The organism is Marinimicrobium sp. (assembly GCF_002695945.1).
Taxonomy (GTDB): domain Bacteria; phylum Pseudomonadota; class Gammaproteobacteria; order Pseudomonadales; family Cellvibrionaceae; genus Marinimicrobium; species Marinimicrobium koreense.
The window spans coordinates 1-90643 of the sequence record NZ_NZQP01000060.1 but is presented as its reverse complement, the minus strand read 5'-3'; the positions used below and the strand labels follow the sequence as shown (position 1 = coordinate 90643).

At 60.2% G+C, this 90643-nt stretch carries 70 protein-coding genes and 5 pseudogenes; 22 read left to right on the top strand and 53 right to left on the bottom strand.

The features are described 5' to 3' along the window. Nucleotides 1-51: 51 nt before the first annotated feature. The 5 genes from kdsB to CMG77_RS13965 form a co-directional block, all read right to left on the bottom strand. Complete coding sequence (kdsB, locus tag CMG77_RS13985; protein WP_286807447.1) at nucleotides 52-810, bottom strand: 3-deoxy-manno-octulosonate cytidylyltransferase; 759 nt, start codon at nucleotides 808-810, stop codon at nucleotides 52-54. After that, nucleotides 807-1838 (bottom strand): tetraacyldisaccharide 4'-kinase, encoded by a 1032-nt coding sequence (gene lpxK / locus CMG77_RS13980; protein ID WP_286807446.1) that lies wholly within the window; start codon nucleotides 1836-1838, stop codon nucleotides 807-809. The genes kdsB and lpxK overlap by 4 nt, the downstream gene beginning before the upstream one ends. A gap of 16 nt (nucleotides 1839-1854) precedes the next feature. Then, a complete protein-coding gene (locus CMG77_RS13975; protein ID WP_286807444.1) occupies nucleotides 1855-2280 on the bottom strand; it encodes an ExbD/TolR family protein in 426 nt (141 codons plus the stop codon). Between the two features lie 19 nt (nucleotides 2281-2299). Beyond that, nucleotides 2300-2926, bottom strand: a complete 627-nt coding sequence (locus CMG77_RS13970; protein WP_024460312.1) for a MotA/TolQ/ExbB proton channel family protein — start codon at nucleotides 2924-2926, stop codon at nucleotides 2300-2302. Nucleotides 2927-3057: 131 nt separating this feature from the next. Beyond that, entirely contained in the window at nucleotides 3058-5316 is a 2259-nt protein-coding gene (locus CMG77_RS13965; protein ID WP_502691933.1) for a DNA internalization-related competence protein ComEC/Rec2, read from the bottom strand. Nucleotides 5317-7878: 2562 nt separating this feature from the next. On the opposite strand from CMG77_RS13965, the gene CMG77_RS13960 reads away from it, so the two are divergent. Next, nucleotides 7879-8418, top strand: a complete 540-nt coding sequence (locus CMG77_RS13960; protein WP_286904877.1) for a DUF2062 domain-containing protein — start codon at nucleotides 7879-7881, stop codon at nucleotides 8416-8418. Between the two features lie 6 nt (nucleotides 8419-8424). Here CMG77_RS13960 and CMG77_RS13955 read toward each other — a convergent pair whose 3' ends face one another. The 3 genes and pseudogenes from CMG77_RS13955 to CMG77_RS13945 form a co-directional block, all read right to left on the bottom strand. Continuing rightward, the gene (locus CMG77_RS13955) at nucleotides 8425-9654 is read right to left on the bottom strand and encodes a lipoprotein-releasing ABC transporter permease subunit (RefSeq protein WP_286904876.1); all 1230 of its coding nucleotides are present in this window, start codon (nucleotides 9652-9654) and stop codon (nucleotides 8425-8427) included. A gap of 1 nt (nucleotide 9655) precedes the next feature. Beyond that, a pseudogene (lolD, locus tag CMG77_RS13950) lies at nucleotides 9656-10330 on the bottom strand (lipoprotein-releasing ABC transporter ATP-binding protein LolD); the annotation flags it as partial. Further along, a complete protein-coding gene (locus tag CMG77_RS13945; protein WP_286904875.1) occupies nucleotides 10323-11561 on the bottom strand; it encodes a lipoprotein-releasing ABC transporter permease subunit in 1239 nt (412 codons plus the stop codon). The gene CMG77_RS13945 and the pseudogene lolD, both read right to left, overlap by 8 nt. On the opposite strand from CMG77_RS13945, the gene CMG77_RS13940 reads away from it, so the two are divergent. Then, entirely contained in the window at nucleotides 11560-12339 is a 780-nt protein-coding gene (locus CMG77_RS13940) for a PilZ domain-containing protein (RefSeq protein WP_502691928.1), read from the top strand. The two genes, CMG77_RS13945 and CMG77_RS13940, sit on opposite strands and share 2 nt — an antisense overlap. Nucleotides 12340-12651: 312 nt before the next feature. On the opposite strand, the gene sthA is transcribed toward CMG77_RS13940, so the two are convergent. The 9 genes from sthA to CMG77_RS13890 form a co-directional block, all read right to left on the bottom strand. After that, nucleotides 12652-14049: a Si-specific NAD(P)(+) transhydrogenase gene (gene sthA, locus CMG77_RS13930; protein ID WP_286904873.1), complete on the bottom strand. Its 1398-nt coding sequence runs from the start codon at nucleotides 14047-14049 to the stop codon at nucleotides 12652-12654. 5 nt (nucleotides 14050-14054) lie between these two features. Next, nucleotides 14055-14351 (bottom strand): (Na+)-NQR maturation NqrM, encoded by a 297-nt coding sequence (nqrM, locus tag CMG77_RS13925; RefSeq protein WP_123637486.1) that lies wholly within the window; start codon nucleotides 14349-14351, stop codon nucleotides 14055-14057. A gap of 53 nt (nucleotides 14352-14404) precedes the next feature. Next, nucleotides 14405-15316: an FAD:protein FMN transferase gene (locus tag CMG77_RS13920; protein ID WP_502691932.1), complete on the bottom strand. Its 912-nt coding sequence runs from the start codon at nucleotides 15314-15316 to the stop codon at nucleotides 14405-14407. 142 nt (nucleotides 15317-15458) lie between these two features. Beyond that, entirely contained in the window at nucleotides 15459-16682 is a 1224-nt protein-coding gene (gene nqrF / locus CMG77_RS13915; RefSeq protein ID WP_286904871.1) for an NADH:ubiquinone reductase (Na(+)-transporting) subunit F, read from the bottom strand. 17 nt (nucleotides 16683-16699) lie between these two features. Further along, nucleotides 16700-17308, bottom strand: a complete 609-nt coding sequence (nqrE, locus tag CMG77_RS13910) for an NADH:ubiquinone reductase (Na(+)-transporting) subunit E (RefSeq protein ID WP_286904870.1) — start codon at nucleotides 17306-17308, stop codon at nucleotides 16700-16702. Nucleotides 17309-17310: 2 nt separating this feature from the next. Beyond that, the gene (locus CMG77_RS13905) at nucleotides 17311-17970 is read right to left on the bottom strand and encodes an NADH:ubiquinone reductase (Na(+)-transporting) subunit D (protein ID WP_286904868.1); all 660 of its coding nucleotides are present in this window, start codon (nucleotides 17968-17970) and stop codon (nucleotides 17311-17313) included. 3 nt (nucleotides 17971-17973) lie between these two features. After that, nucleotides 17974-18753 carry a Na(+)-translocating NADH-quinone reductase subunit C gene (locus CMG77_RS13900; RefSeq protein ID WP_286904866.1) on the bottom strand — a complete coding sequence of 260 codons (780 nt, stop codon included), beginning with the start codon at nucleotides 18751-18753 and terminating at the stop codon, nucleotides 17974-17976. Further along, complete coding sequence (locus tag CMG77_RS13895) at nucleotides 18746-19948, bottom strand: NADH:ubiquinone reductase (Na(+)-transporting) subunit B (protein ID WP_286904864.1); 1203 nt, start codon at nucleotides 19946-19948, stop codon at nucleotides 18746-18748. The genes CMG77_RS13900 and CMG77_RS13895 overlap by 8 nt, the downstream gene beginning before the upstream one ends. A 3-nt stretch (nucleotides 19949-19951) precedes the next feature. Continuing rightward, entirely contained in the window at nucleotides 19952-21295 is a 1344-nt protein-coding gene (locus CMG77_RS13890) for a Na(+)-translocating NADH-quinone reductase subunit A (protein WP_286904862.1), read from the bottom strand. A gap of 469 nt (nucleotides 21296-21764) precedes the next feature. Here CMG77_RS13890 and mfd point away from each other — a divergent pair, with 469 nt between their 5' ends. Beyond that, on the top strand, nucleotides 21765-25226 hold the full coding sequence (gene mfd / locus CMG77_RS13885; protein ID WP_286904861.1) for a transcription-repair coupling factor: 3462 nt from the start codon (nucleotides 21765-21767) through the stop codon (nucleotides 25224-25226). Then, entirely contained in the window at nucleotides 25223-26155 is a 933-nt protein-coding gene (locus tag CMG77_RS13880) for a CsiV family protein (RefSeq protein WP_286904859.1), read from the top strand. Before mfd ends, CMG77_RS13880 begins: the two co-directional genes overlap by 4 nt. Nucleotides 26156-26265: 110 nt before the next feature. Here the strand turns inward: CMG77_RS13880 and CMG77_RS13875 are convergent, their stop codons facing one another. The 3 genes and pseudogenes from CMG77_RS13875 to CMG77_RS13865 form a co-directional block, all read right to left on the bottom strand. Continuing rightward, nucleotides 26266-26481: a cold-shock protein gene (locus tag CMG77_RS13875; protein WP_286904858.1), complete on the bottom strand. Its 216-nt coding sequence runs from the start codon at nucleotides 26479-26481 to the stop codon at nucleotides 26266-26268. A gap of 200 nt (nucleotides 26482-26681) precedes the next feature. Further along, on the bottom strand, nucleotides 26682-27239 hold the full coding sequence (locus CMG77_RS13870; RefSeq protein WP_286904883.1) for a hypoxanthine-guanine phosphoribosyltransferase: 558 nt from the start codon (nucleotides 27237-27239) through the stop codon (nucleotides 26682-26684). A 163-nt stretch (nucleotides 27240-27402) separates the two neighbouring features. Continuing rightward, nucleotides 27403-28089, bottom strand: a pseudogene (locus CMG77_RS13865) (mechanosensitive ion channel family protein); the annotation flags it as partial. A 688-nt stretch (nucleotides 28090-28777) separates the two neighbouring features. Here CMG77_RS13865 and CMG77_RS16025 point away from each other — a divergent pair. The 3 genes from CMG77_RS16025 to CMG77_RS13855 all read left to right on the top strand — a co-directional run bounded on the left by CMG77_RS16025 (nucleotide 28778) and on the right by CMG77_RS13855 (nucleotide 30221). Further along, nucleotides 28778-29092 (top strand): DUF6763 family protein, encoded by a 315-nt coding sequence (locus CMG77_RS16025; RefSeq protein WP_353743500.1) that lies wholly within the window; start codon nucleotides 28778-28780, stop codon nucleotides 29090-29092. A 138-nt stretch (nucleotides 29093-29230) separates the two neighbouring features. Further along, entirely contained in the window at nucleotides 29231-29833 is a 603-nt protein-coding gene (gene lexA, locus CMG77_RS13860; protein ID WP_286904857.1) for a transcriptional repressor LexA, read from the top strand. Next, nucleotides 29826-30221 carry a cell division inhibitor SulA gene (locus CMG77_RS13855; protein WP_286904856.1) on the top strand — a complete coding sequence of 132 codons (396 nt, stop codon included), beginning with the start codon at nucleotides 29826-29828 and terminating at the stop codon, nucleotides 30219-30221. Before lexA ends, CMG77_RS13855 begins: the two co-directional genes overlap by 8 nt. 472 nt (nucleotides 30222-30693) lie before the next feature. On the opposite strand, the pseudogene CMG77_RS16020 reads toward CMG77_RS13855, so the two are convergent. Both CMG77_RS16020 and topA read right to left on the bottom strand, forming a co-directional pair. Further along, nucleotides 30694-31203, bottom strand: a pseudogene (locus CMG77_RS16020) (DUF6586 family protein). Between the two features lie 31 nt (nucleotides 31204-31234). Further along, nucleotides 31235-33856, bottom strand: a pseudogene (gene topA, locus CMG77_RS13845) (type I DNA topoisomerase). Between the two features lie 1651 nt (nucleotides 33857-35507). On the opposite strand from topA, the gene CMG77_RS13840 reads away from it, so the two are divergent. Further along, nucleotides 35508-35960: a universal stress protein gene (locus tag CMG77_RS13840; protein ID WP_286904854.1), complete on the top strand. Its 453-nt coding sequence runs from the start codon at nucleotides 35508-35510 to the stop codon at nucleotides 35958-35960. A gap of 19 nt (nucleotides 35961-35979) precedes the next feature. Here CMG77_RS13840 and CMG77_RS13835 read toward each other — a convergent pair whose 3' ends face one another. Then, nucleotides 35980-37878 (bottom strand): ATP-binding cassette domain-containing protein, encoded by a 1899-nt coding sequence (locus CMG77_RS13835; protein WP_286904853.1) that lies wholly within the window; start codon nucleotides 37876-37878, stop codon nucleotides 35980-35982. Between the two features lie 210 nt (nucleotides 37879-38088). On the opposite strand from CMG77_RS13835, the pseudogene CMG77_RS16015 reads away from it, so the two are divergent. Beyond that, nucleotides 38089-40080, top strand: a pseudogene (locus tag CMG77_RS16015) (transglycosylase SLT domain-containing protein). An 18-nt stretch (nucleotides 40081-40098) separates the two neighbouring features. On the opposite strand, the gene CMG77_RS13825 reads toward CMG77_RS16015, so the two are convergent. Continuing rightward, nucleotides 40099-41037, bottom strand: coding sequence for a chemotaxis protein (locus CMG77_RS13825; protein WP_024460347.1), 939 nt, complete (start codon nucleotides 41035-41037; stop codon nucleotides 40099-40101). A 209-nt stretch (nucleotides 41038-41246) separates the two neighbouring features. Between CMG77_RS13825 and CMG77_RS13820 the strand changes: the two genes are divergently transcribed. Continuing rightward, nucleotides 41247-42476, top strand: a complete 1230-nt coding sequence (locus CMG77_RS13820; RefSeq protein ID WP_286807416.1) for an EAL and HDOD domain-containing protein — start codon at nucleotides 41247-41249, stop codon at nucleotides 42474-42476. A gap of 17 nt (nucleotides 42477-42493) precedes the next feature. Here CMG77_RS13820 and CMG77_RS13815 read toward each other — a convergent pair whose 3' ends face one another. From CMG77_RS13815 to CMG77_RS13805, 5 genes are all read right to left on the bottom strand, one after another. Further along, complete coding sequence (locus tag CMG77_RS13815) at nucleotides 42494-42739, bottom strand: glutaredoxin family protein (protein ID WP_286904850.1); 246 nt, start codon at nucleotides 42737-42739, stop codon at nucleotides 42494-42496. After that, nucleotides 42740-44014 carry a DUF5610 domain-containing protein gene (locus tag CMG77_RS13810; RefSeq protein ID WP_286904848.1) on the bottom strand — a complete coding sequence of 425 codons (1275 nt, stop codon included), beginning with the start codon at nucleotides 44012-44014 and terminating at the stop codon, nucleotides 42740-42742. Nucleotides 44015-44089: 75 nt separating this feature from the next. Then, the gene (locus tag CMG77_RS16010) at nucleotides 44090-44947 is read right to left on the bottom strand and encodes an FHA domain-containing protein (RefSeq protein WP_353743499.1); all 858 of its coding nucleotides are present in this window, start codon (nucleotides 44945-44947) and stop codon (nucleotides 44090-44092) included. A 789-nt stretch (nucleotides 44948-45736) separates the two neighbouring features. Next, entirely contained in the window at nucleotides 45737-47380 is a 1644-nt protein-coding gene (locus tag CMG77_RS16005) for a response regulator (protein WP_353743498.1), read from the bottom strand. A gap of 115 nt (nucleotides 47381-47495) precedes the next feature. Further along, nucleotides 47496-49283, bottom strand: coding sequence for a bifunctional diguanylate cyclase/phosphodiesterase (locus tag CMG77_RS13805; RefSeq protein WP_502691931.1), 1788 nt, complete (start codon nucleotides 49281-49283; stop codon nucleotides 47496-47498). Between the two features lie 114 nt (nucleotides 49284-49397). On the opposite strand from CMG77_RS13805, the gene cmoA reads away from it, so the two are divergent. Together cmoA and cmoB are read left to right on the top strand one after the other, a co-directional pair. Beyond that, entirely contained in the window at nucleotides 49398-50132 is a 735-nt protein-coding gene (gene cmoA, locus CMG77_RS13800; protein WP_286904845.1) for a carboxy-S-adenosyl-L-methionine synthase CmoA, read from the top strand. Continuing rightward, the gene (gene cmoB / locus CMG77_RS13795) at nucleotides 50129-51106 is read left to right on the top strand and encodes a tRNA 5-methoxyuridine(34)/uridine 5-oxyacetic acid(34) synthase CmoB (protein WP_286904844.1); all 978 of its coding nucleotides are present in this window, start codon (nucleotides 50129-50131) and stop codon (nucleotides 51104-51106) included. The genes cmoA and cmoB overlap by 4 nt, the downstream gene beginning before the upstream one ends. A 6-nt stretch (nucleotides 51107-51112) precedes the next feature. Here cmoB and CMG77_RS13790 read toward each other — a convergent pair whose 3' ends face one another. Continuing rightward, nucleotides 51113-51736: a flavodoxin gene (locus tag CMG77_RS13790; protein WP_502691926.1), complete on the bottom strand. Its 624-nt coding sequence runs from the start codon at nucleotides 51734-51736 to the stop codon at nucleotides 51113-51115. Nucleotides 51737-51766: 30 nt separating this feature from the next. Here CMG77_RS13790 and CMG77_RS13785 point away from each other — a divergent pair, with 30 nt between their 5' ends. The 3 genes from CMG77_RS13785 (at nucleotide 51767) to CMG77_RS16000 (ending at nucleotide 55159) form a co-directional block, all read left to right on the top strand. Further along, entirely contained in the window at nucleotides 51767-52555 is a 789-nt protein-coding gene (locus CMG77_RS13785) for a response regulator (protein WP_502691930.1), read from the top strand. Next, a complete protein-coding gene (locus CMG77_RS13780; protein WP_123637515.1) occupies nucleotides 52552-53964 on the top strand; it encodes an ATP-binding protein in 1413 nt (470 codons plus the stop codon). Before CMG77_RS13785 ends, CMG77_RS13780 begins: the two co-directional genes overlap by 4 nt. A 268-nt stretch (nucleotides 53965-54232) precedes the next feature. Continuing rightward, a complete protein-coding gene (locus tag CMG77_RS16000) occupies nucleotides 54233-55159 on the top strand; it encodes a GGDEF domain-containing protein (RefSeq protein WP_353743497.1) in 927 nt (308 codons plus the stop codon). Nucleotides 55160-55169: 10 nt separating this feature from the next. Here the strand turns inward: CMG77_RS16000 and CMG77_RS13775 are convergent, their stop codons facing one another. The 5 genes from CMG77_RS13775 to CMG77_RS13755 all read right to left on the bottom strand — a co-directional run bounded on the left by CMG77_RS13775 (nucleotide 55170) and on the right by CMG77_RS13755 (nucleotide 59841). Beyond that, on the bottom strand, nucleotides 55170-56192 hold the full coding sequence (locus CMG77_RS13775; RefSeq protein ID WP_502691924.1) for a pseudouridine synthase: 1023 nt from the start codon (nucleotides 56190-56192) through the stop codon (nucleotides 55170-55172). Further along, nucleotides 56189-57181 carry an SMC-Scp complex subunit ScpB gene (gene scpB, locus CMG77_RS13770; protein ID WP_502691929.1) on the bottom strand — a complete coding sequence of 331 codons (993 nt, stop codon included), beginning with the start codon at nucleotides 57179-57181 and terminating at the stop codon, nucleotides 56189-56191. Before scpB ends, CMG77_RS13775 begins: the two co-directional genes overlap by 4 nt. Nucleotides 57182-57227: 46 nt before the next feature. Continuing rightward, nucleotides 57228-58100, bottom strand: coding sequence for a segregation and condensation protein A (locus CMG77_RS13765; protein WP_246004336.1), 873 nt, complete (start codon nucleotides 58098-58100; stop codon nucleotides 57228-57230). A gap of 146 nt (nucleotides 58101-58246) precedes the next feature. Further along, nucleotides 58247-58873: an L-threonylcarbamoyladenylate synthase gene (locus tag CMG77_RS13760; RefSeq protein ID WP_024460363.1), complete on the bottom strand. Its 627-nt coding sequence runs from the start codon at nucleotides 58871-58873 to the stop codon at nucleotides 58247-58249. Nucleotides 58874-58920: 47 nt separating this feature from the next. Next, nucleotides 58921-59841, bottom strand: a complete 921-nt coding sequence (locus tag CMG77_RS13755) for a PHP domain-containing protein (protein WP_502691923.1) — start codon at nucleotides 59839-59841, stop codon at nucleotides 58921-58923. 10 nt (nucleotides 59842-59851) lie between these two features. Here CMG77_RS13755 and CMG77_RS13750 point away from each other — a divergent pair, with 10 nt between their 5' ends. From CMG77_RS13750 to CMG77_RS13725, 7 genes are all read left to right on the top strand, one after another. Beyond that, nucleotides 59852-60592, top strand: coding sequence for a VC0807 family protein (locus CMG77_RS13750; protein WP_286904881.1), 741 nt, complete (start codon nucleotides 59852-59854; stop codon nucleotides 60590-60592). Between the two features lie 48 nt (nucleotides 60593-60640). Next, nucleotides 60641-60940 (top strand): YciI family protein, encoded by a 300-nt coding sequence (locus CMG77_RS13745; RefSeq protein WP_286904831.1) that lies wholly within the window; start codon nucleotides 60641-60643, stop codon nucleotides 60938-60940. A gap of 48 nt (nucleotides 60941-60988) precedes the next feature. Further along, nucleotides 60989-61753 carry a TIGR04211 family SH3 domain-containing protein gene (locus CMG77_RS15995; RefSeq protein ID WP_353743496.1) on the top strand — a complete coding sequence of 255 codons (765 nt, stop codon included), beginning with the start codon at nucleotides 60989-60991 and terminating at the stop codon, nucleotides 61751-61753. 16 nt (nucleotides 61754-61769) lie between these two features. After that, on the top strand, nucleotides 61770-62366 hold the full coding sequence (locus tag CMG77_RS13740; protein ID WP_286904830.1) for a peptidylprolyl isomerase: 597 nt from the start codon (nucleotides 61770-61772) through the stop codon (nucleotides 62364-62366). Beyond that, a complete protein-coding gene (locus tag CMG77_RS13735) occupies nucleotides 62363-63127 on the top strand; it encodes a pyridoxine 5'-phosphate synthase (protein WP_123637522.1) in 765 nt (254 codons plus the stop codon). Before CMG77_RS13740 ends, CMG77_RS13735 begins: the two co-directional genes overlap by 4 nt. A 98-nt stretch (nucleotides 63128-63225) precedes the next feature. After that, complete coding sequence (locus tag CMG77_RS13730) at nucleotides 63226-63639, top strand: CBS domain-containing protein (protein ID WP_024460370.1); 414 nt, start codon at nucleotides 63226-63228, stop codon at nucleotides 63637-63639. A 153-nt stretch (nucleotides 63640-63792) separates the two neighbouring features. Next, on the top strand, nucleotides 63793-64584 hold the full coding sequence (locus tag CMG77_RS13725; protein ID WP_123637523.1) for a TrmH family RNA methyltransferase: 792 nt from the start codon (nucleotides 63793-63795) through the stop codon (nucleotides 64582-64584). Nucleotides 64585-64998: 414 nt separating this feature from the next. On the opposite strand, the gene CMG77_RS13720 is transcribed toward CMG77_RS13725, so the two are convergent. The 18 genes from CMG77_RS13720 to leuB all read right to left on the bottom strand — a co-directional run bounded on the left by CMG77_RS13720 (nucleotide 64999) and on the right by leuB (nucleotide 90261). Next, the gene (locus CMG77_RS13720; RefSeq protein WP_286806946.1) at nucleotides 64999-66297 is read right to left on the bottom strand and encodes an ammonium transporter; all 1299 of its coding nucleotides are present in this window, start codon (nucleotides 66295-66297) and stop codon (nucleotides 64999-65001) included. Nucleotides 66298-66663: 366 nt separating this feature from the next. Next, entirely contained in the window at nucleotides 66664-68682 is a 2019-nt protein-coding gene (locus CMG77_RS13715; protein ID WP_286875776.1) for a transglutaminase TgpA family protein, read from the bottom strand. Beyond that, complete coding sequence (locus CMG77_RS16245; RefSeq protein WP_286904828.1) at nucleotides 68675-68851, bottom strand: hypothetical protein; 177 nt, start codon at nucleotides 68849-68851, stop codon at nucleotides 68675-68677. The genes CMG77_RS13715 and CMG77_RS16245 overlap by 8 nt, the downstream gene beginning before the upstream one ends. A 914-nt stretch (nucleotides 68852-69765) precedes the next feature. Then, nucleotides 69766-72969 carry a LamG-like jellyroll fold domain-containing protein gene (locus CMG77_RS13705; RefSeq protein WP_286904826.1) on the bottom strand — a complete coding sequence of 1068 codons (3204 nt, stop codon included), beginning with the start codon at nucleotides 72967-72969 and terminating at the stop codon, nucleotides 69766-69768. A 440-nt stretch (nucleotides 72970-73409) separates the two neighbouring features. Further along, nucleotides 73410-74333, bottom strand: a complete 924-nt coding sequence (locus tag CMG77_RS13700; RefSeq protein ID WP_286904825.1) for an AAA family ATPase — start codon at nucleotides 74331-74333, stop codon at nucleotides 73410-73412. A gap of 35 nt (nucleotides 74334-74368) precedes the next feature. Further along, complete coding sequence (locus CMG77_RS13695) at nucleotides 74369-75556, bottom strand: O-succinylhomoserine sulfhydrylase (protein ID WP_123637529.1); 1188 nt, start codon at nucleotides 75554-75556, stop codon at nucleotides 74369-74371. 11 nt (nucleotides 75557-75567) lie between these two features. Beyond that, nucleotides 75568-77103: an amidophosphoribosyltransferase gene (purF, locus tag CMG77_RS13690; protein WP_123637530.1), complete on the bottom strand. Its 1536-nt coding sequence runs from the start codon at nucleotides 77101-77103 to the stop codon at nucleotides 75568-75570. A 55-nt stretch (nucleotides 77104-77158) separates the two neighbouring features. After that, a complete protein-coding gene (locus CMG77_RS13685) occupies nucleotides 77159-77653 on the bottom strand; it encodes a CvpA family protein (protein WP_024460379.1) in 495 nt (164 codons plus the stop codon). Nucleotides 77654-77764: 111 nt separating this feature from the next. Next, nucleotides 77765-78352, bottom strand: a complete 588-nt coding sequence (locus CMG77_RS13680; protein ID WP_286806940.1) for an SPOR domain-containing protein — start codon at nucleotides 78350-78352, stop codon at nucleotides 77765-77767. Then, nucleotides 78345-79664 carry a bifunctional folylpolyglutamate synthase/dihydrofolate synthase gene (locus CMG77_RS13675; protein ID WP_286806939.1) on the bottom strand — a complete coding sequence of 440 codons (1320 nt, stop codon included), beginning with the start codon at nucleotides 79662-79664 and terminating at the stop codon, nucleotides 78345-78347. Before CMG77_RS13675 ends, CMG77_RS13680 begins: the two co-directional genes overlap by 8 nt. Then, nucleotides 79665-80528 (bottom strand): acetyl-CoA carboxylase, carboxyltransferase subunit beta, encoded by an 864-nt coding sequence (accD, locus tag CMG77_RS13670; protein WP_286806938.1) that lies wholly within the window; start codon nucleotides 80526-80528, stop codon nucleotides 79665-79667. Between the two features lie 83 nt (nucleotides 80529-80611). Further along, nucleotides 80612-81418 carry a tryptophan synthase subunit alpha gene (trpA, locus tag CMG77_RS13665; protein ID WP_024460383.1) on the bottom strand — a complete coding sequence of 269 codons (807 nt, stop codon included), beginning with the start codon at nucleotides 81416-81418 and terminating at the stop codon, nucleotides 80612-80614. A 24-nt stretch (nucleotides 81419-81442) separates the two neighbouring features. Then, nucleotides 81443-82687 carry a tryptophan synthase subunit beta gene (gene trpB, locus CMG77_RS13660; protein ID WP_024460384.1) on the bottom strand — a complete coding sequence of 415 codons (1245 nt, stop codon included), beginning with the start codon at nucleotides 82685-82687 and terminating at the stop codon, nucleotides 81443-81445. Beyond that, nucleotides 82677-83315, bottom strand: a complete 639-nt coding sequence (locus tag CMG77_RS13655; protein WP_286806937.1) for a phosphoribosylanthranilate isomerase — start codon at nucleotides 83313-83315, stop codon at nucleotides 82677-82679. The genes trpB and CMG77_RS13655 overlap by 11 nt, the downstream gene beginning before the upstream one ends. Nucleotides 83316-83395: 80 nt before the next feature. Continuing rightward, nucleotides 83396-84295: a tRNA pseudouridine(38-40) synthase TruA gene (gene truA / locus CMG77_RS13650; RefSeq protein WP_414673701.1), complete on the bottom strand. Its 900-nt coding sequence runs from the start codon at nucleotides 84293-84295 to the stop codon at nucleotides 83396-83398. Between the two features lie 150 nt (nucleotides 84296-84445). After that, nucleotides 84446-87622, bottom strand: a complete 3177-nt coding sequence (locus CMG77_RS13645; protein ID WP_286806936.1) for a FimV/HubP family polar landmark protein — start codon at nucleotides 87620-87622, stop codon at nucleotides 84446-84448. 360 nt (nucleotides 87623-87982) lie between these two features. Next, nucleotides 87983-89092: an aspartate-semialdehyde dehydrogenase gene (asd, locus tag CMG77_RS13640; RefSeq protein ID WP_123637536.1), complete on the bottom strand. Its 1110-nt coding sequence runs from the start codon at nucleotides 89090-89092 to the stop codon at nucleotides 87983-87985. 89 nt (nucleotides 89093-89181) lie between these two features. Then, complete coding sequence (leuB, locus tag CMG77_RS13635; RefSeq protein WP_286806935.1) at nucleotides 89182-90261, bottom strand: 3-isopropylmalate dehydrogenase; 1080 nt, start codon at nucleotides 90259-90261, stop codon at nucleotides 89182-89184. Between the last annotated feature and the right edge of the window lie 382 nt (nucleotides 90262-90643).

Sequence of the window (90643 nt, the reverse complement as noted above, 5' to 3'; positions counted from 1 at the left end):
GCTATCTGCCCCTCTGACGCCGGACTCCAAAAAGACCACCAAACAAAAAACTCAAGAGCCCAACAACCGCCGAACCCGATCCAAATCAAGCTCAGTATCAACACCACCAGGAACAGGCCGACAAGCCTCCGCAACGTGAATCGACTCACCTTGCCACATTACCCGCAACTGCTCCAACGACTCAAACCGCTCCAACGGCGCCTGATCCCAAGTCACAAACCGGTGCAACAACCCCACGCGATAAGCATAAATACCAATATGCCGCCGCGCCACAAAATCCTCCGGTAACGCCCTACCCTCACCCGCAAACGCATCGCGAGGATACGGAATCGGCGCCCGACTGAAATACAGCGCACGCCCATGGGCATCCATTACCACCTTCACAATATTCGGATTACAAAAATCCTCCACCAACTCAATCGGCTCACACAAGGTTGCCACACTGGCCGAACTATCACCCGCCAGATTCTGCGCCACCTGATTGATGACCGCGGGCGGAATCAGAGGTTCATCGCCCTGCACATTGACCACGATGGCATCGTCCGGCAATCCCAACTGACTGACCACCTCCTGCAATCGATCGGTTCCCGACTGATGATCCGCAGAGGTCATGCACACCGTCGCCCCGAACGCGCGGGCCGCCTGTTCGATGCGTTCATCATCCGTGGCGATAATCACCTGCGTGGCGGCACTCTCGCGGGCTCGCTCGTAAACGTGCTGAATCATCGGCTTGCCGGCGATGTCTTTGAGGGGCTTGGCGGGCAACCGGGAGGAAGCGTATCGCGCGGGGATGACAACGTAAAAGCTCATGGGATTGAATTCGTTTCAGGTGTGGATTTCAGGGATTCAATACGGTTCAGAAACTCGCTCCAGAACGCCTCCGGCAGTGTCGCACTGACACTCAGATACCACCAGTCCGGCTGGGCGAAGGGCTGGCATTTGACCGCATCTTTGGCGGTCATCACAACCGGAAAGGCCGGCTGGAAGACAAGCTCGCCCGGGCGGTAGTGATGATGATCAGGGAAGCGGTGGTGAACCGGTTCCAGGCCGAGTTCTTTCAGCGTGGAAAAAAACCGGTCGGGGTTGCCGATTCCCGCCACCGCGTGCACGGATGTCTGTGGGGCAAAATGGGTCAGCGATGCGCGGGTACCATCGGACACCCTATGCCAGGCATCCGGGGTCACCTTCATGGTGTACTGGACGGTGCGAAGCGTCGGGGCCTGTTGACGCACCTTGTCCTCTGAACCGTTGACCACCACCCAATCTACTTCGTTGAGCCGTTCGACCGGTTCACGCAATGGGCCCACGGGCAGACACCAGCCGTTGCCAAACGCGCGCGCGCCATCGACCACGGCGATTTCCAGGTCCCGGTCCAGGCGGTAGTGCTGCAGGCCATCATCGCTCAACACAATATCGCAGCCCTGCTCGCGCAGCGCTTGGGCCGCTTCCACCCGATCCGGGCTGACACACACCGCACATTGGGTGGCCCGTGCAATCGCCAGGGGTTCATCGCCACAATGCGTGACCGGGGTGTCTGCGGAAACCATGAGCGGATAGCGCGGGGCCTTGCCCCCGTAACCCCGACTGACCACGCCCGGGCAATAACCCGCCTTACGCAGACGCTGCACCAGGGCAATGAGCAACGGGGTTTTTCCGGTGCCCCCAACACTGATATTGCCGACGACGACCACCGGCACATCAAAGGCGACCGCCCGACTTTTGAGCCGGCTTCGACGCCGGCGCGCCAAAGCCCGGAACAGCCAGGCCAAAGGAGCGAACAGATACACCCAGCGGGCCTTACCGTACCAGGCATTTTCCCAGACCGAGGCCAGCGTCATGTCAAACGCCCCCGAATCACTCCCCGGACTCGGGGCGCCGGGTGGTGATACTCAGGTGCACAAAGCCCAGTTGGCCGGCGGCATCCATGGCCCGGACCACGCTTTCGTGGGGGGCTTTGGCATCAGCGGTAATGGTCAGAGGCAACTGATTGTTGCCCTCGGAGGCCTTTTCCAGGGCCGACTTCAAGGTCACCAGTTTACTGTTTACCAGGCTGCGACCATTGATCGAGTAGTCGCCTTCCGCGGTGATCAGAATATCCAGCGGCGCATCGGCGTCCTGCTCGCTCGCTTCACCTTCGGCTTCGGGCAGGTCAATGTTCAAATGGGTTTCTTTGGTAAAGGTGGTGGACACCATAAAGAAAATGAGCAACAGAAATACCACATCAATCAATGGTGTCAGATTGATGCTGTCATTTTCTCTGGATTGACGTCGAAATTGCACCCGCTTGCTCCTCGGTCAATCAGTTGGCTTTCACATCGACCCGACGGTCGCTGTGCAGGGCGTCCACAAGTTTTACCGCTTCCTCTTCCATGGTGACCACAATGGTGTCCACCCGGCGCTGGAAAAAGCGGTGCAGAATCATCGCGGGAATGGCGACGGTCAGGCCGGCGGCGGTAGTGATCAGCGCCTCGGAAATCCCGCCGGCCAGAACGCCGGCATTGCCAGTGCCCTGTAGCATGATGGCGGTGAACACCTTGATCATACCGATCACGGTGCCGAGCAGACCGAGCAGCGGTGCGATATTGGCAATGGTGCTGAGGATGGTCAGGTAACGCTCCATCTCGTGGATGACCTGACTGGCCGCTTCCTGAATACTGTCCTTCATGACTTCCCGGCCATGGCGGGAGTTACTCAGCCCCGCGGCCAGAATGCGCCCCAGAGGGGAAGACTGTTTGAGCTCGCGGAGTTTGCCCGCGTCCAACTGGTTGTTCTTGATCCAGCTCCACACCTGTGCGAGCAGATGCCGTGGGGCGATTTTTTTGGGATCCAGGGTCCAGTAACGCTCTCCACCAATGGCGATCACCAGGATGGAACAGAGAATAATGGGGACCATCAACCAGCCACCCGCGGTAATAATCTCAAACACTGAACTTTCCTCTTTTGAATCGTTGTCTGGCCAAGGCGCCTGACCATCAGGGGCGCAAGATAGCACAGACCATTTCCAGCGGGAAAACACCCGGTCACATTTTGCGACAGTCGCCAACGGCCACCGTCACCTTATTCATACCACCAACGTCTTGGCGCATACCGGGCATACCGCTCGGTGCGCCGCCCCTGCTCATCCCATTCGAACACAATGGCCCCCAGGCTCGCGGTATTGAGCACCTCAGCACCCCGGGAGCGATAGCGCTCTACCACCGTCTCATTCGGATGGCCATGCCGCCCCTGAAAAGCGGCGCTGACCACCGCGCGGGCCGGGCGGGTCTGTTCAACCCACTCGATCGACGAGGACGTGATGGCGCCATGGTGCGGAACCTGCAGCACGTCGATGGAGCCGTTGAGCTGATCCCGGCCGACCAACCGCCACTCCACTTCCCGTTCGATATCACCGGTCAACAGGAGCCGCTGCCCCGCGTATTCAATCTCGAGAACGCAGGAGCGATTATTGCCATTCACCTGCGCCGGGAAGCCGCCGTGCAGAAACCGGAATTTCACCTGATTCCACTGCCACGAAGCCCTCTGATGGCAATCCCGCCCGGGCATCGACGTGGACAGTGTCGCATCGCCCACCCAGAGTGCCTCGGTCGGGAGACTTTTCAGCACACTGGAAAGCCCTCCCGAGTGATCATCGTGACGATGACTGACCACCACCGCGTCCAACTGATGGACACCCAACTGCCGCCAATAGGGCACGATCACGCCAGAACCCGCATCCAGCCGCTCACTGTAGGTGGGGCCCGTATCATACACCAGCCGGTAATCCGGCGTCTGTACCGCCACCGCCAGGCCCTGCCCCACATCCAGAAACGTCACTCTCAAGGGGGGTACCGGTGGCCCCGGGAGCAACAGCGCCAACACTATCCCGGGGTAACCCAGCCACCGTCCGGGCAGCCCTCGTGGCAACAACATCAGCAGCGTGGCCAGTCCGGCCAGGGCCAGTGCCGGCCAGGACAGCGCCGTCTGAAACAACGTCATTGGCGCCACGTCCTCCAGCCACTCCAACCAGGCCAGAAGTGCGGACAAGCCCAGGTCCGCCACCACCAGCGAGAGGTCACTGGCCCAGGGCCAGAGGGCGCCCAGCAGCAGCGCCACAAGCAACCAGGGAACCACCATCAGGGTCACCAACGGAATCGCCAGCAGGTTGGCAATCGGCGCCACCAGGCTAACTCCGTGCACCAGTATCAGGAGCGGAACCATCAGCCCCAAAAACACCGCCCACTGAGACCGCACCACCGTTTGCCCCCACCACTGAGCACCCGCGCGGCGCCGCCCGCCAAGTGCCAGCATCAGGACCGCGACGGCGCTAAAGCTGAGCCAGAACCCGGTATCGTAAGGGGCGAGCGGGTCCCTGACCAGAACCGCCACCCAGGCCAACAGCAAGCCGGTGGCGGCGGGTAGACTTCCCCGGCGCAGCAGCACCCATTGCACCACGCCGATCATGATCAAGGCGCGCTGGGTCGGAATGCTGAATCCGGCCAGGGCGCTGTAGAAAAGCGCGAAGCCGAGCGCGAATACCTGACCCACCGCCGAGGCGGGTATCCGATGGCACAGCGCGTTGAGTCCGCGCCCCAGAATACCGCCCAGCCAGAGTCCCGCCAGCGCCACCATGCCCACATGTAATCCGGAGATGGCCAACAGGTGATTGGTGCCCGTGCGCTGCAGTCGTGTCCAGCGCTCGGGACTCAAGGTGGAGCGATCACCGATCAGCAGCGCCAGCATCAGGTCCCGGTGAGCCACCCCGGACGGATGGTGGTCGAGCCAGCGTCGAACCCGCTCCCGCCAGTGACTCAACGAGCCTGCCGCGGGTGCGCTCAACCTTCGATTATCCGCACTCTCCCGCACATAGGCCGTGGCATCCACGCCTTGGCGCATCAACCATAACTGGTAGTCGAACCCGCCGGGATTGACGAACCCCCGGGGCGGCTTGACCCTCAGCTTCAGTTGCCAGCGCTCACCGGCGTGTAGAGGCGGCCCGCCGTACCAACTGACCAGAATGTACCTGAGGGGCAGCGCCAGGGGATCGCCCTCGACCGACTCGACTTGCTCCACCCGCAGGCGGATACGCTCGCGGCGGGCATCGTGATCCGGCAGCCCGACCAGGGTCCCCTGGACCCGAATCTCGTCACCACTGAAGGAGGGGAGCAGTCGATGATCAAGCTGCCAGTGACCGAACAGCACGCCCCAGAACAACCCCAGGAGTACGAACGCCACACACTGACGCCAACGGGGCGCGCGCCAGAACAGACACGCGATCAGAGGCGCTGACAACCACAATGCAAATGGTGGCGGTAAACGGGGCGATTGGGAGGCGAGAATGATGCCCAGAGAAGCACTAAGCAGTGCAGCGTTGAGGGAGAAAGCCAGNACGTCGGCGCNTCAGCAGACGANGCACCGACTTTACCAGCGCCTGACGGCCTGGGCTTTGAACGGTTGGGGCTCCTTGAGAGGTCATCGCAGGTCCTTTGCGTAAGAGCGAAGCCCGATTATGCGCAAACCGGGACACACCACCAAGCTCAATAGAGGCTATACTGGGCTCGACTCTTATAACTGTGACAGAACCCACAGTTTTAACGCGGTATCGACAGTAATTTGACGCTTGCAGAGGNCGCGGAACAACAATGCTGGATTCGTTGACACTGACAACNATCATTCTTGGAGAGCTGGTCTTTTTNCTCTCCCTGGGTTGCGCGCTGCTCGGTGTGCTGTTGCTGCGCGAGCGTCGCCATCAGAAAAAAATCATGGCTGCCTACCAGCGTCTGCGCAATACCGTACGNACCGANCGGGCNCAGAACCGCGCNGCCCCGCNGGNNGAGTCTTCAGCGGGCGACGCGGTNACNGAATACTTCTTGCGCGTGAANGACGAAGCGCGGGATCGGTACCGGAACATTACCCAGACCAACCTGCCCCGANTGACACCGGAACACCCNTTTAACGCCAAANTTGCCGCCCTGCGGTTCCTGTTCACCGAAGCCGANGAGCGNGCCTACCGCAAGGAAAAAGCCTCCGGCGATGCCTGGGTNCTTCTGGAGAAGCAGCTTTATGATATCGCTCGCTGGGTGGTAGACCGACAGGAAAGCAAACCGGGACGTCAGCGCAACAATCAGGTCAAGTTACTCCAACAGCGGGTCGAAAAACTGAAAGGTTTTGAAAAACAGGCGCGGGATCTGCAACGCAAACTGGAACTGAACCGGCTCAAACGGGAGGAGTTGGAACAACTGCAGGAGGAAAACCGCCTTACCATTGAAAAGCTTCAGAAAATCAATGAAGCCTTGGGCCTTTCGGGGGATGCCGATGCCGAAAGCCTGCGCCGCCAGCTGCGCGACATCATGGATTCCGATGCACGCCCCCTGGTGGCACCACCTGAACGCCGTCTGACCAATATCGAACACTTCTCGGCCGACAACCAACGCCTGAACAGTGAGTTGGCTCGAGAGTTGCGCTCATACAACGCCGAGTTTCCCGATAACCGAAGCGATCATATGGAGCAGACCCTCAAGCGCCTGGAGGCGGAACTGTTCCGCTCTGAACAGCACATTCGGGAACTGAAGCAGCAGCGCTCGAACGCCGAGACCGAGTTACTAACCTCCACCAATGATGCCGACCGGTACCAAAGCAGTCCATGGCAGCAGACTCAGCAACGCGCCGAGTCCATGGAACAGATCGAGGAAACCCTCCGGGTGATCCACACCAACATGGCGGACAGCAGTCAGGCGCTGAATGTGGCGTCTGGCAGTGGCGGTCAGTCGCCCTACTCTCTGGCGGAGATCCAACAGCTGCGCCATAACAACACTCGCCAACGCAACCTGATCGTCGACCTGGAAGGTGAGATGCGTCGCCTGCGAGACACCATCCCCCACACCGAAGACGATAACGAGCGGGCGCAGCAAACGGAAAAACTGTTCAAGCTGGAACGACTGGTCAAGGAGTGTGAGCACTGCATTCTGGCACTGGAAAGCGAGGTCGATCTTCTTTATACACAGCTCAAAGAGCGCGAACAGCGCCAAACCCAGAGCTCCGGCCCCACGGATGAGGAAGTGTCACTTGAACAGTTGCAGTCCGAGCTCAGCGCCATGGCCAATCGGCTTGAAGACGTATTGCTGAACAGCGAACGGGATTCAATCCTGAGCCAGTTTGCCCAGGCGAGCGTGCGAGTCCAGTCCATTGAAGAGCTGGCCCGGTGCGTGATCAACGCCCTGAAAAGGGGTCAACTGACTGCCGGATTTTACCTTCAGTCGAAGCTCGGGCACGCGGAGTACTATCCGGCGAAACAGTTCAGCGAGCGCGAGCGGGCCATGATCCGTCGCACCACCATCAGTCAGAATGTGGCGTACCTGAACGAGGGCATCATGTTCGCGAGCGATCATATGCACCTGCTGCTCAAGGACCCTCATGCCGACGAGCTGGAATTGCAGAAAACCGAACAGCTTCTGCAGGCCCTGATGGACATTACCGGCGCCCGGGTAGACAGCCTGGAGATAGAACAGGCCGGTCAGCACCAGCGCCGGTACTTGCAGGACTGGTCCGATGGGGCTCACAACACGCTGGTCAATATGGAAATCCGTTACGCCTACCAGGTCGAAGAGACGCAGCGCCTGGTCGACGCCCTGGTTGAGCAGATGCAGAAGGCCTGTTCCGTTCTCGAGGCCAGCGAGGCCACCCGGGCGGTGATCGACAATGCCCTGAGCGAGTGTCAGCACCGGATCCGNANTCTCATGACCCAGGACGACAGNATTGATGAGGGTTGTACCTGGTTGTTGAGCCACCTCGACGAGCTNCCCAAGATTGCGAAATAAAGCGTCGTTTCACGGGTTTATCATCGTTTTTTCACCCGAGGACAGGCATAATGGCCCCTTTATTTTGGCCGTTATGTGATCGAGTATGGCACGCAAGCTACTACGGCGCTTTATCCCCANCGCACACGCCATCAAGAGCAACCCCGCCCTGCATTTTCTCGGGGACCTGCTGCACGATCCCAACCTGTTTCACCTGAACCGCCACTCCGTTTCGGTCGCATTTTTTGTCGGTATTTTCGTCGCGTTCATTCCACTGCCAGGCCAGATGCCCATCGCGGCGCTGCTGGCGCTGCTGCTGCACTGNAANCTGCCNATCTCGGTGGCCCTGGTGTGGATCAGCAATCCCCTGACCATGCCCGCGATTTTCTTTTCAACCTACCAGTTGGGCCGCTGGCTGCTCGAGCTGCCTCCGGTTCAGGTCTCCCTCGAGCTGAGCTGGCACTGGCTGATGCATGAGTTCAGCCTGATCTGGAAACCGCTACTGGTGGGCTCGTTGCTCTCGGGGTTGGTTTTCGGCGTAATGGGCTATGTGGTGATGCAACTGTTCTGGCGCTGGACTGTGGTCAAAAGCTGGCAGCGACGCAAATTGAGACGCCGCTCATCACCGCCGAAACCCGACCGCTGAGCCCACTTACTCGAAGCGCAACGCTTCGGCCGGTTGCACGCGTGTTGCCCGCCACGCAGGGTAAAGACTGGCCACCAGGCTGAGCACCAGAGCCGTCCCGGCCACCTGGGCCACATCGGGCCAGTGCAGATCCGAGGGAAGGTAACTGATGGGGTAGACGTCAGACTGCAAAAACTGAACGCCCAACAGCCCCTCAAGCCATTGAACCCAGTCCGTCACCCAATAAGACAGCGTCACGCCAAGTGCGGTACCGATACCGGTTCCGACGACNCCAATCATNCCNCCCTGAATCATGAAGATACCGAGAANTTCCGCGCTGGACGCCCCAAGCGTTCTCAGAATGGCGATATCCCCCTGCTTGTCCACGACCACCATGATNAGGGTCGANACCAGATTGAAGGCGGCGATGGCGATAATCAGGAACAGGAGCAGACCCACCAGCTGTTTCGACATGTGAATCGCCTGGTAGAGGTTACCGTGAGTGCGGGTCCAATCCGAGCTGTAGTAGCCACNGGGCAGNTCGTACACCAGATCCCGGGCCACTTGCGGCGCGGAAAACAGATCGTGTACCTGNAACCGTATGCCNCTGGCNGCCCCGGGGTGCCCGGTCAGTCCGGAGGCGGTCTCCAGGGCGGTGAGGGCCAGGTTATTATCCAGCTCGGTACCGGTGTCGAACACCGCCAGNACGGCCAGGGCCTGAACCCGGGGCGCGCCCTCCCCCGCCGGCACCACCAGAATCAACTTGTCATCAACCTTGACCGACANGGACCNGGCCAGCCCGGCCCCCAGCAGCACGCCCCGGGGGTTGNCCGCGAGGCGGTTCCATATNCCCTCGGGNAGATANTCAGAGAGCACCGCNAGGGAATCCCGCTGCTCCGGCGGTACCCCCACCAGGCCCACGGGTGCCACCTCACGCTTGTGGGAAAGCAGCCCTTCCAACTGAACAAANGGCGTCGCCGANGTCACGCCGGGATGGGCATTCACCCGNGCGGCCAGATCCCGGTAATCNGCCACTCCGTCCCGGTGATACAACGCGGCGTGAGGCATGATGCCGAGAATGCGATCGCGCAGCTCCCGGTCAAAGCCGTTCATGATCGCCAGCACGGTAATCAGCAGCGCCACCCCGATCACCAGGCCGACAATGGAGACCGAGGANATNAACGANACCAGATGGCTNTGCCNNCGNGACANCGCATAGCGACGTCCAATCAGCCCAATATANCCAGTGNTACCCATGCAGGGCTCCATCTTCCAGCGTCAGAGTCCGATCCATTCGCGCCGCCAGGCTCAGATCGTGAGTCACCACGACAAAACTGGTACCGCTGTCCCGGTTCAGCTCTGTCATCAGCGCCTGAATGGATTCCGCCGTATGGCTATCGAGATTACCGGTCGGCTCGTCCATCAAAACGCANGCGGGCGAGGTCACCAGCGCCCGGGCAATCGCCACCCGCTGACGCTCACCGCCAGACAGTTCCGAGGGTTTGTGACTGGCCCGTTCGCTGAGCCCGACCCGTCCCAACATGGCGCGAGCTCGCTGGTGAGCTTCGNCTCGNGAGGACCGGCCGATCAACAGCGGCATGGCGACATTCTCCAGGGCNCTGAACTCCGGCAANAGATGGTGGAACTGATACACAAAGCCGAGCTTGCGGTTGCGCAGGCGACCCCGTTGGTCGGCACTGAGTGTGCGCAGCGACTGCCCCGNCACTTCCACATCCCCCTCATTGGCAAGGTCCAAGCCACCCAGAATGTTCAGCAGGGTCGATTTTCCGGAGCCGGANGCGCCGACGATCGCCAGACGCTCNCCCGGAGCCACNGCCAGATTCACCGCGTTGAGCACCGACACCGTCTGCGGGCCCTGAGCGTAGGTTTTATGGACGTTGTGGCAGCGCAATACTGCGGTTGAATCACTCATAGCGCAAAGCCTCTGCTGGTTCGATTTTCGCCGCCCGCCAGGCGGGATAGAGCGTGGCCAGGAAGCTGAGGAANAGGGACACCGTACAGATGCTCAGAACGTCCTGCCACANCAACTGTGACGGTAAATGACTGATGAAATAAACGGAGGGATCGAATACCCGAACGTCCAACAGGCCTTCCAGAGTCGNCACAATGGGACCGATATACAGTGCCAGCACACAACCGAGCAGTGCGCCNACCANNGTACCGACAAAACCGACCGTTGAGCCCTGCACCACAAACACCGCCATNATCTGTCGGGCCGTCATCCCCAGGGTACNCANGACGGCGATATCGCTGCGNTTGTCGGCCACCATCAGAATCAGGCTNGANACAATNTTGAAGGCGGCCACCGCAATGATGATACCGAGCANNACGGCGATGACGATTTTCTCCATTTTNACGGCCTGGAACAGNCTNCCCTGNGTCTGACTCCAGTCNCGCACCCGCAGCTCTCCAGGCAGTTCGGAGGCCAGCTCCCGCATCACCGGACNCGCCCGGTAAATGTCCTCCACCTGCACCTGAACGCCCTGCACNCCCTGATANCGGAACAGTCGTCGGGCATCGTCCAGATGGATCAGGGCGAGCCGTTGATCCATCTGCGCCCCCACTTCAAAGACGCCGACCAGAGTGAACCGGCGCACACGGGGGTAAACACCGGCCGGAGTGACCCGAATATCCGGCAGGGTAANCGTGACCGAATCCCCCAGCGCCAGACCGAGTTGACGGGCNAGCAGNCGCCCCATGACCACCCGGAACTCNCCGGGCTGCAGCTCCANAGTGGAGCCAAGTAACATGCGGGACTCCACCACCGAGACATCAGACTGGTATTCCGGCGCAATGCCCTGAATCTGGACGCCTTCCGAACCACGNCCGTAATTGACCAGCCCNAAACCTTCGATATAGGGTGCAACGCCGCGCACCTCCGGGTGCTGTCTGACGTGGTCTGCCACTGCGCGCCAATCCGCCAACTCCGGCGTGCCATCGATGAAGCCGTGGGGCACCACACTGAGAATCCGCGANTTCATCTCGCGGTCGAAGCCGTTCATCACTGACAGAACGACGATGAGCGCCATCACACCCAGCGCCATGCCCAGCAGGGAAAAGGCGCTGATGAAAGAGATAAACTGNTTGCGGCGCTTGGCGCGCGTGTAGCGCAGACCGATATGTAGCGGGACGTTGATTGGCATGAGCGCATTTAACCCTATTGACCTGAACGCCACAAGCCCGGCAGGTGGATTTGCCGGGCCGCGCAGCGTCAGTGACGCCACAGAACGTCATAGTGGCGGGGCACACCGGCAACGCGGTATGCTATACCTTATTACAATGACAAAAGCCTGTTGCGGGACTGTTATGCCTGAACGACGACTCTATTTTCGCATCGACGACTACCTGGACCTGGAATACCTGGCCGTCGACGAAGACACGCTCCAGCACACGCCAGCCGAGAACCTGTTTCCCGGCGCGGCGGCGCTCAAGACTTACGCGGAGCTGAAGAAAATTGACAGCGAATCGAGCCAACTGTTCTATCAGATCAAGGATCGCGATCGGCAGATTGCCGATTACCTCTATCTGCTCAATCGGAAAATTGACCTGCTCGCCCAGCAGCTGATCAGCGAACCCCGGCTGCACGGGACCCATCCAACGGACCAGCGACGCGTCAACATCAGCGAAGGCGGACTGGCCTTCAGCAACCGGGAAGCGCTGACGATTGGCCAGGCGGTGGCCCTGAACCTGACGTTCCTGCCCACCTACGTCGGNTTGGCCATCTACGCCCGAGTCGCACGCTGTGAACCACTTCGCACCGGCGGCTACGAAATTGCGGCAGAATTCGAAACGCTGACAGACCCGCAACAACACCTTCTCAGCCAACAGATCATGCGCGCCCAGATGGCGGAGAAACGCCGCCTGCAGGATATCGATCCCGACGAAAAGGGCAACCTCTACTCCAAAGGAGCTTCTTCATGACGACGTTTCGATCCTACACCCTACTCGCCCTGGGTCTGACCCTGGGGCTGGGATTATCATCCGCCTCGATCGCCGACCGGGTGGAAATTCCGGTAGGCCAGCAAGGGGCCGAAAACGCGGGCGACGTGCCGACCAATGGCATGACCCAGNAGCGCGTCGAGTCGCGTTTTGGTGCGCCTCAGGAACGCCGTGCAGCGGTCGGCGACCCACCGATCTCCAGTTGGGTTTACGAAGACTACGTAGTCTATTTTGAGCACNACAAAGTGCTACGCACGGTATTGAAGCACCGCCCCCGGGCGGGGGCGGCACCCGCTAACGACGGTTGATGCGGTTGATGCCGTCCAACGCCGCCAGGCGATAGGCTTCTGCCATGGTGGGATAATTGAAGGTGGTNTCGAGGAAAAACTGTATGGTGTTTCCCGCGCCACTCTGACTCATGATGGCCTGACCGATGTGAACAATCTCGGCGGCCTCTGCCCCAAAGCAGTGGACGCCCAGTATTTCCAGGCTGTCGACGTGGAACAGTATTTTCAACATCCCCACGTCTTCGCCACTGATCTGTCCCCGCGCAGTGTTTTTGAACAGCGCCCGGCCCACTTCATAGGGCACTCTCGCCGCGGTCAATTCGGTTTCCGTCTGCCCGATGGAGCTGATTTCCGGCAGGGTATAAATACCGGTAGGCACATTGGTGACCGGCTTGCAGGGCTCCCCGGTGATCACTGCCGCGACCGCCCGTCCCTGATCAAACGACGCACTGGCGAGACTCGGCCAGCCGATCACATCGCCGACCGCAAANATGTTGTCCACCGAGGTTCGATAATCCTGGGACACCTTGAGATTGCCCCGGTAATCCACGTCCAGCCCGGTCGCCTCCAGATTCAGCTTGTCGGTATTACCACTGCGCCCATTACACCAGAGAATCGCATCTGCCTTGAGTCGCTTGCCAGACTTCAGACGCAGCGTCACGCTGTGATCATCGGCCTCAATGGATTCGTATTCTTCGCTGTGACGTACGGTCACATCGCTGTCGCGCAAGTGGTAGCTGAGCGCGTCGGAAATCTCGTCATCCAGAAATGAAAGCAGCCGATCGCGATTGTTGATCAGATCCACCTTCACCCCGAGACCGGAAAAGATGGACGCATACTCACAGCCGATAACGCCCGCTCCGTAGATGATCATATGGCGGGGAGTGTGCTGCATTTCCAGAATGGTATCGCTGTCGTAGACTCGTGGATGACTGAAATCCACATCCGCCGGCCGATACGGGCGCGAGCCGGTGGCGATGATGATCGACTCGGCGGTAATCGTTTCCTGGGCACCATCACCCGAGTCGACATTAACGGTATTGGCATCCACGAAAGAGGCCATCCCGGTNTGCAGNGTCACNCGGTTGCGGATATAAAACTCCGTGTGCANCTCGACCTGCTTGGGAATCACCTTGGAGGCCGCCGCCAACACCCTGGGGTAGGACAGCCAGCGAGTATCCCCCATCTCCCGGAACAGACTGACACTGTTGTAGCGAATCAGTTGCTTAACCGCATGACGAAGGGATTTGGACGGAATAGTACCTTTGTGCGCACAGTTGCCGCCCACATGGGCCCGACTTTCAATTACGGCAACTCGCAGATTGGATTTTGCCGCCGACATGGCAGCGCTTTCACCCGCTGGTCCGGACCCGATTACCAGCACATCGTAGGTGTGATCAGCCACTAGGATTAATCTCCTGATTGGGTTTTGGAGGACGTTGCTCTCTCTTTACCCTCTGATGCCGCCCCCTGGCTGGCATCGTACGCCAAATCGTCGACGGGCAGACCCGCCTGCTGACGTTCGTTGATGGTTTTGCACTTTTCTTCGTCGTTACCACACAAATCACAGACGTAGTCTTTCTCGCCCAGGGCGGCGCCGACACCGCCACAGGAACCTTTGAGCGGCTGGCGGCCGAACAGAACGCCGACGGACATCCCTACCACCACCAGAAGCATGACCAACAGGGAAACCAGAACCATACCCATGTGTTACCTCACCTGCCCTTGGGGCTTTCGTTGTGCACGTTCACTGCTGACGCTCAGCGCCAGGGTGCGAATGCACTGGAATAGTCATCAGTAAAACCGTCATCGGTTTTGACAATCATATACACGGGGAGTTTTTCCCGCTCCGCCAGCGCCATACCCGCTTCCGGCCCCAGCACATTCAGTGCCGTCGCCCAGGCATCGGCCTCCGCAGAGGTTGGGGCCAGCACCGTAACGGAGGCCAGGCGATGGGCTATCGGCCGTCCGGTGCGCGGATCGATGGTGTGTGAGTAACGCACACCGTCGCGCTCATAGTAATTGCGATAGTCTCCCGAAGTGGCCATCGCAATATCCGTCAACGCCAGTGCCTTGCGGCCATCACCCTGAACCAGGCTGGGCTGCTCTACGCCAATGCGCCAGGCATCACCCCGGGGACTGCTACCGCTGAGCCGGACTTCGCCCCCGATTTCGACCAGATAATGCTCGTAGCCCTGAGCCTCAAGCCAATCGGCCAGATGATCCACGCCGTAGCCCTTGGCCACGGCCGAGAGATCCAGACGCACATCACTCAACCGACGGGCCCGCTGACCATCGAGCGCCACCTGGGCATAGCCCATCGCCGAACGGGCGGCCGCAATCGCCGCATCGCTGGGTACCTGTTCTGGCTCAGCCNGNGGGCCAAAGCCCCACAGGTCGACCAGCGGCCCCACNGTAATGTCGAAAGCGCCCTCACTGCNCTCNCTGATGCGCCGGCTGATNGCCAACACCTCNGCCAGTGGTNCCGACAGNGACTGCCACTGCCCGACCTCCGAGCGATTGAACTGCATCAACTCGGAGTCATCGATGTAAGTNGACATCTGCTGATTGATCTGCGCCAGCTCCCGTTCCAGCCCNGCCTGAATCNTCGCGGCGTCCACCGGCGGAGACNGGTCGGTCACCACCAGGGTGACGTTGAACGTCGTGCCCATGGTGGGCCCGGAGAACCGGTGCGCCTCGTGTTCAACACGAGGCTCGCAGCCGCCCAGCAGCAAACCTAAAAACAAAAACGAGGCCAGCAGTACCGGCCCCGTTTTTATTGTTGTGAGAACCTTGAACAAATCCTGTCCTCTATTAACCGCCGAAGTCGTCCAGCATGATGTTCTCGTCTTCTACGCCCANGTCCTTGAGCAGTTTGATGACGGCAGCGTTCATCATCGGTGGCCCACACATGTAGTACTCACAGTCTTCCGGCGCCGGATGATCCTTCAGGTACATGTCGTACAACACGTTGTGAATGAATCCGGTCGGCCCTTCCCAGTTATCTTCCGGCTGGGGATCGGACAGCGCTACGTGCCACTCGAAGTTCTCGTTCTCTTCCTGCAGCTGATCGTACTCTTCGTGGTAGAACATTTCGCGCAGTGAACGCGCACCATACCAGAAGGTGATCTTGCGATCGGTTTTGATCCGGCGCAGNTGATCAAAGATGTGTGAGCGCATGGGCGCCATACCGGCACCACCACCGATGAAGACCATTTCCGCGTCGGTGTCCTTGGCAAAGAACTCACCAAAGGGCCCGTAAACGGTGATGGTNTCNCCCGGTTTCAGGCTGAACACNTAGGAGGACATGATGCCCGGCGGAATNTCCTTGGAGCCCGGAGGCGGNGTCGCGATACGNATATTGAANTTCACGATACCGACTTCTTCCGGGTAGTTNGCCATGGAGTAGGCGCGCATGACCGGCTCGTNGACCTTGGATTCCAGATCGAAGAAACCAAAGCGCTCCCAGTCGCCACGGAATTTCTCTTCAATGTCGAAGTCCTTGAACTTCACATGATGCGNCGGGCACTCNAGCTGGACGTAACCACCGGCACGGAAATCGACGTTCTCGCCTTCCGGCAGCTTCAGTGTCANCTCTTTAATNAAGGTCGCCACNTTCGGGTTTGCCTCAACGGTGCACTCCCACTGCTTCACACCAAACACGTCTTCCGGCACTTCNATGACCATGTCTTCTTTGACCGGTGTCTGGCAGGACAGNCGCCACCCNTCACGGGCCTCGCGCTTGGTGAAGTGACCTTCCTCGGTCGGCAGCATGGCGCCACCGCCCTGCTCTACCACACACTTACACTGNGCNCAGGTNCCGCCACCNCCNCAGGCCGACGGCAGGAACAGGCCCGCATTGGCCAGGCTCTGCAGNAGCTTGCCNCCGGCNGGNACCTGGATNTTNTTCTCGTGNTTGATCTCGATCGTTACGTCGCCACTGCTCACCAGTTTGGCGCGGGCGCTCAGGATGATTACCACCAACGCCGCAACGATGACGGTAAACATGACCACGCCCAATATAATTTCCAAATTCATCTAGCCTACCTCGCTGGTTACAGGTCGATGCCGCCGAAAGACATAAAGCCCAGGGACATGAGACCGACAGTAATGAAGGTAATGCCCAGGCCACGCAGGCCCGCCGGCACATCGCTGTACTTCATCTTCTCGCGAATACCCGCCAGAGCGGTAATCGCCAGGGCCCAACCGACGCCGGAACCGGCACCGAAGGCAACACTCTCGGCAAAGTTGTAGTCGCGCTCCACCATGAACAGCGAACTACCCAGAATGGCGCAGTTCACGGTAATCAGAGGCAGAAACACACCCAGAGCGTTGTACAGCGCGGGCATGAACTTATCCAGCACCATTTCCAGAATCTGAACCAGCGCGGCGATCACACCAATGTAGGTAATCAGACCGAGGAAGCTCAGGTTGACATTGGGCAGACCGGCCCACGCCANGGCCCCATCAGCCAATACGTAGGTGTAGAGCAGATTGTTCACCGGTACGGTAATCAACTGCACGACCACGACCGCAATGCCCAGGCCAAAGGCGGCACTGATTTTCTTGGAGATTGCCAGGAAGGTACACATCCCCAGGAAGAACGCCAACGCCATGTTTTCAATGAAAACGGTCCGTACAAAAATACTCAGTAACTGTTCCACGATCAGGCCTCCTGCGGCTTGGTGTTAGGCGCCATCTTGAACTCTTCTTCCTCAACCTGCTCCGGCTTCCAGGCGCGGATGGCCCAGATAAAGAAACCGATCAGGAAGAACGCGCTCGGCGGCAACAGCAACAGACCGTTCGGCACGTACCAGCCACCCTCGGTCACCGGGGTCAACAGAGTGACGCCAAACAGGCTGCCGGAGCCGAACAGCTCGCGGATGAAGGCCAGACCCAACAGGATGACGCTNTAACCCANGCCATTACCCACGCCGTCGATAAAGCTCGGCAGCGGCGGGTTCTTCATGGCAAAGGCTTCGGCGCGGCCCATGACGATACAGTTGGTAATGATCAGGCCTACGAAGACCGACAGCTGCTTGCTGATGTCATACGCCACCGCCTTCAGTACCTGATCCACCAGAATCACCAANGAGGCGATGATGGTCATCTGCACNATGATCCGGATACTGCCCGNAATGTGATTGCGCACCATGGAGACAAACAGGTTGGCAAATGCGGTTACCGCGGTCAGGGCGATACACATCACCACCGTCACGCTCAAACTGTTGGTAACAGCCAGAGCCGAACAGATACCCAGAATCTGCAGCGCAATCGGGTTATTGTCAAAAATCGGTTCAATCAGAAGTTGCTTGAGCTTCTTCATGGCTTAGGCCTCCCCTTCGCGCAAGTTCTTCAAAAACGGCTTGAAGCCCATATCACCCAGCCAGAACTCCACCAGGTTATCCACGCCCTTGCTGGTCAGGGTAGCGCCCGAGAGGCCATCCACCTTGTACTGGGCATTGGGGTCGGAGGAGTCGACACTGCCTTTGATGACCGACAGTTGGACCTCGCCATCGTCNCCGTAGACTTTTTTACCGTCCCACTGGGCCTTCCAGCTCGGGTTATCCACCTCACCGCCGAGACCGGGNGTTTCGGCGTGTTCGTAGAANGTAAGACCNGCAACGGTATTACCGTCGGCTTCGATTGCCATAAAGCCATAGAGNGTGGACCAGAGNCCGTACCCNCGAACCGGCAATACCAGTGTCTGCAGCTCGCCCTGCTCGTTCTCCACGAGGAACACCTCGGCGTANCGNTCNCGACGGGAAATGCCCGCGATGTCTTCATCACCGCTGAGGTCCATGGAGCGGCTCGGATCTTTGGCCGCTTTCCACTGATCGTAGCTGTCCGGGTCCACTTCATCGGTGAACTGGCCAGATTCGAGATCCACCACACGGGTTTTGATCCGTGATTCGAAAATCTCTTCGACGCTGCCCTCTTCCCCGCTGAGACCGGCCGCAGCAATGATATTGCTNTTGAAATCCAGNTCCTGGTTCATCTGCTGCATGGGGCGCAACAGCACGGCGGCTGTCGACACCACGACGGAGCAGACGATACACAGTGCCAGAGTCACTGTGATGGTCTTTTTGATCGTATCGTTATTAGCCACGTGCCAACCTCCGCTTGATATTCGCCTGTACAACAAAGTGGTCAATCAGGGGGGCGAACAGGTTGGCAAACAGAATCGCCAACATCATCCCCTCCGGGAAGGCCGGGTTGACGACGCGGATCAACACACACATGAGGCCAATCAGAGCGCCAAACCACCAGCGACCGGCGTGAGTCATGGAGGCGGATACCGGATCCGTGGCCATGAACATCATGCCGAATGCAAAACCGCCCACGACCAGGTGCCAGTACCAGGGCATGGCAAACATCGGGTTGGTNTCGGAGCCAATCGCGTTGAACAGTAGCGTGGTGGCGATCATACCCAGCATCACACCGGCCACAATCCGCCAGGAGGCAATACCCATGATCAACAGAATGCCGCCACCGATCAGAATGGCCAGTGTGGACACTTCACCAATGGAGCCGTGGATGTTGCCAATGAACGCGTCCATCCAGCTCATCTGCTGGTATACGCCGTCCATACCCTGCTGGAAGGCGACCGACAGAGCAGTAGCACCGGAGTAACCATCGACCACGGTCCAGACACTGTCGCCGGACATGGACGCCGGGTAGGCAAAGTACAGGAACGCACGACCGGTCAGTGCGGGGTTCAGGAAGTTCTTGCCGGTACCGCCGAACACTTCCTTACCGACCACAACACCGAAGCTGATACCCAGAGCCGCTTGCCACAGGGGCAGATCCGGTGGGCAGATCAGGGAGAACAGAACCGACGTAACAAAGAAACCTTCGTTCACTTCGTGACCGCGTACAGTGGCAAACAGGACTTCCCAGAAGCCGCCAACCACGAACACCACGAAGTAGATCGGGATAAAATAGGCCGCACCGTGCCAGAAAGAGGCCCAGATGCTGCTGGCGTCATAGCCGCCCATCATTTCAATAAAGGCACCCCGCCAACCTTCCACCGAGGCGATACCCATATCCGCCATGATGGTATTGGCCTGAAAGCCCATGTTGTACATGCCGTAGAACATGGCCGGGAAGGTGCACAGCCACACGGTGATCATGATGCGCTTGAGGTCGATGCCGTCGCGCACATGAGCGGTGGTTTTGGTCACACTGGCNGGGCGATAGAAAATGGTGNCCACCGCTTCGTACAGGGAGTACCACTTTTCCAGNTTGCCGCCCTTGTGGAAGTTCGGCTCGATCTTGTCGAGATAGTTGCGCAGAGCTTTCATACCTTAGCCCTCCTTCTCAATAGTGGTGAGATTGTCGCGCAGGATCGGGCCGTATTCGTATTTGCCCGGGCACACGAAGGTGCACAGGGCCAAATCTTCCTCGTCCAGCTCNAGACAACCCAATTGCTGGGCGGTCTCGGTATCCCCGACAATCAGGGAGCGCAGCANCTGCGTCGGCAGAATATCNAGCGGCATCACGCGCTCGTAGGCACCCACCGGCACCATGGCACGCTCACTACCACCGGTGGTGGTGGTGAAGTTGAACTGCTTGCCTTTGAACAGCTTGGAGATGTAAATGCCCATGACGGAAAAGGCATTGAAACCGGCGCGCAGGTAGTGAAGCATCGGGCGATCGTTGCCCTCTTCCAACACGGACACCTGCTGGTGGTAGCGTCCCAGGTAGGCCAGCGGGNCACGACCGTTACGACCACCAAAGACCGAACCGGAAATCAGGCGGTTCTCGGCAGGCTTGAGCTCGCCAGCGGTCAGTTCTTCGAGGTTGGCACCCAGACGGGTACGCAGCAGACGGGGCTTCTCGACCTGCGGACCACCCAGAGCCACCACACGACGGTTATCCAGCTTGCCCGTGGTAAACAGCGTACCAATGGCGATCACGTCCTGATAGTTGACGGTCCAGACCAGCTTTTTGTCGCTGACCGGGTCGAGGTGGTGGATGTGGGTGCCCGCATTGCCGGCCGGGTGTACGCCACCAAACTCTTCAGTGACAAAACGCTCGCCCGAGGCAGCGGGAATATCGGCGCCAGCGGCCTTACAGACAAACACCTTGCCCTCGGTCATCCGACTGAGCACAACCAGGCCCTGCTTGAACGCCTCGGCCTGCTCGGCAACGATCACCTCCGGGTTGGCCGCCAGCGGATTGGTGTCCATGGCAGTCACAAAGATGGAATTGGGCTTGCTGTCCAGAGCCGGGACCTTGCTGAACGGGCGGGTCCGCAGCGCGGTCCACAGGCCAGATTCGTTCAACAGGGCGCGGGCGTCCTCGTCAGACACCTGCGCCGGGTCCGTGCCCTTATAGGCCTCGAAGGTCTCGGCGTCGTCGCCTTCGACATCGATCACAACGGACTGCAGCACCCGGCGTTCGCCACGATTGATGGCCGCCACGGTACCGGAGGCGGGTGCGGNATAGCGCACGCCTTCCGTCTTTTTATCGGTAAACAGTAACTGACCGAGCTTGACCTTGTCCCCCACCTGGACCGCCATGGTCGGTTTCATACCGTGGTAATCGAAACCGATGACAGCCACAGAGCGGATTTTTGGACCCTCGCTGATGGCCTGCTCGGGCACACCGGATATAGGTAAATCCAATCCCCGACGGATCTTTATCATACGTCTCTGCCTAATCACTCGTTGGATAAACTGACCTGAAGGGGAAACATCCCCAACCGATCGGTGTCGTATGCCGGGCTAACGGATTGCACTTCGCACACTCAACCCCAGCGGCCCGACAGTAACTGGGTTGCGATATTCAAATGTGTGCGGATATATAGTTGTTAGAAGCGCAAGTTCCAGGTGCCTGAGCAGGTCAAACCCCGCCATCCCTCAAAAAGCACCTCAGCTATGAGATTTCTCCGCCTCAACACCCATTGCGGAGTCGATTCGGGCACATTTTCTGCCCACACCCTTGGAAAAATCGCCGCAATTATAAAGATCACAGCGCCGAAAGGCCAGTCCGCTGGCGGGTTTTTTGCAGTCACCGGATGGTACTCACAGGGTGGATGGCGCCATCATCGCAGCAGCCAAACACAATCTCATCAGGTCGGGTACAATGGCGGCTTTTTTCCGCAGCCGTCAAATCATGAGTGAACAGAACCCGCTGAACCCGCCAACCACCGTCCGCCCCGGCGATCGTCAGACCTGGGGACAACTCCACGGTGCCGCTCAGGCCCTCGCCCTGGCAAATGCCGCCCGGTCCCACGAGGGCCTGAGCCTGGTCATCGCACCGGATACCAGCACCGCTCAGCGCCTGGAGAGCGAGCTGCGCTACTTTGCGGGCGACCAACTGCCGGTACTGCACCTGGCGGACTGGGAAACCCTGCCCTACGACACGATTTCCCCGCACCAGGACATCATTTCCGAGCGCCTTCGCACCCTCTACCGNCTGCCCGGCACCCGCCAGGGCATATTGGTGGTGCCGGTCACCAGTATCCTGCAGAGGCTGATGCCGCAGAGCTACCTGCTGAGCAACAGCCTGCTCCTGGAGCCGGGCGAGCGCCTNGACCTGGACGCACTGCGCAGCCGACTGGAAAAAGCCGGCTACCACTGCGTCGACACGGTGTACGAGCACGGCGANTTTGCGGTGCGCGGCGCCCTGATCGACCTGTTCCCCATGGGCAGCGANTACCCCTACCGGATCGATCTGTTCGACGACGAGGTGGAAACCCTGCGTCGTTTCGACCCCGAAACCCAGATGACCGTCGAGCAGGTAAACCGTATCGAACTGCTCCCGGCACGNGAATTCCCTCTGGATAAAAACGGCATCAATCGCTTCCGGGATCACTGGCACGCCCGTTTTGATGTCNATCATCGCGCCTGCCCGGTCTACCAGGACGTCTGCAGNGGCATTGCCCCACCCGGGATTGAGTACTACCTGCCACTGTTTTTCGAGCAGTCGAGCCACCTGTTCGAGTACCTGCCGGAGAACACCCGGATTTTTGCCCTGGGGGAGCTGGAAGCGGCCGCCGAGCGCTTCTGGAACGAACTGCAGAACCGCTATGAGAGCCGCAAGGTCGACCCTCAGCGCCCNATCATGCCGCCGCGGGACATCTATCTCGGNGTGGACGAGCTGTTCGGCCTGATCAAACCCCTGGCCCGCACCTTCGTNCAGACCGCNNCNGTAGAGCCGGGCGCCGGCCGNTTCAACTTTGCCACCCAGGCGCCCCCGACCCTGCCGGTCAACCATCAGTCAGACACNCCCCTGGCAGCGGTGGAAGCGTTTCTGATGGAATTCGACGGTNGGGTACTGTTCTGCGCCGACTCCGCCNGCCGACGTGAAACNCTGCTGGANCTGCTGGGCCGNATCCGTGTNCACCCGACCATCGTCGANAACTGGGACGCCTTTGCGCAGNACGACNCGCGCCTGGCCCTCTCCGTGGCGCCCCTGGATCAGGGCCTGCGGCTGCAGGACCCCAATGTGGTGGTCATTGCGGAATCCCAGCTGTTTGGCGACCGGGTNCGTCAGCAGCGCCGACGTCGTCAGGCNCAGGACAACAGCGANCTGATCGTCAAAAACCTGACCGANCTCAAACCCGGNGCCCCGGTGGTGCACATCGACCACGGGGTGGGCCGCTACCGCGGCCTGGAAACCCTGNANGTGGACAGCCAGTCGACGGAATTCCTGACCCTGGAGTACGCCGANGGCGCCAAGCTGTACGTGCCGGTCACCAACCTGCACCTGATCAGCCGGTTCAGTGGCGCCGATGANGANCTGGCGCCNNTGCANCGNCTGGGCAGNGAACAGTGGCAGAAAGCCAAACGCAAAGCNGCCGANCAGGTGCGGGATGCGGCCGCCGAGCTANTGGATATTTATGCCCGNCGCGCNGCCCGCAANGGCTTTGCCTTTGACGACCCCAAGGCCGCCTATGAGAGCTTTGCCGCCGCTTTCCCGTTTGAGGANACGCCGGACCAGCAGCGNGCCATCGANGCGGTGGTGCAGGACATGCTCTCCCCGCAACCCATGGACCGNCTGGTGTGCGGNGACGTGGGCTTTGGCAAAACCGAAGTGGCCATGCGGGCGGCCTTTATCGCCAGCTACAGCGGCAANCAGGTCGCCCTNCTGGCCCCNACAACCCTGCTCGCCCAGCANCACTTTGAATCCCTGAAAGACCGTTTCGCCGACTGGCCCATCACCATTGAAGTCCTGTCACGCTTTCGCACCACCAAAGAGGTCAACGAGGTGCTCAAGCGCGTGGAGGCGGGCAAAGTGGATATCGTTGTGGGGACTCACAAGCTGCTGCAGGGAGACCTCCGCTACAAGAANCTGGGGCTGCTNATCATCGATGAGGANCATCGNTTCGGTGTGCGCCAGAAGGAGAAACTCAAGGCNTTGCGGGCCGAGATCGATATNCTCACCCTGACCGCCACCCCGATCCCCCGGACGCTCAACCTGTCAATGTCCGGNATTAGGGATCTGTCCATCATTGCCACCCCNCCGGCGCGNCGNCTGTCNGTCAAAACCTTTGTCCGCACCCAGGACGACGCCACCATCAAGGAGGCGATTCTGCGGGAAATCCTGCGCGGCGGGCAGGTGTATTACCTGTACAACGAAGTCAAAAATATCGAACGGATCGCCCGGGAGTTGGGGGAAATGATCCCGGAAGCCCGGGTGGGCATCGGCCACGGCCAGATGCGCGAGCGCGATCTGGAACGGGTCATGTCGGACTTTTACCACAAGCGGTTCAATGTGATGGTGTGCACCACCATTATCGAGACCGGCATCGACGTCCCGAGCGCCAACACCATCATCATTCACCGGGCCGACAAATTTGGCCTGGCCCAGTTGCACCAACTGCGGGGCCGGGTCGGCCGCTCGCACCATCAGGCCTACGCCTATCTGCTGACCCCCGAACGCCGCGCCATGACCGCCGACGCACTCAAACGCCTGGACGCCATTGCGGCGGCCCACGACCTGGGCGCCGGCTTTACCTTGGCCACCCACGACATGGAAATTCGCGGCGCCGGGGAACTGCTCGGGGAGGAACAGAGCGGCCAGATCCAGACCGTGGGCTTCTCGCTCTACATGGATATGCTGGACCGGGCCATCAAGGCCATCCGGGCCGGCAAGACGCCGGATATCGAACAGCCTCTGGACTCCGGCATCGATGTGAACCTGCGCATCCCGGCCCTGATTCCCGCGGACTATCTGCCGGATGTCCACACCCGCCTGGTGCTGTACAAGCGACTGGCCAACGCGGAATCCGATGAGGCTCTGCGCGAGCTTCAAGTGGAAATGATCGACCGGTTCGGGCTGCTACCCGAGGCGACCAAGAATCTGTTTGCGGTGACCGCGCTGAAACTGCGTGCGGAAAAGCTCGGCATCGCCAAACTCGAAGCCGGCGACCGGGCCGGTCGACTGGAATTTTCCGAGCAAACCGAGGTCGATCCCCTGACCATTGTGCAATTGGTGCAAAGTGACCCACAAACCTACCAATTGGCAGGGGCGAATCATTTAAAATTCGTTCGAAATATGGAAAATGGCGAAACACGACTGAACGCTGTTTCAGAACTGCTGGATAAACTGACGCCCGGAAACCGCTCATGACCCACGCTTTGCGCACCTCCCGCACCTCCCTCGCTCTGGCCGCCCTGCTCGGCCTGGCCGCCACCTGCGCCATGGTGCCAACCCTGGCCGAGGACCCGGCCGACTGGTACCAGGTGGAAATGATCGTGTTCGAGCGGATCGGCGGTGCAGACGGCATCGAACAGTGGCCGCGCAACATCCAGTTGCGCTACCCATTCAACTGGGTGACGCTGCATGACCCGGAGTCCGATCTGGCGGATACCGAGGACACCTCGCCCCCCCGCCCCTCCTGGGACAACGGCCTGGCGGCCCTGCGAGAACCGGCCCCCGCCGACTTGGCCCGGGACGCTTTCCTCCCCCTGCCCGAGGACCTGCGCTCCATGGACCGGTTCGCGAATGCCATGAACCGCTCCGGTCAGTATCGGGTCCTGTTTCACGAGGCCTGGCGCCAGCCGGTCACCGAGCTGGAAGAAAGTCCCGCGCTGCTGATTCAGGGCGGCGATACCTTTGATAACCACACCGAGCTCGAGGGCAGCATCACCCTGAGTGTGTCGCGCTACCTGCACCTGCACACCCGCCTGTGGTTCACCGAGTTCGAGCCCAATTACGGCCAGCCCCCCGGCGCCTGGCCGGAACTGCCCCGGCGCCCCGACGCACCGCAACCGGACAATGCGCCCACCACCGACGATCGAGAGACGGCNCCCCTNNGGGGCGACGANTGGCAAAACCCNACNGGTANCGCCTGGGANACGAGCNTGAACACNACCTCAAGCCTGCCGGACTTTCTGGAAGAGGACTANCTTCCCNGCCGNATCGTGACCCTGAACCAGCAGCGGCGAATGCGCAGCGAAGAGCTGCACTACCTGGACCANCCTATNGTCGGNCTNNTGATTCGNGTCACCCCNTACGAACGTCCCGACGANGAAGAGACCGGAANCNACGAAGAGTAAGCGNNAAAAACAGGCGGGTGAGANAANANTAATCGGANGGAGANACGGTTATTACCTTGATCAACATGAACACACCCGCCCGCTACCGGCGACGGGTGACCGCACTGNTNTCAGGCAACGGCGACNACGTCGTCGGCCTGGAGCCCTTTGTCACCTTCGAGCAGCTCAAACTCCACACTCTGCCCNTCNGACAGAGAGCGGTAGCCCTCACCTCGAATGTTGCGGTAGTGCACGAAAATATCGTCACTGTCTTCGCCACAGGTGATAAACCCGTAGCCTCTGGCGTTATTGAACCATTTGACGGTTCCTGACGCTCGCTCAGCCATAGTGATACCCCATTATTCTTATGAAAAATCCTGACGTCTTTCGTCTTTAAGTTCTTAACACCCGGTCACCCGGGTTTTACTCCATCCGTTATTAACGGACGCCGACGTTTTAAGCCATCTGATCCCGATTGTCCAGTCTCGCCTGTGGATTTTGAGACACTCTTAGCGTTTTTGGTTATATGGNCAACCAGNGAGCCNGGCTAATGCCNGACATCAGACTCGGNAACNGCGTATAGGCCGGGCGCGTTACGCCACANNCCNTGATAATCCATGCCAAACCCGAACACAAAGCGATCCGGCACCGTCAGCCCGACAAAGTCCGCCTCCACCGCCGGCGGGTCAGGCAGGCGCTTTTGCACCAGCGCCACCGTATGGATGGAGAGCGCCCCCTGCCCCCGGCAGGCCTCCACGAGCCCCTTCAGCGTCAGCCCCCGATCGAGNATATCGTCAACAATCAGAATCCGTCGGCCGGCCAGCGGAGTAGCCGGTCGGTGCAGCCACCGCAACTGGTCATCGCCTTCCATCCGATGCCCATAGCGACTGGCGTGAATATAATCCGTTTCCAGCGGCATCGACAGGCGCGGCAGCAAGTGTCCGGCGGTCACCAGGCCGCCGTGCATCACCGTCAGCACCAGCAGTGGCTCAGGCCCGGTCAACCTGTCGCCTATTTCGCTGGATAGACGATCGAGCGCCCGCTCCAGCTCGTCCCGGGTATACAGGCACTCCGCCGCCTCGGGCCAATGGGCATCAATCACCATCGCCACCGGACTGCTCGCCGTCCACCTCGGGACCATAGGTCGCATNGCCCGCCGAGCGATTGCTCGGCTCTTGATNCTTGNCNGNGGCCCGGTCTGCNNNCTNNTTCTCCGCCGGNGATTCNCGCTCGGACNGGGANGNNCNCNCACCNTNANGGCNCGACAGACGGACCGGCTCNGGCACATGCAGNGTNGANGTNGGGAACGCAATTTCCGCACCGTACCCAGCNATNATNTCGGCGATTTTCAGCATGACATCCTGCTTGATTTCGTGAAACTCCACCCAATTGACGGTTTTGGTGAAGGTGTAGACGAAGAAGTCCAGCGAACTGGCGGCAAAGNTGTTGAAATTGACAATGAGNGTCTGATGGTCNGTTTCNATGCGCTCNTCNTCCAGCAACATCTGNCGGACATCGGCNACAATNTCANCCATNTTGTCGACATCNTCNTAGCGGATGCCGATGGTTTCCAGAATCCGCCGATTNTCCATGCGNGANGGGTTCTCCACCGAAATCTGGGTNAANGTNGCGTTGGGCACATACAGTGGCCGGCGGTCAAAGGTGCGGATACGGGTCTGACGCCAACCGATATTTTCCACCACACCCTCAATCTCCTTGTCCGGTGANCGCACCCAGTCNCCGACCGCGAACGGNCGATCCATATAAATCGTCAGNCCACCAAAAAAGTTCGCCAGCAGGTCCTTNGCGGCAAAACCCACTGCGATACCGCCGACACCACCAAAGGCNAGNACCCCGGANATACTGTACCCNAGCGCCTGCAGCAGCCCCAGCACNGCGGTGATGACCACCGAGGCCCGNAACAGCTTACTGACCGCNCCTACCGTGGTNGGATCACCNGGCTCCCCGANNCNNGGGNTNAGNAACTCTTNNTCNCCNANCNNGATAAAGCGCACCAGAAACCANGTNACCAGCAACACNANNCCCACCTGACGAANGGTCTCAACCGCNCCCATCAGCTCNANNTCNGCCCCCTGNTGGGTCAGNTANCTGGCCCAACTGATGCCCATCAGCCAGATGATGCCCTTCAGNGGCGGTCGAACCGAGCGNAACGCCATCATCAGCCANATGGCGTTCGCGCTGTCNGCCTTCTTCTCCANGCGTTTGACAATAAAGCTGACCACCATGGCCACNACCAGNGTGGCCAACACCACNGCAAANGCATGCAGTATCCAGAGCTGATCCCGATCGGCCAGATCGGTCAGGAAGNTNTTTATCGGNTCCAATAATTCCATGNCAATCACTCAAACATGTTTAGACAAAGTTTTTATGTAAAACNCTGCCNATAGATTCATTTNGACTCAGCGGAGTATACCCACGCCGNGGCAAAAGCCAAAACNTCAAGGAAAATTAGGCAATTACCGCGACCGACCCCACGAGTTCCCGGACAACTCGCTTCCTGAGCNTCCTCCCGCCGCTCGCGCACCGCTTGCTAGGGAGCGGAAAAGCCATGGTAAGGTAACTCATCGGCGATTCCGCCGCACCGCGGACGCNTTTCATTCACGCAGATGGGAGCATTGANTCATGGGCTTTCAGTCTCCAAGCATTGGCGCCTGGTACTTTGATCGCGANGACCAGCAGGTCTTTGAAGTGGTCGCGCTGGATGANCANCAGGGTACCATTGAGGTGCAGTATCTCGACGGTGCCATNGGTGAATTTGACCTGGAAACCTGGCCCCNACTGCCNCTGGTGCCCGCGGCCGCCCCGGAGGACTCCGAAGCCGNCTACGAACTNAGCCAGGAGGATCGCTGGAACGACGATGACGTNCTGGTCCCGGACTCCTGGAACAACCCCCTGAACGACATCGAGCCCGACCTCTTCCCCGGCTACGACGACTGANNCTCGCCGCNAACCCGCCCTGCCCCCAACCACTTTTGTCACCTGTGCTTGCATACAGGTGATAACTGTATATAATCACAATATCTGTATAAAAACCCAGACCNCANTGGTCCCCACAGAACTGCCACGGAGCTCGCCATGTACAACTTGACCCCTCGCCAGGAAAAGGTGTTGCAGTTGATCAAGAATTACGCGGAAGAAACCGGCTATCCGCCAACCCGCGCCGAGATTGCCCGNATTCTGGGGTACAAATCCGCCAATGCCGCCGAGGAGCACATCAAGGCNCTGGCCCGCAANGGCGCCATCGAAGTGATTCCCGGCGCCTCCCGCGGCATCAAGNTGGTNGAGCCNCAGCAGGGACTGCCNCTGNTCGGACGGGTCGCGGCCGGCAGCCCCATTCTNGCGCAGGAACACATCGAAGATTACTGCCAGCTCCCCCACAGCTTNTTTACCCCGCAGGCGGATTACCTGCTGCGCGTGCATGGCATGAGCATGAAAGACGCCGGCATTCTGGACGGCGATCTGCTGGCGGTTCACCGCACTCAACAGGTCCGCAACGGTCAGATTGTGGTCGCTCGCATTGGTGAGGAGGTCACAGTAAAACGCTTCAAGCGAGTCGGCAACCGCGCCCAGGTAGAGCTCTGGCCGGAAAATCCGGATTTCGATGTCATTGAGGTGGACTTGCGCGATCAGGAGTTCACTATTGAAGGTCTCAGTGTAGGAGTCATTCGCCGTGATTAACGCCCCCATTCAATCGGCATCACCGGCACCCGCCGGCGGCATTACCGAGCTGGTACTGACCCACAACGCCCCGGAGCAGACCCAACTGTTACTGCCCATGGTGGCGCACCTGAGCCGAACCCCGAGCGATCGTTGGCTGACCTGGATCAGTCCCGGCCCGGTGGACCGCAGGTTGCTCGAGCGGTACGGCGTGGATACACGCAGCATTCGCCTGATTCACGCACCGGAAACCGACGACANCCGCTGGATACTCTGGGAAGCCCTTGCCAAAGGCAACAGCCACACCGTCATTGCAAGCCCGGGTGCCTTGAGCGATCGCGAGCTAAAGCAACTCGAAGCCGCCGCCTTGCAGGGGCAATGTCAGGCACTGTTATTGCGGGTTCGATAGCGGAGGGACAANCNNCNTNCGCTCCAGGNCTGGAGCGNCTCTGNNNTGCTTNAAACGCTAACTCTTCCGCCGCNCGTGANCGCGNCTCATNGGGCNCGNNACNGTNACNTNANNGNNAGCTGGGACCTCAGNGGAGACTGNNGCCTCAGTGATAAACCGGCTTTTCCTCGGTATCGGCAAACTCACCCAGAAAATCTTCCNCGCCGTCTTCGGCAATCTCACTGGCGGCTTCCATNCCCGCCTCNATCATGGCCTTGGCCACATCCAGNTTGCCTTCNCGCATATAGGACAGGGAGTCGGCGGAGAACCGGATGCTCACCAGAGGCTCGCCATTCTCATCGGCCCGCTGCAGAACCACATCNCCNTTGGCCAGNTCCACAATTTCATACAGGGATGATGACATAACTTCTCCGCCTTCTTCGATNACAACTGNNCNTCAGTTTACCACAGGCTGCCNGNCCNGGGCTCCCCCTCAGTATTCCGCGCTGGTCTCNCGCTGNCGTTCCACCAACTCGTTNAACGCCTCAAACCACNGGGTCANCCGGGCCTGNGTAANCTTTCCCGGAGCGCCGTCGGGCGACTCCAGGTCCAGCACCTCAATGCGCGCGACCGGCGCNGCTCCTGAGGCNGCCCAGCAGGCGTCGNAGGCCTCNTGGAGGGCANACAGCCANCTGTCCGGATTGGTGCGAAGGGTGAGCAGCTCACGGGCTTCTGAGGGGTTCTTGCCGAAACGCTCGAGCGCNTCCAGCAAGTCCTGCTCGGTGGTGATACGACTCACGTCGGGAACCGANTAGTTTTCGGCCAACTCCCGCAGATANTGCCGGTAGNCACAGAGCAGGTGAAANGCCGCTCCATCGAGCANCGCCTGCTGGCGCAGGCGCTCGTTGGCNTTCCCGGGCGCGCCNTCCCGGNNCAGCTGNTTGAGCAGCGCNCGACAATAGGCCANNTTCTGATTGACCCGNGTCAGACTGGTTCCAGCCATTAACAAACCTCATCAACAGCCCGGCGGCTGATTACTTGTTGGCGACCCACTTGCCTTTTTCATAAAAGGCTTTCCANCCGGTCGCCTTACCNTCCACTTCGGACTGNACATACTGCTCTTTGGTCTTNCGGCTGTAGCGAATCACCGTTTTGTTGCCATCCGGGTCTTCCGTCGGCGCGGAAAAGAGAAANTTGTANTTNGGATCGATCTCTTTTTTGTGCGGCACNATTTCCGCCACCAGAGGCGCGCGGGTCTCCCGGTTTTTGGGGAACTGGCTCGCCGCCAGGAACAGGCCGGATGCNCCATCGCGCAGGACGTANGTGTCATCCACCTTCTCGCACTNGAGCTCCGGCATGGGTACCGGGTCCATTTTCGGTGGCGCNGGCTCACCGCTCTTGAGCAGCTTGCGGGTATTTTTACACTCNCTGNTGGTNCAGCCGAAGTACTTACCGAAACGGCCGGTCTTGAGCTGCATTTCGCTGCCNCACTTGTCGCACTCAAGNGTCGGNCCTTCGTAGCCTTTCAGCTTGAAGCTGCCCTCTTCCACTTCGTANCCCGGACANTCCGGGTTNTTGCCNCAGATGTGCAANTTNCGCTTGCTGTCGAGCAGATANCTGTCCATNGCGGTGTTGCACAANTTGCACCGGCGNTTGGTGCGCAGCAGCCNGGACTCGGCCTCTTCATCNGCATCCGCATCCAGCGCTTCGTCGCCGGAGACCAGNTTCATGGTGTTTTTACANCGCTCTTTGGGCGGCAGNCTGTAGCCCGAGCAGCCCAGGAACACNCCNGTNCTCCCGGTGCGGATCTGCATNGGCCGACCNCACTGNTCGCACTTGATNTCGGTATCGGTGGGCGAGTTGGCCCGCATACCGTTNTCACTGCTCTGGGCCTGCTCCAGTTTACGGGTGAACTCCGCNTANAANTCNTCGAGNAGCTGCTGCCAGTTTTTCTCNCCCTGGGCNACATCGTCGAGGGAGTCTTCCATACTGGCGGTAAAGCCGTANTCCATCAGGTCATCAAAACTNTCCACCAGNCGCTCGGTGACGATATCGCCCATTTTTTCGGCGTAGAACCGGCGGTTTTCCTGACGCACGTAACCGCGATCCTGGATCGTGGANATNATCGACGCNTANGTNGATGGGCGNCCAATCGCCCGCTTCTCCANNTCTTTTACCAGGCTCGCTTCNGTAAAGCGCGCCGGCGGTTTGGTGAAGTGCTGNGAGGGNTCNAGTTTGATCAGAGGCAGCACCTGCCCCACTTTGATATCCGGCAGCACNACGTCTTCATCTTTTTTGGCCACCGGAGGCANCACCTTCAGGAAGCCGTCAAAGCGAATGACCCGGCCGCGGGTGCGCAGCTCGAAGTCCTCGGCCTTGACCACGATCGAGGTNCTGGTAAATTCCGCCGGGCTCATCTGNCAGGCNACAAACTGCTGCCAGATCANNGTNTANAGNCGCTCNGCNTCNCGCTCCATACCACTGAGGTGNTTGGGCTTTACCGTTACGCTGGAGGGNCGGATCGCTTCGTGTGCCTCCTGGGCCCCNTCCTTGCTGGAGTAGACCACNGGGCTTTCCGGCAGATAGCGCTTGCCGTACTCNTCCTGAATAAAGTCNCGGCAGTTGGCCACNGCTTCCTGACTCAGNTTGGTGGAGTCGGTTCNCATGTAGGTGATNTAACCCGCCTCNTACAGGCGCTGGGCCATCATCATGGTTTTNTTGACCCCAAACCCCANCCGGGTNCTCGCGGCCTGCTGAAGGGTAGAGGTAATAAATGGNGCNGGNGGTTTGGACTTGGTGGGCTTGTCNTCCCGGTCCGCCACCTCGTANCGTGCCCCTTCCAGCGCCTTGACCGCNGCCATGGCCTGGGACTCATTGAGCGGCTTGAACGCCTTGTCNCCCTGCTTNTTGACNTCGAAGCGCACNGCCTCGCCACCNCCGGCTTTCAGNTGGGCNGCCAGGGTCCAGTATTCCTCGGGCACGAAGGCGCGAATTTCCCGCTCGCGCTCAACCACCAGGCGCACCGCNACCGANTGTACCCGNCCGGCCGACAGACCGCGGGCGATTTTCTCCCANAGCAGCGGCGACAGCATATAGCCNACCACCCGGTCCAGGAANCGGCGCGCCTGNTGGGCATTGACCCGGTCCCGATCGATACGACCGGGCTGNTTGAAGGCGTTCTGAATNGCGCTTTTGNTNATTTCGTTNAACACCACNCGNCGATACTGCTCGGGCTGNCCACCAATGGCCTCCTGCAGGTGCCAGGCNATCGCCTCCCCTTCGCGGTCCAANTCCGTTGCGAGGTAGATGGTGTCNGCCTTGGCCGCNAGCTTGCGCAGCTCATCGACCACNTTTTCCTTNCCCGGCAGAATTTCATAGTGGGCNTCCCAGCCGTGCTCGGGATCAATACCCATCCGTTTGATCANCTGCTCTTTCTGCTTCTTCGCCTTGTACTTGGCCTTTTCGNCCGGNGACAGCTTGCGGGTCTTGGCGGCCTGACGGGCGCGCTCNTTGGGATCGACCGGTTTGGAGTTGCCNCTGGTGGGCAGATCCCGAATGTGACCGACACTGGACTTGACGATAAAATCGTTGCCCAGATATTTATTGATCGTCTTGGCCTTGGCCGGGGATTCGACAATAACTAAGGATTTACCCATGCGACTCTTCTTTGTCCGTTCCGAGTGAGAGCGGCTAGCCGGATGGCCAGAGCGCTGCAAAATGCCGGTTGAGGTGCGCATATATAAGTCCTCAACCGGGCTGGGTCAAGTCGCGAACTTCCTCAGGGCCTCGATCNACNCCGCCNGAACCGTCGCTCAGGTGCTTCCCTCACAGCGCNGNCNGGGTCGCCGACGGCCCCGGGAAGACGCGTCTATCTNCTTGATTTACAAGGGTTTGATAAAAATAGATCATAAAGCTTTGGCAACGCGNGCCGACAACCTGAAAAGCGGNCNCAACCCCGTCAGGAATTATTTCTTCCATTGATGACCCCCGGAGCGTCATGGCCAGCTTATTGCTGCTGACATCACTGCTGTTTCTATCGCTGCTGATCGTGCATCTGGTCAACCAGCGCGAGGAACGCTTTCGCCAGATCCGATTGCGGCAGCGCCGGGTTCGCTGGCGNATNGACGCCCTGGAGGAGGTNNTGGTCGGGATCGAAGANACNNTGCNCAACCGCGCCATCGCCCGNNGTATCAACCGGGAAATACTGCACCTGCTCGAGCAGATGCTGGAGCTCGAGGNGGGCGACAAAACCCACCTGGAAACCCGNNTNGCCCATGTNCGGGAGCGGGCGGAAGACATGTTGCACGATCAGGAGCCGAGCCACGCCGGCCGCCTGNGGGAGAGCGACGCCGANATGGCGCGCGCCAGGGAGTGCCTGGATCAGGCCGCTCAGGTATTGCGNCGACAGGACAACGAGGGGCGNCTGGAGGGGGGNACNCTCAGTGACTACCTGCTCGANCTGTCCTGGACCCGANTGATGATCGATGTGGTGACCTACATNGCCGAGGGCCACAAGGCGTTACAGCGCGGNGATATCACNACGTCCCAGGCGTATTACAAGCGCGCCCAGGGGCTGCTGATCGGTTCCGATCACCCCTACCCGCAACGCATGGCGATGATCCGGGAGCTCGGGGAGGTGATTCAGGGCAAGCGCAAGGCGCTCAGCCAGGAGCTGATGCCGGAGACGGACTACAACCCCTGAGGGCGGCCAGCGTCTCCTCGACAACCGCGAGCGCCCGGTCACCCCCCGCTTCGGTCCAATAGATCGACCACCCCCCCGGGTCACCACTGAGGGCGCGTACCGAGCGNGGCATTCGGGGCAGACACTCGCGCAAACAGGCTCGCTCAGCGGGCGTCGCTCGGCCCTTTCCCTGCCAGGCCCATACCCCCATAAAATGCGACTCGTGCTCGTAGGCGGCCCGCACCAGCATCCAGTCCCGGGCCGGCCCTCCCCCTTTGGCCGCGGGCTGGCGATAGACCGGCAGTCGCTCCGGTTCACTGAGATCGGTTGCCTGTCTGGGCAAGGCTTCCAGAGTGACCCGCAGGCCTTTTTCGGTCGCCCGCCGACGCACCGCTTCCTGCTGGCGGTCGCGCTCGCTGGGTTGAAGCATCATGACCGGCCCNAGCACCATGGCGAGCACGCCCAGTAAAATGACGACTATCCAGATATTCACCGCTCACACTCCTCCCGGTATTGACTGTTCCACTGATCCCGCTCTTTAAAAGTGCTACTATCAATAGCATCGGAGAGCAAAATATCTCTCCCAGTTACAGGTCGTTCGCCAACCAGTTACGGGACGTCAGATTATGGCAGTTTACAAACATATTATTGCTGGCCTGGACTTGTCCGAGGAGTCGCCCCAGGTTCTGCAGAGAGCCACCGAGCTCGCCCAGGCCTGCCAGGCTACGGTCAGTGTCGCCCATGTCATCGAGCCGCTGACATTCGCCTACGGCGGCGACATGCCCGTGGATCTGTCAGAGGTTCAGGAGCAACTGCAACTCAAAGCCGAACAGGAGCTGCATCGTCTGACCCAGCACGTCGATTTCCCCATTCAGCAGGAACATGTGCTGGTGGGCCAACCGGCCACCGAGTTGCACTATCTCGCCAATCAGGAAGGNGCCGACCTGATCATTGTCGGCAGCCACGGCCGCAAAGGTTTTGCGCTACTGCTCGGNTCCACCTCCAACAGNGTTCTGCACGGTGCCAGTTGCGACGTGCTCGCGGTCCGGGTAGCGGAATCCGACACCCGAGAGACCTGATGTTTGCGCCAGGGCGCTCTCAGGCGCCCTGCATGTCCTCCAGCTCGGCCCAGCGTTCAAAACACGTCTCCAACTCCGCCTCCACATCGGCCAGCGCTTTCAAATGCGCATCCACCTTGTCCTGTGGCTCGCTGTAGAACGCCGGATCCGCGGCCTGCTGCTGCANTGCGTCCAGCCGGGCCTCCAGCGCTTCAATCCGCTCCGGCAACTGATCAAACTCCCGCTGCAGTTTATAGCTGAGCTTTTTGGGCTTGGTCGCCGGCGCNGCCGGGGCCGACGGCGCNGAGGNNGCCCCNNCGGCGGCTGGCTCAGACGGCGCGCTATCATCNGTCCAGCGTCCCCCCTGGCGCAACCAGTCGTCGTAGCCCCCNACNTACTCACGCACCCGNCCGCGCCCCTCAAAGGCGATGACACTGGTGACGATATTGTTGAGGAATGCCCGGTCGTGGCTGACCAGCAATACGGTGCCGTCGTAATCAGTCAGCAAGTCCTCAAGCAGCTCGAGCGTCTCGACATCCAGGTCATTNGTCGGCNCATCCATGACCAGAAGGTTGGCCGGCTTACTGAACAGCTTGGCCAGCAGNACCCGGTTGCGCTCGCCCCCGGACAGCGCACGCAAGGGGGTTCTCGCCCGCTCCCCGGTGAACAGAAAGTCGCCCAGATAGGAAATGATGTGCCGCGACTTGCCNTTGAGCTCGATGAATTCGCGCCCCTCGGCAATATTGTCCACCGCGCTCTGATCGAGGTTAAGCTGTTCCCGCAACTGATCAAAATACGCCACNTGCAACTGGGTACCCAGGCGCACCCGTCCTTCCTGAGGTTCCAGCTCCCCGAGAATCAACTTCAGCAGCGTACTCTTGCCGGCGCCATTGGCACCGATCAGGCCAATACGGTCACCGCGCATGATGACGGAGGAAAANTCCGAGACAATNGCTTTCTCCGGGAAGCCNTAGGACACCTTTTCCAGCTCCGCCACCANCTTGCCGGAACGCTCCCCGGAGCTGACCGAGAACGAGGCCTTGCCCTGNAGCTCCCGGCGCTCATTGCGGGTNTCCCGCATGGCTTTCAGAGCGCGAACCCGTCCTTCGTTGCGGGTGCGGCGCGCCTTNATNCCCTGACGGATCCAGACTTCCTCCTGGGCCAGTTTCTTGTCAAACAGCGCNTTGTGACGCGCCTCTTCCGCCAGAGCCTGCTCCCGGTACTCCANGTACCGGTCGTAANTCCCCGACCAGGTGCGCAAATGCCCCCGATCCAGCTCGGCAATGTCGGTGGCNAGTTTCTGCANCANNGACCGNTCGTGGGTAATGAACACCAGGGCGCCCGGGAANTGGAGCANCTGCTGTTCGAGCCACTCAATGGCGGCAATGTCGAGGTGGTTGGTGGGCTCATCGAGCAGCAGTACNTCNGGCCCGGACACCANCGCCTGAGCCAGNGCCACCCGGCGGCGCCAGCCGCCGGAGAGGTTGGCCATGGCCCAGTCGCCTTCGAGCCCCAGGCGGGTCAGGGTGGTATCCACCTTCTGCTGGAACTGCCAGCCGTCCTGCGCTTCGATCTGCTGTTGCAGGCGCGCCAANTCACTCATATCACTCTCGCCACCGGCGTGGGACAGGTGATGGAATTTCTGNAGCAACTCGCCCACATCCCCCAGCCCCTCGGCCACCAGGTCAAACACGGTTTTGTCATCGGCCTCGGGAAGATCCTGNGCCAACCGCGCCACCTTGACCTCGGGACCCACCTGCACGGTACCGCCATCCAGATCGACCTCACCGGCCAGCACTTTCATCAGGCTGGACTTGCCGGCCCCATTGCGGCCTATCAGGCAGAGTCGGCGACCTTTTTCAACCGACAGGTCAACGCCATCCAGNAGCACTTGCAGGCCATAACTGAGNTGGGCATTTTCTAAGCGAATCAATGACATGGGAACACTTTTTGATGTACTGCACAAAGGGAATAAAAATCCGGTTTTTATCGCGGAACGCCAGTAGCGCGGGCCCCGGGGGCCTGTTATGCTGANCTGACAAGCGCGNGACGGATGGGCATCATACAGCCTTCCTTCNCGNCACAGAAGAATAATCCGGTCAATCCGCGAATTACCGGTTCATGNACGAGAGAATGAGGTAGCAACACCATGTGGTCGCTGCGTATTCGGTCCCACGTCTNCCTGTTCGCCGTTNTTGTCGGCCTGNNCCTGGCNNTACCCAGAGTACTCGCNGCCCCCTCGTCGCAAGACGNCNNCTGGCCGGATNCGACCACNNCAAGCCCGGAGCGNCTGGCCCANCGCCAGANATTTCTGGANGCNNGGGATGCCCTGTCCCGGNGACAGNTGACCCGTTACGANACNCTGCTTGAGCANNTGGAGGGGTANCCCCTCNCCCCCTACCTTACCTANCGGGANCTGACCCGCAANCTGCAGAAAGCTTCCCCCGAGGCGGTCGGGGNNTTTCTNGAGGCCGANTCGGGCTCCTATCTCGCCCATCANCTCCAGCGCCAGTGGTTGCACAGCCTCGCCCGCCAGANNCGCTGGGANCAGTATCTCAGCGATTACCCNGGCNNCCTNGGGGACACCGAGNTGGCCTGCCACGCCCTCCACGCCCGNCTGACCCGGGGCGANAAGAGNGCNCTGGATGAGGTCGAACCCCTNTGGAATGTGGCGCNCTCNCAACCGGAGGCCTGTGACCCGGTATTNGACCNCTGGATGGCNGAAGGACNNCTGACACCGGCCATCACCTGGGAGCGCCATACCAAGGCCATCAAGGNNCGCNCCTACGGCCTGGCCAACTACCTTGCNCGGCAGATGCCGGANAGCTGGCAANGCAAAGCCAGACTCATGCGGGAGGTGAACCGCAACCCCAAGGCGCTCGCCCAGACCGCNCGTTTTCGCGAGCAGTCCGAGGCCATGCAGGACATCATCAGCCANGGCATTCAACGTCTTGCGCGCCGNGANGCNCTTCAGGCTCTNNCGCTCTGGCGNGGTTACGATGCCCAGCANCTGTTTTCCCACNCNGAGCGCCTGGCCACCCAGGANACCATTGCCCAGCGCCTGATNTTCCAGGGCCACCGGGAGCAGGCCGATCAACTGNTGGCNACCGTCCCGGCACTGGGNAATNCNGANCTGNTCGAATCNTTGATTCGNGACGCCCTGGAGCAACTGGACTGGGAGCGNGCCTATACCTGGCTCAACCAGCTNCCCGCCGANGCTCAGGACAGCGAGCGGTGGCGCTACTGGCGCGCCCGGATGATCGAGGAGCTGGCGCTGGAGAACACCGGNCCCGANCCGANAGATCTCTANGCNGCCGTGGCCNCCACCCGGAGCTTTTACGGGTTNCTCTCCGCNGACAAGCTGGGCTTCGAGTACCGNCTNCTGGACCAGCCGGCNCCNGTNTCNGACNCCGTGCTGGCCGANATGGAACAGCACCCGGCGNTGCAGCGCGCCTANGAATGGTTGATGATCGGCGACACCGTNGCGGCCAGCCGCGAGTGGTATTACACNGTACCCGGGCTGGAGCACGAGCGNATCATGGCAGCCGGCAAACTGGCCCAGCGCTGGGGCTGGCACCGCAAAGGCATTCAGGCAATGATCAGNGCTCGTTTCTGGGACGANNTGCAGATGCGCTTTCCCCTCGCCTATCAGGAGCATGTCCAGNCCGCCGCCCGGGANACCGCCATCCACCCTCACCTGCTGTTCGCCATTGCNCGCCAGGAGAGCGCCTTCATGCCCCACGCCCGCTCACCNGCCGGCGCCATGGGGCTNATGCAGCTGATGCCNGCCACCGCTCAGCAGACCGCCCGNANAGCGGGCGTGCCCTACCGGCGNGCCGATCTGCTCAGCCCGGAGAAAAACATCGCNCTGGGGAGCCGTTACCTGAATGAANTGCTGACCGAATTCGGCGGCAANCGGATTCTCGCCACNGCGGCCTACAACGCCGGCCCCTATCGGGTAAANCAATGGTTGCGNGAGAAGACCCACAAGNTGCCCTACGACGTCTGGATTGAAACCATACCGTTTCGGGAAACCCGGGGCTATGTACAGAACGTGCTGTCNTANTCGGTGATTTACGGCTACCGGATGGGAGAGAAAAGTCCCTTCATTACGGCGGAGGAGGCAAGCGCGCCCTTCTGATCGNNCGCGCNNCCGNAATCAGAGGTTCAGGTAGGCTTTCAGCCGGGCCTGAACCACACTGGCCAACTCGTCCGGCGCGAACTTTGACAGAAAGGCATCACAGCCTACCTTGGATACCATCGCCTGATTGAACCCGCCGCTGAGCGAGGTATGCATGACCACATGCAGGTCCCCGAAATCCGCCGACTGACGGATTTCCGCGGTCAGTCGATAACCGTCCATCTCGGGCATCTCCGCGTCGGTGATCAGCATGACCACCTCATCGGTAACCCGCTTGCCTTCGGCAACCCAAGCCTGCAGTTGCCGCAACGCTTTCAGGCCATCCTGCACCGCAATCAGCTCCAGCCCCAGCTCGCTGAGTGTCTCCCGGACCTGAGCGACGGCGGTTGCCGAGTCCTCGGCAAGCAGCACCTTCAGCCCTCGTGCCCTGGCTTCCCGGGCCAGCGTCTGATCCAGCGTCTGCTCGGAGACCGAGGTGTTCAGTTCCGCCACTTCGGCCAGAACCCGCTCGACGTCCAGAATCTCCACCAGCCGGCCGTCCACACGGGTGATTGAGGTCAGGAAGTGACCGCGTCCCGCCCCTTCCGGTGGCGGCAACACCTCCTCCCAGTTCAGGTTGACAATACGGTCTACCGGCCCGGTCATAAAGGCCTGTACCGAGCGGTTGTATTCCGTGACGATCAGGTTCTGCTCGGTGCCCGGCGGCAGAGCCCGGGCACCGATCGCGGCACTCAGATCCAGTACCGGAATTGTCTGTCCGCGCCACTGGGTCACCCCACACACCTGGGAGTGACTGTGAGGCACCCGGCGCAACCGGGGCATTTTGACCACTTCCTGGACCTTGAAGACATTGATTGCGAACAACTGGGCGCCCCCCAATCGGAACAACAGCAGCTCCAACCGGTTTTCGCCCACCAGGCGGGTTCGCTGATCCACGGTACTGAGCAGGTTTGCCATAGTGAAATCCCCGAAAGAAGGCGCGCTTGATTATTGTCTGATGAGCGTTGCAGCGGCGCCGGATATTGCCAGTCTAGCAGAAATGGCGCAATATTCATCAATTTGGCCTGACCCGTTCCCCCTCCCTCCGCTCCCGGCGATTGTGTACAAGGACCGGACCGGGCTAAACTGGCCCACTGGTTCGATTTAAGGATAACGCAGTAGCCCCCATGTCTGAGCTTCTACCGCTGCTGGCGCGGCAACCCATTTTCAACCGTTCCATGCAGGTCGTCGCCTACGAACTGCTGTGTCGCTCGGGCTCCGGGAACCTGGCCTCCTTCACCAATGGTGACTCCGCCAGCTCGCAGGTATTGCTGCACACTTTCACCGATCTCTCGCTGGAAAAAGTGGTCGGCAAACTCAAAGCCTATATCAATTTTACCCGGACCCTGTTGATCACGCCCCCGCCCTTCGACCGCCGCCAGATGGTGGTGGAAGTTCTCGAAGATCAGGTGGTCGATCAGGCACTGCTGACCGGCCTGACGCAGTTGCGCTCCGAGGGCTATACCATTGCCCTGGATGATTTTGTGCTCACCGAGCAGACCCGCCCTCTGCTGGAGTACGCCGATATCGTCAAGCTCGACGTACTGCAACTGTCGGAAACCGAACTGCTGGATCATATCGAACAGCTCAAACCCCTGGGCCTCACTTTACTGGCCGAAAAGGTCGAAACCTACGAAATGCTCGAGCGTTGCCGGGCCCTGGGGTTCGACCTGTTTCAGGGCTATTTCCTCGCGCGTCCGAAAATTCTCTCGGGTCACAAAATCTCGGAAAGCAAGCAGGCCGTTCTGCAACTGCTCGCCGCCCTGCACGATCCCGATGTATCCATTCTGCGCGTCGAGCAGCTGCTCTCCCAGGACCCGGTGCTGAGCTATAAACTGTTGCGCCTGGTCAACTCCGCCGCCTTTGCCCTGCCGCGAACCATCGAGTCCCTGCGCCAGGCCATCACCTTGCTCGGCCTGGACATCATCAAAAACTGGGTCAACCTGTTGGCCATGGCCAACCTAGGCAACAAACCCACCGAACTGAGTGTGGCGGCGCTGACCCGCGCCCGGATGTGCGAGACCCTCGCCAGTGCCATGCAAAGAGAGGCCCGTCAGGATGCGTTCTTCACCGTCGGCCTGCTGTCCACCCTGGATGCGTTCATGGACGTACCGCTCGATGTGCTGTTGGGCAACCTGTCCCTGAGCCCGGAACTGAGCGAGGCCCTGCTACGCCACCAGGGGCACGAGGGACGGATTCTGGATATCGTGGAGCATTATGAGCGGGGTGCCTGGGGGGCGATCGACTGGTCCTATCTGAGCAGCGTGGGCATCACGGCCAGCCAGCTCTCCCAAGCCTACCTGGAAGCCATTCAGTGGGTTTCCGACACCATGGATCAGATCGGGATAAAGCTCTGAGCCGACCGGAGGTCGCACTATCCTTCGAGTAATCCCGTTACCTCACCCGANCTGAAGGGCCAGCCCAGTTCCGCTCCGGAATCGGACCGGGCGACCACTGGAATGCGCGTTCCGTAGCGAGCCATCAGGCTATCCGAGTCCGCTATATCCACCTCTTCCAACCGCCACCCGGTCTGTGTCAGTGCAGGCCAGAGTTCATCTTTGGCCTGTTCGCACAGATGACAGCCGAGGGTGGTGTACAGGATCAGAACCGGTTCCGACAATCAGGCCTCCCCGGACGTATCACCGACATCAGCCGAAGAACGCTGAGGCCGTTCGGCACCCACCGGGTCGGTGGTCAGCGTCTCCAGCATCTCCGCCATGAACCCGCGCAGGGACTGGGCTGGAGTCTCGGTTTGATCAGACGGCAGCATACGCTCGGCGACGTCCAGAAGCAGCGTTTCAGGACCCGCAGACACCCGGGATGCATCGGCCAGCGCTGCCTCCAGGCCCCGGAGAAACTGTCCCAAGGGCGCCAGTCGCTCCTGAAGCCCGGGCCCCTGCTCGGGCTTTCCGGTGCTCCGACCATAAGTTTCACTGACCTGCCGGATTGACGATTGACTCAGATTCAGGGAGAAGCTGGCCACTTGCTCGCGGTCGTAACCGAGCGCCATGGCCGATTCCAGCGCCCCATTCAGATCACCGGAGAAGAACTGTTCGGCCAGACGATCAACGCCACCCAGAAGGGATTCGATCGCGGAACGTTCATCGGCATTCAGATCGCCCTCCACGGACCAACTCAATGACCGGCTGGCCGCTGCGGAAAAGGAGGACCCATTGCCCGACCCACTGAGCGACACAGCGGCACTGCTGTTGGCCTGTATGGCAACGCNGTCCCCCTCGGCGGTCATCAGCTCGAAGCTGAACCGACTGGCGCGGGCCTGTTCATATCGATAGGCGAGCGGTCCCTCGGACCGGGAGGTATTGGCACCATCAGCGCGCTCATCCGACGGGGATTGACCCAGTTGGGATTGACCCAGTTGTTGGTCAACAATCCGCTGCCTGAGGTCTTCGACACCGGCCAACACCCGTTCGCGGGTATCATCGATATCGGCCTGGATTTCGGGGGTAAAGCTCGCCAGGGCTTCCAGTTGCTTCTGCGCCTCGGCAAAGCCCTTTTTGAAGCCCTCCAATCCGGCATCCAGGCGCGCCTGCAGTTGAGCTTCGGTGGCGCCTTCGGCCGCGTCTTTGAGGAGTCGACGTTCGATAAAACCAAGTATATTACCCGCGACTTTTTCGGCGCTCAGGGGCTCAAAGCGGTCGAACGCCTGAGCCGCCCCACCGCGCTTCGAGGCGAGCTTTTCGTAGCCCATGGCCAGGGTCTGCTCGATGGTCTGGAACGCTTTCTGCCGGCGCTCCTCCAGGCTGGAGGTCTCGGCACCCGGGGATCGCTCCGATNCCGTCGCTCCCTGAGAGGCAACCCCACCGTTGCGCCCGGACTGTCCGGGGAGAAGGTCCGCCGGGCGACCGGAGGCACTGTGTATTGAGGAAATGGGCATTGTGCACCTCCCGGGAGGCGAGTGAATTTACGATACGCTTTCCCGCGTATCGGCCGACGCCAGCAAACCTTTAGGTTATTTTTTGANCAACCACACGACAACNACCGCGGCCAGCAGCCCCAGCAGGACCAAGCCTCCGACCCAGCCCCGCTGGCGGGNGGTCCGNTCGGANCCAGCGGTCGACGCCGTCGGCTGAGGCTGAACCNTCNGAGGCTCCTNGGCCGCTTCCCGTCGGGTCGTCTCNTCNACTCTGGGTTTCTGCGCGCTCGNCTTTGNTGNGGGCGCCCTGGNCGGNGCNGTGNTGCGNACGGTGGTTTTCCCGAGATCATCGGAGGGGCCAATGACNCCGAAGCTCAGGGTATCAAAGCGCAGCTCGTCNCCNCGACGAACCCGCGCCTCGGTGACCCGCTCACCATTGAGNAAAGTGCCGTTGGANGAGCCGAGATCCTTCACGTACAGCAGACCATCCAGAATCTGAAGCTGAGCGTGTCGGCGTGACAGGTGTGCGACCGCCAGNTGAATATCACANTCGCTCGAACGCCCCACTACCGTCGTCTCGGCGAGCGGAAATACCCGNGAGCCGAGCGCCGCNCTATTGGGCTTGAGGCTCCACTCGGTAAGCGCCGGCGNGGCCTGGCCAACATCTTTTTTCGGNTCGATGATCTCCAGCTCCAGATCACCNAGGGTTATCCGNTCGCCCTCCTGAAGCCTGCAGCGNTCATCGATGAGTTTGTCATTGACCCGCAATGGCGTTTCCGGNGCNCGGTTTTTGAGAATGAGNCGGTCGGCGCGAACACCGATGACNAACTGCAGGCTGGCCACGCTGGNNTGGTCCAGGATCAGATCGTTGGTGGCTGAACGCCCCACTTTAACTCCCGGTTCTACCAGCCACACGGACTGGTGCTTATTATGTCGGGCTCGAAGTTTCAGCATAGTTATTNTGAATTGCCTGTTAAGGGTTTCAGTGCCCGGCCATCACGGCAGGGTCAGAGTCAGAATGCCACCGCCNAGNGGGCCATCNTTGGCCAGTTTAAGGCTGCCGCGGANGCCGTGAGCGCGATGCAGCTGGACNATCCGGGNCGCAAACAGCAGCCCCAGGTTGGTNCTGCCACTGGANAAAGAAACGCCCGCGTTCATCTCCAGTGGGGCATCCANCATTGACTGGGGGTAACCCTGTCCATCATCGGCAATGNGGATGTCCAGCCCCCGNTCCGTCACCTCNGCGCTGANCAACAGTTGCGAGNGCGAGTANCGNGCACAATTTACCAGAATATTGTTGATCACGCCGCCAAGCAATTCGCTGTCAAAGTACCATTTGAGATCCGGATCACACTTTACNGTCACCTCCAGGNCNCGNGCCTGGAACAGCACATCNTTCCGNTCCACCTGGTCCTCCAGNAGNTCCACCACNTGGTGCTCGTCGACCTGAACCCGCAGCGATTCGTGCTGCATGCGATACAGGGTCAACAGCTGAACNAGCTCNCTGTTGATTCGCGANGCTTCGTAGCCGAGCACAGANAAGGTTTTCCGCTGNGCATCATTTTCNGGCGGGTTNTCCGCCAACATNGACTCCAGNGTATGCAGCAGCATACCCAGCGAGTTTTTCATGTCNTGAACGCTGGAGGCCANTACAAAGCTGAAATCCAGACCNTCNTCTTGTTCGTCCATTGCNCTCCCCTNNTGGGTGTTCAGNNTNTGATNCACCNATGNCACNTCNCACCCTCAACTACCGATTTTGACTTTGTNCTCGACTTGCCGATGCAGATCCTGAAGCTGCCGGAANCGACGGAACTGCTCGTGGTTGGGCAGNATGGTGTCNGTCACAAACTGAAGAGTNACCGACACTTTGGCCAGGTCGCTCTCNTGANCACCTTCCCGNTCGATTTTATCCAGCAACGCNTGNGCGAGGTTAAGNCGNACNCCGATATGTCGCGGNAACTTGCGCAACGCTTCATCGAAGCATTCAATNGNNTCCCGATACTGTTGCTGCTCATAGAAACTGATGCCGCGCTGGTTGATTTCGGCCACCAGCTGCCGGTTTTTATGNCTGACCGGNTCTTCCAGCAGCCGNTCAATTTTTTCCAGNTCACGCTCCTGNCCGGCGTGCAGNGACGTCANCTCCTCCAGCAANTCGCTGGCNTCNGTGGCCCGATCCGTAGCGCGATAGGTCTTCGCNAGCTCNAGCGANGCATCCAGACTCAGGACCAGANCNTCATCCGCCAGCAGCGACTGAGTCTGCTCNAGNAATTGCTCCGCCAGTTTTTTATNGCCCTGNCCCGCNGCGATCTGNGCTTCAATCAACAACGCTTCCGCTTTANGNTCGNTCTGTTTNCCAAACCGCTGCTCGTAATCGCTGAGGGTTTTCAGCGCATCCCGGGCGTATTGNTTGGCCAGNGTTTTGTCTTCGGCGAACAGGGTCGCCGTCGCNCGGGCAAAATCCAGNTGAACNTCGGCCCGGTCATACACCGANTTCTCNCCCAGTCGAACNGCTTTGCGGTANGCCGTTGCNGCGGTAACCACATCGTGGTTTTCCATCGCCGTTTCGGCCAGGGTCTGCTGTCGTAANATCGCNAGCGGAGAGACTTCAACGGCGTGTTCAAGNACNTTCTGNAGACGNTCACGGGCGCCCTGCTCNCGACATATNTGCGCCTGNAGGTCATAGGNCTTCATGAACAANGGNTGNTCCTGCACNGTTTCTTCCAACCATTGCTGCGCCCCCAGAAGNTCNCCNCGCGCGCGCTTGACCTCCGCCATGCCGACCATCGCCCAGTCCAGTGAGCGGTGCTCGAGNGCTTCGCGATANAGCGCCTCGGCGGCATCAACATCNCCCATCTCGAGATACAGNTGNCCGAGCANTTTCTGGCAGTGNGCCGCGAACCGGCCNTCGGAGGCCACTTCTTTGCGACACAGCTGAATGGCGACATCANACTGCTNGCCATTGATGGCCCGATACANNGGTGTCANNTTNTCGCGCCGGGCCATCAGGCGATCGAGNCGCCGCTGCAGGGATCGGGTGGTGATCGGTTTGGCCAGGTATTCNTCCGGCTCCGAGTCGTAGGCGGCCATCACCATACTGCGGCTGGACTCCGCCGAAATCAGGATAAANACNGCCGTGGGATCAAGAATTTTGTGATAGCGAAGATCTTCGAGTACCTGCTGCCCCGTTTTNCCTTTCCCCAGATTGTGGTCNCACAGAATCAGGTCGTACATTTTGGCCTTGCACAGGCGCAGGGCNTCAGCGCCATTGCTGGCGGTATCAATCGAGTTTACGCCCATTTCCTGAAGCATTTTGCTGACGGTCATACGNAAGCTGTCAAAGTCGTCCACAATCAGTGCGTGCAGCTTTTTGTAGCCCGCATAGGCCATAGGGGAGTCTCCGGAACCGAGTCATACAGGGCATCAACGCCTGCNCACAGAATAGCGTATTTACGGAGGGGGNGACAGAAAATCGAGAAAATTCAGGNGTCTGCAGCAGCGCCGGTCATGTGGGCTGGCGCCGGCGGGACTCAAACAGTGAGTTGCCGCCCTGCGCTTTGGCGCTGTGCTTTGCCTCGGCCAGTAACTGAGCCACCTGGTGATGGGTTTTGCAATGTACNGGATCGGGAGTCACACAACCGATNGACAGTGTCAGGGGACCGAAGCGCTGACGCTGGCCAGTGCGATCGTGGCTCCAGTAGTCCCGCTGCTCCGGGGGCATGAGGTCGGCNGCGTCCTCGATGAACTGCGCCAGAATNCGCTGGCAGCGAATGCGCCAATCATCACTGCGAAAGACCACGACAAAATCATCACCACCAACATGTCCGACAAAATCCAGAGCCTCGTGGGCGTGNTTGACCAGAAGCGTCCCCAGCATCAGNATCACATCGTCNCCCANNCCGTAACCGAAGGCATCGTTGAACGGTTTGAACTGGTTGATATCGCAATAGGCGACCGTAAAGGGTCGGGCATCGAGAAGTAGCTGGTCTATCCACTCGTACAGAGGCACGTTCCCCGGGAGCTGGGTCAGCGGNTTGCTGTGTCTCGCGAGCCGCATTTTTTCCTCGGTGATACAGCGCAACAGCCGTCCCACCCGAACGACGCCGGCATAGCGGCCCTCCNGTTCNACCAGCAGATCCACGCTCAGATTCTGCAGGGGGTCCTCCGTGACCATCTGGCCGGCCAGTTTCAGTTCGCAATCAACATCAACCCGGATGGTGCGCTTACANATGAAGGTCGNGATCGGNTTNCCCGCGTGCAGTTCNTANGANTATCGATGCGAGAAGATGTTCAANAGCTCGCTGCGGCTGACCATNCCCAAAGGCCNNCCCTCNTCCACGACCGGNAGNCAGGTCAGTTGCTGATCGGCCCGAAACCGTTCGACCACNGACAGGGTTGAAACCGTTGGCTCGACGGCCTCGGCGTACTGAACAATGTCACCGACCCGCTGNCGGAAGGTGAAGGTGTCGTGCANTCGCGGCCGAAAACCGACCAGNCCCTCNAGCCCCANCATCTGCNTGGGCGGGTGGCTGCAGGGCCTCAGCANCAGGTANCCCTGCACATACTCGACCCCCAGTGCGGCGAGCGTNCGCANNTCCTCTTCGCGCTCGATACCCTCGGCAATCACCCGNTTNCCGAGCCGNTNNGCAATNTCCAGCATGGCGCGCACAAANTCCCGNTTGACCGGATCGGCNTCGATATCGCTGATAAAATGTCGATCAATTTTGACGTAATCGGGATTGAGCTCACTCCAGACCCGCAGCCCCGCGTAGCCGGCGCCCAGATCATCCAGTGCCACCGCGAACCCCTGGTGGCGAAAGTGATCCGTGGCCGCCCGGAGCGAGACAAACTCATCCAGCGGCTGGCGTTCGGTCAATTCAAAGACCACCCGCTCGGGATCCAGGCCGACCCGGGTCAGAATCTCCCGGGTGACCCCNTCCCGGTAGTGCCGGTCGGTAAANCTCAATGGCGACATATTNAGAAACAGCTTACCCGGCAGCGCCTGTGCCACAAANGNCTCGCAGGCCACTTCCCGACAGGCGTATTCCAGNGCNGCCANTTGCTGACTGCACCGGGCCGCGTCAAACAACTGGGCCGGGCTGTGCAGGTCGCTGTCCTCGGGCCCCCGAATNAGCGCNTCGTANCCAACGATCCTGCCACCATCCAGTGCGATGATGGGCTGGAACAGTGGGGTCAGCTGCTTCCGGTCAATCAGGCGTTGCAACGCCTCCGAGGGNGCGGATACCGGGGAANGCNNGCCATTGGCCAGACAGGACGAGANATTGGCAGACATTTCTGCATGGTGAAACATCNATGTGACAATTCCGTGACANGCGGGCTCTGCCAATTCGGGACCGCAATCGGTACAATTCGCGCCTGAACTCGCCNGATNCACCTGGAAATGCCNATGTCCGACAACCGCTCCGACCAGCTCTACGCCGANCCACTCGCCGAAGTCAGCCGTTTTGCCTTNGATCAGAAGGTCGTGGAGGTCTTTCCGGATATGATCAAGCGCTCGGTCCCGGGNTACGCCACCATCATCAACATGATCGGTGACCTCGCCGAGCGCTANGCNACCTCGAACAGTCGCTGNTACGACCTNGGNTGCTCNCTGGGGGCNGCCACNCTGGCCATGCGNCACCGGATTCGCGCCAGNAANTGCGACATNGTGGCGGTGGACAATTCGCCCGCCATGATTGAACGATGCCGCCAGGTGCTCGCCGCCGACACNGCCGANCCNCCGGTNNAGCTGCTCTGTNCCGANCTGCAGAGCACCCCGGTCAGCGGCGCCTCCATGGCGGTCCTNAANTTCACNCTGCAGTTNATCCCCCCNGNCGANCGTCAGGCCGTGCTCGACCAGATCGCCGAGGGCCTGCAGCCNGGCGGCATTCTGATCCTGTCGGAAAAAGTGGCGTTCAAGGATCCGCTGCACAATGAGCTGATGATCGAGCTGCATCACAACTTCAAACGCGCCAACGGCTACAGCGATCTGGANATCGCCCAGAAGCGCAGTGCGCTGGAAGAGGTCCTGATCCCGGAAACGCTCGAAACCCATCGCGACCGTCTCCGCCAGGCCGGGTTTACCAGCGTGGACGTCTGGTTCCAGTGTTTCAATTTCGCATCGATGATTGCTATCAAATGATTGAGTATTACCACACCCTCCTNGAGACGCTTCNCCTCGACCCGNTCCTGTCTCGCTGGGCTGAACAACTGCCNGAGCAGATCCGTCGGGGACTGGACACCCGTCGCTACGGCGACCTTCCCGACTGGCTCAATGCGCTGGACCAGTTGCCCGATATTCATGCCGACTCGATCGAGCTGAACAACGAGGTTCGAATCGAGACCGATNACGNGCTNGATGCCGACACCCNCCAGCAATTGCGAAGCGCGCTGGAAGCGTTGATTCCCTGGCGCAAGGGGCCCTACCACCTCCACGGTNTTCATCTGGATACCGAGTGGCGNTCGGACTGGAAGTGGGATCGGGTCAGCCCGCANCTGGCGGACCTGACCCANCGNCGGGTGCTGGANGTGGGCTGNGGCAACGGNTATCACTGCTGGCGNATGCTCGGCGCGGGCGCATCCNGGGTCATCGGCATTGATCCATCACCGCGTTTTGTCGTGCAGTTTCTCGCCATTAAACGNTTGCTCGGCGGGAACCCGCCGGTGGACGTGGTACCGGTCGGCATAGAAGCCCTCCCCNCCAAACTGGAGGCNTTCGANACCGTNTTCTCGATGGGTGTTCTCTATCACCGGCGCTCNCCCATGGATCACCTTCGGGAGNTGAAAGAGGCGCTGCGCCCNGGCGGNCAAGTGGTACTGGAGACGCTGGTGATCGAAGGCGGANTGGGTGANGTGNTGGTGCCCGAAGGCCGNTACGCNAAAATGAANAACGTGTGGTTTTTACCCAGCGGNCCNAGTCTCCTGAGCTGGCTGCGCAAAGCCGGCTTCCGGANCCCGCGCATGGTNGATTTCTGNCCCACCACTACGGAAGAGCAGCGCGCCACTGACTGGATGAGGTTTCACTCACTGCCGGAGTTTCTGGACCCGGACGATCCNAGCCGAACCGCCGAGGGNCATCCCGCTCCGATTCGGGCGGTGTTNATCGCNGANACCTGAATCNGGTCAGTCGTCGCTCAGCGNGCTCAAGGGNGTNGTCANNCCAAANGCCTGATGNATCTGCTCGCACCAGAGATTCAGNCGGCTGAGGGTCAGNTCTTCCTGCTGATCNTCATCCAGAGCCANGCCGACAAACAGNCCNTCGCCGGGAANTTCGGCCTTGGACGCCTCNNAATCATAGCCTTCNGTGGGCCAGTGCCCCACGATAGTGGCGCCGCCGGCGACCACCACATCGTGCAACATTCCCATGGCATCAAGGAAGTAGTCNCCGTAACCAAACTGATCNCCCAGGCCAAACAGCGCGATGGTCTTGCCACTGAAGTCCACTTCNGCCACATCATCCCAGAACTCTTCCCAATCCGACTGAATCTGTCCGAANTCCCAGGTCGGGATGCCGAGAATCATCTGGTTGTAATCCGCCAGATCCAGTTGGGTCACATCGGCGATATCGTGCACGGCGACCACATCCTCGCCCAGACACTGCTGGATCAGGTAAGCCACCCGTTCGGTGTTACCCTCGTCGCTTCCAAAAAACAAGCCTATCTGCGCCACATGCACCTCTGCTGGTATCACTCCGGATGGACGGGAATTCTCCCAATTCTGGCCCCGGCAGGCAAGTGCGGGAGCCATGTTAAAAAAGGTTAAATTGTGTCCCACGCCATGACAGACGGCGGAGGCTGTAGCACACTACACACTCGGCATTCAAACGAGGCAAGAACCGACACTACCATGGTGAAACTGCTACTGATCGACGATGACCAGGAACTNTGCCAGCTACTCAACGAGTATCTGACNGCAGAGGGGTTCGAAGTGGACGTTGCCCACGACGGCGANCAGGCGCTGGAGCANGTCAACCGCGGCCANTACGCGGCGATCATNCTGGATGTGATGCTGCCCAAGCGCAGCGGATTTGACGTGCTCAAGNCGGTGCGTCAGAAGTACACCACCCCGGTGCTCATGCTCACCGCCAAGGGAGACACCATCGATCGGGTCGTAGGCCTGGAAATCGGGGCCGATGACTACCTGCCCAAGCCCTGTGATCCCCGGGAGCTGGTTGCCCGCCTGCGGGCCGTGCTGCGCCGGGCCGGNAGNGCNGTGCAGTCACCGGGCGGCGCCGAAACCCTNCAGGTGGAGGCACTGCGCCTGCACCTGGGNAGCCGNAGCGCCCACTGGCAGNATCACGATGTCCCCCTGACGGGCACCGAGTTCAGCGTACTGGAGTTGCTGGTTCGTCAGGCCGGCCAAGTGATCAGCAAGGATGAGCTCACCGAGCAGGCGCTGAACCGCAAACTGACCCCTTACGACCGCAGTATCGACGTGCATGTCAGTAATATCCGCAAAAAGCTGACCAGTGCCGGAGCCCGACGGGAAATGATCATCAACGTCCGCGGCGCCGGTTATATGCTCACCCTGAACGATACCCACGAGGGTGGCCTAGCCTCCGCATGACACGACTTTACCTGAAAGTATTTTTCACCTTCTGGCTGATCACGGCCACGATCATTGTGGCCACCAATGTGCTGGTGCACTGGTTTGATCTGGCGCCGGACGCCAAGCTACACCAACACCGCTATGACAAGGACTACGCCCCGGCCCGCCGCCTGTTGTTTCAGATGGTCGGCTCGGCCATCAACCGCAATACCGAAGAACTGATTCAGGACATGAGGGCCATGCCCGGCTGGTCCACACAGTATTTCTATATTGTCGACGAACAAGGTGAGGACCTGTTGGATCGCCCGGTGCCTCAGGGCGTCCAAGCGCTCATTCCCGAGCTGACCAGCATCAAGCCCTACGGCCGGCACATCGAAGGCCATCAGAAAATCTATGGCCGCTACCTCTCGCTCAATGATGGCCGAAAGATCAAGGTGATTACAGTGTCGTCCACCCACGACGACCCCTCCGAAGCGGATATCATGTGGCAGCTGTTTATCAGCAACATCTGGCCTCTACTGCTGGTCTCGATTCTGATCTGCGGGGTGGCCTGCTACTTCCTTGCCCGACATTTTTCCCGCAGCGTTGCCACTCTGCAGAAAGCCACCAAGCAGATCGCCAATGGCGACCTGAGTGTACGCGTCAGCCCCCACTTTGCCGGACGGCGGGATGAAATTGCGAGCCTGGGCCGGGATTTCGACCACATGACCGAACGGCTCGAAAAGGCCATGCTGGAGCAGAAGCGCCTGATCAAAGATGTGTCCCACGAGCTTCGCTCTCCCCTCGCCCGACTCCAGGTGGCACTCGGCATCGCCCAGCAGCGCAGCAATGGTTCGGTAGACAAGGAACTGGATCGGATCAAGAAAGCCGCCGACTATCTGGGCGATGTCATCTCCGACATTCTGGCGCTGCCCGTACACGACAACGGCGGCTGGGAGCTGGACGACACCCTGGACTTGCGGGCCCTGCTGGAAACCCTGATGGAAAACTATGGCGCCGAGGCGAGACGCAAGGGTGTGACCCTGGTGCTGGATTCGGAGCTGGACGAAGCTCTGGTCCCGACCCACGGCAACATGCTGGTCGGCGTGTTCGAGAACATCCTGCGCAACGCTCTACATTACACCGATCCTGCCTCGACTGTCCGCCTGTCACTCAGCGCCGACAAACCCCATAAGCCCGACGATCCGTACTACTGCGTGCAGGTCTGCGATCAGGGGCCTGGGGTGCCGGCGGAGAGCCTTTCTGACATCTTCCAGCCCTTCTACCGTACGGACGAGGACCGCAACCGGGAAAGCGGTGGTTACGGGCTCGGGCTGGCCATTGCCCAGCGCAGTGTCGCGCTGCACCAGGGCACCATTGATGCGCAGAACCAGCCGGAAGGCGGGCTTTGCGTCCGTGTCTGCCTGCCGGCCGTGAACGAAAGCTGACGGCAGCGTGCGCGCTGAACGGGCGGCACCGGCAAGGTTTGACCGCCCGGCGGCAAACCTTGTCAAAATTCCGCCACCACATCGCATTTTGATGGTTTACACGCCAAAAACCGTCAACGAACCCCTCGCTTTTTACAACAAAAACAACAAGTTAACATTCATTTTCTGAATCTGGCATAAAAATCGCTTGAGAGACTACTCGAGAACCACGTTACGGAGTATTTCCTTTACCCGGCAAACGTGACCAACAGACAGAGCGAACCCGTTCATGCCAGACGACGCCCAACCGCTACATCGCCAACAACCTCGTGCGCCCCAGAAAGACGCTGCCGAGCAGCGACTAGGTCTGTTGCAGCGCCTGATGACCACCCAGGAACCGGGCACCATGGTCACCCGTTTCTATGACGGGGTGGCTCCACTGCTGAGTCTGAAAGGGCTGCGCTATGAAGCGCCGGTGCCGGGGGGCATTGTGGATATNGGCAATACCGGNCGACACCAGTGTGATTACGCNCTGCACGGCTCCGGCCAGCNCCTCGGTTCACTGCTGTTCTATCGGGATCGTCGGTTTTCCGANNTGGAGCTGGCGCGACTNGAGGAGTGGCTGAGCCTNCTGGTGGTCCCNCTNAGCAATGCCCTCAACTANCAGAATGCNGTGCGCCTGGCCTCNGTGGACGCCCTGACNGGNCTGGGCAACCGGGCCGCNCTNGANNCCGCNCTNCACCGNGANNTGCGNCTGGCNGAACGNTGCGGCAGCGAATTTTCCCTGTTGCTGGTCGACGTGGATCACTTNAAACAGATCAANGANCGCTGGGGCCACAGNCGGGGCGATCAGGTTCTGAGAGAGGTGGGNAAANCGATCAGCCACGCCTGTCGNGANACCGACNTGGTGTANCGCTACGGGGGCGANGAGTTTGTNGTGCTGCTCAGTGGCACCGATGCNNGCGGNGCCNNGANCTTCGCAGAGCGNNTGCGCNANGCGGTCCANACNTGGGTTTCCGACANGGAGCNNCTNTCNGTCACNGTCAGCATCGGNGTCAGCACNCGNAAACCGGAGGGTGAAACCTCNATCCACAGNCTGTTCGACCGGGCNGACCAGGCGCTCTACCGGGCGAANGCNCAGGGGCGCAACCGGGTGGCCATGGANTTGACCTGCCACACCGGTGAAGCCCCCTGCNTNCAGGCGGGGCTCAGCTAGNCCGCTGNGCTCAACTGTCCTTGGGCGCTCTGGGNTTNTTCTGNTTTACGGCGGGAGAACGCTTGCCNACNCCGGCTCGCAGACGCTTTTCCTGTCGCTCCATGCGCTTTCGTTCGTCCGGTGTCAGACGGCTCACTTTGGGCCGNTCAATCCCCGCGGTCAGCAGAAGATCCCGAATTTCCTTGTCNTTCAGCTCAATCCACTGNCCNACCCGNACGTGGGAGGGNATGAAAATATTNCCGTAGCGNACNCGNTTCAGACGGCTGACTTTTACCCCCTGGGACTCCCACAGGCGGCGAACCTCCCGGTTNCGCCCTTCCATCACNACGCAATAGAACCAGCGGTTGCGCCCTTCCCCGGCACCCTCAACAATATCGGTGAAACGTGCNACGCCGTCGTCCAGCAGTACGCCTTCNACCAACTGGCGCTTCATTTCATCNTCCACNGCACCCTGAATCCGCACCAGGTACTCCCGGTCNATNACTGAGGAGGGGTGCATCAACTTGTTGGCCANNTCNCCGTCGTTGGTGAACAGCAGCAGNCCGCTGGTGTTGTANTCNAGGCGCCCNACCGAAATCCAGCGCTCGCCCTGNANCGCGGGGAGGTTNTCGAACACGGTNCGCCGCCCTTCCGGGTCCTGNCGGGAACAGATTTCGCCTTCCGGCTTGTTNTACAGAATCACCCGCTGACGGGATACCTGGGTNCGNACCTGAACCCGCTCACCCTTGAAAAAGATGGCGTCATCGGGCGTNACTCGATCCCCCAGATGCGCCGGGCGGTCATTGACTTTTACCAGACCNGCCTCNATNGCGCGCTCCATTTCCCGGCGGGANCCCAGNCCNGAGCGGGCCANCACTTTCTGCAGCTTTTCATCCANCGGNGCCTCAGCCACGGGCTTNTTTTCCCGGGGNGCCGCAGGTGNCTTGCCTTTGGCGGCCTTTGGCGGAGCGCCACGACCGCTCTTGCCGGGGGCTNCTGGCTTGCTGGTGTTGCTCGACGGCCCAAAGGGGCCNGGTCGTTTCGATTTACTCATAGGGACGATTGGTCTGCCTCGGGGTTCTGACGCGGCTCGGCGTCTGTATCATTCGTTTCGTCGCGCTCAAACAGCGAACCTTCATAGTATTCGGTCTCGGNGGACGCATCCTCCGGGTCTTGCTCACCGTCNGGGTCTTGAGNGGCTTCTGACGGTGCNGACTCATCGACATCCTCTTCTGTCGCTTCGNCTNCTGCGNCTTCCGTNTGCTCTACCTCATCCGAAGTGGACGGTTCNGCCTCGTCGTTCACCGGCTCGGCCTGCGCCTGAGTCTCGTCGAGATCATCGCTACCCGCTTCAGCCTCGGCNGTGTGTTCAGCNCCGTCGTTCTGGTCATGGCTCTCAGCCGCGTTATCGTCNACGTTTTCCTCGGNACTCGCTTGAGTAGCGGAATCNTCATTCGTGTCGTCATCGCTGTTCCCCTCCGCTTCCGTGTCCAGGTCCAGCGCCGCATTGATGTCGTTGAGGTCNCGGATTTCACCCAGGCTCGGNAACTCGTCCAGACTTTTCAGATTGAAATAGTCCAGAAATTGCCGGGTGGTGGCNTACAGGGACGGACGGCCCGGCACATCCCGGTGACCGACGACCTTGATCCACTCCCGCTCGGTCAGTGTCTTGATNATATGGGAGCTGACCGCNACNCCGCGGATCTCTTCAATATCGCCGCGGGTGATGGGCTGGCGATAGGCCACCAGCGCCANGGTCTCCAGTANNGCCCGGGAGTACTTCTGGGGTTTTTCTTCCCACAGTCGGTTGATCCAGGGCGCCACNTCGGTCCGCACCTGGAAGCGCCAGCCAGAGCCGACCTCNTTCAACTCGAANCCCCGGCCCTCGCAATCCGCTGCGATGGCTTCCAGAGCCGATTTCAACGCATCGGTTTCCGGCTCTTCACCCTCTTCGAACAGGGCTTTGAGTCGATTGAGATTCAGCGGTTGTCCCGCGGCCAGTAGAGCACCTTCAACAATATTGCGCAGCTGGGTCGATTCCATGGTCATGCTTGGTTCACACTGATTGATCGGGAGTACCCGGGCATGGCTATTGCACCCGGGCCTTTACGTGAATGGGGCCAAACGGCTCGCTCTGGACAATCTCCACCAGGGATTCCTTGATCAGCTCCATGACCGCCAGAAACGTCACTACGACGCCAAGACGGCCCTCCTCCACGCGGAACAGGGCAACAAAGGGCATAAACTGATTGTGGGCCAACCGGTCCAGCACCTGAGCCATTCGTTCCCGAGTGGACAGCTTTTCCTTTTCCACATGGTGGCTTTCAAACATATCGGCCCGCCGCAACACCTCGGACAGCGCCAGGAGAATCTCCTTGAGCTCGACATCCGGGTCGGGGCGGGTCAGGTTCCGGTCTGGCGCCTCCGCGCTGGCCTGGAAAACCTCGCGCCCCACCCGGGGCAGCTCATCCAGGTCCTCAGCCGCTTCTTTGAAGCGCTCGTACTCCTGCAGACGACGGATCAGCGCCGCCCGGGGATCCTCTTCTTCCTCTTCTTCCTCGCTGGAGCGCGGCAGGAGCATCCGCGACTTGATCTCCGCGAGCATGGCCGCCATCACCAGATACTCCGCCGCCAGCTCAAAGTGCGCGGCGTCCATCAGCTCCACATAGGCCATGTACTGACGGGTGATTTCGGACACATCGACGTCCAGAATATCCAGGTTCTGGCGCCGAATCAGGTATAGCAACAGATCCAGCGGCCCCTCGAACGCTTCCAGGAACACTTCCAGGGCATCCGGTGGAATGTACAGGTCCTTGGGCAGCTCGGTGTAGGCCTTGCCCTGAACGATCGCGAAGGGCATCTCCTCCTGGCTGGGGCGATGCGTCAACTCAGCCGCCGGCTGTTGCTCTGCCGGGTCGTCGCGCTCGGCTGCTTCGGCCGTATTGTCTGCGGATGAACTCATTCACTCTCTCGCCCCGAGGCTACTCGGGATGGCTAACGGGTTGACGGGCATGCGGCTTGACGCCACTGGCCGGGCATTATAACGATTTAACCCGCCGGGGCCTACTCGGCGCTCACGGGGCATCGCGCGGGTCCTGCTGACAGGGTCTAATCCGGAATGAACGCGGAGGCATCGCCCTTACCCTGGCGGGTTACCTCGGGCACGGCCCCGGTCAGGTCAATGACCGTGGTCGGCTCGAGGCCGCAATTGCCCCCGTCGATGACCAGCTCCAACTGATGTTCAAGCCGATCGCGAATATCTTCGGGATCGCTCATGGGCAGGTCATCGCCGGGCAGCAGCAGACTGCTGGTCATCAGGGGTTCACCCAGTGCCTCCATCAACGCGAGTGCAATCCGGTTGTCGGGCACCCGCAGGCCGATGGTTTTTCTTTTGGGGTGCATCAGTCGGCGAGGCACTTCCGAGGTGCCGGGCAAAATGAAGGTAAAGGGGCCGGGGGTGTGGTTTTTCAGCAGCCGGAAGGCCTGATTATCCACCTTGGCGAAGGTCGCCAGCTCGGAAAGATCCCGACACATCAGGGTAAAGTTGTGGTGCTTATCCAGGCGACGCATCTGGCGGATGCGATCCAGCGCGTTTTTGTCACCGATATGACACCCCAGGGCATAGGCCGAATCGGTCGGGTAAGCAATGATGCCCCCGCTGCGAATGATATCGACCGCCTGGCGGATCAGGCGATCCTGGGGGTTATCCGGATGAATCTGAAAATACTGGGCCATAATCGTGCTCTTGTTGTCATGGGTGTATCTGACCTCGTGCGGGTCGCTCACGGCGCGAATCCGGGAAGCTCCCACACCGGTCGGCAGCGCTCGGGCAGTGGGCCGAAATTCCCCAGCTCCTGCCAGGGAGCGTCCGGGCGATGAAAGTCACTGCCACAGGAGGCCGCGAGCCCTTCCCGCTCGGCAATGCGCGCGAGATCATCGGCGACCCCGGAGGGTTGCTGGCCGCTGACCACCTCCAGCGCGTCGCCGCCGAGGTCGGCAAAATCCGAGATCAGGGCGCACATTTTGGTTCGGGTCAGCGGATACTTCTTCGGGTGCGCGAGCACCGCGAGCCCGCCGGCCTGATGGATCCAGCCGATCACCTGCTCCATGCCCGGCCACTGGAATTTCACATCGGCCGGTTTACCAGCGCCGAGATATTTCTTGAAGGCGGCGCCCACGTCCTTTACTTTCCCCTGAGCCACCAGAAACTGTGCAAAGTGGGGGCGTCCGAGCTGGCCACCACCGGATTCGCGTCGCGCACCGGCCAGGGCACCGGGAATCCCGAGCTGCTCAAGCCGCTCGGCGATGGCCTCAGCCCGACTCGCACGAGCCCCCTGCTGAGCCCGAATGGCCGCCTGCAGCGCTGGCGACTCGATATCGATGCCCAACCCGACAATATGGACCCCGCCTTTACCCCACTGGCTGGAGAACTCAATACCGGGAATCAGTGTCAGACCGATATCGGCAGCCGCAGCCCGGGCCCGGCTTACNCCCTCCACGGTATCATGGTCAGTCAGCGCCAACGCGGACACGCCCTGGTCCCTGGCNCTCGACATCAGCGCCTCAGGGCTTAAAATACCGTCTGAGCAGTGACTGTGGCTGTGTAAATCGTACAAAAACAGGGCTCCCGCCGTAAAAGCGGCATTATGGCACGTCTGAGCGCCCGGGAGCCAACGAACCTTGCAACNCCTGACTTTCAACATCGAGGCCCGAATGACCGACAGCGACAGCGTCACCGAAAAAACCGCCAAACTCGGCCCNAACCCCAAGCGGGAAAGCCTGCTGGCCAANCTGCTGCTGAACATTGTGATTCCCACCGTCATCCTGACCAAATTCAGTGGCGAGGANCACCTGGGCATNAAAATGGGCATCGTGGTCGCCCTGGCCTTTCCGCTGATCTACGGTGCNCGGGATTTTATCGTCAGNCGCAANCTCAACGTATTCTCCGCCTTGGGNTTTGTCAGCATTCTGCTCACCGGCGGNATCAGTCTGCTGGAGCTCGATCCCAAATACATCGCCATCAAGGAAGCCGCCATCCCNGGNCTGATNGGCCTGGCCACGCTGTTCTCNCTGAAAACCCGNTACCCGCTGGTCAAAACCTTTCTNTANAACGACAAAGTACTCAAGGTAANCAAAGTCGCCNCTGCCCTGCGCGAGTACNACAATGAGAGCGCCTTCGAGCAGACCCTGCGCAANGCCTCCTANCTTATTGCCGGCTCGTTTTTTCTCTCNTCATTCCTGAANTACGTGCTGGCCAAACTCATTCTGGTGAGCGATCCCGGCACCGTGGCCTTNAACGAGGANCTGGGCAAAATGACCGCGCTCAGTTTTCCGGTNATTGCNGTGCCCGCCATGTTGGTNATGATGTTTGCCCTGTTCTATCTGTTCCGTCGGATTCGGCAATTGACCCACCTGGNNCTGGACGAAGTCATCAATGACGGAAGCGACAACTGATCCCACCGGNTTAACCCCCGGAANTCANCTGTTTGNCAAGGAGCCACCATGTTTTATGCCATAATCAGCGAAGACGTTCCCAACAGCCTGGAGAAGCGCAAAGGGGCTCGCACCGATCACNTGGCCNGANTGAACGCNCTCAAGGACGCCGGNCGCCTGNTACTGGCCGGCCCNCACCCGGCCACNGACAGTGAAGANCCCGGCCNGGCCGGTTTTACCGGCAGCCTGGTGGTCGCCGAGTTTNCTTCGCTGGAGGAGGCGCGCACCTGGGCGGATGCNGANCCCTATGTCTCCGCCGGGGTTTANGCCCGGGTGACCGTCAAGCCGTTCAAGCGGGTACTCCCCTGACCNTGANNGTGATGCGCCATCGGTCACTGAGGTNGAAATTTGTGGCCTGTGCCACTTGGTTTGTACCGTCTTTGGCGTACAATCCCGACGTTTAANCAACTTAAAAAGACTACGGGTATCAGCGTGAACAAACTTCTGATCAGTCTCTGCCTCATCGCCCTGGCCTCGCCCTTANTGAGCGTCTCGGCCCAGGCTCAGGANCGCTANATNTCCGACGTGTTGTACGTGCCGCTGCGCAGCGGTATGGGCAACCAGTACCGGATCGTGCACAGCGGGTTGCCCAGNGGCACNCGCCTNGAGCTGGTNCGCGANGAGCAGAGCAGCGACGGNGAAAACTGGAGCCTGGTCCGTCTGGAAGACGGCGAGGAAGGCTGGATCCGCAGCCANTTCCTGCTGGCGGAACCCACCGCCGAACTTAAATTGAGCAGCGCNNAACAGCGNGCNCAACGTGCCGCGCAAGAAAGCCAGGCGCTGCGCGATCANNTGACCGAAGCNCANCANCAGGTGGAACAGTTACAGACCGAGCTGTCCGATGTGCGCTCCCGATACGAAGCACTTCAGCAGGAGCATGAGCNGCTGCGCACACTGTCTTCAGACGCNGTNGGCNTNCANGAGCAGCANCAGGAGTTGAGCGAAAACTATCAGGTANTGCAGACCCGCTACGACGTCGTTCAGGCCGANAANGAACGCTTGAANCGGGACCGTCGNTACCAGGACTGGCTGTTTGGTGGTGGTATTCTGGTGGCCGGCGTCATCCTGTCCCTNATTCTGCAGGCGATCGGAAANCGTCGTCGCCAATCNGAATGGCGNTAAAGGAGNAACTCCGANAATGAAGTTTCTGGCCCTGCTTGGTTTGCTCACTCTGTCTGNNGCCGTNCAGGCAGANAACGATNGNCCCCGGGTCGAGCTGACCACGGATGAGGGCNCCATCGTTCTGGAACTGTTNCCCGACAANGCACCNATTACCGTGTCNAACTTTCTGCAGTATGTCGATGACGGCTACTACGANGGNACGATTTTCCACCGGGTCATTCCCGGCTTTGTGGCCCAGGGCGGAGGACTGACCTACGANTTCACCCGCAAGCCGCCGCGCGATCCGATTGCCAACGANTCGGATAACGGGTTGAGCAACAAACCCATGACCCTGGCCATGGCCCGGCACAGTGATCCGGACAGTGCCNCGTCTCAGTTCTACATCAATCTGAACCACAACCCGGGNCTNGACGCGACCGAGGAANGTCCCGGTTACACCGTGTTCGGGCAGGTCGTGGACGGCTACGATACAATCATCACCATCGTCCAGGCCCCCAAAGGTAACTACAAACAGTTCCCGGATGCACCCAATGTCCCCATCCGGATTCTGGAGGCCCGCCGGCTGTCGGCTCCGGCCGATACCACGGCGGACGGGAAGGAGTCATCGCAATGAATGCCACCAAACTGAGCGTCAACCTGAACAAGGTTGCACTGATCCGCAACTCCCGGGAAGGCAACTACCCGGATGTGACCACCTTCGGGCAGATCTGCCTGGACGCCGGTGCCCACGGGCTGACGGTTCACCCCCGCCCGGATCAGCGCCATATCCGCCCCGGCGATGTGTTCGCGCTGAGCGATCTGGTGCAACAGCACCCGGGCATCGAGTTCAATATCGAAGGCAACCCGAACGCTGGCGCCCTGGGCGACTATCCCGGCTTTATGACGTTGGTCCGCCAGACCCTGCCGCACCAGTGCACTCTGGTCCCGGACAGCAATGAGCAATTGACCTCGGATCATGGCTTTGACCTGACCCGCAGTGGCGATGCGCTGCGCCCCATCATCGAAGAGCTGCGCGAGCTCGGTTGTCGGGTCAGCCTGTTCATGGACCCGGACCCGGCACAGATTGATCTGGCACGGGCGGTCGGCGCCGACCGGATTGAGCTATACACGGGTCCCTACGCGGCCGCCCACAAGGCGCACAACTCGGAAATGCACAAGCTGCTGGACCAGTACCGCTATGCCACGGAGCACGCCCGTGATATCGGGCTGGGGGTCAATGCCGGGCACGACCTTAACCTGGACAACCTGGAGCAGTTTCTGCACATCCCGGGTATTGATGAAGTGTCTATCGGACACGCCCTGACCGTCGACGCACTGACCATGGGTATGGCCACCGCCGTGCACGCTTACCTTCGACTCTGCCACCATCAGTAAGGCAGAAGGCGAGGATCCATCGGGCAAGTGCCCGTTTATCGGCTATCCTTAAGGTGTAAGTCAGACGGTTTTACCCGCCGTAAACAAAGGAGTCAGCCATGCATTCGATTTTGGTAAAAGACTATATGCAGCCGGCCGCCCATGCCATTTCCGTAACCGCCAACACGGCAGAGGTGGTCGAGCGGCTACTGAAAAGCGGATTGACCGGCGTCCCCGTGATTGATGAGCGTGAAGCGGTCGTGGGTTTTGTCTCGGAACAGGATTGCATCAAGGAGATGCTCAACGATGCGTTCTTTTGCGAAGAGCCCGCCAGCGTCAGAAAACTGATGAGTGAAACAGTGCTTACCGTGACCCCCAACACCAGCATCGTCGAGCTCGCCCAGACCATGATGCGCGAAAAACCCAAGAACTACCCGGTGGTCAGTGACGGCAAACTGGTAGGCATCATCACCCGCCGACACGTGCTCCAGGCATTGATCGACAATGACGAGGACTGCTACCTGCGTACCTGATTGAGCCTCGGACACACCGCCCCCCAGCGCCCCCATGGCGAGCCGCACACCCGGCTCGTCACCGCCTGACTTCTCCATGCACCTCAGACCGCGCAGACAATAGCGCGGTCGACACGTTATAATTCCCGGCCACACTTCCCAACGATGGTCACTATGCCCAAGCCAGACAGACCCCAGCAGGACTCGGCCAGCTATCGAGCCAAGAAACAGTTTTTCGATTCACTGCTGACGGTGTACGGACGCAAGCCGGTGCTCGAGGCGCTGCGCGATCCGGCGGTCAAGCTGTTTCGCCTGCACCTGGCGGAGAGCAACAAACCCGCCGGGATTCTCGATGAAATCCTGGGCATCGCCAAGTCCCAGGGTGCGGACATTCAGCACCATGACCGCAAGGCGCTATCTCGCATCTCCAAAAACAGCAAGCAGGATCAGGGAGTGGCGGCGGATCTACAATGCAAAGCTTACCAGTCGCTCGAACAGTTCTTGAGTCAACCACCCCGCGCAGATTTTCGATTGTTGGCCCTGGACCGAATCACCAATCCGCAAAACCTGGGGATGATCATCCGTTCGGCGTGCGCGGGCAATGTGGACGGCATTCTGTTACCACAGAAAGGCGGCGCACAAATCGATGCTCTGGTGATCAAGGCAAGCGCGGGCACGGTGTTCCGGGCTCCGATCATTCACTGCCCTACTCTGCCCGAGGCGTTGGCCAAACTCAGAGAAGCCGGCGCCACCATCTGCGCATTATCCTCACACGCTCGTCAGACGCTGGGTGATTTCAACCCATCCGGCGGTAGTGTGTATGTGTTGGGAAATGAAACGGAGGGGGTTTCGACGGAGACGGCCAAGCACTGCAATCACCAGCTTTCCATCCCAATGAACAACGGCGTCGAGTCACTCAACGTAGCGGTCACGGCCGCCCTGATCGCCTTTCAGGACGCTATCTGAGGTTCTCCTTGCTCGCACTTTTTAGTGTGTGTTACGGCGGATGCAGCCTTCGGCTTTATCCGCCCTACGGACACCACAGCAGCTTAGCGTAGGGCGGATAAGCGCAGCGCATCCGCCGCTGCCCAAGGTGCCATACGAAAGGGGCTAGTTCCCGAAACGTCACGCTGGCATAGCGGAGGGAGGGTAGTCCCCTCTGAGACCGTCACCCGCCTTGGACGCCCCACATGGATGTGGGAAGTGTCCCGAAGCGCAGGGAGCGCGAAGAGGACCGGCGGGTGATGAGCCCCCAGGGACGGGTTCACGGCGTGTCTCAGAGGGGACTACCCTCCCGCAGCACAGCCTACAGGGCTCCAAACAAAGTGCCCATCCATAGGCCAACTATGCGAAGTAACCCAACCCGGCAAGCGAAACAATTTACAGCTTGTACCCCTCTTCCTCATGATGGGTAATATCCAGGCCAATCAATTCTTCTTCGCGAGTCACACGCAATCCAGAGGTCAGAACACCGGTCACTTTCAACAGAATGAAGGTCACCACCCCGGTGTACACCGTTGCCACGACAACGCCAACCACCTGAACTCCGAACTGCTGGCCCATCGTCTCGATACCGTCGGCAAAACCCTGACCACTGAACACACCCAGTTGAGTCGAAGCAAAGACCCCGGCCAACAGCGTACCCAGCATACCGCCGACACCGTGTACCGGAAACACATCCAGCGAATCATCGATCTTGAACACCCGCTTCATCGCCTGGGTCGCGTAGAAACAGACAATGCCCGCCGAAACACCGATAATCAGAGCACCGCCGGGGCCCACGAAGCCCGACGCCGGTGTGATGGTTCCCAGACCGGCCACCATGCCGGTCACGATACCCAGCACACTCGGGCGACCGAACTTCACCCACTCCATCGTCATCCAGGCCAATGAGCCGGCAGCGGCGGAAATGTGGGTTACCAGCATCGCCATGCTGGCGTCACCGTTGGCCGCCAGCGCGCTGCCGCCGTTAAAGCCGAACCAGCCGACCCAGAGCATGCCCGCACCGGTCACCGTCATGGTCATATTGTGTGGAGGCATCGCCGTTTTCGGGAAGCCGTCGCGCGGGCCGAGCACCAGCGCTGCCACCAGCGCCGCCACCCCGGCGGTGATGTGCACAACAATGCCCCCGGCGAAATCCAGTACCCCCATGGCGCCCAACCAGCCGCCACCCCAGACCCAGTGACAGATCGGAAAGTACACCCCGAACAGCCACAGCGTTGAAAAAATCAGGACTGAAGAAAACTTCATCCGCTCGGCGAAGGCCCCAACGATAAGAGCCGGCGTAATGACGGCAAAGGTCATCTGAAACAGGCTGAACAGGCTCTCGGGAATATCGCCAGACAGGGAGTCCGATTCCATGCCCGAAAACAGAATCCGGCTTGTATCCCCGATCCAGGCATTGCCTTCGCCAAAGCTCAGGCTGTACCCGGCCACCAGCCAGATCAGTGAGGCGATACAGGCAATCGCGAAACACTGCATCAGAATCGACAAAATATTTTTCGACCGGACCAGGCCGCCATAAAACAGAGACAGGCCCGGCAAGGTCATAAACAGAACCAGAGCCGTTGCCGTCAGGATCCAGGCGGTGTTGGCGCCATTGAGTTCCGCTTGTGCCAGCGCGGTACCGGGCAACAGTGCCAGGCTGATCAACCCGAAAGCGACAGGTCGCTTGTTCATACGCTCATCCTCATTTTGTGCGTCGGCCCAAGGTCGCCGACTATTATTGAGTCACTGCAATGCCCCCGATCGGTGCAGACAAGAGAGGGCAACCCACTGAAAGTACGGGCAACACCGACCAGGAAATTCCAGCAACTGGAACCTCCGAAGACGGCGTTGCACGAGAGTGCAGAGCGCTTTGGGAAGCAGGAATCGTGCCTCAACATTTTTTCTCTTTATATCAATGACTTAGAAAAATTACCGGAAGAGATCATTGATGATTGGCACCAACACCGTGCACGGCGGACACTTTTGTGCACCACAGAAGAACACAGTGCGGGAGAATTGCCTGATCACCGTGCGTCCGTCGAAGCAGGCGCACCAGGATCAGGCAGGAGGGGTTTCAGGGGTCGTTCGCGCGCCTCTGAACGCCGTCACCGCGCGGGCCAGATCGGTCAGTGCGGCGCGGTTGTCGCCGTAGCTCACACGCTCGTAAAGATCCGCAATGCGGATCAGGGCCGGCTCCAGTTCGGCCTGTTGGCGCCCCAACCGGCGAGCCAGCGCGGTCAAGGGTTCTCCCCGTCGGCGCGGACACCCCATGCGTCTCAGTTTGCGCTCCAGGCGCGCAAGTTGGCGATCGGCCGGATAGCGGTAGTGCGGGCGTTGTCGCCAGAACATCCAGAGCAGCAGCACCGACACCAGCGAGGCACCGGTCAGCACCACCGCCAGGGCGATCCGCCACAGATCGGCGCCGCCGAGCCAGTCTTCCAGAAACGCGTCCTGGCGCCCTTGATCGTAACCGAGCACCCAGCGGTGCCATTCGTAATTGAGCGCATCCCAGCGCAGTTGCAGCTGCATCACAAAGGGTAAATCGGCACCAAAGGGTCTCTGCAGCATGTCGCCGTCCGTGGCGCTCAGCGAGACGTCCAGACCTTGCTCGATTCGCTCCGGTGCCACAGCGCCGGTCGGGTCAAAACGCACCCAGCCTTCTCCCTCCAGCCACACCTCCGCCCAGGCGTGAGCATCCCGTTGGCGGACGGTCCAATAATCCTCCAGAGGATTGTGGGTGGCGCCGAGATACCCCACCACCACCCGGGCGGGAATGCCCGCCGCGCGCAGGAAAAATACAAAGCTGCTGGCGAAGTGCTCACAGAAGCCCTCTTGCGTCTGCCACAAAAATTCATCGACGCTGTGCTGTCCCAGTGTCTGTGGACGCAGGGTGTAACGAAACCGCTCCCGGTAAAGCCCCATCAGTCGCTCTATCAGCTCGCTGGGCGATCTGGCGTCCCGCGCCCACTGCCGGGCCGTCGCTCGGGTTTCCGGGTTGGAGTCCCGGGGCAACTGCAACTCCTGGCGTCGCTCCCACTCACTCAGCCCGGAGCGCTGGAACCCATACCGGGTGTGCGACTGAACCCGGTAAGCGGTGCGCTGCATGACCGGATCATCCCGTTGTAGCCGCATCTCCTGCCCCAATCCGATGTCGTCACTCCAGCTGACCGGTGCCGCCAGCGCATACAGCCAGGGTTGGCGGGTCGGTTCCAGCATGACCTCATAGGCCACCGGTTCACCCAGGGGATCGACCTGGTTCATCCATTGCCGGACATCATCCTCGCGCCAGCTCATAAAGTGCGTCGCCCGCTGACGTTCGGTAGGTTGCCATTGCCGTCCATCGAAATAGGAAAACACCAGGCCACGCCAGTAACGATCTCTGGGCGACGGCGCCTCGCCATCAAAAGTGACCCGAAAGGCCAGCGCATTGGATTGTGCCAGCTCACCGATATCCCCCGGAGACATGCTGTCACTGATGCCCGTGGTCGCGGCCCGGCGGTCCTGCGGAACCGACCAGAGCGCACCGGTGCGGGGAATGACCAGAAACAGGATCAGCATGAGAGGCGTCGCCTGTAACACCAACCACCCCGCCTGCCGAATACTGGGCCAAAAGCGGACATTGCCCAACGACTGGTGCGCCGCCAACAGCGTCGCCGTCAATAACAACAACGACAGGACACCATACACGCCCGCCAGCGGCCCCGAATGAAACAGGAATTGGGTCGCGGAAACAAAGTAGCCCAGATAAACGGTGACCAGCAGATCCCGACGTCGGCGCAGCTCCAGCAATTTGAGAATAAAGCCGGCCAGCAACAAACCGACCATGGCAGTCATATCAAACCGGGCGCCGTAGCTCATCACCAGACCACCGCCGAACCCCGCCATCAGTCCGAGCCGCACCCACAACGAGGGGAAGCTCCAGGCACCGCGAAAGATCTGCCAGCGCCAGACCACCACGCACAACCAACCAGCCCACAGCCAGAGCGGCGCATGGACCGAGTGCGGCAACAGAATGATGGCCTGGGCCACCAGCAGCCAGGCGAGACTGGTGCGGGTAACCTGTTCCCGTTCAGCCACGTTCACCTCCCTCGGCCTGCTCCGGCATACCGTAGAGCGCCAGGGCCCGCAGTACCCGCTCCTGATGGGCCTGCCCACGCCCCAGCGGAATATCCAGCCCCGGAAGGCGCAGGCCGTATTCAGCGGAGGTTTTGCCGTACTCCACGGCCCAGAAACACAGGCGGCTCAANCGGCTTTCCTGATCCANCCCCGGNAGGGCGTCCCAGTCCAGCCAGACNTGTTCANTCTGGTANCCGGCNTAATCTTTCAGATANAGCCCCTGCTCCCGGGCGTAGAGCTTCCAGGCCACATGGGCCATCGGNGCACCGNCCTGATAGGGCCGAAANCCCTGAAACTCTTCCTGATTNTCNGCCGAAAGCTGCTCNCCNACCTCNCCGCTCAGATGCGCNTGCGGTGGGTGGTCGCTGGAGCGCGGTGCGGGGTAAANCANTGCCCGNCCATCCANNTGANCCCAGGACCAGACCCGNAANAGNCCCAGNGGNTAATAACTCTGTACCCGNAGGCGCTCCGGNACCAGCCAGCCTCGCCGGCGGNCACGGTACGCCAGNGTCACCGTGCGCTCTGCCCNGNGNGGCACATCGGCNTCAACGGTCAGNTCCCGATCCCANCCNAGCANNAGGGCNTCNTGGCGCGANCCCGANGCAGGTTGCAGCANCAGGTCAAACTCGGCCCACTCCCCGGCNAAGGNGGGATGAGCNCGCTGTACCGAGAGGGTCAACCCGGACAGGTTACGGAACGCATGCACCACCGACACCGTCATCAGACTGAGCANCAGNAAAGCGGAGGCCAACACCAGATTGTTTTCGTAGTTGGTGCCCAACAGCCACAGCAGTGNNANGACCAACAGAAAGCCGATCCCCTGCNCCGTNGGCAGAACATAGATGGATTTGTGACGCAGACGGACCGACTCGGCCCGGGGCGCGCGACGCACCACCCAGTGCCAGAACCAGTGTGTCAGAGTATCGGGTAAACGCATCNGGGCTCAGTGANTCATCGANCTCGGGCCCTTACCTTACCCTGTCCACCATAAAAAAAGCCACCGGTCGATCGACCGGTGGCTTTTTTACTGTCGCGAGCGACGGACTAGGGTGCGCTACTGTANAGNGCCGCCACATCGTCNGCNCTCAAGGGCACATCATAGATGCTCAGCTCATCCACCAANCCGTCATAGGGNGTATCCCAGTANTTGACGCCCACCCCGAATACCGTGGTTTCNGCGGGCGNAAACACATCCGGNAAACCCNCCCCGGNNAACACCGCTTCACCATCGAGNTACANCGTCAGGTTACCCGCGTTGTTGACCGCCACAAAGTGNGTCCAGGTATTCGTAGCAANCTGNGTCCCGGTATCGCCATCAAACCAGTCCGTACCGGACCANAGCATGGTGTTGCCGGCACCGGGACCATTNGGCACNACACTGATCCAGCTGTCGGCAGACGCCGCTCCGAAGAATGCNGTGGTGAACTGGGTCAATGCNGACGGATTGAGCCACATCGATACGGTGTAGGTTGCATCGGTAATCAGNTTGTCCGGCAGTGCAACACCATAGGTACCGTCGAGACTGAGTGCGCTACCGACGCGCCCCTCGTCAAAGCTGAGCGAGCCTCCGGTGTTGTCCAGCCGGTTACCGGTCACCGTACCCGAACCCATATTGCCCGTAGCATCGTCGAGATGATCATCGAAGCTGAAGCGCGCGGCGGGCTCCGGCATACCTTCCGACAGAACGGTGACCGTAATGTCGCGGGTGACCGATTGCCCCTCCAGACTCAGGGTCGCGGTCAGGGTCACATCGGCATCGCTAGCCGCCGGCCGGGTCACCTGTGCGGTGGCCCCATCAACTTCAACGACGCTGCTGTCTGACGAAGTCCAACTGACCGCGGTCGCAAACGGNCCGCTNACCGGCAGCGCAAAGTCTTCAATCACNGCGCTGGTATCGCCGAGCGTCAACTGNTCNCGGGCAACGCCGAGCAGCTCCGAGGTGGACANCCGATCAATATCCAGTGCCTGAACTTCNGCGGCGNTGAGCGCAGCATCGTACACATTGAACTCATCCACCAGACCNTTGAAGGGCAGATCCCAGTAATTGACGCCNAGAGCGAAACGNCCNGTATTGTCGGTAAAGAAGTCCGCNACNGAACCACCGGCNTACGCCTGCTGACCGTCNATATAGACCNGCACATAGCCCTGGGAGACCGACACNGCCAGGTGACTCCACTCNCCNGCGGGAATGGTNTCGCCCGTCGCNCCGTCAAACCACGCATCGTTATTCCGGCTCCAGAACATGACNTTCTCNTCCCAGGANCTGGGCAGGAAGCTGAACCACTGGCTCGGTTCAACCAAGGGGTCTGAGGTATCCCCCGGCACTTCACCAAACACCAGNGNNGANAACTGGGTGATGNCGTTGGGACGNACCCACAGNGACAGGGTGTATTCATAGTTGTTNATCAANCCGTCGGGNAANCGNACACCGCTGCTACCATCCAGCGACACCGCCTGTCCGGCACTGCCNGTGGTGTAACTGAGGTTGCCCTCNCCCACTTTATGAATACGNTCACCCGTACTCATGGCGGCNTCANACTGACCNGTNCTGTCGNTCAGGTNATTTTCAAACTCAAACCGNGCCACCCGGTTGAANGGCATACGTTCGGGNACCAGNACCTCGAGGGTGACCGTTTCCTCTTCGCCCTGATACAGAATGGTCGCGGTGAGNTTNACCNNCGCATCNCCNGATCCCGGCGCGGGNCGCTCNACTTGTCCATCGGTACCAATGACGGCTTCATTGCTGCTCTCCCAGAGAATCTGGGCACCGCGAATACCGTCGGTGGGCAANGTCAGCGCATCGCCTTTGAAGGTTTCCGGCAGAGTCAGCTCGGCGGCAACCGCGGCCAACACCTCGGTTGCTGACTGTGCGGGCAACCGGGTTCCCCAGACACTTTCACCGCTACCGGACACCGCCGAAAACGCCGGCACGAGTTCTGCAATACGCTCATCCCACTGCCAGCGCANCTGNCCCTCNNAGNNNCCAAGGCCNTCCANTTGCANNACGATNCGATTGAGCGCNTCCGGGTCCAGTTGATAGGTGCCGGTCACTTCGCCGGTGATGGTGCCGTCGTCATGCAGGGTCATCGCCTGCGACTGACGCGCTTCCCGGTTGATGTCCTTGCCATGATTGATGAACTGGTAGTCACCAACCACATCCTCGCTGTCCACCACATTGTCGCCCTCAATGGGCGCGTAGCGGTGCGGCGATGCAACCAGCCAGCCATCGGCGGTGGCCATCAACTCATGGACCCGAATGGCATGCTGCTCACCCCGATTGGGGAAACGGGTGTGGGTGATCAGGAAATGCTGCCCNGTGGCTTCGTCGTAGTACGCCGAGTTGTGTCCCGGTGCCAGGTAACCCCGGCTGCCGTGGTCGTCACCGGTGCGCGAACGGAAGTTGAAGCCTCCCATCAGCTTGACGCCATAGGGCGCGATACCGTCCCAACCGCCCCGNGCCAGGGCCATGTCGTTACCCTCGGCATCNAGGTAGGGACCATCGGGCGTGCGCGAGCGGGCAATGCGTATGTTGTACCCGTCGGTCGAGACAAAACCGCCAAAGGAGGCGAACATGTAGTAGTAATCGGTCTCGGGGCTGTAGAGCACAAAGGTGCCCTCGATAGCGCTATGGTCGCCCCCGGTCAGATGTTTGCCGTAGCCCTGCCCCGGTTCGGGCAGCCCGGTTGACTCATCCATGGCGAGAATGTGAATACCGCCCGCGTAAGAGCCATAGATCATCCAGAGGNTGCCATCCTTGTCATGAAAAGTGTGAGGATCGATGGCATTGGGATGGATGTTGCCGTTATAGGATTCGATGTCNCCGACACCGTAACCCTGATCAATTTCGGCGTCTGTCTGCCCGGACCAGAGGAATATGCCCTGGTTTTCATAGGGGCCGAAAACGCTGTCCTCCGAGGTGGCCAGACCGAGGTAGGAACGNGGCGCATCGCAGACGCCGCTGGCCGGGTTGGTGCAGTGATTGAAGTAGAAATAGTACTTGCCGTCGGCCAGTTTACGGATGTCCGACGCCCAGGAACCTACATAACCACCGGTCCACTCAATGCCTTCGGCCACTTCCGTTTCATAGTTGCCAAACAGCGGGTAATCAGTGAGGTCGGGATTCTCCAGCGCGATGCCCGGCGCCTCTGAAGTCCAGGTAATCAGATCCTGGGAGCTGGCCATCGCCAAGTGGGAACCCACCACATAGTAAGTGCCGTCGTCGTCCCTGAAGACCGAGGGATCGTGCACTGCCACATCGTTGTACTGAATCANTTCGCTGTTGACGGNGGGATTGGCCCGGGGCTCCACTCGCGCGAGACTCGACGAGCTGGAGGATTCAGAGGAGCTCGATGACACTTGTGATGCGCTGGAACTGGAGCTGGATGCCACCGATGAGCTGGACCCACCACTGTCTCCACCGCTACCGCCACAGGCCGCCAGAACCAGCGTACTCCCCAGCACCCAGGATAGTCGTTGTATTTTCANGATCTAATGCCTCTGCTGCGTTTATTGTTAGACAGAACTGCAACATAAATAGTATTACANTACTACCTTAATTGGTAGGCATATAATCACACAATTAGGCGCTAACCAGAACGGATTTGGACTAAAAAAGGCGAACCCTTAGATCATAAAGCAATTTTACCCGCCAAACAGCAAAAACTCCGCCTTTATTTGTATTATTTATATTAGGCNGGAACGATGTCAACGGCGTTCAACAGNTCCGTGATCAGCGCCTGCTCGTGCCCCTCGGTGCCGCTGGCAGCCGGGGCAATTCGGTGCGCCACCACGGGAGGCAGCAGCGTCTGTAGGTCTTCAGGAATGACGTAACTCCGCCCGTGCATGAACGCCCAGGTCTTAGAGGCACGAAGTAGCGCCAGAGCCCCTCGTGGGGAGAGGCCGCAGGCAAACTCGGGGGAGTGCCGGGTGTGGTGAACCAGCCGTTGCAGGTAATCCAGAAGGCTGTCTGAGGTTTTGACCTGTTCCGCAGCCTGCCGGATCTTGGGCAGCTGCTCGGGCTTCAGACGGGTTTTGACTCCGGCCAGTTTTTGGCGGGGATCACCGCCGAGAAACATCTGACGCTCAGCATCCGCACTGGGGTAACCGAGGCTGATGCGCATCAGAAAGCGGTCCAGTTGCGATTCGGGCAGCGGGAAAGTCCCCATCTGGGACAGGGGATTCTGAGTGGCAATGACGAAAAAAGGGTCTTCGAGCTTACGGGTCTCCCCTTCTACCGTGACCTGACGTTCCTCCATCGCCTCCAGCAATGCGCTCTGGGTTTTCGGCGTGGTCCGGTTGATCTCGTCGGCCAACAGCAACTGAGTGAATACCGGGCCGGGATGGAAGGTAAAGCGCGACTGCTCCCGCTCAAACACCGATNCGCCGATAATATCGGCGGGCAGCATATCGCTGGTAAACTGGATCCGCTGATAAGACAAGCCCAGCACCTTGGCAAGCGCATGGGCCAGGGTGGTTTTCCCCATGCCGGGCAGGTCTTCAATCAACAGATGCCCGTCGGACAGCAGACACGCCAGGGCGAGCTTTATCTTGTCTTCCTTACCCAACAAAACCTGGCCGATTTCATCGACAACAACCTGGATAAAATCCCGCATTGACCCTCTGCCCTGTTCTGGTGGGTTCGGCGGACTCAGGACAGTCCGCGCAACAAATCGTTTTTCAGATCCTCGACATCCTCCAGCCCCACCGCCAACCGGATCAGATTGTCGGCAATGCCGGATTCGGCCCGCTGCTCCGGTGTCAGGCGTCCATGGGTGGTCGTGGCCGGATGCACGATGGTGGTTTTTGCATCACCGAGGTTGGCAGTGAGCGAGCAGATCCGGGTGCTGTCGATCACGCGCCAGGCGGCAGCCTGATCCCCTTTGACCTGAAAGGACAGCACCCCACCGAAAGCAGACTGCTGCTTNCGCGCCAATTCATGCCCGGGGTGTTCGGGCAGACCGGCGTAGTACACACGCTCGACCTGGGGCTGACGCTGGAGCCATTCGGCCAGCGCCTGCGCATTNCGTGAGTGGGCCTCCATCCGCAGACGCAGGGTTTCCAGCCCTTTCAGGAACACCCAGGCATTGAAGGCACTCAGGGTGGGTCCGGCACTGCGGACAAACGCCAAAACGTCATTGATGGTGTCCTGATCTCCGGCAACCACGCCACCCAGGCAGCGCCCCTGGCCATCGATGTATTTGGTCGCCGAGTGAATGATCAGGTCGGCACCGAACTCGATCGGGCGTTGCAGTGCCGGGGTGCAGAAACAGTTGTCCACCACCAGCCTGGCACCCCGGGCATGGGTCAGATCCGCCAACGCCTGGAGGTCGACGACATCGCACAGAGGGTTGGACGGGGTTTCCACAAACACCAACCGGGTGTTAGCCTGAAAACCGCGCTCCCACGCGGTCAGATCGGTGGGGTCGACAAAGGTTACCCCAACCCCGAACCGCTGCAGATACTTGGTAAACAGAACCGTGGTTGTGCCGAATACACTCCGGGAGCAGAGGATATGATCTCCCACCTGCAGCAGTGCCATGCAAGTGCTGAGAATGGCCGACATGCCGGAAGCCGTCGCAATGGCACTTTCGGCCTTTTCCAGAGCGGCAATGCGCTCCTCAAACGCGCGCACCGTCGGATTGGTATAACGCGAATACACGTTGCCGGGAGCGTCGCCAGAGAAGCGGTCCGCCGCTTCCTGGGCGCTGCCAAACACATAACTGGAGGTCAGGAACAGCGCTTCGCTGTGTTCCCCTTCCGCCGTGCGGTGACATCCCGCACGAACGGCCAGGGTGTCCAGGCCAGCACCGGTCAAGCTGTCATCATATTCACTCATGAGCGATCTCGTCAGGGGTTTTCCGCCACATCATTGTGCAGGCCGATCAGCGTGCCCTCCGGCTTGGCCGCTTTCTTGTGCGCATTACTCTTGGCGCCATCGTTGCGCTCGGCCTCGAGTTTCTCCAGATAGGCATCATCCACATCACCGGTCACATACTCACCGTTGAACACGGCACAGTCAAACTCGGTAACCTTGCGGGTCCCTTCCGCCGAGGCGGCCACCAGGTCTTCCAGATCCTGATAGATCAGCCAGTCGGCACCGATCTCCCGACAGATTTCTTCGTGACTACGACCGTGAGCGATCAGCTCTTTGACCGTGGGCATATCGATGCCGTAGACATTCGGATAGATGACCGGTGGTGCCGCTGAGGCAAAATACACTTTGGCGGCGCCGGCATCGCGGGCCATTTCGATAATCTGCTGACAGGTGGTGCCACGGACAATGGAATCATCCACCAGCAGCACGTTCTTGCCACGAAACTCCAGCTCGATGGCATTGAGCTTCTGGCGCACAGACTTCTTACGCTGCTGCTGCCCGGGCATGATGAAGGTCCGACCAATGTAGCGGTTTTTCACCAGCCCTTCCCGGAACTTCACACCCAGATTGTAGGCCAGTGCCTGCCCGGCCACCCGGCTGCTGTCGGGAATCGGCACCACCACATCGATATCATGGTCGGGACGTTCGCGCAGAATTTTTTCCGCGAGCTTTTCACCCTGGCGCAGGCGAGCCTTGTACACCGAGATGCCGTCCATGATCGAATCCGGGCGGGCGAAGTACACATGCTCAAAGATACAGGGCCGCAACCGGGTATTCTCGGCACACTGACGACGATGAAGCTCGCCCTCGGCGGTGATGTAAATCGCCTCACCGGGGGCTACATCGGCAATCAGATCAAAGCCGAGCACATCCAGCGCAACGCTTTCCGAGGCAACCATGTACTCGACTCCACCCTCGGTTTCCCGCTTGCCATAGACCAGGGGACGAATACCGTTTGGATCGCGGAACGCAATCAGGCCGTAGCGGGCAATCATCGACACCACCGCGTAACCACCGCTGACCCGACGATGCACGCCGGCAATGGCTTCAAAGATGTCATCCTCATTGGGCTGCAACTTACCCTGGGACTGCAGCTCGTGGGCAAACACGTTGAGCAACACCTCGGAGTCCGAGTCGGTGTTGACATGACGCAGGTCGGTTTTGAAAAGCTCTTCGCTGAGCTGGTCCGCGTTGGTCAGGTTGCCGTTGTGGGCCAAGGCAATACCGTAGGGAGAGTTCACATAGAAAGGCTGGGCGAGCGCCGGGCCCGAGCTGCCCGCCGTCGGATAGCGCACGTGGCCGATACCGATATTGCCCACCAGCCGCTGCATATGACGGGTCCGGAAAACGTCTTTCACCAAGCCGTTGGCCTTCTGCTGAGCCAGCTTGCCGCCGTCACAGGTCATGATACCCGCCGCATCCTGGCCGCGATGTTGGAGTATGGTCAGCGCGTCATAGAGCTGCAAATTGACATCGCTTTTACCCACAATACCCACAATGCCGCACATAGAAAAACCACCTTTACGTCATAAAAAAACGGAACACCCGGGCGGCGTCCCGGGATTAAAACCACTGAAAAAAGAAGCGGGTTGTCTCGGCCGCCAGTGCGCGAGCCCAATCTTCGAACGCGAGAAAATGCGGTACCAGGGCTGACTCGCGCCACCACTCGTCCTGGTCAACGGGAATGATCGAGGGCAACAGAATCAGCAGCGCCATGACCACCACCAGGCCACGGGCCAGCCCAAACAACATGCCGAACAGTCGGTCGGTGCCCGACAGACCGGTCATCCGGACCAGCTCGCCGATCAGATAATTCACCATGGCGCCGACAATCAGTGTCGCCGCGAACAGAATGACGAAGGCCGCCATTTCTCGAATGGAAGGGGTGGGAATCAAGTCCGTGAGCAGCACTGCCAGGCGATCGCCGAACAGCACAGCCACCACAAAGGCCACCAGCCAGGTGACCAACGACAGGGCTTCTTTGACGAAGCCGCGTTTGATGCTGATAAGGCTGGACACCAACAGTATGCCCAGTATGGCCCAATCTGCCCAGTTCATTCGCTGGCCCGACTCATGCTATGGAAAGCTCCCCGGTTGCTTGCGCGCGCATTTTAGCAGAGGCACCGCGGATCAGATACCCCCGGCGCCCGTCGGTGCCACCGGAGAGGCTCAAGGCTCAAAGCGCAGAATCAGCGCATCGACCTTCAGGGCCTGATCGACCGCCGCCTTGGTCGACTCGGCCTCCGAACGGCTCACTTTCGGACCGATAAACACCCGGCTGACCGCCCCGGCGTCGGTGCTGGCAGAGCGCACGTAGGCACGGTAGCCCTCTCCCTGCAACCGATCCCGCAGCGCCCGCGCGGTATCCGGGTCGCGGAAACTGGCGACCTGGATGACCCAGGCTGTACCTTCATCGGTATTCACCTCCGTCGCCTCAGATTCCGGCGCAGAACGTTCCGGCGGCGGATCGGCCTGAGCCTCCGTCGGTTCGGACTGGGCCTCTTCCAGGGAGTCCACTACCGGCTGGGAGTCATCTTCGGGCATAAACATGGTGTCGGGCTCCGGTGCCGGCTCAATATTCTCCGGCGCCGACGGCGCTTCGAAGACCATGGTGTCCCGGGCGGGTCGATCGGGAATCAGCGTCTGGGTACTGACCGGCTCCACCTGCCGATCCCGCAGGATGCTGGGCACTACCAGAATGCCAATCGCGATAAGGACGATCGCACCCACCAGGCGCTGTTTCAGACCGCTATTCATGGTTACTCTCTATATTGTCGCGCAGAGGGTCTGGCCTATCGCTCTCAGCATCCAGCCAGTCGAGGGCCGCGCTGACCGTGTAAAAAGACCCCATTATCACAATCCGATCTCCGGGCCGGGACTCCCGCCTCAGTCGCCCCATCACCTCGACTACTGTACCACAGCCGCTTGCCGAGACATTGAGCGCCGCCAGGTCCTGCTCCAATTGTGCCACGGTGGCGGCCCTGGGGATCTCCGGAAGCGATACCAGCCAACAGTGAGTCATCAATGGATAAAGCGGTGCCAGAGTGGCGACCCGATCCTTATCCGCCATCATGCCGACCACGAGGTGGGTATCTACCGGGCCAGCGCTCGTCAGACGGGCCGCCAGATGCCTGGCAGCGGCCGGGTTGTGTGCAACATCCAGCACCAGGGTTCGCCCCGCCCAGGGGCGAGTCTGATAGCGCCCGGGCAGCGTCAGCCGATCGAGCCTGCAGGCTTGCGCCAATGGCTCGACCTGATGGCCCAGTTGAGCGACAACCTGCAGGGCCGCGGCAATACTCGGCCAGGGCAGCACCGGCCGCTCGAGCTGGCACTGTTGCGGCTGACCATCACTGCCCTGCCCCCACCAGCACCAGCCCCCATCCTGTCCAGTAAATCCAAACCGCTCGCCAATGCGCTGTAACTCGACTCCAATTGCCCCGGCCGCCGACAGCAGGCCGGCCGGAGGTTGCTCATCAGCGCACAGTGAAATCTGACCGGCACGGTAGATACCGGCTTTTTCCCGACCGATACTGTCGCGGTCATTGCCCAACCAGGCCTGATGATCCAGGTCGACACTGGTGACCACTGCCACACCGGCATCCAGCAAGTTGACCGCATCAAGACGTCCACCCAGCCCCACTTCGAGCACCATGACATCCACAGCCTGCTCCTGAAAAATCAGCAGAGCGGCCAGGGTGCCGAACTCGAAGTAGGTCAAACTGATGTCGGTGCTCGCGGCATCAATGCGGGCAAACGCACGGCACAACTCACCGTCGCCGACCGGAACACCGTCGACCTGGATGCGTTCGTTATAGTGCTGTAGATGGGGAGAGGTATAGGCACCGACCCGCTGCCCGGCTGCCCGCAACATCGCGGAGCAGGCGGCCACGCAGGAGCCCTTGCCGTTGGTACCCGCTATGCTGACCACCCGGGCCTGGGGGGATAGCAGGTCGAGGCGCTCGGCCACCGCACGGATTCGGGTCAAGCCGAGTTCAATTTCAGTGGGATGGTGGCTTTCGAGCCAGTGTAACCAGTCGTCCAGGCGCTCAAAGCGCATTGCTGGTGCCAATCAGACCGCCTCGCGGCGAGTGAATTTAGCCAACAGGCGCGCGAGCGTATCGCGCATGTCCCGACGATGGATGATCATGTCGATGGCACCCTTATCGAGCAGGAACTCACTGCGCTGGAAACCTTTGGGCAGCTTCTGCCGAATGGTCTGCTCAATGATATTGGGACCGGCAAAACCGGCCCGGGCATTGGGCTCGGCGGCATTGATGTCACCCAGCAACGCGAGACTCGCGGATACGCCGCCGTAGACCGGATCGGTCATGACTGACACGTAAGGGGTGCCCTGACGCTTCAGACGTTCGATGACAGCGCTGGTCTTAGCCATCTGCATCAGGGAGATCAACGCCTCCTGCATGCGGGCACCACCGGTGGCCGAAAAACACACCAGAGGAATATCTTCTTCCAGCGCCACTTTGGCCGCCCGGGCGAAGCGCTCGCCGACGACGTAGCCCATGGAGCCGCCGTGGAAGGCAAACTCAAACGCCACTGCCACCACCGGCATGCCTTTCAGAGTCCCCTTCATGGCCACCAGGGCGTCTTTTTCGCCCGTGGTTTTCTGGGCGGTTGACAGGCGATCCTTGTATTTTTTCACATCGCGGAACTTCAGCCGATCGATCGGCTCAACGTCAGTCGCCAGTTCCTGACGATTCTCCTCATCCAGAAACAGGTTCAGCCGGGTTCTGGCGCCAATGCGCATGTGATGGTCGCATTTGGGGCAGACATCCAGGTTGCGCTCCAGCTCAGGACGATAGAGGACCGCCTGACACTTGACGCATTTTTTCCAGAGCCCTTCCGGTACCTTGCTGCCACCACGCTTACCCTCTGCACGGGCCATGCTCGGTACAATCTTTTCTAGCCAACTCATGTCGATTCTCTCTGCGAAATCTTGAGGTTTTCAGTCTCTGTCGGGCTGCCGGGCCCGACTCGGGTATTCGTTACTCGGAGCGATCAGGCATCCAGCGCTGTGCGGATACCGCCAACAATATCTCCCACGGCGGCGGCTATCTGCTCGGGCGACTGTTCGTACCGATCACCCATGGTGCTCACCAGGACGCTACCGATCACAACGCCGTCGGCCAGCGCGGACAGCTTGCGAGCCGTTTCCGGATCCTTGATGCCGAAGCCGATACATAGGGGCAGATCGGTCAGTTTACCAAACTCGTCCAGCTTGGCCTTGACCGCGTCCACATCCAGGTGTCCTGCGCCGGTCACCCCCTTGAGGGAGACATAGTAAATAAAGCCGCTGGCGAGGGCGGACACCTGCCGGGCGCGCTCAACACTGGTGGTCGGCGCCAGCAGCAGGATGTTGTCCATGCCCACGGCGGTCAACTCGCGCTTGAGCGGCTCCGCCTCTTCCGGCGGCAGGTCAACCGTGAGCAGCCCGTCGACGCCCGCCTCGGAGGCCAGCTGCGCAATGGTGTCGTAACCCATGCGCTCGATCGGGTTGGCGTACCCCATCAGTACCACCGGCGTATCGGCATCGGTTTCCCGAAACTGGCGCACCAGCTCCAGGGTGCCGCGCAGGCTGATTTTGTGCTCCAGCGCCCGCTCGTGGCCCCGCTGGATCACCGGCCCCTCCGCCATCGGGTCAGAAAAGGGAACCCCCAGCTCGATGATATCGGCCCCCTGCCTGACCAGTTCGTGCATCGCGGGCAGCGTGGCTTCGGGGTAAGGGTCACCATTGACGATATAGGTCACCAGGGCTTTTCTTCCCTGCGAGCGCAGGTCCTGCAGGCGTTTGGCAATACGACTCATGAATTCTCTATCCTGATTCTGCGCTTACACTTCGATGCCATCAAGCTTGGCAACAGTAAGAATGTCTTTGTCTCCACGGCCGGAGAGGTTCACCACAATACTCTGATCCGGACGCATGGTCGGCGCCAGCTTTTCGGCATAGGCCAAGGCATGGCTCGACTCGAGCGCGGGCATGATGCCTTCTGTCAGGGTCGTTTTACGGAACGCCGCCAGAGCTTCCTGGTCATTGATCGCCACGTAATTGACGCGCCCCTGATCTTTCAACCAGGCGTGCTCCGGGCCCACACCCGGATAATCCAGACCGGCGGAGACCGAGTGGGTCTCGATGATCTGGCCGTTTTCGTCTTCCATCAGATAGGTCCGGTTGCCGTGCAGCACCCCGGGGATACCGGCGCTCAGCGGTGCGGCATGGCGTCCGGTCTCAACGCCGTCACCGCCGGCCTCGACGCCGTACATTTCGACACTGTCATCCCCGAGGAAGGGGTGGAACAGGCCGATGGCGTTGGAGCCGCCGCCCACACAGGCCACCAGGGCATCGGGCAGACGACCGGTCTGCTCCAGACACTGAGCCCGGGCTTCACGCCCGATCACTGATTGGAAATCGCGCACCAACTGAGGATAGGGGTGCGGACCGGCCACGGTGCCGATAATGTAGAAGGTGTCGTCGACGTTGGTGGCCCAGTCGCGCATGGCCTCGTTCATCGCATCCTTGAGGGTGCGGGAACCGGAGGTCACGGGAATGACTTCGGCACCGAGCAGCTTCATCCGATAGACGTTCAGGGACTGGCGCTGGACGTCCTCAGCCCCCATGTATACGCAACACTTGAGACCGAGCCGCGCCGCCACAGTGGCCGATGCCACGCCGTGCTGCCCTGCCCCGGTCTCGGCAATCACCCGCTGCTTACCGGTGAACTTGGCCAGCAGTGCCTGACCAATGGTGTTGTTCACCTTGTGGGCACCGGTGTGGTTCAGGTCTTCCCGCTTGAGGTAAATCTGGGCCCCACCCAGTTCGCGGCTCCAACGCTCGGCGTGGTACAGCGGGGATGGGCGCCCGACGTAGTAGGCCAGATCCTTGTCGAATTCCGCCTGAAAATCCGGATCGTTTTTCAGGTCGCCGTAGATGCGCTTGAGCTCATCCAGGGCATAAATCAATGTCTCGGACACAAACCGCCCGCCATAAGGGCCAAAGTGGCCATCGGCGCTGGGAAACTGGCTGTAGTCGGTGTCAGAGTACCGTTTGCTTGAAAACGCTTGAGTCTTAGAGTTCACCTTGATCACCGTTGAGGGCGTTAAACATAAACTGGTTTACTTTGCCGGCATCCTTGAGACCGGGCGACGCTTCTACCCCGCCACTGACATCCACGCCATAAGGGCGGGTCGCGGAGATCGCCTGACGGACGTTGTCGGGCGTCAGGCCACCGGCCAGAATGACCGGTCGTTCAGGGTTGCGAGGCACCCGCTCCCAGTCAAAGGTTTCTCCGGTGCCGCCCGGGACCCCTTTGCGGTAGGCATCCAGCAAAAAACCAGACGCGTGTGGATGCTCTGCCATGGCGGCCATAACATCCAACTCAGGACGCATACGCAACGCTTTGATATATGGACGCCCGTAGCGGACGCATTCGTCGGCCGTTTCATCGCCATGGAACTGCAGCAGCTGTAGAGGCACTTCGTTCAGGACCGCGTCGATCGTGGCCGGAGCGGCATTTACAAACAGCCCGACGAGGGTCGCGAACGGCCCTACGGTGTGGGCGACAGCTTTTGCCTGCTCAATGTCCACGGCCCGGGGGCTGGCCGGGTAGAACACCAACCCCAGGGCGTGAGCGCCGGCTCTGAGCGCCAGTCGGGCGTCTTCCGAGCGCGTAATGCCGCATATTTTAACCCGAATGTCCTGACTCATGTCCGCCCTGTCTGCCGCTGTGAAAACAGACCGGAGATACTAGCAGAAATCCGCACAAATTGCTGCCAGAGGCCGCCGGATCAGGGATTTTCCATCAATCCACCCAGGGGCTCAGGCACAAAAATCGGACCCGGTTGACCGCCGGGCAGGCCAAAGGCCGCCGGGTAATCGACATGGACCAGGTACAGTCCGAAGGGACGCGCCGTCACCCCACCGGCGCTGCGGTCCCGGGCCGCCAGAATTTCCGCCGCCCAGCCAATGTCCGCCTCGCCAGCGCCAATCGCAAGCAGAACACCCACAATGTTGCGGACCATATGGTGTAAAAACGCGTTGGCCCGGACTTCAAGCACAATCAGGTCGCCCCGTCGGACGAGGTGCAGATAATCGATCCGGCGAACCGGGTTGCGCGCCTGGCACTGACTGGCCCGAAAGGAGGTGAAGTCGTGCTCCCCAACCAGGGCCTGGGCCGCCTCACGCATGGCCCCGACGTTCAACCGCTTGCGGGACCAGGTAATGTGCTGGTGGGTCAGCGCCGAGTAGGTGTCGCGATCGGAAATCAGGTAGCGGTAGGTGCGTGAGCGGGCACTGAAGCGCGCGTGAAAACCGGGCTCAACCGGCCTGGCCCAGCGTACCGCTATATCAAAGGGCAACTGAGCACGGGTGCCGAGCACCCAGGCCTTTTCCGGCCTCTCGGCCATCGTGTCGAAGTGGACAATCTGACCGGTGGCGTGAACCCCCGCATCGGTCCGGCCGGCGCAGATCAGGGAAATCGGCTCGTTGGCCACGGCGCTGAGCGCCCGCTCCAGATGCCCCTGCACCGTCGGAACCCCACTGGGTTGCGTCTGGAATCCGTGGTAGTGGGTTCCCTGATACTCGACCGCCAACGCGACCCGGTGCATCCCCTCGGGCCACTCGGTATCGGGAAAGATTTCGGCGTTGCGCTTGTAGGCTCTGGGCTGGGCCTGACTGGTTTCGGTCATCACTTACTCTTGCCTCGACAATCGGCCGCTTTAGAGAACTCAACCAGCCCCCCCAAAAACCGCCAATCCTGAAAAACATTGCCACCCCTGAAAAAACAAAGCCCTGCGCACAGGATGCGCAAGGCTTTGCAGGAGAACCAGCCGGAAAAATCAGCTTTCGATTCGACCCAACAGCTCCTCCGCTTCCTGCTGCTGCTGTTCGTTGCCCTCCTGGCGCACCTCTTCCAGAATATCGCGGGCACCGTCCGCATCACCCATATCGATATAGGCGCGGGCCAGATCCAGCTTGGTCGCCGCCTCATCGGTATCGGCGAGGAAATCCAGCTCCGCATCCATATCGTCATCGGACTCCTGAGAATCCGACTCCGTGGCCGCTGAATCATCGGAGGCCAGCCCAGACAACGCCTCTTCAAACACCTGATCTTCATCGACATCGGTCGACGCCGGCTCTGGCGTCTGAGCGGCGGTGTCCGCCTGGGGAGTATTTTCAGGCTCTGAATCGGACGCACCTTCGAGGTCGGCATCCAGATCGCTCATTTCTTCATCCAGTGAGGACAGATCCAGATCACCGGTTTCCAGGGCATCCAGGTCAAAATCGTCACTGTCATCCGCTGCGGGCTTCGCCTCAACTCCGGGCTCCTGGTCACGCTGAGCATCAGACCAGTCTTCGGCCAATGCATCGTCCAGGTCCGCAAACGCATCCTGACCCGCCTCCTGTTCATCCTCAGAGGTCGCGTCCCGATCCAGGCCGGATTCGTGTACGGTCAACTCGTCATCCGCGTCATCCTGGAAATCCAGTGACAGGTCGTCGTCTTCAGCGACCGATTCAGAACCCTTGTCTGAATCCGCGCCATCCATCGGCTCCAGCGTCAGGGAAGAGGTCTCCGCAGGCTCCTCGTCCAGATCGGAAAGCGCATCGTCCAGAGCTTCGATACCACCTTCGGAGGAGGTCTCATCCAGCTCAAAATTCCAGTCATCATCGGTGCTGACGCTGTCGGTGACGGGCGCATCGCTTTCGCCCACTTCATCGTCCAGCTTGAGATCCAGCTCGGGGAAATCATCCTGATCGCCATCCCCCGCTTCAGCGGTTTTTTCCGACTGCAGGGTGACCTGATCATCCTCATCGTCCAGATCAAAGTCCAGAGAGAACTCCTCGTCAGCTGCCGCTGGTTCGGACTCGTCAAAGGACAGGTCATAGCGGTTCGATGAGGCATCCAGATCCGACTCGGTGGTGACCGGCTCGACGGTTTCCTCCTCCAGGTCCAGATCATCGTCCAGGTCGAAGTTGAAGTCATCGTCCAGGCTCAACTCATTGTCATCCGCCGCCTTCTGGTCACTCTGCGACGCCTTGGGCTCTTCGTCCAGATCGAGATTGAAGTCGAAATCATCGCTGTCGCTCTGTTCGAGCGAGCTGAAATCGTCTTGCTCATCAACAGGCGCAGTGGCGCCGGTATCCAGTGCGTTGACATCAAATTCTCCGGCACCGGGAATCGTGTCCCGCAGTTCACCGGCACGCTGAATGGCCGACCGATCATCGGTACCCAGCAGGGTGGAATAGTGGCGATCAAACGCCTCTACGTCGCGATTTTCGGCATAGACTTCCAGCAGCTTGGACAGGATGGCCGGAGAAGCGGGCTCTTTTTCCAGCCCCTTGAGTAGCAGCTCTTCCGCCTGATCCAGTTTGCCGTAGGCGATGTAAATATCCGCCTCGCCAACCACATCACCGGTTTCGGCTTCAACGGAATCATCGGTCTGCTCATCCCAGGCGTCCGGCTCCTCCGGTTCGGCATCTTCCTGCGCCAGATCGATACCGTCGTGGTCACTGCCCGATTCATCGGACTCAAACTCTTCCGCGAATCCCTCTTCGTCAAACGCCGGCTCAAAATCGTCATCACTGTCTCGTTCAACCGGGGTTTCACCACTCTGGCGTCGACGCAGCAGCGCCAACACACCCAGCAGGATGACCAGGACACCGGCACCGATCCACAGGAGGTTGTCCATCACGTGATCCATCAGGGTTTTTTCCTGAGGAATGGAGCGCACGACCCGCTTGCTGCGGTCCACCGGCTCTTCCTGTGCGGGCGCGGCGGCCTCAGAGGTGTCCGCCGCGGCGGCGGGAGTCTCAGCCTCTGCCTCGGCTTCCGGAGAAGGCTCAGCCGCAGCCACGTCAGAGGCTTCTTCCTGCGCCTGCTCCGCTTCGCGGTTTTGTTGGGCGCTGGTCTGAAGGGCCCGCAACTGCTCGTTGCTGGCCTCAATCAGGCTTTCCATGGTATCGATCTGCGCTTCCAGCTCTTCCACGCGAGAAGACAGCTCCCGGTTCTCACGGCGGCTCTTTTCAAGTTCTTCCTGGGCGGCTGACAGCTCAGCCTGCAGCTCGGAGCCGGAATCCGTGCTGGCACCTCCGCCCTGCCCGGCCTCACCGGAGTTACCCTGGCTCGGCGCCGCCAGGCGCACCTGACCGCTGACATCGCTGGGACCGCTGCGCTGGCTGGCGCCGCGCTGACCGGCATCCAATTGGGCTCCCAGGGCGCCACCCGACCACTCACGATTGTGCTCGGCCACTTCGCGTACCGCATTCTGCGGGTTCAGGTTGCGAATTTCGTCGCGGTTGGGCAGGCGCAGAACCTGACCCTCGCGGAGAAGATTGATGTTGCCATTGATGAAGGCTTCGGGATTTTTACGCTGAATCGCCAGCATGGTCTGCTGAACTGACAGGTCGCGACCCGGACGAACCCGCAGAGCAATCTCCCACAGGGTGTCATTGGACGTGACCGAATAGGTATCGCCGTCGTAGCCCGCCTGGGGACGGGTTTCAGATTCAGCACGCTGACGCGGCTGCGGACGTGCTTCGGGTTGGCGTTCGGCGGCCGACCGGGTAACGCCCGACGTGGCGGATTGCACCGGCTGGGCCTGACGCTCGTCATCGAAGGTGGGCAGATCCAGCAGGAAGGTGTATTCGCGCAGCAGACGGCCACTGGCCCAACGCGCCTCCACCAGGAAGTTCATGTAGGGCTCCCGCACCGGCTGTTGCGTGGTCACCCGCACAATTGGGCCTTCGGGATGGTCCAGCAACAATTCGAACTCAAGCTGACCGTAGAACGCCATGCGCTCAAGGCCGGCACGCTCAAAATCTTCCTGGGAAGCCAGCCGGACGATAATCTCGTTGCGACTCAACCCTCTCAGGTTGGTCAACTGGATGTCCGCCTGGAAGGGCTGATTGAGCGCCGACTTCAACTCGGACTCCCCAAGCCCCAGGGCAAATCCCGGTTGAGCAACCAGCAAGGCGGCCAATCCGATTACAAAACTCAGCTTACGAAGCAGATGCATAGGACGATCCTTTATTATCTCCCTGGCCCCATGTGCCCGACTGAAGTCATCGACTCTCCCGTCGATTTTGACGGCACGGTGAACCTGTTTTGGCTTAGCAGGAGTTATAAAACCTAGAATAATTCTTCACTAATGGCTGTAAGTATTCATTATAAGTAGCTTTTTATCAACACTTAAGCCCGTCAACTGGGGGGCTTTATGGCATGTTTTTATACATTATTTGCACCGCCGCACAAAAAATAACGATTTTGACGCCGGAGGCGGGGAACTTTTCTGAGATCCAGATCGACCGCCCCACCCTTTCATAAAAAAAAGCCCCGCGCGGTCAGACCGGGCGGGGCTCGTCTTACCCGAGGACAATCAGGCCTCTTTGAGAATGCGCAATACGCGACGCAGCGGCTCGGCAGCACCCCAGAGAAGCTGGTCGCCCACCGTGAAGGCGGACAGGTACTGGGAACCCATATTCATCTTGCGCAAGCGACCCACCGGCACCGTGAGGGTACCTGTCACCGCGGTCGGTGTCAGGTCACGCAGGGTGGCTTCACGCTCGTTCGGCACCACTTTGGCCCACTGGTTGGCCTCGGCCAGCATGGACTCGATTTCATCCAGCGGCACATCTTTGTTCAGTTTGATGGTCAGTGCCTGACTGTGGCAGCGCATGGAGCCGATGCGCACACAGAGCCCATCGATGGGCACCGGGTTGTCGCTGCGACCGAGAATCTTGTTGGTCTCTACATGCCCTTTCCACTCTTCCTTGCTCTGGCGGTTGTCCAGCTGCTTATCGATAAACGGCAGCAGGCTCCCCGCCAGGGGCGCTCCGAACTGGTCGGTCGGGAAGTCGTCGCTGCGCATGGCGGCGGCCACTTTGCGGTCGATATCCAGGATCGCCGAGGCGGGATCTTCCAGCTCACTGGCGACCGAGTCGCGCAGGCCACCCATCTGGTTGAGCAGTTCGCGCATGTTCTGGGCGCCGGCACCACTGGCGGCCTGGTAGGTCATGGAGGTGGCCCATTCGACCAGGTTGTTCTGGAACAGGCCACCGAGGCCCATCAGCATGAGGCTGACGGTACAGTTGCCACCGACGTAGTTTTTCACGCCTTTGGCGATGCTGTCTTTGATGACGTCCAGGTTGACCGGGTCCAGCACCAGAGCGGCGTCGTCGGCCATACGCAGGGTGGAGGCGGCGTCGATCCAGTAGCCTTTCCAGCCGCTGTCGCGCAGTTTTCCGAACACTTCAGTGGTGTAGTCGCCGCCCTGACAGGTGACAATGGCGTCGAGGGCCTTGAGGGCGTCCAGGTCAAAGGCATCTTTCAGGGGCGGAACGCCGTCCACCACCGCGGGGGCTTTACCACCGGCGTTGGAGGTGGAGAAGAACACCGGCTCGATGTCCGCAAAGTCGTTCTCTGCCTGCATGCGCTCCATCAATACGGAGCCGACCATGCCGCGCCATCCGATAAAACCTACTTTCATAATAGTTCTCTCTTTCTCAGTGAGTGAATTCTGTTGTTGCCTTGAATGTTTGTGGTCTTATGGTAGTCCGGTCTGAGGTGGAGGATACCCTACGAATTAAGCGCCGCAACCACCGCATCGCCCATTTCCGCCGTGGACACCTTGCGACTGCCCTCGGTAACGATATCCGCGGTGCGCAACCCCTGGTCCAGCACTTTGCCCACGGCCGCCTCAATGGCGTCAGCAGCATCGGTCATAGACAGAGAATAGCGCAACATCATCGCGGCGGACAGTATGGTCGCCAGCGGGTTGGCGATGCCCTGGCCGGCAATATCCGGGGCCGAGCCGTGGCAGGGCTCGTACATGCCGCAGCCATTTTTATCCAGGGACGCGGAGGGCAGCATGCCGATGGAGCCGGTGAGCATGGCGGCGGCGTCGGAGAGGATGTCGCCGAACATGTTGCCGGTGACGATCACGTCAAATTGCTTGGGTGCGCGCACCAGTTGCATGGCGGCGTTGTCCACGTACATATGAGACAGTTCCACGTCCGGGTACTCCGGCGCCAGGCGGTCCATGACTTCGCGCCAGAGCATGGTGGCTTCCAACACATTGGCTTTGTCTACCGAGCAGACTTTCTTGTTCCGCTTGCGCGCCATTTCGAACGCGGTACGACCAATGCGCTCGATTTCGCTTTCGCTGTATTTGTAGGTATTGAACCCTTCCCGTTCGCCATTCTCCAGGGTGCGGATGCCTCGGGGCTCCCCAAAGTAGATGCCACCGGTGAGCTCGCGGACGATCAGGATATCCAGCCCGGACACCACTTCCGGCTTGAGGCTGGAGGCTTCCACCAGTTGCGGGTAGAGCATGGCCGGGCGCAGGTTGGCGTATAGCTCCAGGGAAGAGCGGATTTTCAACAGGCCTTTTTCCGGCCGGATGGCCCGATCCAGCTTGTCCCATTTCGGGCCACCCACAGCGCCGAGCAGAATCGCATCGGACTGGCGGGCTTTTTCCAGGGCTTCGTCGGCCAGAGGTACACCGTGTTTGTCGATGGAGCAACCGCCCATCAGGTCTTCTTCAAAGCTCAGGCCGAGCTGGAACTGGTCGTTGACCACATCCAGTACTTTTTTGGCTTCGGCCACGATTTCCGGGCCAATGCCGTCGCCCGGGAGTAGTAGAATCTGTTTTCCCACTGGGGGTCTCCTGTTTAATTCCTGGTAGATATTTGTAATCTTCGGTCTACGGTAAATTCGGATATTGTGTGAACGGCGGATGCGGGCTTCGCCCTCCGAGGCGTCGGACCGATCCGCCCTACGTGCACCTCGGCAGTTGGCCTTGGGTGACGGCGGATGCGCGCTTCGCGCTTATCCGCCCTACGCGAACTGCCTTGCTATTCGTAGATACCATCTGTCCCCACGTACCTCAATGGGTTGTAGTTAACCAGCCCATTGAGGATCGTAGCCTTGCTGGTGCTTAAGCACGCCATAAGCCATCTGAACCAGTTTTCTCATGGCCGCGCCCAGAGCACTCATTTTTGCTTTGCCTCGGGACACCAGGCGCTCATAGTGCGCCTTG

Coding starts and splice junctions, on each gene's coding strand:
- CMG77_RS13645 (WP_286806936.1), bottom strand. CDS start 87,622: ATGCATCTGCTTCGTAAGCTGAGTTTTGTAATCGGATTGGCCGCCTTG.
- CMG77_RS13730 (WP_024460370.1), top strand. CDS start 63,226: ATGCATTCGATTTTGGTAAAAGACTATATGCAGCCGGCCGCCCATGCC.
- CMG77_RS13655 (WP_286806937.1), bottom strand. CDS start 83,315: ATGAGTCAGGACATTCGGGTTAAAATATGCGGCATTACGCGCTCGGAA.
- CMG77_RS13735 (WP_123637522.1), top strand. CDS start 62,363: ATGAATGCCACCAAACTGAGCGTCAACCTGAACAAGGTTGCACTGATC.
- truA (WP_414673701.1), bottom strand. CDS start 84,295: ATGACCGAAACCAGTCAGGCCCAGCCCAGAGCCTACAAGCGCAACGCC.
- purF (WP_123637530.1), bottom strand. CDS start 77,103: ATGTGCGGCATTGTGGGTATTGTGGGTAAAAGCGATGTCAATTTGCAG.
- CMG77_RS13825 (WP_024460347.1), bottom strand. CDS start 41,037: ATGGCAAACCTGCTCAGTACCGTGGATCAGCGAACCCGCCTGGTGGGC.
- CMG77_RS13725 (WP_123637523.1), top strand. CDS start 63,793: ATGCCCAAGCCAGACAGACCCCAGCAGGACTCGGCCAGCTATCGAGCC.
- CMG77_RS13760 (WP_024460363.1), bottom strand. CDS start 58,873: ATGGCCCAGTATTTTCAGATTCATCCGGATAACCCCCAGGATCGCCTG.
- lpxK (WP_286807446.1), bottom strand. CDS start 1,838: ATGACGCTGGCCTCGGTCTGGGAAAATGCCTGGTACGGTAAGGCCCGC.
- CMG77_RS13780 (WP_123637515.1), top strand. CDS start 52,552: ATGACACGACTTTACCTGAAAGTATTTTTCACCTTCTGGCTGATCACG.
- kdsB (WP_286807447.1), bottom strand. CDS start 810: ATGAGCTTTTACGTTGTCATCCCCGCGCGATACGCTTCCTCCCGGTTG.
- nqrM (WP_123637486.1), bottom strand. CDS start 14,351: ATGGGTATGGTTCTGGTTTCCCTGTTGGTCATGCTTCTGGTGGTGGTA.
- CMG77_RS13820 (WP_286807416.1), top strand. CDS start 41,247: ATGTCTGAGCTTCTACCGCTGCTGGCGCGGCAACCCATTTTCAACCGT.
- CMG77_RS13685 (WP_024460379.1), bottom strand. CDS start 77,653: ATGAACTGGGCAGATTGGGCCATACTGGGCATACTGTTGGTGTCCAGC.
- CMG77_RS13720 (WP_286806946.1), bottom strand. CDS start 66,297: ATGAACAAGCGACCTGTCGCTTTCGGGTTGATCAGCCTGGCACTGTTG.
- CMG77_RS13765 (WP_246004336.1), bottom strand. CDS start 58,100: ATGAGTTCATCCGCAGACAATACGGCCGAAGCAGCCGAGCGCGACGAC.
- trpA (WP_024460383.1), bottom strand. CDS start 81,418: ATGAGTCGTATTGCCAAACGCCTGCAGGACCTGCGCTCGCAGGGAAGA.
- accD (WP_286806938.1), bottom strand. CDS start 80,528: ATGAGTTGGCTAGAAAAGATTGTACCGAGCATGGCCCGTGCAGAGGGT.
- CMG77_RS13680 (WP_286806940.1), bottom strand. CDS start 78,352: ATGAATAGCGGTCTGAAACAGCGCCTGGTGGGTGCGATCGTCCTTATC.
- asd (WP_123637536.1), bottom strand. CDS start 89,092: ATGAAAGTAGGTTTTATCGGATGGCGCGGCATGGTCGGCTCCGTATTG.